Origin of the sequence: Micromonospora matsumotoense (genome assembly GCF_050951065.1) — a bacterium.
GTDB lineage: Bacteria > Actinomycetota > Actinomycetes > Mycobacteriales > Micromonosporaceae > Micromonospora > Micromonospora matsumotoensis.
This window is the reverse complement of the sequence record NZ_CP192025.1, coordinates 2974213-3089555: the sequence shown is the minus strand read 5'-3', so window position 1 is coordinate 3089555 and position 115343 is coordinate 2974213. Positions and strand designations below refer to the sequence as shown.

The following is a 115343-nucleotide window of genomic DNA, read 5'->3' as shown; positions in this document are numbered from 1 at the left end:
CGGCGTCGAACGGACGGCACCTGCCGTCGGGCGAGGTGAAGCCGTCCATGCCCAGGTAGCCGACGTGCGGCAGCTCCACGTTGACGCCACCGGCCAGCGCCATGTCGCACTCGTGGTTGCGCAGCGCCTCGCAGGCCAGGTGGAAGGCGACCAGCGAGGTGGAACAGGCGGTGTGCACGGTCAGGCTCGGCCCGCGCAGATCCAGCCGGTACGACACGTTGGTGGCCACGTAGTTCGGCGAGTTGCCGGTGGCCAGCGAGACCGCCCCGTGCGGGTTGCCGCCGACCCGCTTGTTACGCAGGACGAACCGGTGCAGGTAGGTGTTGCCGCCGGTGCCGGCGTACACACCGACCGCACCGGGGTAGCGGGCCGGGTCGTACCCGGCGTCCTGCAACGCGGTGTAGCAGCTCTCCAGGAACAGCCGGTGCTGCGGGTCGGTCATCTCCGCCTCGCGGCTGGTCATCCCGAACAGCCCGGCGTCGAAGGTGTCGTACCCGTCGATCAGCGGGGCCCGGCTCACCCAGCCCGGGTCGTCGACCTCGTCGACAGTGGCGCCCCGGGCGAGCTGCTCGTCCCGGCTCAGCTCGGTGACCGACTCCACGCCGTCGACCAGGTTGCGCCAGAACTCGCCGACGTCGGCGGCGCCGGGCAGCCGGGCGGCGAGCCCGACGATGGCGATGGGTTCGATGCCGTCGTCGATGGGCGGCGCGGTGTCGATCTCGTTCTGCATCGGGGTTGTCCTTTGTCGCGCGGTGCCGCCCGGAGGCGGTGGGGAGGGAAGCGGCGTCACGGTTGGTGCGGTCGACGAGGCGGTGGGGTACGGCGGGTCCGGCCGCGCCGGGCGGCGGCGCGCAGCGCGGCGCGGGCCAACTCGGGTCGGTCGGCGGCCCCGTCGAGGCTGGCGGCGAGCGCCCGGACGGTGGGGTGCCGGAACAGGTCGAGCATGGTGATCGACCGGCCGGTCGCGGCGGTGAGCCGGGCGTGCACCGCGGCCAGGGCCAGCGAGTGCCCGCCGATGTCGAAGAAGTTGTCGGCGACCCCGACCCGGTCGCGTTCCAGCACCTCGCGCCAGATGCCGGCGATCAACTCCTCGGTCTCGGTCAGCTCGTCCGGGCCGGTCGGCACCGGCGCGACCGGGGCGGGTGCGGTGGCGGCCACCGTCATCGCGCCGAGCGCCGCCACCCGCACGGTCGGCCGGGGCAGCGCCACGGCGACCGTGTCGGCCGGGGTGTGCGGGTCGGCGGCGAGCGCGCCGACCAGGTCGGCCAGGTCGGCCAGGAGCGCGTCGATCCGGTCGGCGTCGAACAGGTCCGGGTTGTAGACCACGTCCACCCCGCACCGGCCGTCGCGCTGCACCACGTAGACGGTGACGTCGAACGGGGAACCGGGCTTGGGCACCGGGACCACCTCGCCGGTCAGGCCGGTCAGCGCCAGCCGGGGCGGGGCGAAGTTGAGCACGTTGAACAGCACCTGCACCAGCGGGGCCCGGGAGGTGTCCCGGCCCACCCCGAGGGTCTCGACGAGCTTCTCCAGCGGCGCGCCCGGATGGGCGGTCGCCTCGTGCAACTCGGCGGCGCACCGGTCGACCAACTCGCCGAAACCCACCCCGCCGGTCGTGCCCGGCCGGTCGGTGCCGGCGGACCCGTCGGTCGGGCCGGTGCGCAGCCGCACCGGGACGGTGTCGATGAAGAAGCCGACCACGTCGTCGAAGGCGGCCAGCCGGCGGTCGGCGACGATCGCCCCGACCACGTGGTCGGCACCGCCGGTGAGCCGGCGCAGCAGCTCACCGAAGCCGGCCAGCAGCACCGCCGCGACGGTGCTGCCCCGCTGCGCGGCCAGTTCGCGTACCGCCCGGTCGGCGCTGGCGGACAGGGTCACCGCCGCCTCCGCGCCGGCGTACGTCTGCACCGTCGGGCGGGGGCGGTCCCGGGGCAGATCCAGCACGGTCGGCACGCCCCGCAGATGCTCCGCCCACCAGGTCAGGTCGGCGGGACCCTGACGGTGGTCCCGGGCGGCACGCCACACCGCGTAGTCGGCGTACGAGGCGGTCAGCGCCGGCAGCACCGGCGACCCACCGGCGAGGGCCTGGGCGTACCCGGTGGCCAGGTCGGTGTAGAGGACCGCCTCGGACCAGCCGTCGAAGACCGCGTGGTGCATGGTCATCGCCAGCACGTGCTCGTCGGGGCCGAGCCGGTAGACGGTCACCTGCCAGGGCGGGCCGGTGGCCAGGTCGAAGGCGTGCGCGGCGCCGGCGGCGAGCATCCCGGCCAGCTCGGCCTCGGCGTCGGCGCGACCGGTCAGGTCGATCACCGGCACCGCCACGTCGGTCGGCTCCTCGCAGACCGCGTACGGCACCCCGGCGGTCTGCGGGATGCGCCAGCGCAGCACGGCGTGCCGGGTGGCCACGGCCCGCAGCGCCGCGCCGAGCGCCCCGGTGTCCAGCGGGCCACGCAACCGGTGGGCGACCGCGATGTTGTAGGGCGCGCTGGAGGGGGCGAGCTGGTCGACGAACCACAGCCGCCGCTGCGGCGGGGACAGCGTGGGCGGGTTGCCGACGGTCAGCCCGTCGGCGTCGGCGGGTGCGGCGGCCCGCAGCCGGGCGACCAGCGCGGCCGGGGTACGTCCGGTCAACACGTCCCGGGTGTCCACCTGCCGGCCCAGCTCGGCGCGGAGCGCGGCGACCAGCCGCATCGCGGCGATGGAGTTGCCACCCGCGGCGAGGAAGTCGGTGTCCGGGGCGGGGACCGCGCCGAGCAGCCGGGCCCAGGCCCGTCGGACCGCCCGCGCCACCGGGTCGACCGGGTCGTCGGTCGGCTCGTCGACAGGGGCGGCGGCCAACGCGGCGCCGGCCAGCACGCGCAGCGCCGGCCGGTCCAGCTTGCCGGTGGTGGCGCTGACCGGCAGGTCGTCGCGGCGCAGCAGCCGCGCCGGCAGCATCGCGGCGGTCAGCCGCCCCCCGGCGTACGTCCGGACGGTGTCGTCGTCGGGCGCGTCGGCCGGGGTGAGGAAGGCGACCAGGTCGAGTCCGGCCGGGCCGGGCACCGCCTCCACGGCCACCCGGTCGACGCCGGGCACCCCGGCCAGCGCGGCCTCCACCTCGCCCAGCTCGATCCGCTGGCCCCGGATCTTGACCTGCCGGTCGGCCCGGCCGAGATAGACGATTCGCCCGTCCCCGGCCTGGCGGACCAGGTCGCCGGTGCGGTAGAGCCGCGCGCCGGGCAGCCCGGAGAACGGGTCGGGAACGAACCGCTCGGCGGTCAGGCCGGGCCGGTTGAGATAGCCGTCGGCCAGCCCCGGGCCGCCGATCAGCAGCTCACCGGTCTGCCCCGGCGGCACCGCCCGCAACGCGTCGTCCACCACGTACGCCCGGTGGTTGGGCAGCGGCAGCCCGATCGGCACCGGGTCGGTGTCGGCGGCGGTCAGGTCGCCGCTGACCGCCAGCACCGTGGTCTCGGTGGGGCCGTAGCCGTTGAGCAGCCGGCGGCCCGGCGCCCAGCGGGCGGCCAGTTCGGCGGGGACCGCCTCGCCGCCGCAGAGCACCGTCCGCCAGCCGGGCACCCGCGCCGGGTCCAGCATGGACAGCACCGTCGGGGTGATGAAACCCCAGTTGACGTCGTGCGCGGTGATGAACCGGGCCAGCCGCTCCGGGTCGGACCGGTCGTCGACGCCGAGCAGTTGCACGCTGCCGCCGAGCAGCAGCGGAACGAACAGGTCGATGGTGGCGGCGTCGAAGCCGAGCGAGGCGATGCCGAGGCTGCGCACCCCGGCGTCGGCACCGCTGAGCGCCGCGCATCCGGTGACGAACTCGATCACGTTGCGGTGGGTGGTCAGCACCCCCTTGGGCCGCCCGGTGGAGCCGGAGGTGAACAGCACGTACGCCGGGTCACCGGCCCGGGACGGGCAGGGTGCCAGCGGGGCAGGGCCGGCCGGGCCGACCACCTCCACGCCGGGGGTGTCGGCGAACTCGGCCGCCGCCGCGTCGCCGACGACCAGTGTCACGCCGGCATCGGCGGCGATCTCCCGCAGCCGCTGCCGGGGACCGCCGGGCTCCAGCGGGACGTAGCAACCACCGGCGAGCAGCACGCCCAGCACGTCGACCACCAGGTCGGGCCGGCGGTGCGCACACACCCCGACCCGGGTCTGCCGGCCCACCCCCCGGGCCCGCAGCGCGGCGGCCAGGCCGGCCGCCCGACCGACCAGTTCCCGGTAGGTGAGCTGGTCGTCCCACTGGCGGACCGCGACCGCCTCCGGGCAGCGGGCCGCCCGGTCGGCGATCAGCTCGGCCAGCGTCCCGTCCGGCCAGGGCAACTGCTCCCCGGCGACGGCACTGATGGACAGGATGTCGGTCACTTCGCTCCCGGTGCGGTGGTGGGGTCGGCTCCCCGGTGGCTGGCGGGATCGACGCCCCGGTAGGTGGCGGGGTCGGTGATCTGCAGGCGCAGTTCGCTGACGTAGCCCCGGCCCGCCGCGTCGGGCACCCAGGCGTCGGCCGGGGCGGGAAGCAGTTCGGTGACGACCAGCGGAACGTCCGGGCCGGTCCGGGCGGCGGCGTCGACCATGGCGCACAGCGACTGGGCGTACAGCGGGCCGGTCAGGTCGACATAGCAGGGTTTGACCTCGGTGCCGACCTTCACGAACACCCGCTCGGGCAGGTCGTCGGCGGCCCGCCAGCGGCGTACCGCCAGGTAGCGGGTCGACTCGTCGGGGTGCCCGGCCAGGCCGCAGGCCCCCACCGTGGTCCGCCAGGTCCGCCGGGCCACCACCAACCGGTCGATGGTGATCCGGGGCGTGTGCGGGGCCGGGTCGAGCAGCTTGAAGGCGTCCAGCAGCAGCGCGCCGAGCAACTGGGCGAAGACCTCCACCAACGGCCACCGGGCGCCGTCGGGGAGGACCGCGACCAGTTCGTCGCCGTCGTATCCGACGGTGACGGCGGTGGCCGCCACCAGCCGGTCGACGTCCGCCCCCCGCGCGGTGTCGATGCCCAGCTCGCGGTCGGTGGGCCCGGTCAGTCCATAGGTGGTGCGGGTGGTCCGCCGGGGGAAGCTCTCCGGCCAGAGCACCCGCAGCCGGGCCGGGCCGAGATCGGTGTCGAGATCCGCCCGCAGCGTCGCCGGGTCGGGGTGGAACATACTGAGCACCGCGCTGTCGAACGCGATCGCGGCCGGGTGCAGCTCGCCGAGGACCAGCAGGAACTCCCCCCGGTCCAACGCCTCGGACGAGGCGGCGGCGATCTGCACGTCGGGGTTGTGCAGCCGGGCCGACGGCCAGCCGGGCCGGTCGGCGGGGAACACGGCGTGCACCTGCCCCGCCAGGTCCGCGGCGGACAACCGCAGCTCGACGCAGCCGGCCGGCAGGTCCCGCAGGCCGAACAACCGCGCCCACCGCTCGGTGAGGTCGGCCGCCGCGGTGGCGATCGGCCCGTGCGGGGCGACCAGCGTCCCCTGCGCCAGCGACCAGATGTCGGCCAACCGGACCGGACCGTCCACGGCCAACTCGTCGTGCAGCTCGGACAGCAGGGTGGTGACCCCGGCCCCGATCTCGGCGGTCAGCCAGCGGGCGGCCTGCAACACCACCGCCAGCGGGGCGGCCAGCGCGTCCAGGACCGTCGCGCCGAGGCGGAACTCCAGGTCCCGGGCGGAATCCTCGTAGCAGACGGTGCGGCCCGCGTACATCTGGCCCCGGTGGCGGGTGGCGGGCCGACCGGTGACGGCGGTGAACTCGGCGCTGAGGCCGGCCAGCGCGGTGACGAGCCGGTCCGGGTCACCGGCGGCGGCGGCGACCGTGTCCCGGGCCGCCCGCAGCCGGTCGAACCCGGCGGTGGCCCCGGCCCGGACCGTGTCGTCACCGATCGCGGCGATCCGTTCGGCGAGCACCCGCTCGGCGTCCGGGCTGATCGGCAGGTTGGCACCCCAGGAGAGCTGCCCACGGTCGACCCAGCGGTCCAGCAGCAGGTAGCCGTCGTCGGCGCGGTGCACGAGCCCCTCGGCGTGCAGCCGCCGGGCCAGTTCGACGGCGGGGGTACGCCCGTCGCAGGCGGCCAACAGCCGGGCCTCGGTGGCGGTCAGTTCGATCGGTGGGTGCAGCGGCCATCGCAGCCGGCGTTCCTCGACGGTGAGGTGCGGTTGCCGCATCGGGGCCCACCACCGACGCACCGCGAGGTCGTCGGCGAGCCGGTCGGCGTACTCGATCAGGGCCCACGCCTCGAAGACCACCTGTCGGCGGGCGACCAGGCCCGCACCGGGCCGGAACTGGACGCCCGGGTGGGCGGGATCGAACACGCCCCAGCAGACCGGTCCGAAGAAGCCGATCGTCTCGGCCTTGCCGCAGTACCGCTGCCAGTAGCGCAGCAGGCTCGATTCGCGCTTGCGACGACGGACGTTGCGGACCGCCGGGTCGGTCCGCAACAGCCCGTCCAACGCCACCAGCATGTCCGGGTTCTGCCAGGTGACCGCCTCCCGCAGCAGCGGGTCGGCGGCGATCTCCCCGGCGACCACCGAGGACTCCAGGAACGCGACACCGAGGGCCTTGCCGAAGACGTCCGTCGAGCCCTCCCCCGCGAGCACGGCGTCGGCGGCGGCCGCCACACCGGCAGCGGCGAACCGGTCGAGCCCGGCGGCGGGGAAGCCGGCGCTGCGCAGCACCACGTCCCGCCACACCGACCAGCCGGTGTCGCCCAGGGGGATCAGGTGGCTCATCGGGTGGCCTCCCCGGCCGGAGCGTCCACGATCTGCAACCGCAACTCGCTGAAGTAGCGCTGGCCGGCGGCGTCCGGCACCCACGCCTGGTCGGGGGTGGGCAGCATCTCGCTGATCACCAGGGAGACCGCGTCACCGCCGTCGACCCGGGCGGCCCGGACCATGGCGCAGAGCATGTTCGCGAAGGCGGGGCTGCCCAGGTCGACGAAGCAGGGCTTGGTCTCGGTGCCGAGCTTGACGTAGACCTGCTCGGGCAGGCCGAGCCGCCCCCGCCAGGCCCGGACGGCGAGGTAGCGGTCCCGCTCCCCGCGCGCGTCGACGAACCCGCACTCACCGACGGTGGTCCGCCAGGTCTCCCGGGCCACCACCAGGTTGTCCAGCACGATCCGGGGCGTGCGGGGCGCGGCGGCGACCAGTTTGAACCCGTCGACGGCGTGCGCGCTGAGCAGCTCGGCGAAGATCTCGACCAGCGGCCACCGTTGCCCGTCGGTGCCGGTCGCGACCAGCTCACCCTGCTCGTCGGTCACGGTGAGGTCCACAGTCGGCAGCAGCCGGGCCGGGTCGCCGCCCGGTGCCGGCAGGAACGCCAGGTGCCGGTCCGTCGGCCCGGTCAACGCCTCGGCGGTACGACTGGTACGGCGCGGCCAGTCGGTCGGGAAGAGCAGCCGGACCCGCCGCGCACCGAGGTCGGCGGCGAGCGCGGCACGCAGCCGGGCCACGTCCGGATGGGCGGGGGTGAACACCGAGCAGTCGAACGACGCCCACCCGGCGTGCAGTTCACCCAGCACGACGGTGTATTCGCCCCGTCGTAGCGCGTCGACATCGGCGGCGCAGATCTGCAGGTCGGGGCTGTGCAGCAGGGCGTTGGACCAGGTCGGTCGCGCGGCGGGGAAGGTCTCGTCGATCCGGCCGGCGAGGTCGGCGACCCGCAGGCGGACCGCACCGGCGTCGGCGGGTCGGGTGTCCAGCCCGAACAGCCCGGCCCAGCGGGCCGCGAACTCGGCGGCCACCGCGTCGACCGGTCGCTCGCCCTCGCCCCAGAACAGACCCTGGACCAGGAACCACAGGTCGGACAGGGCGACCGGCCCGTCGCCGGCCTCGGCGTGCAGCTCCTCGTACAGCGTCCGGAACACCGCACCATAGGCCTGGGCCAGCGCACCGACCAGCCAGCGGGCGGCGCGCAGCAGCACGTCGAGCGGGGCGGCGAGGTCGGCCAGCAGTGGCCCGCCGAAGACCGCGTCGAGATCACGGCTGGTGTCCTCGTAACAGATCGTCCGGCCGGCGTACATCTGCCCCTCGCGGCGGCGGGGGGCGGCCCCGGTCAGCGTGGTGAAGGTGTCGTCCAGCTCGTCGAGGGCGGCCCGCAGCCGGTCCGGGTCGCCGGCCGTCGCGGCGACCGCGTCGCGGGCCGCCCGCAACCGGTCCCAGCCGGCCTGCGCGGCCACCCGTGCCGGTGTGTCGCCGATCGCGTCGATCCGGGCGGTGAGCACCTGCTCGGCGTCGGGGCTGACCGGCAGGGCGGCGTCCCAGGTGAGCAGCTCCCGGGCCACCAGCCGGTCCAGCAGGGCGTAGCCGTCCTCGGGCCGGCGCAGCCCGACGGCCGGGTCGGCCACCAACTCGTGCGCCGGTCGGTGGCCGTCGACGGCGGCGAACAGCGCCGCCTCCACCGGGGACAGCGGCACCGGTGGCCGGCCGGGACGCAGCACCTCCCGCCCCCGGACGCTGAGCTGGACGCAGAGCCGGGGCGGCCACCAGCGGCGCACCGCCAGGTCGGTGCCGATCCGGTCGGCGTAGGCCGACAGGGCCCACGACTCGAACCAGACCCACCGGCGACGGGTCAGGCCGGTGCCGTGGCTGACCTGGGCGACCTCCGGCAGCTCCGGGTCGAGGGTGACCCAGCAGCTCGGCCCGAAGAAGCCGACCGTCTCGTTCTTGCCCGCGTACCGCTGCCAGTACTTGAGCAGGGCCCGCTCCCGGTCCCGGCGGCGCACGTTGCGGGGTGCCTCGCCGCCGCCCCGGGCCAGGCCGTCCAGGGCGACGAGCGCGCCCCGGTTCTGCCAGGTGACGGCCTCGCGCAGCAGCGGGTCGCCGGCCAGTTCGCTGATCCGGTGGGCGGCGGTGCGGACGGCCTCGGCGAACTCCTTGTCGAAGCGGTCCGGGTCACCGCCACTGTCGAGCAGTTCATCGGCCGCGGCGGCGGCCTGCGGCGCGGCGAAGCGGGTCAGCCCGTCGGCGGGGAAACCGGTGCCGCGCAGGATCGCGTCCCCCCACACCGACCAGCCGGTGTCGCCCAGCGGCACCCGGTGGCCGGCCACCCCGGCCGCCCCCGGCGCCGCTGTCGGCCCGGCCGTCCCCGGGGTGGCACCGGCCACGGCGGCGGTCGGGGCCGGGTCGGCGGTGACAGCCCCCGGGGCCGGGTCGGCCACGGCGGCGGTCGGGGTACCGGCCGGGCCGGCGGCGGTCGGCCCGGTGGCTCCGGAGCCGAGGGCGGCGGCCAGGTCGGCGCGGATCAGGCCCAGCAGTTCGGGCAGCCGGTCGTGCAGGAAGAAGTGCCCACCGTCGAGTTCGTGCAGGACGAAGCCGGCGGCGGTGTGCTCGGCCCAGCCGGCGCTGTGCTCCCGGCTGACCGCCCGGTCGTCCCGGCCACCGAACGCGACCACCGGCACCGGCAGCGGCGCCTCGGGGGCGTACCGGTAGCTGTCGACCCGGCCGAAGTCGGCGCGCAGCAACGGCAGCAGCAACTCCACCAGTTCCGGGTGGTCGAGCAGCCCGGCCGGCAGGCCGCCACCGGCCGCGAGCCGGCGCAGCAGTTCCTCGTCGGTCACCTGGGACAGCCCGTCGAAGAGGCTGGCGGCGGTGACGTGCGGGGCGCGGGCACCGCCGACGTGGAGCCGCAGCGGCAACTCCCGGCCGGTGCGGCGCAGCTCCCGGACCACCTCGAAGCCGACCCGTCCCCCCATCGAGTGCCCGTAGATCGCGTACGGGCGGTCGGCCCGGTCGGCGACGACGGCGGCCACCTCCGCGACGGTGAAGGTCGGGTCCTCGCCGATCCGGTTCTCCCGGCCGGGCAGTTGCACCGGCAGCACCTCGACGTCCGGGCCGATCTCCGACTGCCAACGGCGGAACGCACTGGCTCCGCCCCCGGCGTACGGCAGGCAGAACAACTGCACCGGTGCCTGGGGTCGGCTTCCGGGCGAGACGAACCAGTTCACCGTGCGCCTCTCTGCGGTGGGTCGATCCAGTGCCGCCGGCGCTGGAAGGGGTAGCCGGGCAGCCCGGTACGCCGGACGGCGCCCTCCGGGTGCAGCGCGGCCCAGTCGACGTCCCGGCCGGCCACCCAGCCGGCGGCCAGGTCGCGCAGTGCGCCGGGCTCGCCGGCCACGGCGACGCCGGTGGTGAGCAGGTCGTCCAGCCCGGCGATCGCGTCGGCCAGGTCGGACGCGACGACGGCGGCCCGCCGGCCGAAGCAGCGCCGGCCCAGTGCCAGGGTGGCGGCCACCTCGGACAGCTCCGGCCCGGTCCCCGCCAGGTGGGTGCGCAGCCGGGTCAGCGCCGCGTGCAGCGCCTGCGGGGTACGCGCCGACACCGGCAGCAGCCAGGACCGGGGTGCCGTCGACCCGACCGGTACGGCCGGGGGTGGCTGTTCCACCACCACGTGCGCGTTGGTGCCGCCGAGGCCGAACGAGCTGACCCCGGCCACCCGGCGGGGCGCGTCCGGCCAGTCCCGGGCCTTGGTCGGCACGTAGAACGGGCCGCCGGCCAGGTCGATCTCCGGGTGCGGGCGGGTGAAGTGCAGGTTCGGCGGGATCACCGCGTGCTGGACGGCGAGCACCGTCTTGATCAGCCCGGCGATGCCGGCCCCGGCGTCCAGGTGACCGATGTTGGTCTTCACCGAGCCGAGCGCGCAGGACTCGGCGGGGGCCGCCCCGCCGTACACCTCGTGCAGGGCGGCGACCTCGATCGCGTCGCCCAGCGGCGTACCGCTGCCGTGGGCCTCGATGAAGCGGACCTCGCCGGGGGCGACCTCGGCGGCGGCCAGGGCGTTCGCGACGGCGGCGCTCTGCCCGGCGGGGCCGGGCACCGCGAAGCCGGCCCGGTCGGGGCCGTCGTTGGTGACCGCCCAGCCGGGCAGGACGGCATAGATGCGGTCCCCGTCGGCCTGGGCGTCGGCGAGCCGGCGCAGCGCGACCACCCCGACCCCGGAGCCGAACCCGGACCCCTCGGCGGCCTCGTCGAAGGCGCGGCAGCGGCCGTCCGGGGAGGCCAGCCCGCCCGGCGTGGCCCGGTAGCGGGGCCAGGTGACGTTGACTCCGCCGGCGAGGGCGATGTCGCACTGGTAGTCGGCGAGGCTCTGGGCGGCGAGGCAGACCGCGACCAGCGAGCTGGAGCAGGCGCTCTGCACCGCCACCGCCGGCCCGGTCAGTCCGAGCCGGTAGGCGACCTGGCCGGGCAGGTGGTCGGTGGCCTGCCGGCCGATCAGCCGGGCCTCCCAGTCGTCCGGGTCGACGTCGCCGACCACGGCCGGGTTGTCCATCAGGTGGAAGAGGAAGTAGCGGTTGGCGGAGGTGGCCGAGTAGACGCCGACCAGGCCGGGGAAGCGGGTCGGGTCGTGCCCGGCGTCCTCCAGCGCCTCCCACGCGGCCTCCAGGAAGAGCCGGTGCTGGGGGTCGGTCCGGGCCGCCTCCTCGTCGCCCATGGCGAAGAACTCGGCGTCGAAGTCGGTGACCCCGTCGAGCCGGCCGCCGGCCCGCACGTGCCGGGGGTCGGCGCGCAGTCGTGGCCCGATGCCGAGGGCGGCCAGCTCGACCTCGGTGTGGTCGTGCACGGAGTCCACCCCGGCGCAGATGTTCCACCAGAAGGTCGCCGCGTCGGGTGCGCCGGGGAACCGGCCGGCGAGTCCCACCACCACGATCTCGTCGCCGGTGTACTCGCGGGCGGCGACCGGCGGCGTGGCGGGGGTGGGCAGGCTCGGCGCGGGGGCCGGCCCGGTGCGGACCGACGCCCCCGCCGGGTGCGGCCCGTCGCCGGCGGGCGGGTGCCCCGCGTCGAGGAGGCGGGCCTGCGCGGCGATCGTCGGGTGGGCGAAGAGCCGCACCATGGGCGGCATCACCCCGAACCGCTCGGCGAGGCGCTGCTGGACCTGGCCGAGCAGCAGCGACTGCCCACCGGCGTCGAAGAAGCTCTCCTGCCGCCCGACGGCGGTCCGGCCGAGCACCGCGCACCAGATGTCGTGCACGGCCCGTTCGGCGGCGGTGGTCGGCTCCTGCCCGGTGGGGGTCGGGTGGGACGGGTCGGGCAACGCCCGCTCGTCGATCTTGCCGGTGACGGTGAGCGGGAACGCGTCGAGCACCAGCACGGCGCGGGGCAGCGCGTACTCCGGCAGCCGTCGGGCGAGGGCGGCGCGCAGGGCCACCGGGTCGAGGTCGCCGCCGGCCGGCACGGCGTACGCGAGCAGCTCGCCGCCCCGGGCGATGGCGCGTACGGCGGCGACGCCGGGCTGGTCGGCGAGGACCGCCTCGACCTCGGTCAGCTCGACCCGGAACCCGCGTACCTTGACCTGGCGGTCGAGCCGGCCGAGGCAGACCAGCTCACCCCCGGGCAGCCGGGCCCCCAGGTCACCGGTGGCGTACGTGGGCATCCCGTCGGGGTCGGCGCCGAACCGGTCGCTCGGCTGGCCCAGGTAGCCGGGGGCGAGGTGCCGGCTGCGCACGACGATCTCGCCCGAGTCGGCCAGCCGCAGCGTGTAGCCGGGCAGCGCCGTGCCGATCGGCAGCGGGCCGGCGGCGTCCGGGGCGGCGGTGGCCAGCGGCAGCGCGTACCGGGCGGCGAAGGTCATTTCGGTGGCGCCGTAGCCGTTGACCAGGACGCAGTCCGGGGCGAACCGGTCGCGGCCCCGGGCAGCGTCGGCGTGGGTGGCCTGTTCACCGCCGAGCAGCACCACCCGGACGGTGTCCAGCCGCCGGTCGCCGAGGGTGTCGAGCAGGAACCGGTAGACGGTCGGGGTGGAGTGGTAGACGGTCACCCGGTGCCGGACGAGCCGCTCGACGGCGTACGCCAGACCGTGCCGGCGCAGGTCGATCGGGACGACGGCGGCCCCGGTGAGCAGCGCCGGGTAGAGGTCGGGGATGGCCGCGTCGACGCTGAACGAGGCGAGCAGGCTGAGCCGGTCCGCCGGGCCGATCGCCAGGCTGTGGATCTGGTTGTCGACGACGTGCCGCAGGTTGCGGTGGGTCTGGGCGACGGCCTTGGGCGTGCCGGTGGAGCCTGAGGTGAACAGCACGTACGCGGGACTGTCGGGGTCCACCGGGGTGGGCCGCAGCGGCGCGGTCGCGGTGTCGTCGAGGACCAGCACGCCGGTGCCGGGGCGCTCGGCGCACAGCGTGTCGGCCAGCTCGCGGTGGTCGGCGGTGCAGGCGATGACCCGCACGTCGGCGGCGGCGGTGAGCAGGCGGCGGAGGCGGTCGACCGGGAACCCGGGATCCAGCGGCACGTAGGCGCCACCGGCGGCGAGGGTGCCGAGGACGGCGGCGACGGTGGCCACGCCGTGCCCGGTGAGCAGGGCGACCCGGTCACCGGGGCGGACACCGGCGGTGGTGAGCGCGGTGGCGTGCCCGCCGACGGTGGCGGCCAGTGCGGCGTAGCTGACCTCGTGGGTCTCGCCGAGGATCGCCGGTCGGTCGGGACGGGTGGCCGCCACCTCGGCGAACTGTTGGATGATCGTCGGTTGCGCCATGTCAGCGGGCCGGCTCGGCTCCACTGTGGGCAGGCGCGCAGGAATAGTCAATTGTGATCATGATCCCCCCCAGGACTTCACAATGGAAGCAGAATAGGGCTCGATGCCGCCGAGAAAAGATCATCGATCGGAGTCGGACCGAAGGGCCCACCGGACCCTGAAGATCGGATGGCGAAATTCGGCCGATCATCCCCCTAGCGCGAAAAGGAGTTTCATCCTAAGCGCCTACCGGCAAGTAATTTTGCGGCGAAAGCCCCTGCAGACCGGCGATTTTCCACCATGGACGGCACCTTAACGGCAGGTCAGGTGGGTTACCGCAGCCGTTCGCCTCCACCATCCTAGGGTCGCCGGCCCGACCCCGGGACCGGCGGCCCACCCGGCCCGGCCCCGCGCCCCCACCCCGGGCGACGCCTCCCCCGGCGCGACCCTGGGTGCAGGCACCGACCGGCCGGACCGGTGACCCGACCCCCGCCGGCATCGCCCGACACCCGGCAGCCGCGAACACGCCGGCAGCACCCCGACCACCCGGCACCCACCCGCGCAGGGACGACGCCCGGCGGCCCCGCCGGGCGTCGCCGGCCGGACCGGGCCGGAGGGCGCGCCGGCCGACACCCAGGGTCAACCCGCGCGACACCCAGCGTCACCTGGCTCGACCCGGTGTCAACCCGCCGCTCACGGGGGCTGACGAGGGCCGTCCAGGTCCGTAGCATCTGTCGGGTGCCCGCACCCGTGCGGGCACCCGACAGCCGGCGGCGTGCCCCGCACGCGCGCCGGGTGGCGACGTTTCCGCGACGGCAGAGAGGCCGGCGATGAGTCGAGCAGAGCAGGACACCGCGGCGGGCACCGAGGGCGAGGACTACACCCAGCGGTTGCAGCGCCTCGGTGGCGCGCGCTGGAAGCAGGTACTCGACGTGCAGGCGCCCTACCGGTGGAACCTCCAGCGGCTCGAGTTGGGCCGTACCCTCGACGTCGGTTGCGGCCTCGGCCGCAACCTGGCCAACCTGGGTGAGGGCGCGGTCGGGGTGGACCACAACCCGACCTCGGTGGCGCACGCCCGGGCCGCCGGCCTGGAGGCGTACACGATCGAGGAGTTCCACCAGTCTCCGCACGCCCGGCCCGGCGCGTTCGACGCGCTGCTCGCCGCCCACCTGCTGGAGCACCTGCCCGCCGAGGCGGCGCTGGAGATCATCTCCGGCTACCTTCCGTTCCTGCGGTCCGGCGGCACCGCGGTCTTCATCACCCCCCAGGAGCGGGGGTACGCCAGCGACGCGACTCATGTCCGGTTCGTCGGTTTCGACGAGGCGGCACAGGCCGCCCGGGATCTCGGCATGACGGTGGTCAAGCAGTACTCCTTCCCGTTCCCCCGGTCGATGGGCAAGGTCTTCACCTACAACGAGTTCGTCACCGTCGCCCAACTGCCCTGAGCCCCGTCGCGAACCGGTCGCCCCAGCCTCGGGCCGGTCGGTGCCGGCACCGCCCCGGACCCCCGCCCCGCCGCAGGCCGGTCCGGGGTGCCGTGCGCCGGCACCCGGGGTGCCGTGCGCGCCGTGTGACACCCGGCCGGCCGGTTACCGTGGCGACATGACCAACCCGACCCGGTGGGCGACCGAGACCGGCCCCGAACACTCGCAGTGGTACATCGACCGGTTCCGGCGGCTCGCCGCCGAGGGTGCCGACCTGGCCGGTGAGGCCCGCCTGGTCGACGCCGTGGTGGCCCCCGGCTCGCGGATCCTGGACGCCGGCTGCGGCACCGGTCGGGTCGGCGCCGCGCTCGCCGCGCGGGGGCACCGGATGGTCGGGGTCGATGCCGATCCCGCCCTGATCGAGGCGGCCCGTGCCGACCACCCCGGGCCCCGCTGGCTGGTCGCCGACCTCGTCGAGCTGGATCTCGCCGGGGCCGGCGAGGGCGAGCCCTTCGACGCCGCCGTGGTCGCCGGCAACGTGATGGCCTTCGTCGCCGCCGGCACCGAACCGACCGTGCTGGCCCGGATCGTCGCCCACCTGCGCCCCGACGGGGTGGTGCTGGTCGGTTTCGGTCTCGACCGGGGCTACCGGCTCGACCACTTCGACGCCGACGTGGCCACCGCCGGCCTCCGCCTCGACCAGCGCTTCGCCACCTGGGACCTGCGCCCCTGGCGGGACGAGGCCGACTTCGCGGTCAGCCTGCTGCGCCGCCCGGCCGACTGAACCGCCCGGGATGGGCGGTATCGGTCAGGACGGGGCGGCGACCGCCCGGGCGGCGGCCGGGTCGAGAGGGCTGCCGGCGGGGACCAGGCTGACCAGGCCGGCGGGGAGCCGCACCGGGGTCACCCCCTGGTAACCGAGCATGCCGAGCACCTCAGCGTCGGCGAGCACGTATCGGCGGCCCAGGTCGGTGACCACGGAGACCGCGCCGCCGTCGGCGCCCGGCGCGGCCACCGACTCGACCACCGCGCCCCGCCCCGGCTCGACCAGCACCTGGTCCACGCGCACCCCGCCCGAGCCGTCGGGGGTGCGGGCGGCGGCCGAGAGATCCGGCACGGTCGTGCCGATCCGGACGTCGCGGACCGTGCCGTCGGCCCCGACCCGGGCACAGAGCGCGCCGCCGTCGACGCCGGCCAGGCGCGGTGGGGCCGGCGGCGGCGCGGTCGGGCCGGCCGGCACCAGATCGGGCAGTTTGGGTAGCGCGGCGAACCGGCCCAGGGTGATCGGTGCCGGCTCGCCCTGACCGGTACGGGCCATCAGCAGGGCCGCCTGGAGTTCGGTGATGCCGGCCAGGCCGTCCCGCTCGGCGACCGCGTACTGCCGGCCACCGCCGGAGTTGCGCACCAGGTAGACATCACCGACCGCGGCACCGGCGACCTCGGCGGAGGGCTCGCCGAGACCGGCCAGCGCGGGCGGGGCCAGGTCGACACCCGCCGGCAGGGCGTTGAGCAACGCCGGGGCGGCAGGGACCGCGCGTTCCCGGGTGGCGGCCAGCGCCGCGAGCACGCGGGCGGCGTCCCGCAGCAGGTGCCGGCGCTGGTGCCAGATCAGGTGCAGGGTGCCGTCCGGGTGCCGGACCAGGACCGCCTCCTCGGTGAGTCGCCGCCCGCCGGTCGCCTCCCGTCCGATCAGCAGCGCCGAACGCGGGGTGGCCCGCACGGCCTCGGCCGGCTCCAGCGAACAGACCGTCCACGGGGCGGTGGAGAGCCGACCGGAGGCCGGCAGCGAGTCCGGCGCGTCGGCGATGCCCAGCGGCAGTCCACGCGGCACCCCCTCGATGGACCGGCGCGACACCAGCACGGTGTGCGACCGGTCCGCCCCGACGATCAGCAGCGCGGAGGCATAGTTGAGCACCGGGTGCAACCGGCCGTCGCGGTAGACGAACCGGGCCCCGGACTCCTTCTCCACGATCACCGCACCGGCATCGCGCCACTTGGACCCGCCACCGGCGAACAGGCCGTAGAGGGCGAAGCCACCCAGCCCGATCGCCGCGACCAGGACACTGGCCAACCCGGCCCCGGCCAGCCGACGAAACGGCGAACGCGCCGGGTCGGTCTCCCGCATGACCAGGGCGGCAACGGCCCGTTGCACGGTGAACTGGTAGGAGTGGAGCTGGTCCTGCCGCGACGGCATGGCGTCCCTTCCGCGAGTCTTCGGCGGACAGGATATGCGCTGCGTCGATGTCCTGTTGACCCTCCGTCGCGGCCCGGTGGCGTCCGCGGAGTCCACCACGGTGCGCCGGCCGGGGACGGCTCCGGTCCCGACGGTGTGGGCGCGCGGGCCGATACCGATCCGAACCGGTCGCCCCGGTACCATCCCGGCACGACGACGGTGGAAGGGTGGCCAGGTGGGCGTGCGATTCGAGGAACTGGCCTGGCGGGAGACCCCGATCGGCGCCATCAGTCTGCGCCGGCGACGGGACCCCGCCCTCGACGTCGACGTGTACGAGGTGAAGCTCGACGACGAGTACCTGATGTCCAGCCTCTTCCCGGTCGCCGAGATCGAACTGGCCCGGCTGGGCCTGGCCCCGCTGGGTGACGAGCCGCTCGACGTGGTGGTCGGCGGTCTCGGCCTCGGCTACACCGCCCGTACCGCCCTGGAGGACACCCGGGTGCGCTCGGTGCTGGTGGTGGAGACGATCGAGGACGTCATCGACTGGCACCGCCGCCAACTGCTCCCCTTCGCCGCCGGCCTCGCCCCGGACCCGCGGACCCGGTTCGTCCGGGCGGACTTCTTCGCCGCCGTCGCCGACGGCAGCGGCTTCGACCCGGACCGGCCGGGCCGCCGCTTCCACGCGGTGCTGCTCGACGTCGACCACTCCCCCCGCAACGTGCTGCACCCCAGCCACGCCGCCTTCTACACCACCGAGGGCCTGCGCCGGCTGGCCGACCTGCTGCTGCCCGACGGGGTGTTCGCGCTCTGGTCGGACGACCCGCCGGACGACGCGTTCGGCGGAGTCCTCGCCGAGGTGTTCCCGACCTGGCAGGCGCACGTCGTCCCGTTCGCCAACCCGCTGACCGGCGGGCAGTCCGCCAACACCGTCTACGTCGCCCGACGCTGACCGCACGACCCGCCCGGCACCGTCCCACGTCGGTCCGACCGGGGCACCGGCCGACCGGTCCGTCACCGGCCACGGCGGGAGGGTGGGCACCCCCGGAGCACGGCCACCTGCGACGCGCCGCCGGTCGAGGCGTACGGCGGCAGGAATCGGGAAGGCTGCCCGGTCAGTGCTGTCAGAGGAGGTCGACATGCGGGCCATGCTCTTCGTCGTCGGTGTCGTCGGCGGCGCGCTCATCCTGCTCGGGCTGTTGCTGGAGGCGGTCCGCTGGCTGGCCATCATCGGTCTCGTCGCACTGCTGGTGGTGATCGTGCTGGCGTTCCTGCGGGGACGGCAGTCGGTGCACCGGCACTCCGCGGGCCGACGCTAGCCAGCCGACGCGCGCCGGAGCCGGCCGCCCCCGGCGGGGGCGGCCGGCTCAGTGCGCCCCGCCGAGGTTGAGCACCACCACTCCCCCGATGATCAGGCCCACCCCGACCACCTTCGACACGCTCAACGGTTCGCCGAGGAAGGCCGCGCCGACCGCGACGATCGCGGCGGTGCCGAGCCCGGACCACATGGCGTACGCCACCCCGACCGGAATGTCCCGGACGGCCAGCGCGAGCATGCCGAAGGCCAGCAGGTAGGCGACGGCCAGCCCGACCGTGGGCCAGAGCCGGGTGAACCCCTGCGTCGCCTTGAGCAGGCTGGTGCCGGCCACCTCCGCGCTGATCGCGACCAGCAGGAAAACGTAGGCCATCTCTTCCTCTCCGGTGCGACTCCCGCGTGATTCCCCACCGGCCGACGGTCCGGCGGCACCCGGCGCGGGCCGCTCGTCGACTGTTCGGTCAGGTATCGGACACCGTGCAACCCGGTCCGCGTCCCGACCGTCAGCCAGTCGTCACCGTCGCCCGGTTCGCCGGAGCGGCCACACCCACCAAGCGAGAGGCCCGACCCGCGGACCGTACCCGACCGAACGCCATCAGCCCTGCCCGATGGCATGCTCCGGTGCGGAATGCGCGGCACACCTTTTCGATCGGAGCCACCATGATCCACCACCGAACGCTCGCCGGGGCCGCCGTCGGGCTGCTCACCGCCGCGCTGGGCCTGCCCGGTGTGGCGGTTGCCGGGCCACGCGGGGACAGCGTCCGACTCTGCGCGCTGCATCCGCTGCCGCTGCCGGCCGAGGTGACGGAGGGCAAGGCCGAGGCGGTGGACCCGGCCAACCGGTTCATCGCGGGCACCGGCATCCGGACCACCGACGGGGTGCGGGAGCCGATGCTGCTGCTCTGGCACGGCAGCCGGGTCACCGCCCTACCCACCCCGCTGGCCCAGGAGGTCACCGGCGTCAACACGGCCGGTGTCGTGGTCGGCAACGGGTTCGTCGACGGGACGTACCGCCCCTGGCGTTACCAGGACGGCCAGTTCACGGTGCTGCCCGTTCCGGGAACGGTCTCGAACGTCTGGACCGCCGCGATCAACGCACGCGGCGACATCGTGGGGGACGGCGCGGTGGAGGCGACCGAGAGTGTGCTCCCGTTGCGGTGGCCGGCGGACCGACCGGGCACTGTCGAGACGATCGACCCCCCGGCCAACGGGGGCGCCGACGCGGTCCTGGACGACGGCAGTGTCGTCGGCACCTCCGTCGCGCCGGGCGGCCCACCGGACTACGCCGGCTGGGTACGCCGCCCGGACGGAGGGATCCGCTGGCTCACCGTGCCCGGCAAGCCGCGTTCCTGGGCGACCGCAGCCCGGGGCAACTGGGCGGCCGGCGGGGCGGACGACACCCCCGACGAGGGCGACGGGACCCCGCACCGGTGGGACCTGCGCACCGGGACGGCGACGCCCGTCCACCCGGCGGTGGGCTGGCAGATAAATGGCGTGACGACCAGCGGCGTGGTGCTCGGCAACGCGGCAGTGGGGCACGGCGACCAGGTCACGCCGCTGCCGGGACGGGGTGGAAGTGTCGGCAGCCTCCGGGGGGCGTCGATCGCGGACGACGGCACGGTGGTCGGCTGGATCGCCGGCGGACCGTTCAGCAGCCCGGTGCGCTGGACCGGCTGCTGACCGGCCGGCGTCGGCGTCGGGTCAGACCCCCGAGGTGGCGAGCACGCGGGCCGGGCGCTCGTCGGTGGCCGGGCGGGTCGCCCGGTTGGGCAGGGAGAGCCGGATGACCTTCCACCAGGCGGAGGCGACCTGCTTGGGCAGCGGGCCGGTGGTGTAGGACAGCCCGTACCTGTCGAACAGCGCCCGCACCTGCGGGGCGATTTCCTGGTAGCGCTTGCTGGGCAGGTCGGGGAAGAGGTGGTGCTCGATCTGGAAGGACAGGTTGCCGGTCATGATGTGCATCAGCCGGCTGCCGCTGATGTTGGCCGAGCCGAGCATCTGCCGCAGGTACCACTCGCCCCGGGTCTCCCCCTCGATCGACGTCTTGGAGAACGTCTCCACCCCGTTGGGGAAGTGCCCGCACATGATCACCGAGTGGCTCCACAGGTTGCGGATCAGGTTCGCGGTGAAGGTGGCGGCCAGGGTGCTGAGGAAGGACGGGCCGGACAGCAGCGGGTGGATGACGTAGTCCTTGAGCACCTGGCGGCGGATCTTGCGGCCGACCCCGCGCAGCCGGGCCCGGAACTCGGGGGTCTTGTGCCGGCCCTTGCGCAGATTGCGGCCCAGCTCCAGGTCGTACGCGGCGATGCCGTACTCGAAGAAGCAGGCGTTGACGAAGTTCCAGAGCGGCTGGCCGAGGTGCAGCGGGTACCACTTCTGGTCCTCGTCGACCCGCATGATGCCGTACCCGAGGTCGTTGTCCTTGCCCAGCACGTTGGTGTACGTGTGGTGCAGCTGGTTGTGCGAGTGCTTCCACTGCTCGGCCGGCGAGACGTGGTCCCACTCCCAGGTGGTGGAGTGGATCTTCGGGTCGCGCATGAAGTCGTACTGGCCGTGCAGGATGTTGTGGCCGATCTCCATGTTCTCCAGGATCTTGGCCACCGCCAGGCCGGCGGTGCCGACCACCCAGGCCGGCGGGAAGAGCGAGAAGAGCAGCACCGCACGGCTGCTCATCTCCAGCGTCCGCTGGGTCTTGATCACCTTGCGGATGTAGGCCGCGTCGCTCTCGCCACGCTCGGCGAGCACCCGGTCCCGGATGGCGTCGAGCTCCTTTCCGAGGATCTCGATGTCCTCGGCGCTCAGGTGGGCGATCGGGTTGACGGGCTTGTGCTGGATGACGGTCACGTCCGGCCTCCTGGTCAGAGATCGATGTCGCAGGTACCGGCCGCCGCCGACACGCAGGTCTGGATGAGCACACCGTCGCCGGGGAGCGCGGTGGTGAGGGTCCCGTCGCGCAGGTCCCGCACCGCGCCCTGGCGCAGCGGCAGGACGCAGCCGTAGCAGATACCCATCCGGCAGCCGGACGGCATCAGCGCCCCGGCGGCCTCACCGGCGTCGAGGATGGGGGTGCCGCCGTCGGCGGCGAGGGTGAGACCGGCCCGGGTGAAGGTGACGGTGCCGCCCTCACCGGGGGCGATGACCGTCGGCCGGAACCGCTCGGTGTGCAGCCGGTCGGCGACGCCGGCCGCCGCCCAGTGCTCCTGCACCGCGTCGAGCATGCCGACCGGGCCGCACGCCCAGGTCTGCCGGTCGAGATGGTCGGGCACCAGGTCGGCCAGCTCGTCGATGCCGAGCAGGCCGTGCCGGTCGGTGTGCCGCTCGACCAGCCGGATGTCGCCCTGCGCGGCCAGCGCGCGCAACTGCGCGCCGAACACCACGTCGTCCGGGGTCGGCGCGGAGTGCACCACCACCACGTCGGCCCGGGTGGCCGCGCCGGAGCGCAACATGCCCATCACCGGGGTGATGCCGCTGCCGGCGGTGAGGAACAGCACCCGGGCCGGGACCGGATCGGGCAGGACGAAGTCACCGAGCGCCTGATCGAGCTGGACGATGGTGCCCACCCGGGTCCGGTGGACCAGGTGGTTGCTGACCCGGCCGTCCGGGATGGCCTTGACGGTGACGCTGATCCGACCGTCGGGACGACCGGGGGCGGAGGTCACCGAGTAGGCCCGCCACTGCCGTACCCCGTCGACGTCGACGCCGAGGCGGACGTACTGACCGGGGCGGTGGCCGCGCCAGGCGCGGCCGGGTTGGATGGTCAGGGTGGCCGCGTCCCGGGTCTCCGGGTCGACGGCGACGATCCGCCCGCGCAGGGCGGCCCCGGCACGCAACGGCGCGACCAGGTCGAGGTAGTCCTCCGGCAGCAGCGGGGTGGTGACCGTCTCGACCAGCCGCAGGAGCCGGTCCCGGACGGACGTCTTCGCCGCAGGACGCGGGACGGTGGTGGTCATGACTCCCAGCGTGCTCGCTTCTCCGCATAACATCTTGACCCAGGAAGGTGAATCGGACCCGGTAACTTGTGCGGAGGGAACAACATGTCGGAATCAGGGGCAGCTGGTCACCTCGGCGGCCGACTGGAACTCGACACCCAGGTGGCCGAGCGGTTACGCGGCCGACTGCCGCTGGTGGCCGCGCACACCGTCACCACCATCACCGCCGAGGTGCCCGCCTACTCCGGCACCCTCACCGGCCAGATGCGCGAGAAGATCGAGAACGCGGTACGGATCGCGTTGGGCACCTTCCTCCAGCTCATCGAGCGGTCGGGGGTGGCCGACCCGAACACCCCGCTGAGCCGGGGGCTGGAGGCCGCGTACGCGCTGGGCGCCGGGGAGGCACGGGCCGGCCGGAGCATGGACGCGCTGCTGGCCGCGTACCGGGTGGGGGCCCGGGTGGCCTGGCGGGAGGTGTCCACCACCACCGTGCGCAGCGGGCTGTCCGCCGAGACGGTCGCCGAGTTCGCCGAGCTGATGTTCGCCTACATCGACGAACTCTCCGCCGCCAGCGTCGCCGGCCACTCCGACGAACTGGCCAACGTCGGCCGGGCCCGGCGGCGCGACCTGGACCGGCTCACCCAGCACCTGCTCGCCGGAGAGCCGGAGGAGGTGCTGCGGCGCAGCGCCGAACGGGCCGAGTGGTCGCCGCCGCAGACCCTGACCGTGGTGGTGCTGCCGCGCAGCAGCCTGCGCGCCGTGCTCGCCGTACTCCCCCCGCAGACCTTGGAGAGCGGCGAGGAGCTGCCCGGGGCGCAGTGGACCGAGGAGGCGGCGCTGCTGCTCGTGCCGGACATGCACGGGAGCCGACGTCGGCGGCTGAGCACCGTGCTGCACGGGCACCGCGCGGTGCTCGGGCCGGACCGCCCCTGGGTCGCGGTGGGCCGGTCGTACCAGCGGGTGTTGAAGGCGCTCGTCCTCGGCGTGCCGCAACCACCGGACGGCACCGCGCTGGACACCGAGCAGCACCTCGCCCGGCTGGTGCTGCACACCGACCCGGAGGCGCTGGCCGACCTGCGCGCCCAGGTGCTCGCACCACTGGCCGGACTCTCGCCGGCCACCGCCGCGCGGTTGGCCGAGACGATGCGCTCCTGGCTGCTGCACCAGGGCCGCCGCGACGACGTCGCCGCCGACCTCTTCGTGCATCCGCAGACGGTCCGCTACCGGATGGGTCGGCTGCGCGAGTTGTACGGCGACCGGCTGCACGAGCCCGGCACGGTGCTCGACCTGACCGTGGCGCTGGCGTTCCCGCCCGCCGGGGACACCGGGCCCGCCGGTTCCTGAGTCGGCGCGCTGTCCACGCCCCCGCCGTCCCGCCCGCCCGGGGCCGGCGTCGACCACATCGGACCGTCTGCCCACCGCGCAATTCCCACCGGACTCGGCCGTGGCGGTGGTCCGAGATGGACGGTCGGCGGGACTGTGTCGACAGGACGACAGGACGTCGTCCGGCGGCTGACAGCGCGTGACGGCATGGGCCATGATGGCGGCATGCGTCTGATCTTCTCGGTCTCGGACTCCGACGAGTCGCCGGTGCACGACCTTCGCGACGATCTGGTGGCCGACCCGGAGCTGCGTGACGCCCGGGTCCGGCTGATCCACCGCGCACCCGAACCGGGCACCCTCGGGGCCGCCGAGGTGCTGGAGTTCATCGGCCAGGACGTCCTGCTGCCCGTGGTGATCCAGGCGGTGTACGACTGGTTCCAGGCCCGGCGCGGCGCCCGCCGGGGTGGCGACACCACCGTCACGGTCACCCTCACCGACAGCCCGGACGGCACCCGGGAGGTGAAGATCGAGGCCAGCGGCACGGCCGAGGACGTCATCGCGGTGCTCCAACAGGGTCTGCGGTGACCGCTGCGCACCAACCACGGTTCGATCCGGCCCAGTCCCGTGCCGTCCTGCTGGGGGTCAGCTCCTACCCCCATCTGGGGCTGGCCGTTCCCGCCGTCAAGGACAACCTCACGGCCCTGACCGAGGCGTTCGCCGCCCCTGCCACCTGGGGGCTGCCGAAGCGGCGGATCGCCGTGGTGTCCGACCCCACGGCCGACGACCTGGCCGGCTACGTCGAGGACGCGGCCCGACTCGTCGGCCGCGACGGCGTGCTGGTGGTCTACTTCGCCGGTCACGCCGTCCTGGTGGGTCGGTCGCTACGGCTCCTTCCCCACGAGGCTGCGGACACCTCCGGCAAAGAGTTCCCGGTGGACAGGTTCGTGGCGGCGGCCAGGGGCACGGACGCCCAGCGGTGCCTGCTGATTCTCGACTGCTGCCACGCGGGAAACGCCAGCCTGGACCTGCCGTCGGAGGCGCTGCACCTCGACGAGGACCGTGGCTGGCAGCTGATGGCGGCCGTCCGCAGCGGACCGGCGCTCGACGCCGGCCCGGACGATCTGCACACCCCGTTCACCTGGGCCCTGCTGGGGGCCCTCAAGCACGGCCGGAAGGACGCGCCCGAGTGGCTGAGCCCGGCGGAGGTGCTGCGGGAGGCCGGGGAACGCCTAGGTGATGCGGGCTATCCCGCGCCGGCCCGCAGCCCGGTCGAGTTCGACCGGGGCTGGGTGCACAACCCGGCGTGGCGTCGGCCGCAGCGGCGTGCGGTGCCGTTTCCCCACCGACCGCTGGGCTCCCCCGCCGACCAGGGTGAACGGGCCGGCTTCGAGAGCGCCTGGCCGGCCCGGCAGGTGCCGTTCGCCGGGCGGGTGCCGGAACTGGCCCGGGGCGGGGCCAGCCTGCGCGTGCCGCAGGGGGCGGTGCTGCCGGTCGTCGGGCCCCGGCACGCCGGCAAGCGGTACTTCGTCGACGAGGTGCTGGCCCGCTTCGCGGAGGAGGCCGGGCAGCTCGACGAGGTGGCGCTGCTGCGGCTGGACATCCCCAACAGCAGCGCGCCGGAGCCGGTGCTCGGGGTGCTCGCCCGGGAACTCGACGTCACCATCGACGACGTCACCGACTACGGCATGGACTACGCCGACGCGGTCCGGATGACCCTGGCCGAGGAGTTGCAGCGGCAGCTGCACCGCCGCCGGCTGATCCTGTTCGTCGAGGGGTCCCGGTTGGGCACCCGGCCGGAGGCGGTCCGGGCGCAGCTGGACCGGCTGCTGAAGCTGTCGGTGTTCGACCGGGCGCTGGTCATCATCGCCACCCGGGCGGAGGTCCAGGTCAGCGGCGACATCAAGCTGCGCTACCTGCCGGTGATCCAGCTGCGGGAACTCAGCGAGGACGAGGCCACCGCGCTGGTCGACCAGGTGCTCGCCGACCCGCTGTACGGCGGCGGCCTGACCATCACCGGGCTCGCCGAGGGCAGGCTCTGGACGGAGCTGGACGACAAGCTGGTCCGGCTGCCCGGGGTGCTGCACAACGGGGTCGACGAACTCGCCAACGACGTGCTCAACAAGCGGATCGAGCAGCCCGGCGTCGAACACCTCGTCGACGCGCTGCTGCGCCGCTCCGCCGCCACGGTCGGCGCCGGGCTGCGCGACGTCGACTGCTTCGCGCTGTGGACCGGCACCGACGGCAAGCGGGGCCGGCCCGGCGCGCTGGCCGTGCTGACCGCCTGGGCGATCACCGACGGGCTGTGGCTGTCCGCCGAGCTGCTCGAAGCGATGGGCTGCGGGCTCACCCCGCAGGCCACCCACCATCTGGTCGAGGCGCGCATCCTCACCCAGCAGGAGCACGACGGCACCCTCTGGCACGACCTGGGCCGGTCGACCCGGCACGCGCTGAACAACGCGTTGACCGCCACCCTGCGCGGCAGCGGCGGCAACAACGTCTACGGTCGGGCGCTCGTCGACGGTGCCGAACTCACCCCCGACCAGCTCGACGAGCCGGTGGCCGAGGCGATGTTCGCCCTGATCATGGCGATGCTGCGGCAGCGGCAACGGCATCCGGCCAACTCCGACCGGCACGTCCTGAAGGGCGTCGACCGGGCGATCGGCTGCCTCGACGAGGCGATGGTGGCCGGATACCCCCGGCTGCGGAAGACGCTGACCAAGCTCGCCGCCGCGCACTCCGGCGACGCGGCGTTCAGCCCGGTGCTGCTGGAGGCCACGGCCGTCGTGGCCACCGACGAGCCGGTCACCAGTCCGACCGACGCCGTCGCGCCGCCGGCCGAGGCGGACGCCCCCGCCGACCGGCCGGTCCGGGCCACCGGCTACCCGGTGGTCGCCGGTGCCGCCCGGCTCAACCAGGCGATGCGGGCCACCGGGCAGAGCCAGCAGGTGCGCGAGGCGTTCGTGGCCGCCGCCGACGCCGTGGCGGAGGCGATCGGGCTGGCCGCGCGGGACGCGCTGTCGCACCGGCTGCTGAAGTCGATCGACACCGCGCTGTTCATCGGTGGCCGCCGGCTGCGGGCGGGGACGAGCCTGCTGCCGGCCCGGGAGCGGGCCGCGCCGGTGCTGGCCGAGTGCGCCCGGGTGGCCGGCGGCAGCCGGCCGGATCTGATCACGGTGGCCATCTCCTGGCTGCTGAACACCGTCGACCTCCAGCTCACCTCGGGCCGGGTGCCGGCCGCGCGGGCCACGCTCGGCACCGCGTTCGAGCTGTTCGCGCTGATGCCCGAGCCGGTCACCCTGCGGGACCGGTTCGCGGTGTTGCAGATGCGCCACCGGCTGCTGTGCGGCCGCGCCCGGGAGCAGCGCACCCTGGCGGAGCGGGTGGCGACGCTGACCGAGGCGACGGCGGCGGTCAGCGAGGGGTTGGCCCTGTCCGGGTCGGACAGCGACCGGGGGCTGTGGAGCATGCGGCTGTGCGGGGTGGCGACGCTGTTCGTCGCCGAGCAGCCCACCTACGCCGACCAGGCGGCGACGGGCCGGCGGGTGGTCGAGGAGCTGACGGCGGCCTGGGGTTCGCCGGCCCGCTGGCCCGGCGACACCCGGATGTACGTGTGGCGGCTGCTGCACGCCGTGCACCGGAGCGACCCGGACGTGGTCAGCCAGCTGGAGGCCGCCCGACGGACGATGACCCTGGTGCTGACCGACGGCGAGTTCCCGCTGTTCCCCGGGATCGAGGCGGAGGTGCACCTGTTCGTCGCGCACTGCCTGCGCCGCAACAACAGGTTCGCCGAGGCGACGACCGAGGCCGAGGTCGCGCTGGAGTGCGCGAAACGGGCCCACGAGGACCGACCGGGCGCCCGGTCGCTGCTGCGGGAGTTGCGCATCCAGCGGGAGCTGGGCGGCTGGCGGGCCGAGATCGACGCGTCCCCGCGCGGCGGCGACGCCCCCCGGACCCGGCCCAGGGACCAGAAACTGCTGCGCCGGATCAAGGAGGTGCAGAACTGGCTGGCCGAACAGGAACACACCACCTGGCACCACGCGGTACTCGACCTGTGGTGCCACCGGGCCCGGTGGAGCAGCGAGGGTAACCTGCTGGCCGCGGCCACCCCGGAGGGCGTGGAACGCCTGGAGCGCAGAAAGAGGCTGCGGCCGGAGGATCTGGTCGACATCCGCCGGGTCTACCGGGTCCGCCGGGACAAGCTCGACGGGCACCTGCGCCGGTTCAGCCACTCGATCGAGCTGCTCCAGATGGAGGTGGGGCTGGAGCGGCAGTACCGGCGCTGGCTGGGGGTGGGCGAGAAGCTGCCGGACGAGCAGGGGGTGCACCGGCGTAACGACGTCGACAACAGCGCGGTCTGGGAGCTGATTCGGACCGCCGAGCAGCGCTGGCCGGACCATCCGGGGGTGCTGGAGGTCCGGGCGGAGTTCCACCGCTACATCTGGGAGTACCGCCAGGCGATCGAGACGTACCGGCGGCTGATCGTGACCGCGTCGGACGGTCGGGGACGGTTGCGGTACGGGCTGGCCATGGTCGAGGCCATCGTCGGGTATGCCCACTTCGGCTGGCCGCGCAACAATCCCGACCCGCGCCCGCTGCTGTTGGAGGCGGGCGAGCTGCTCGCCGCCGAGGAGCGGGAGGGTCCGCTGCTGGAGCAGTTGGTGATCCTGCGGACCCGGGTGGACCTGGAGCTGGACCGGGAGATCGCCTGGAGCGACGTCGAGAACGTCGCCACCGAGATCATGAGCAACGGCGGCTACATCGAGGGTGTCGCGAGGATGCTCAACCGGCGACGGAGCGGCGACGCCATGGTCACCAGCCTGGCCGACCGGGGGGTGTGGCGGATCGCCGAGGGCAGCGAGTTCGCCGACCAGCTCAACCGGGTCTTCCACCCCACACCTCGGGTGCGTCTGCCGGCCGACCGGGAGGTTACCGACGAGTCCCACTCGACGATCGCCGACCTCCTCCGGGAGAACTTCACCGAGGTGCAGCTCCTGCGCGGCCTCGGTGCGGTCTACCTGCGGATGGCGGAGCTGCGTCGGGACCCCGAGAAGGCGGTGAAGGCGTTCCACTTCTTCGACGGGTGCCGGGTGTTCCAGCAGGTCCACCTGGCCGGCCGGGTCACCCCGGTCACCATGTTCCTGATGGCCCGGGCGATCCTGCTGGCCGCCCAACTGACCTTCTCGGCCGATCCGATCGCCGAGCCGTGCCCGTGGGAGGGTCACAGCTGGCTGGAGTACGCCGAACAGCGGCTCCAGGCGAGCAAGGACCAGTCGGTGGGCGAGTTCGGCAAGCAGTGCAGCCACTTCCACAAGGAGACCAGCAAACTGCTGCGTACCGTCCAGGCCCGGCAGGGCATGGAGAAGATGGCCAGCCAGCGCCGCCGCCCTCGGTGACCGCGCCGGAGGCCCGGCCGGGTGGTCAGTCGGCGGGGCGGGGCGCTTCCCGACCGGCCCCGACCGGGGCACGTCGGGCACAAGCCAGCGAGGCGAGCGCCGCGCCGGCCGCGAGGCCGGCCAGCCCGGTCCAGAGCGCCGGGTCGGTCCGCACCCCGCCGGGCAGTTGCCGGGCCAGCACGAAACCGCCCATGACCAGGACGAACCAGCCGAACGACCGGCGCAGGACGTCGGCCGGCACCCGGCTGGTGAGCCGCCCGCCGAGCAGGCTGCCGAGCACTGCGGCGGCGGTGACGGCGACCGCCAGCGGCCAGTGGACGTCGGTGGTCCAGGGGTAGCCGGCGAGACCGGCGAAGGACTTCATCGCGATCGCCACCAACGAGGTGCCGATCGCGACCGGCACCGGCAGGCCGCCCAGCAGCGCCAGCGCGGGCACCACGAGGAACCCGCCGCCGGCCCCGACGAGGCCGGTGACCAGCCCGACCACCGCCCCGTCGGCGAGCACCCGGGCCAGCGGCAGCCCGGGCGGCCCGGCCTCCCCGGCGGCGCGTCGACCCCGGATCATGGCAGCGGCGGCGGCCAGCATCATCACCGCGAAGCCGGTGAGCAGGAACGTCGGCGGGAGGTGACCGGCCAGCCGACGTACGCCCCGGTCATCCCGGCGAGCCCGAACACCAGCCCGGTACGCCAGCGGACCCGGCGTGCCCGCGCGTACGGCAGCACCCCGACCAGGCTGGTGACGCCGACGACGAGCAGCGAGGTGGCGATGGCCTCCCGTAGCGGCAGGTCGGCGACGTAGACCAGTAGCGGTACGGCCAGGATGGAGCCGCCGCCGAGCAGGCCGAGGCTGATCCCGACCAGCACGGCCAGCCCGACGGTCAGCGGCAGGGCCGCGCTCGCCCCTGCCGTCCGGTGTCACCGCGCAGCGTGGCGACGACGCCGTCCAGGTCGCCACCGGCCCCCCGGTGGTACGGCAGCCGGCCCAGCGCACAGGTGTCGGTGAGTGCGGCGACGATGAGCCCGGTGCCGAGCAGCGCGGCGACCCACTTCAGCCCCGGCACCAGCATCGAGCCGAGGACGCTGACCCGCACCACCGACCCGGCGACCAGGCGTACCTGCCGTTCCGGGTCCCAGCGGGGGCGCCCCGCCGTACGGGGCCGAGGTCCTCTCCCAGGCCAGCATGCCGCCGAGGACCCGTAGGTGGGGCAGGCCGGCGGCGAGCGCCCGCCCGGCCTGGCCGGCCCGCGCGCCGGAGCGGCAGATCAGCACCACCTCCTCGTCCGCTTGTACCCCGGGGGGTATAAGAACGACAGGCTGATGCGCTGCCTCAGGCACGGACTACCCACCGGGAACGCACTCAGGCGGGTCGGCCGGAACACCGTTCGCGGGTCAGGCCAGCGCCAGGAAGAGCTTCTCCAGTTCGGCCTCGGTCATCTCGGGAGTCTCACCACGCGCACGCGCCGCGTCACAGTGCCGCATCCCGGAGGCGATGACCTTGAAGCCGGCCCGGTCGATGGCCTTCGAGACCGCCGCGAGCTGGATCAACGCCTCCCGGCAGTCCTCGCCGTTCTCCATCATCTCGATCACGGCGTTGAGCTGCCGCCCCCACTGCCGCCGGCCCGCCCGGGGAGGGGGCGGGCCGGCACGTGGGGGTGTGGGTCAGTGCCGACGTCGGCCGTAGGTGCCGGCGAGGAGGGCGACGCCGAGAGCCGCGAAGACCACCTGGATGAACAACTCGATCCAGTCGATGCCGGCGGTGTCGTCGACGCCGAGCGCCCCGGCGACCAGCGTGCCGAGGATCGCGGCCACCACACCGATGGCCAGGGTGAGCAGGATGGAGATCTTCTGCTTCCCCGGCACCACGAGCCTGCCCAGGGCACCGATGATCAGACCAATGATGATGGCGGTGAAGAAGCCCTGTACTTCCACGTCTGTCGTCCCTCCACGAGTCGCTGTCGACCTGGCTTCTGCCCCGGGTGAGCGGGCGGCGAAACCACGGTGGGACGCTGCGGTCCGAATGTCACGCGACTGTCATGCGCTCGCGTGGGGACCGTCATCCGACCGTCGCGCCGCTCCCCCGGAAGGTCCGTTCCAGCAGGTCGAACAGCGCCGTCCAGTGTCGCTCGGCGGCCTGTTCGTCGTACATCGCGGTGTCGGCCATCGTGAAGCCGTGCGGGGCGCCGGTGTACACCTCGGAGCGGTAGCTGACCCCGGCGGCGTCGAGCGCCCCCTCCAGCGTCGCGATGTGCTCGGCGGTCATCGACTCGTCCCGGTCGGCGTGGGCGAAGTACAGCTCACCGGTGACCGTGCCGACTCCCCGGTGCGGGCTGTCCGACTCGTCGGTGACGACCCGGCCGGCGTGGAAGCTGGCCAGCGCCGCGATCCGGTCCGGGTGCGCCTCGATCGCGCGCAACGCGTTGGTGCCGCCCATGCAGTAACCCACGATCGCCACCGGTCCCGGTGCGACGTCGCCCCGGGCGGCGAGGAAGCCCAGATAGGCCCCGGTGTCCCGGGCCACCAGCTCCGGGGTGAGCGCGCTGATCAGCGGCACGATCCGCCCGAACAGCTCACCGCGTCGCTGCGGATCGGCCAGGTCGGCGAGGTCGAACTGCGGCATCCGGCCGGTCCGGTGGAACAGGTTCGGCACCAGCACCAGGTAACCCCGCGCGGCGATCCGCTCGGCCATCTCGGCGAGCCGGGGACGCAACCCGAAGGCGTCCATGAAGAACAGCACCGCCGGAAACGGCCCGTCGCCGTCCGGCCGGGCCAGGTACGCGTCGGCCGCGCCGTCACTGGTCGGAACCTCCACCGTCGTCGTGCCCGCCATGGTGTCTCCTCACCGGGTGCCGGCGCACCCATCGCGGGCACGCTACCCGGTGCCGGACCACCGACGGGGCGCAGCATCGCGTCCCCGGTGACGCACGGGCGACCGGTGGGGCGGCCCCGCGGTGGGCGGGTCGGACGGCGGGGTGCGGCCCGTCGGCGGCCCGGAAAGCGGCGGGTGGACGGCGTGCCGGGCGGAGCTGTCACGGATCGGCGGTCCGGTCGGTCGTTAGTGGTGCAGGGCGGTAGGACCGCCACGGACGGAACAGGGAGTGGACCGACCATGAAGATCGTCGTCATCGGGGGCAGCGGACTCATCGGCAGCAGGTTGGTGGCGCTGCTCGGGCAGCAGGGCCACCAGGCGGTGCCGGCCTCACCGCGTACCGGGGTGGACACGCTCACGGGTGCGGGGGTGGCCGAGGTGCTCGACGGCGCCGACGTCGTGGTGGACGTGTCGAACTCGCCGTCGTTCGAGGAGACGGCCGTCCTGACGTTCTTCGAGACGTCCACCCGGACCCTGCTGGAGGCGGAGGCGAAGGCCGGCGTACGGCATCATGTGGCGCTGTCGATCGTCGGCACCGACCGCATCCCGGACAGCGGCTACATGCGGGCCAAGGTGGCGCAGGAGGCGTTGATCACCGGGGCGGACATCCCGTGGACGGTGGTGCGCGCCACCCAGTTCTTCGAGTTCGTGCCGGCCATCGTCGACGCGGCCGTGGTGGGCGACGAGGTGCGTCTGCCGCCGGCGCTGATCCAGCCGATCGCCGCCGACGACGTGGTGACGGCGCTGGCCGAGATCGCCGTCGGCGCACCGGTCGACGGGATCGTGGAGCTGGCCGGGCCGCAGCGGTTCCCCCTGGACGAGCTGGGCCGGGAGACGCTGACCGCCGCCGGTGACCCCCGGCCGGTGGTCACCGACCCGCAGGGGCGCTACTTCGGGGCGCTGCTGGCGGAGCAGTCGCTGGTCCCGCTCGGCGACGGCGCGCGTACCGGTGTCACCCGGTTGGCCGAGTGGCGCGCGCGCTGACCCTGTGCGCGGGCCCGGCGTCGGGTGACGTCGGGCCCGCGCGGCGCACCGCCTACGGTAGGCGGATGACGACCGGGCCCGGGACTGCTGCCGACGGGCCACCGGCTGTCGCGGCGGCGGACCTGGCCGCGTTCCTCGACGTGCGGCCGAGACTGTTCGGGCTGGCCTACCGGATGCTGGGCAGCGTCGTCGAGGCCGAGGACGTGGTGCAGGAGGCGTGGCTGCGCTGGCAGGGCACCGAGCGCAGCGGGGTACGCAACCCGGCCGCCTTCCTGACCACCACGACCACCCGGCTGGCGGTGAACGCGGCCACCTCGGCGCGGGCCACCCGGGAGACGTACGTGGGGCCGTGGCTGCCCGAGCCGGTCGACACCAGCGCCGATCCGACCCTGGGCGCGGAACGGGCGGCAGCGCTGGACGTCGCGGTCCTGCTGCTGCTGGAGCGGCTGGCCCCCGCCGAACGGGCCGCGTACGTGCTGCGTGAGGCGTTCGACTACCCGTACCGGGAGATCGCCGAGGTGCTCGGCACGTCGGAGCCGAACGCCCGGCAGCTGGCCAGTCGCGCCCGGCGGCACCTCGCCGTCGAGGGGTCCACGCCGGCCCCGCCGCAGCGGCGGCGGCAACTGGTGCGGGCGTTCCTCGGCGCGGCCCGCGACGGTGACCTGGCCACGCTGGAGCGGCTGCTCACCGACGACGTGGTGGCCCGCGCCGACGGCGGCGGCCGGGTGCACGCGTCCCGCCGGGACGTCTGCGGGGCGGCCCGGGTGACGAACTTCCTGGACAACGTGCGGCGCAAGTACTGGCCGGGGACGACGATCGACCTCGTCGAGGTCAACGGCGGCCCGGGGCTGCTGGTCGCCACCGACCGCCCGATCACCCTGATCACGCTGGACACCACGGTACGGGGCATCGAACGGCTGCTGCTGGTGGTCAACCCGGACAAGCTGGGTCGGCTGCCGGCCCGCCGCTGACCGGCGAGTTCCGCCACCGTTCACGCGTCGCCCGCTGGACCGTTCGTTCGACACCCGTCTATACATGTGGCAGGGATTCCGCATCTCACCCGGACGGAGCACCATGAACCGACGCCTGCGCGCCACCGCGACCATCCTCACCGCGGTCCTCGCCACCACCGGCCTCGCCCACCCCGCCGAGGCCGCCGGCTACTCCGCCCCGCTGACCACCGCCGTCGCCAACCTCACCGTCGCCGCCGAGAACCGCACCGGCTACAGCCGCGACCTCTTCCCGCACTGGGTCGACGCCGACGGCGACGGCTGCACCACCCGCGACGAGGTGCTGCTCGCCGAGGCGGTCGGCGCGCCCACCGTCGGCAGCGGCTGCGCCCTCAGCGGGGGCCGCTGGTACTCCTACTACGACAACGCCTACTGGACCGCCACCGGTGACCTCGACATCGACCACATGGTGCCGCTCGCCGAGGCGTGGGACTCCGGCGCGCGCAGCTGGACCACCAGCCGTCGCCAGGCGTACGCCAACGACCTCGGCGACAGCCGGCCGCTGGCCGCCGTCACCGACAACGTCAACCAGGCCAAGAGCGACCAGGACCCGGCCAGCTGGCTGCCGCCGTACGCCGCCGCCCGGTGCCGGTACGTCAACGAGTGGGTGGCCACCAAGATCCGCTGGCGGCTCACCGTCGACAGCGCCGAGAAGAGCGCGCTGACCAGCCTGGCAGGTGGTTGCCCGAACGCCACCATCTCGGTCACCTACGCGTACTGACCCGCCCCGCCCACAGGCGCCGCCGTCCGCCGGAGGCGGGGCCGGCGGGACACCGCCCCGCCACCCGCACGCGGTGCGCCCCCGGGACGCGCCGGGTGCCCGGACCACGTGGTCCGGGCACCCGGGTCGGGCACTGCCCGCGTCGATCACGACGCCCTGCTGCTCACCTCCGACCGGGGGCCCCGCGGGCCGGGGTCAGGCCCCGGCCCGCGCCCCTCAGCCCCGACAACGCCGGGGCACCCGGTCAGGACGCCGACCGGGCGGGCACGACGTCGGCATCGTCCACCGGAGCGTCGTCCGGCGCGGCCGGCCGGTTGCGGATCATGGTCAGCACCGCCACGACGAGCAGGACGGTGATCACGGTGCTGATCGCGCCGATCACGTTCAGCCCGTCGGTGAACGCCGCCCGGGCGGAGGCCAGCAGCGTCGCGCCGACCTCCCCGGGCAGCCGTTCGGCGGCGGCGACGGCGGTGGCCAGCGTGTCGCCCGCAGCGGCGCCTTCGGGAACGGTCACCTGGCTGCGGTAGACGATGGTGCCGATGCTGCCCAGGATGGCGACGCCGAGCGCCATGCCCAGTTCGGTGCTGGTCTCCGAGACGGCCGAGGCGGAGCCGGCCTGCTCGGGCGGTGCCGACCCGACGACGATGTCGGTGCCGAGGGCGATCAGCGGGCCACCCCCGGCGTAGACCAGGAGGAAGCCGACCACCAGCTGGGTGAGCCCGCCCTCGCTGCCGACCAGGGCCAGGGTCAGGTGCCCGACCGCCGAGACGGCCAGGCCGGCGGCCACCACGTGCGCCGGGGCGAAGCGCCCGGCCAGCACCGGCGAGAGCATCGAGGTGACGATCAGCGCGATCGCCGCCGGCAGCAGCCAGAGACCGGCCCGCAGCGGGGAGAGCCCCACCACGAGCTGGAGGTACTGCGTGACGAAGAGGTACGTCCCGCCGGCGATCAGCATGCTGAACAGCATCGCCACCAGGGCGGTGGTCAGCGCGCGGTTGCGGAACAGCCGCAGGTCGATCAGCGGACTGGTGAGGCCCCGCTGCCGACGGACGAAGAACACGCCGACGGCCAGGCCGGCAACGATGGCGAGCACCGGCAGCAGGCCCGGGTCGTCCTTGGCCAGCTCCTTGAGGCCGTAGATGACGGGCAGGATGGTGGCCAGCGACAGCACCACACTGGTCAGGTCGAGCCGGCCGGCGTCGGCGTCCCGGTACTCGGGCAGCAGGCGCGGGCCGGCCAGCAGCAGCACCGCCATGATCGGCACGTTCAGCAGGAAGACCGAGCCCCACCAGAAGTACTCCAGCAACGCGCCGCCGACCACCGGGCCGAGCGCGATGCCGACGGAGAACATGGTGACCCAGACGGCGATCGCGATCCCCCGATGCTTCGCGTCCTGGAACATGTTGCTGATCAGCGCGAGGGTGGACGGCATCAGGGTGGCGCCGGCGATGCCGAGCGCGGCACGCGCGGCGATCAGCGTGGCCGGGCTGTCGGCGTACGCGGCGATCACCGAGGCGACCCCGAAGGCGGCGGCGCCGATCAGCAACAGCCGACGCCGGCCGATGCGGTCACCGAGCGTGCCCATGGTCACCAGCAGGCCGGCGATCATGAAGCCGTAGATGTCGATGATCCACAGCATCTGCGGCGCGCTGGGCAGCAGGCTCTCGCTGATGTGCGGCACCGCGAGGTGCAGGACGCTCATGTCGATGGAGAGCAGCAGCGTCGGCAGTGCCAGCACTGCCAGGCCCAGCCATTCCCGGGGGCTCGCCCGGTGCTGCGGTTCGCTCGTGGTGGCCAAGGTGGTTCCTCTCTGGATGGTGCGGAGTGGTCAGCGCGACAGCGTCGCCCTGGAGTGGGACATTTCCTGCTGTTCCGCGACATGCGGGAAACAGATGCCTAGAAGATGATTCGCAATGGTTGCTGCGGTTTCCGGCTCGTACAGGTAGAAGTGGCCGCCGGTGAACATCCGACGGGTGAAGGCCCCCGTCGTCTCCAGCGACCACAGGTGCAGCCGGTCGGCGACGACCACCGGGTCGTCCGCCGCACCCAGCGACAGGATCGGCACCGCGACCCCGGTCGGCGGCCGGCGGTAGGTCTCCATGGCTTCGAGGTCGGCCCGGATCGCGGCCAGCGCAGGTCGCACCAGGTCCCCCCGGTGCAGCAACTCGGGGCCGATCCCGCCGATCTCCACCAGGTGTTCCAGCAGTTCGGCGTCGGTCCGGCGGTGCGCGAACGGCGGCTCGCTGGGAAAGCACGGTGGTTGACGGGCCGACACCGTGAGCAGCCGGGGTGGCCGACCGGCCCGCTCCATCGCCCGGGTCAGCTCGTAGCCCAGCACACTGCCGAAGCTGTGTCCGACGACCGCGTACGGCAGCGGCGGCAGCTCCGCGACGGCGCGGCTGAGGCCGTCGACGAGCGGCGCCACCCGACGCAGCGGCGGTTCGGCGGCCCGCAGCCCCCGGCCCGGTAGCTGGGCGACCAGCAGCTCGACCCCCGCCGGCAGCACCGGACGCCAGGTGCGGAACGCCGAAGGCCAGCCACCGGCGTGCGGCAGCGCGATCAGTCGCGCCCACGGCCCACTCCGGACCGGGCCGACCGCGCGGGATCCACCGTCGACCGGGTGCCGGAGACCGGCGCCCACTCGCATCAACCAGCCGTTCATCGGCTCCGCCCTCCTCGTGCCAGCATCGGGTGGTGGGCTTCGAGGTGCTCGACCACGCGGCTCTGCTGCGGTCGCAGCCGTTGCCCGGGAAGGTGCTCCAGCGAGTGCAGGAAGGGATCGGGCGGCGCGGGCAGCCCGGCGATCGCCGCCGCGATGGCCAGCACCAGCGTCGGCTGGTACCAGGCCGAGTAGCCGCCCTCGTGGACGAAGACGATCCGCCCGTCGGTGAGCTCGTCGGCCAGCGCGCACATTCCCACGGTCATCGCGTGGAAGGTCCGGCTGGTGCACATCATCCGGCCCATCGGGTCGTGACCGCTCGCGTCGACACCGGCCGCGACGAGGATCAGCTCCGGGCGAAAGGTGCGCGCCGCCGGCGCGACCAGCCTGGACAGCGCCGCCAGGTACGCCTCGTGCCCCGAACCGGCCGGCAGCGGCACGTTGAGGGTGCGACCCGCACCGGCACCGGTACCCGTCTCGGTGACCAGCCCCGACGCGGGCGGGAACAGCCCCTCCTGGTGGATCGAGACGTAGAGCACGTCCGGGTCCGCGTAGAAGGTCCGTTGGATGCCGTTGCCGTGGTGCACGTCCCAGTCGAGCACCAGCACCCGGCGTACCCCGTGCCGCTGCGCCGCCCGGGCGGCGATCGCCACGTTGTTGTAGAGGCACAACGCCATCGCCCGGTCCGGCTCGGCGTGGTGTCCGGGCGGCCGGACCAGGCAGTACGCCCGGTCGAAGCGCCCGTCGAGCACGGCGGCGGTCGCCTGCACGCAGGCCCCCGCCGCGACCCGGGCCGCCTGGGCGCTGTGGTGGTTGACGTACGCGTACACCCCGGCGTCGCCCGCGCCGAGCGCGGAGGCCGCCTCGACCCGGGCGAGGTGTTCCGGCACGTGCACCAGCAGCAGGTCGTCGTCGGTGGCCGGCGCCGGGGTGACCCGGGTGTAGTGGTCCAGCACCCCGGCCAGCCGGACCAACCCCTCGGCCCGGCGCAGGTCCGGGTCGACGGCGTGCTGGCGCAGGGGTTCGATGCCCGGACCGACCGGCAGGTAGCCCGACCCCGGTCCGGGGTCGTGCCAGAAGCAGATCTCGTGGCTGTACCAGGCGAGCTTCGACATGTGCGACGTCCTCGGCGCTCGACGATCGGGCAGGGGCGGGTGGCCGGGGCACGCCACCGACGGGACCGGGTCGGTGGCGTGCCCCGGACCGGACACCGCCGGTCAGGCGGAGACGGCGGCCGGTGCCCGCGTCACCCCGGACACCTCGGCGATGTACCGGTGGTAGTGCTCCCGCTCCTCGGCGGGGGTGAGCTTGGCCTGGAACGTCGAGTCCAGCCAGCCCAGCACCTGCGCGGCCTCGGCCTCGGTGAGCGCCCGGTCGCCGAGTTCCTTCTCGAACTCCCGGATCCGGGCGGTGGGCGTCAGGACCCCCTCGGCGTAACCGGTCTCGTCGGTGTTGTGGTTGCGGGTGCAGGCGACGGCCTTCAGGACGGCACCGAAGAAGGCCCTGCTGTCGATGTCACTCACTGCGTTCTCCTCTCGACGGGGTTCCTCCGCCGGCCGCCCGGTCGGGCGGCCGGCAACACGGGTGGGTCTCGGTCGGAGCGCGCCGGCAGTTCTCAGGCGATGAGCCCGACCTGCCGGCCGGCCCGGGTGAAGACGGCGACGGCATGGTCGAGGTCGTCGGCGCAGTGGCTGAGGTTGACGATGGTGCGCAGCCGGGGCAGCGCCTTGGGGACGGTGGGATAGACGATGGGTTGGACGAAGATGCCGTCGGCCTGGCAGAGCCGGGCCATCTCCTGGGCCTGCCCGGCGCTGGCGCAGATGATCGGCACCACCGGCGTCTCGCTGGCCAGGGTGTCGAAGCCGAGGCCGCGCAGCGTCGCCCGGTACCGGTCGGTGAGCGCCCGTAGTTCCCCGGTGAGCTGCGGGGCCGCCTCCATCACCTCCACCGCAGCCCGCGCGGCGGCCACCTGCATCGGGGTGCCGGCGGCGGAGAACATCCAGCCCCGGGCGTTGTTCTTCAGGGCGAAGACCAGGTCGCTGGAGCCGGCCACGTAGCCGCCGGTGCTGGGCACCGTCTTGGACAGCGTGCCCATCTTGACCGCGACCCGGGCCGGATCGATGCCGAAGTGTTCGGTGATGCCCCGGCCGGTGGCACCCAGCACGCCGAGACTGTGCGCCTCGTCGACCATCAGCGGCGCGTCGTAGCGCTCGCACAGTGCCAGGATGCCGGGCAGGTCGGCGATGTCGCCGTCCATGCTGAAGACCGCGTCGGTGACCACCAGCTTCCCGGCGTCGCCCGCCCGGCGCAGGGCGCGTTCCAGGTCGGTCAGGTCGTTGTGCGCGTAGGTGATCACGGTCGCGCCGGACAACCGGTAGCCGTCCAGGATGCTCGCGTGGTTGTAGACGTCGCCGATCACCACGTCGCCCGGCCCGACCAGCGCGCCGATCGTCGCCACGTTGGCCATGTAGCCGCTGGTGTAGACGATGGCGTCCTCGGCCCCGAGGAACCGGGCGATGCCCAGCTCCAGCTCGCGGTGCAGGTGCAGGGTGCCGGCGAGCAACCGCACGCCGTGCGCGCCGGTGCCGTGCCGCTCCAGGGCCCGCTGCGCCTGGTGGTTGATGTAGTCGTGGCCGATCAGCCCGAGATAGCTGTACGACGCGAAGTTCAGGAACCAGCGGCCGTCGAACTTGATCCAGGCGCCCTTGGAGTCCTCGATGACGGGCTCGTAGAAGTAGTCGTCCTGGGCGATGACCACCCGGTCGTCCACCGACAGCGCGTCGATGCGCCGGTCCAGGAAGGAGCCGCCCGGGTGGTCCCCGAGCCGGCCGGGCAGGGTGCGGCGGGGCACCGACGCGCCGGCCGGGACGGCGACGCCGGGCGGCCCGGCGGCCCGCTCCCGGCCGATCGGCGGCCCCACCGTCGGCCGGTGCCCGTTCGCCGCCGGGCCCACCGTCGGCCGTGGTCCGTTCGCTGCCGGGCGCCCCACCGCCCGGCCGGCTTCCGCCCGGTGGTCAGGTCGGGGTGGGTGCCGGTCGGCGGCACCGTCGACGTCGCGGTAGCGGTCCCAGTCCGGCACGAAGCGCGGTGTCGCCGACGCGGCCACCGGGTCCGGCAGCGCACCGGCCGGCCGGGCGGCGGCCGGCCCGGCAGGAGAGCCGGCCGGTAGGGCGGCGGACCCGGACCGCCCGGCACCCGGCACCGCCGGTACGGCGAAGGACGGCGCGGTCGGTGTGACGGCGGACGGGGTCGGGGCGGCCGGGGCGGCCGGGCCCGGCCCGGGTGTGTGGCGGGGCAGCCCTTCCAGGTGCCGCACCAGCGCGCCGACGTCGGGGTGGTCGAACATGGCCACCGGATCGACGTCCAGCCCCGCGCCGGCCAGCGCGGCCGAGACCTCGACCGCCATCATCGAGTCCAGCCCCAACTCCAGCAGGTTGTCGTCGGGCGACACCCGGTCGACGTGCAGGGTCCGCTTCAGGATCGCCGACAGCACCGGCCACAGCCGGGTCTCGACAGGGGTCACAGGGGTCATCTGGTCGTCCTCCGGTTCGTCGACTGCGGACACGACGTAGTTCGCGGGAGCCAGTTCGAGGGTGTGCCGCAGCAGCGCGATGCCGTCGGCGACGGTCAGTGCCGGGATGCCCCGTGCCGCCGCGGCGTCGGCGATCCCCGCCCCCATGCCGACGCGCCACAGGCCCCAGCCGAGGCTGTACCACGCCTCCCCACCCGCCCGGCGGCGCGCGGCGTAGCCGTCGAGGTAGGCGTTGGCGGTCGCGTACGAACTCTGGCCGAGGTTGCCGTGGGTCGCCGAGACGGAGGAGAACAGGACGACGAACCCGGGCCGCACGTCGGCGGGGAACGCCTCGTCGAGCGCGTGCACCCCACCGATCTTCGGCCCGAACACCTCGTCGATCCGTTCCGCCGACAGGCTGCGCGCCAACCCGTCGCGGAGCACACCGGCGGCGTGGAAGACCCCGTCGAAGGGCTCCGCGCCCCGCAGCACGTCCGGCAGCGTACGGACGTCGGCGGCGACGACCCGCAGGTCGCAGGTGGCGGCGAGCCGGTCCAGCCGGTCCCGGGTCGGCCCCTCGGTCGGTGCCGTGCGGCCGACCAGGGTGAGGTGGGCACCGCCCGCACCGGCCAGGAACTCCGCCACGTGCAGGCCGATGCCGCCCAGGCCGCCGGTGACGAGGAACCGGCCACCGGCCACCGGCCGGGCCGACCGCCCAGGTACGACCGGCACCGCCGGGTGGGTGGGGGCGTACCAGGAGCCGTCCCGCCAGGCGAGTTCCGCCTCACCGTGCCGTACCTCGTCGAGGGTCGGCGGCTCGGCGCCGCCGCCCAGGCCGATGTCGACGAGGCGGACCCGGGCCTGCGGGTGCTCGATCCGCAGGGTACGCGCCAGGCCCCACAGCGCGGCCTGCCCCGGCTCGATCGACTCGTCCCCACTGACCTGCTGGGCGGCGCTGGTGACGATGGTGAGGGCCGGCATCGGTGGCTGCGCCGCGAGCCGCCGGACCATGGTGAAGACGCCGTGCAGCAGCGCGACGGCCTCGGTCCGGTCCCGCACGGCGCGGGGTGCCACGTACACCACCTCGGCGGGCGGCGTCCCGGCGCGCGTCCGGTCGAGGTGGGCGTCGTGCAGGTCGGCCGGGGTGAGCAGGACCGGTCCACCCTCGTACGACTCGACACCGGCCTCCCCCGACACCACCCAGGTGCGGCCCGGGTCGGTGGCCGGCTCCGGGGTGGGAACGACCGGCCGCCAGGCGACGGTGGTCACCGACCCGGCAGGCACCGGGCCGGCGGCCGGCTGATCGGCGGGACACGGGCCGGTGGGCGTCGGATCGGCGGAACGCGTCCCGTCGGGCGTCGGATCGGCGGGGTGGGTGGTGGGTTGGCGGGACGGGGGCCGCTTGTGGGAGGCGGTGGTCGGGCCGGCCGCCTTGAGGACGATCCGGTCCAGCTCCACCAGCACCTCGCCCTGCTGGTTGCAGACCGTGGCCCGCCCGCGCACCGCGCCGCCGGCCCCGCCCGACGGGTCGGTGCGCTCGACCAGGGCCAGGACGGTGCCGGTGACCGGGCGGCGGGCGGTGATCCGCCCGACATACCAGGGCAGACAGGCCCCGGCGGTGCCGTCGTCGAGCATCCCGAGGCACTGGAACACGCTGTCCAGCAGCGGTGGCGGGACGAAGTGCCGCTCGGTCAGCCCACCGGAGGCGCGGAGCACGGCCAGCATCCGGTCGGGCCCCCGGTGCGCGGCGCGGATCGCCTGGAACGTCGGGCCATACGCGATACCGCTGTCCCGCCGCCACTCGGCGACGGTGGAGAGCGGTACCTCGTCGACGCAGCCGGCGCGCAGCCCCGCCACGTCCCGGTAGCTCGGCGGCGTCAACGCGCTGCGGGTGGCCCGGGCCCGGCTGTGCAGGACCGGGCCGGACCCGTCCGGCTGCCACGAAGCGAGCGTGCACTCCCCCGCCGGGGTGAGTACGGTCTCGATCTCGACCGAACCGCCGGGCGCGACCGGCAGCGGCGCGAGGAACGCCACCTGGTCGAGCCGCCAACTGCCGCCCTCGTGGGCCGCCGCGCAGGCGGTGAGCATCGCGTCGAGCTGCGCCGCCGCGGGCAGGACCGGTGTGCCGCCGATCCGGTGGTCGCGCAGCACCGGGTGGTCGGCGGCGAACGGCGTACGGGGGGCGCTCACAGCCGGAGGTCGAATCTGTCAGTGGCCAGCACCTGGCCGTTGACCTGGATGTCGACGAGGTGCTCCCCGGCGTAGTAGCGCCGGGTGGAGACCTCCCGGACCGGGTGCGACTTCTCCACCGTCCGGCGTTCGCCGGGGGCGAGGTCCAGCGTGGTCAGCTTGAAGACCTTGGGGATGCGCTGGCCGTTCTTGCGGACGTGGTGCACGACGTAGTCCACGGTGACGGTGTGCCGGCGGCTGTCGGTGTTCTCGACGTCGAGGCGGATCATGGTCGACTCACCGAGCGTCAGGGTGCGCGGGTGGAGCCCCATCGAGGGCACCCGGAGGTGCTCGCCGCCGGTGACGCCCACGATCGCCAGCGCCTCCTGGTTGCCCTTCTTGACCAGCGTGCGCAACGCGTGCCGGACGATCCAGGTGGTCTCCGGGGTCGGGCTCTCCTGCGACCAGCGCAACGCGGTGGCCAACGCGAGGTCGGGTGAGTCCTTGGAGATGTCGTTGAGGTTGTTCGCCACCGACTTGCGCACGTACTCGGAGGGGTCGCTGCGCAGCGGTTCGAGGATGTCCAAGACGGGCTGCGGGTCCCGCACGAAGACGGTGAGCGTACGCGCCCAGGGAAGCCGGGGACGCACCCCCTCGCTCGCCATTCTCCGGACGTTGTGGCTGGGGTCGCGGGCCCAGTCGACCATCCGGGTCATCGTCAACTCGTGGTGCTGCTCGATGAAGGGGCGGATGGCGTACTCGGCGGTGTGCCGCTTGGTGATCTCGACCAGCGCGTCGAGGGACACCTCCGGGTGGTCCAGGCCGTACTCCTCGACGAACCGGGCCACCGGCATGAGGTACCAGCTCACGTTGAACATCCCCTCACCCTCGGCGAGTTCGTCGCCGAGAATGGCCAGGAGGATCTTCACGCTCTCGGGGTAGTCCTCGGGGAGCCGGCTGCGCAGCCCCTCCGCCAGGACGAGGACGCGGTCCTTCAACTCCTTTCCGGGAATACGTCGCTCCACCTCGGCGGCGTACTCCTCGACGTCGAAGTCCGGGTGGACCTCGCGGATCTTCCCACCGATGAGGCGGGCGGCGTCACCATTGAAGTGACGCTTGAGTCCATATTCCGTAGTCATGACATCCGGTCCTTGTCGACGTAGTTCTCCCGGTCGGGCGGATAGAGGTGGATCTTACGTTTGCCCGGCTCCTGCCTCAGGGAAGGCGGCCGGGCGGAGGGGGCATTCGCCACCTCGTCCGCTCCACCGTGGACCCAGAATCTCTGCCGTTGGAATGGGTAGCTGGGAATGGTGGTGGTCCGGTGTCCCTTCCCGCGATGCACCCCGGCCCAGTCGATATCACCCAGACCCTGGCTGTAGAACGACGCCACCGCCGCATGCAACTGCGCCTGATCCTCATGCTCCCGACGCAACGTCGACAACCACGTCACATCAGTGCCCGTAAGCGTCGCTCGACCCAACCCCGTCAACACGGGATGCGCGCCGATATCCCAGAACACCCTTCCCCCCGCCGCATAGGCCGCTTCCACCGCCTGAGCGAAAAGCACCGGCCGGCGAATCCCCGACCCCCACACCTGGCCGTCGGCCACGGATCGGGCGTCATGCCAACCACCCGTCACCGTGGAGGCGAACCCGACCCGTGGCGGTGACACCACCGCCTGCCCGAACGCCTGGGCGAACGGGTCCACCGCCCCGGCCATCGCCGCCGAGTGGAACGCATGGCTGACCGTCAACCGCTGCGTCCGCAACCCCGACCCGGCACCGAACGCCTCCACCGCCTCGGCCGGACCAGAAATCGTCACACTCCGCGGCGCATTCCACGCCGCGATCTCCACCCCCGGAAACAACGGCAACAACTCACTCACCGACCCCGCATCAGCGAACACCACCGCCATCGCCCCACCCGACGGCTGCGCCTGCATCAACCCACCCCGCACCACCGCCAACCGCAACAACTCCCCCAACCCGAAAACCCCCGCCGCCCACGCAGCCGTCAATTCACCCACGCTGTGACCCACCACCAGACCCGGGCGCACCCCCCACGACTCCAACAACCGCACCAACCCCACCTGCACCGACACGATCCCCACCTGCGCGAACCGCGTCTGCACCAACTCGCCACCCCGACCCCCCAACACCACCTCCCGCAACGGCACATCCCCACCCGACGCCACCAGCTCAGCGCACTCATCAAACGCATCCCGAAACACCGGCTCCGTCGCGTACAACCCCGCACCCATCCCCGGATACTGCGAACCCTGACCCGAAAACAGGAACACCGACAACGGCGGCTCATTCGACAACCGACCCACCGGCCGATCCCCACCCGCCACCGCACTCAGACCATTGACCAACCCCGACCCGTCAGCACCCTGCACCGCCACCCGAAAACGATGCGACGCCCGACCCACATTCGCCGTGAACCCCACATCACCCACCACAGACGAATCCACACCCGACAACATGCGCGCATACCCGCCCGCCAACCGACGCACCCCCTCCTCACTGGCCGCAGACACCTTCACCACATACGACCCCTGCGGCAAGGGCTCCCGGACCGCCGGAGCCGGCGCCTCCTCCACAATCACGTGCGCGTTCACCCCACCCATGCCGAACGCCGACACCGCCGCCCGACGCGGAACACCCTCCACCCGAGGCCACGACACCAGCTGATCCGCCACAAAGAACGGAGTGTCCTCAAACCGGATGTGATCATTCGGCCGCACCACATGCAACGTCGGAGGCACCACCCCGTGCTCCAACGACAACAACACCTTCACCAACCCGGCCAGGCCCGCCGCCGGCTCCAAATGACCGATGTTCGACTTCAACGAACCGATCGCACAGAACTGCGTCCGCGACGTAAACCCCCGCCACGCCCGCGTCAAACCCTCCACCTCGATCGGATCACCCAACGACGTCCCCGTCCCATGCGCCTCCACCATCCCGATCCGATCCACACCCACCCCCGCATCCCGCAACGCCGCCACAATCACCTCCCGCTGGCCGGCGGGGCTCGGGGCGGAGTAGCGGGTGGTCCGGCCGCCGTGGTTCACCGCCACCCCCTTGATCAGGCCCCGGATACGGTCGGCGTCGCGTTCGGCGTCCGCGCGGCGGCGGAGCACGATCGCCACCGCTCCCTCGCCGGGCACGAACCCGTCGGCCTCGACGTCGAAGGCCCGGCAACGGAAGCTGGGGGAGAGCGCGCGCAGGTCCCGCATGGAGTCGAAGTACTCCGGGCTGATCGCGGCGTGCACGCCACCGATGACGGCGGTGTCGATGTCGCCGGCCCGCAGGTGCTGTACGGCGGTGTGCAACGCCACCAGCGACGACGAACAGAGCGTGTTCACCACGACGCTCGGGCCGTGCCAGTCCATCAGGTACGACAGCCGGTTCGGGATCATCGCCTCCAGGCCCAGCCCGCGCCCGTCGGCCACCCCGTGTCGGGACCGCTCCTCGTGGTAGTGGTCGTGGCTGTAGGCGATCCACAGGCCGATCCGGTTGTCCGGGCTCCCCTGCCCCGTCCGGCCGGCGTCCTCCAGGGCCTGCCAGATGGTCTCGTACACGATGCGGGCCTGGGGGTCGATCAGCGGTGCCTCCCGGGCGGAGATCCGGAACGGCACGGGGTCGAACTCGTCGACCCGGTCCAGGAACGACGCCTGCGGCACCGGGCCCTCCAGTTGCTGCCACCGGCCCTCGGGCAGGGCGCCGACGGTGTCGCGTCCGTCGGTGAGCAGCGTCCAGAACGCGTCGAGGTCGCCTGCCGTGGGCACCCGGATCGCGGCACCCACGACGGCGATGTCGCGCCCGGGGTCCGTCCCGTCGACCCCGGATGCCCCCGCCGCGCCGGCAACCGGCGACGCGGCGACGGCCGACATCGAGGCGGCCGGGGGCGGAGTGGGAACGCTGCCGATCGGCAGCGGGACGGGCACGGACCTGTCCGGCAGCGGGACGGGCACGGAACGGTCCGGCGGCGCGGCGGAGGCGGTACCGGCCCGCGCCGCCCCGGGGGCGGCCGGCGGCGAGACGGGGACGGTGCCGACCGGTGGGGTGCGGGTGGTGTCAGCCGGCGGTGGGGCGACGGCGTCCGGCGCGACCGGGGCCGGCGACGCGGCCAGCGCGGCCACGAACTCGGGTGCCTCGTCGACGAGGTGCTGGGCGAAGCTGCGGGGGGTCGGGTACTCGAAGAAGACGGTCGGATACAGCGACAGCCCGTGTTCCCGGGACAGTCGTTCACTGAGACCGACCAGGCCGACGGAGTCGAAGCCGGCGGAGAGGAACTCGGCATCGACGTGCTCGGCGTCCGTACCGGCCAGGGCCAGGAACCAGGCGAGCGCCCGGGCGAACGGCGTCGTCGGGACGGGGCCGGCCGCCGGCAGGTCCGCGACGCCGCCGGCCGGCGGCACCTCCGGCGCTGGCCCGGCCGGCTCCGCTGCGGGCCGGCGCGCCTCCACAGGCACGGGCGCATCCCCACGCACCGGCGCCGCGCTCACCGCAGCGGCCGGCACGGCAGGGCCCACCGGGGCGGCAGCGGCGGCGGTGACCGGCGCGACGGCCGACCCGGCCGCCGGTCGCCGCGCGGTGTCGGCCGGCGGCGGGTCGCTGAACGCGAGGACGGGCACCCGCTTGGAGGAGATGTCCCCGAAGGTCAGCAGGGGTACGCCTGCGGCGTCGAGGACGACCTGGGTGACCCGGCACGCCTCCTCGTTCCAGAAGGACACCTCGGTACGGACGTAGGCGGCGTCGGCCAGCGCACCGTGCACGCTCACCCGGTCGACGGAGAGCGGGATGAACGCGGTGGCGTGGTCGGTGCCGAAGACGGGGTTGTCCGGGTCGATCGCCGCGATGGTGACGCTGTCCAGCAGCCCCGGGAAGAGCTGGACGTCCGGGGGGTTCAGGGCGCGTTGCCGGCCCCCCTCGATCCGGGCGAGGGTGCCCCCGCCGGAGAGGCTGGCGACCCAGGAGATGTTGCGGTAGTACCGGCCGTGCTGGTAGCCGATGCGGCGCAGCCAGCGGTACACGGTGGACCCGGCGTGCACCCGGGCGCAGGTGTCGAGCAGCGCCGCGAGCGGTTGCGGCGCGGGCACCGGATCGGGCTGTGGGGCGTACCGGCCGGTGACGAAGGGGGTGCCGGCGGCGTCGGCGACGGTGAACCGCCCCTCGGCGTCGACCCGGCACACCACCCGGTGCGCCCCGGTCGGGATGAGCGGGCGGTGGAAGAGCACGTCGTGCACCCCGTGGAACGGCCCGCCGCGCAGCTCGGCGCCCTGGCGCAGGAAGTCGAACCAGGCGACACCGGGGAGCATGATCCGGCGGTACACCGAGTGCTGGGCGATCGGCACCTCGCCCGGCCCGAAGACGCGGGAGAAGGCAAACCCGGCCGGGCCGGCGTCGTCGAGCGTGAGCGGGCCGCCGGGCTCGGCGGAGCGCAGCGGCTCCCGCAGGTCCAGCGCGGGGCCCCGGGCCTGACCGACCGGCAGGAGGCGCTTGCGCCAGGCGACCGGCCCCTGGAACGTGGCCCAGTCGATGTCCACGCCGGCTTCGTAGAGTTCCGCCGCGACGACGGCGAGCACCGCGGCGACCTCCCGCCCGTCGGTGGCGGCGGCGAGGCGCGCACCGAGGTCCACCCCGCCGTCAGCGGGGGCCGGGGCCTCGGTGGTCGCGGCCCCGGCGGCCAGCACCGTGCTGAGCGCCTGTTCCAGGGAGGTACGGCCGTGCGTGAAGTCGGCGATCGGCGACCAGCCGGGCGGCAGGTCGACCGCCTGCTCGGGTACCCCGATGTCGCGCAGCGCCACGGCCAGCACGACCCCCGCACAGATCCGCAGCAGTGGGCCGGCGAACGTCGTCACCGGGCTGCCGACCGCAGTCTCGAACCGGCCGACGATCTCCCGTACCGCCGGCACGTCGTGGTGGAGCGCGAGCAGCCAGCGCGGCGGCGCGGACCCGGCCACCGGGCGGACGGCCACCACGGACGGTCGTCCGGTGGGCTCCCCCAGCGGGACGTCGGCGTGCAGCAGCCGGGCGCGCAGCGCGGCGGCGAGGCGGTCGGCGTCCGGTCCGGCGACCGCGCAGCGTACGGCGCGGGCCGGGCGGCCGAGCCGGGCGGTGGCGAGCACGTCGGCGATCTCGTCGGCCGCCGACGGGAGGAACTCCACCCACTGCGCGACCAGTTCGCGCAGCACGTCCGGGCTGTCGGCGGAGAGGGCCAGCACCTCGGCGGGCCGGCCGGCCCCGGTGCTGGTCGGCGCGGGCCCGGTCGCCGCCTCGGCCACCACGTGCGCGTTGGTGCCGCCGAAGCCGAAGCCGCTCACGCCGGCCCGGCGGATCGGGGCCGCCGGCCAGGGTCGGGGACGCGACGGCAGGTGCAGCGGGCCGGTGTCCAGCCGGAGTCGCGGGTTGACCGTGGGCACCGGCACCCCGGGGACGATCTCGTCCCGCAGGCAGAGGACGATCTTGGCCAGGCCGGCCAGGCCGGACGCCGAGTGCAGGTGCCCGATCCGCCGTTTCAGCGAGCCGAGCGCGACGCTGCCGGTGGCGACGCCGCGCCGGCCGAACACGTCGGTGAGCGCCCGTACCTCGATCGGGTCACCGATGGCGGTGCCGGTGCCGTGGGTCTCGACGTACTGCACGGTGGTGGGGTCGATCCGGCCGTACACCCGGTCGAGCAGCGCGATCTGGGCCTCCAGGTTGGGGGTGGTCACCCCCATGGTGCGGCCGTCGTTGTTGACTCCGGTGCCGGCGATCGCGCCGAGGATCAGGTCACCGTCGGCCACCGCAGTGGCCATCGGCTTGAGCACCAGGGCGACGGCCCCCTCGCCGGGGACGTATCCGTTGGCCCGCTCGTCGAAGGTCTGGCACAGCCCGTCCGGGGAGAGCGCGCCGGTGCGGGACAGCAACACGAAGGTCAGCGGGTCGAGCAGCAGGTCCACGCCGCCGACCAGCGCGATCTCGCAACTGCCTGCGGCGAGGCTCTGGCAGGCCAACCAGACCGCCGTCAGCGAAGACGAGCAGGCGGTGTCGACGACCAGGCTGGGGCCGGTGAGGTCGAGGCGGTCGGAGAGCCAGGCCGCGACGAAGTTCTGCGACCGGCCCCACAGGGCCGCCGGGACCGGTCGTCCGGTGCCGTCCGAGCCGGTCGGGGCCAGCCCACGACCGTGGTCGAAGCCGTAGGAGTTCATCCGGGCACCGACGAAGACGCCCGCGTCGAGGCGACGGCGGACGGACCGGTAGCCGGCGTCCTCCAGCGCCCGCGCACCGACCTCCAGCATCACCCGCTGCTGCGGATCGAGCAGGACGGCGTCACCGGCGGTCAGGCCGAACGCCTCGTGGTCGAAGGAGAACGGGTCCTGGAGGAAGGCACCCCGGTGGTGGGTGCCCTGGTGGTCGCCGTCGCCGAGGTAGTGGTCGCGGGCCCATCGGCTGGGCGGGACCTCGTCGACCTCGACCGAGTCGTGGGTCAGCAGCCAGCGCAGGTCCGCCACGTCCTCGGCACCGGGAAGCCGTACGGCCATGCCGATCACCGCGATTCGACTGTCCGTCATGCTCGCGTCGCTCCTTCCGTCAGGCTCGGTGGGCAGGTCAGTGGCGCGGCTGCTGGCCATTGGCGAGCAGTGGCCGCAGCAGTGCGCTGAGGCTCGTCGTGGGCGCCGGGTCGTCCGGGCCGGGCGCGGACGACACCGCTCCGGGCACGCCGGACGACACCGCCACGGGCGTGCCGGGCACCGGGTCGGGTCCGGACGCCGGGTCGGGTGGTCCGGCCGGTCTGCCGGCCCGGTCGGTGAGCCGGGCCGCGAGGTCGGCCATGGTGCGGGACCGCATCACCAGCGAGGGGTCGACGGTCGTCCCGCTGAGCCGCTCGATGGCGCTGGTCAGGTCGGCGATGACCAACGAGTCCAGCCCGAGGTCGGGCAGGGGGCAGTCACCGGGGTCCTCGCCGAGCACGTCGACGAAGGCGTCCCGCACCAGCCGGTACGCGACCCCCGGGTCACCGTCCGGCGACGGCCCGGCCGCCCCGTTGCCGCCACCGGTGGGCGAAGCCGGGGCGGGCCCGGGGTCCGCCGTCGGTGCGGGCGGGTGATCCGCCTCCGGCGGTGGCGCGGAGACGGTGGTCGGCTGCGGTACGGCGCTGCCGGGGAACACCACGGCACCCCCGGTGAGCAGGTACGCGTCGAAGCCGGCCAACGCCTGGTCGAGGGTGATCGAGTGCCCGGCGGAGTAGGACTCGTCCGCCGCCATGCCGATGCCGGACCAGTTCGGCCAGGCGTGCGCGGTCACCGTCGGGCCGTCGTCGCCGGTCTGCTCGGCCAGCGCCAACTGGTACGCGTTGGCCAGGGCGTAGTCCACCAGGCCACGGCCGGCGTCGGGCAGGGTGCCGGCGATCGAGGAGACCAGGGCGACGTGGTCGGCGCCCTCGGTGCGGGCGAGCCGGATCACGTTGCGGGAGCCGGCGACCTTCGGGGCGGTCACCCGGGCCGCCTCCGACCACTGCCGACGACGCAGCGACCCGAACTGGTTGACCCCGCCGGAACAGTGCACGATCCCGCGCAGCCGGCCCCACCGGCGGGCGAAGGACGCGGCGGCGGCGGTCAACGCGGCCTGGTCCGCGACGTCGCACCGGTGGTAGTCCACCTCGGCAGCGGGGTGCAGCCCGCGGAGGAAGCCCTCGGCGGCCCCGTCGACCGGTGACCGGCCGACGATGCCGATGCGCCGGGCACCGCGCGTCACCAGGTGCGTGACCAGTCGCCGGCCGACCGCGCCGAGGCCGCCGGTGACCAGGTGGTACCCGTCCCCGGTCAGGTCGGCCGGTGGCCCCGGCAGGGCCGGCAACGGGGTCGGCACGTACCGGACGCCCCGGCGGTAGGCCACGACGGTGTCCGCGCCGGGGCGCAGCGCGGCGAACTCGGCGGCGATCTGCCAGGCGCGGGTCTCGACCGGATCGGCCGGGTCGAGGTCGAGCACGGCGACGGTGAACCGGTTCTCGGCGGCGGCGGCGCGGACCGCGAACGCCCGCGCGGCGGCCTCGGGGTCGAGCAGCGCGCGGTCCGCCTCGTCGACGGTGGCCGACCGGTGTTCGACCCAGACCACCCGGCCCTGCGGCGGGATGGTGGCGGCGTACGAGCGGAGCTGCTCCCAGAACCCGCGCAGGTCCGGCGCGGCGTCGGCGGGCCCGGTGGCGGTGTCGACCACCACCAGTGCCCGGGTGGTCGCCCCGTCGGGGGCCAGGTCGGCACCCTGGGCGGCGAGCGCGGCGCAGACCGCTCCACCGATGGCCCGGTCCGCCACGACCACCCGCACGGTGACCCCGTACGCCGATGCGCCTTGCAGCGGGTCGGCGGGCCGCCACCGGGTGCGTAGCGCTTGCGGTGCGGGCGTCGACCCCGGGTCGCCGGGGTGGCGGCCGTCGGCGGCCCCGGGGTCCACTGGCGGGATGTTCTCCGGGGGCAGGTGCACGGTGGTGACCGGGGCCGGCACGGTCACCGTCGCGGTGGGGCGGGTGTGCCAGTAGCGGCCCCGGTCGAACGGGTAGGTGGGGAGCGCGACGATCCGTGCGCCCGGTGCGGACAGGGCCGCCCAGTCGATGTCGGCGTGGCCCTGCCGGACCTGGTCCACCACCACCGGGTGCCGCTGCGCCGGGTCGGTGGGGAGCGGCTCGGCCGGCCGGTGGCAGTCGACGCGGGCGACCGGGACCCGGCCGTCGGCGACCGCCCGGAGCTGCTCGGCGAGGGCCTGCCCGGTGGGGCCGCTCACGGCGGTCTGGTGGTCGAGCGAGGAGCGGCCCACGTTGGCGGTGTGGCAGAGGTCGGCGGTGGCCCGGTCGTCGGGGGCGGCCGCGAAGGAGTCGGCGTACGCGGCGGCGAGGCGGCGTACCGCGTCCTCGGTGGCCGCGGAGACCTTGACCAGATGCGACTGCTGCGGCAGGGGCTCCCGGGCCGCCGGGGCCGGGGCCTCCTCGACGATGACGTGCGCGTTGACCCCGCCCATCCCGAACGCCGACACCGCCGCCCGACGCGGAACACCCTCCACCCGAGGCCACGACACCAGCTGATCCGCCACAAAAAACGGAGTGTCCTCAAACCGGATATGGTCATTCGGCCGCACCACATGCAACGTCGGCGGCACCACCCCACGCTCCAACGACAACAACACCTTCACCAACCCCGCCAACCCCGCCGCCGGCTCCAAATGACCAATATTCGACTTCAACGAACCAATCGCACAGAACTGCGTCCGCGACGTAAACCCCCGCCACGCCCGCGTCAAACCCTCCACCTCAATCGGATCACCCAACGACGTCCCCGTCCCATGCGCCTCCACCATCCCCATCCCCTCCACACCCACCCCCGCATCCCGCAACGCCGCCACAATCACCTCCCGCTGCGCCGCACTACTCGGCACCGTCAACCCACTCGTCCGACCACCGTGATTCACCGCCGAACCCCGAATCACCCCCCGCACCCGATCCCCATCCCGCACCGCATCCACCAACCGCTTCACCACCACCGTCACCACACCCTCACCCGGCACAAACCCATCCGCCCCCGCATCAAACGCCCGCGACGCACCCGACGGAGAGAGGGCCCGCAGGTTCCGCATCGCGGTGTAGTGCAGGGGGGACATCGCCAGCCGCACCCCGGCGACGATCGCCTGGTCGCACTCGCCGCTGCGGATGCTGCGCACGGCGGTGTGCAGAGCCACCAACGACGACGAACACAACGTGTCGATCGTCATGCTCGGCCCCGACAGATCCAGGAAATAACTCACCCGGTTCGCGAGGAACGCGTTGTGGTTACCCAGTCCGCTCGGCGCGTCCAACTCCGGGGCGAGGTTGTAGTCCTTGTAGTGCTGATAGCTCGCGCCAACGAAGACACCGGTCGCGGCGGGCGTGGACAGCGGGGCGATCCCGGCGGACTCCAGTGCCTCCCAGGCGGTGCGCAGCAGCCAGCGGACCTGCGGGTCGAGCACCTCGGCCTGCTTGGCGAAGAAGTCGAAGAACCGGGCGTCGAACTCGTCGATCGGGCCCAGGAAGCCGCCGATCGCGGCACCGTCGTCGCCCGCCCAGCGGAAGGCGGGCGCGGGGCCGATGCCGCTGCCCCCACGCGCCAGCAGTGACCAGAAGCCCTCCGGGTCGGTGGCACCGGGCAGCGCACAGGCGATCCCGATGACGGCCAGGTCGCCCCGGTCCCCGCCGTCCGGCCCGGCCGGAGGCTGTTCCCGGACGGCCAGGGGAGCTGGCACCGGCTGGTCGGTGCTGACGGGGGCGTCGTCGACGGCAGGTCCGGGGATGTCGGCCCCGGCCGCCGCCGGGGCGATCTCGGCCGGGAGGCTGGTCGCCGGCATCGTCTGCTCGGGCAGGACGGACGCCACCACGGCGGCCAGCGCGCGACAGTCCCGCGCCTGCAACACCTCCACCGGGCTCAGCGTCACCCCGAGCCGTTCCTGGAGTTCGGCGGCGACCATGGTGGCGAGCATCGAGTCGATGCCGGTCGCGGCGAGCGCACCGGTCGCGGTGACGTCCGGGTCCCGCAGCACCGTGCGGACCACCTCGACGACGATCTCCTCGACCGCGAAAGCGGTAACCGGCTGCCGCCCGGCCGTGGACGCCGGGCCCACCGTCGGGGAGGTGTCCGCCGCCGGCGGGTCCGCGACGGGGGTGTCGGTCGGCGCGGCGACCGGCCGGTAGACCACGTCGGTGAGGGAGACCAGGACCCGGCCGGCGGTGTCCAGCAGCGCGACGTCGGCCCGACGGCTGCCGTCGACGTCCTGACCGGTGAGGCGCAGCCGCACGTGCCGGGTGTCGGCCGGGTCCGCCCAACGCACCGCCCGGCCGATCGACACCGGCAGGTAGGTCAGCGCGGAGGCGGCCAGATCGGCCAGGGTCAGCACCGCCATGCTCTGCAACGCCGCGTCGAGCGCGGCCACCGCGCGCGTCGCCGGGTCGGCGTCGGCGTGGTCGACCCGGACGAGCACCCCGGTCGTGCCGTACGCGATGTGGCCGATGACCCGCAGTACCGCACCGAAGTCGACCCGCTTCGCGGCGAACCACGCGTACAGGCCGGCCGGCTCGAGCGTGCGGGGGTGCGCGGCGTACTCCCGGTCCACCGGCAGCGGTGCGGGGGGTGGTCCCGCCGGCCGGACCGCGCCCACCGTGAGACGGCCGATGACCTGGCCGCCGTAGCGGAACGTCACCGTGCTGCCGGCGGTCGCGTCGGACCGGTCCTCGGTGAGCCGGTGGTGCCCGGTGCCCCGGGCGGTGAAGGCGAGCCGCTCCAGGACGGCGGCGGTGGCGAACCCCCGGGTGACGAGGAGTGCCGCCGGCACGGTCTGCCGGCCGAAGACCCGGTGGGCGTCCAGCAGCCGGGCGAGCCCGGGTTCCCGGTGACCGTCCGCCGGGTCGGGGGCGACTGCCGGAAGCGGCATCGACGGCACGGACGGATCGGCGACCGGGCGGGCGGGCACCCGGTCGGCGCGGTCCCGGAACGGGTAGGGCGGCAGGGCGAGCCGGCGGAGCCCACCACCGTCGTACAACGGTCGCCAGTCGACGTCGCGGCCGGCGACGTACCAGCCGGCCAGCGCGGTGAGCAGCCCGCCGTCGGGGGTACGCAGCTCGGCGGCGATCCGCTCGGCGGGCCACGGCAGGTGGCGGGCGAGCCGCTCGGCGAGGTCCGGCCCGACCGGCACCGGGTCACCAGCGAGCACCGTGTCACCGCGCAGCACCGTGCCCGGCAGCTCGGGCCCGAGGCGCAGCGCCTGGCGCAGGCCCGCGCCGAGGGCCGACCCGGTCGCCCCGAGCACGGCGACCCGGTACGGCAGGTGGACCCGCCCGACCGAGGCGGAGAAGCACAGCGCCCCGACGTCGACCGTGTCGTCCGCCTCGATCAGCCGCCGCACGTCGGCGACCCGCCGGGTCAGCAGCTCGGGGGTGTGCGCCGAGAGGACCAGCAGGTGCTCGCGCGCCGACCCGTCGGCGGGCCGGCCGGCCGGGGCGGGCAGGTACTCCTCGACGACGACGTGGGCGTTCGTGCCGCCCATGCCGAAGGCGCTGATGCCGGCCCGGCGGGGGCCGGTGGCCCGCCACGGCTGCGGCGCGGTCGGGATGGCCAGCCGGCCCGGGGGCAGGGCGATGTGCGCGCCGAGCGTCGCGAAGCCGGCCAGCGGTGGGATCTCACCGTGCTCCAGGCAGAGCAGCACCTTGGCCAGGCCGGCCAGGCCGCTCGCCGGTTCCAGGTGGCCGATGTTGGCCTTGACCGAGCCGAGCTGGCACGGTTCGGGCCGGTCGCCGTCGAAGACCTCGGCCAGGGCGGCGATCTCGATCGGGTCGCCGAGCCGGGTCGCCGTGCCGTGCGTCTCGACCAGGGAGATGTCGGCCGGGGTGAGCGCGGCGTCGGCCAGCGCGGCCCGGATCACCGCGACCTGCGACTCGCTGCGCGGCACCGGCAGGGCGCTGCCCCGGCCGCCGTGGTTGACCGCCGCGCCCCGGATCACCGCATGGATGCGGTCACCGTCGCGTTCGGCGTCGTCGAGTCGCTTGAGCATGACGGCCACCGCACCCTCGCCGGGCACGAACCCGTCGGCCCGGTCGTCGAACGGCCGGGGCCGGGTCGGTGACAACGCGCCGAGCTGGCTGAGGCTGCGGTAGTACCAGGGCGTCAGCCCGACGTGGCAGGCGGCGACGATGGCCGCGCCGCACTGCCCGGTACGCAGGCTGACCACCGCCTGCTGGAGCGCGACCAGGGACGACGAGCAGAGCGTGTCGATGGTCTGCGAGGGGCCGGTCAGGTCCAGCGCGTAGGAGATGCGGTTGGCCAGGACGGCGTTCATCGAGCCGAGGGCGGTGTGCGGGCCGACGGCCGCCAGGCCGTGCGCGTCGCGGTGGTGGGTGTAGGTGGCCCCGACGAACACACCGACGTCCCGGCGGCCGGCGAGCCCGCTGTCGTCCACCACCGACCAGGCGTGTTCCAGCAGCAGCTTCTGCTGCGGGTCCATCTCCTCGGCCTCCCGGACGGCGATGCCGAAGAACTTCGGGTCGAAGCGGTCGATCCCGGCGACGAACGCGCCGGTCCGGCAGTAGGTGCCCGTCATGTCGGAGCTGCGCTGCTGGTAGTGGTCGTCGATGGGCCAACGGTCGGCCGGGATCTCGGTGAACGCGTCCGTGCCGGCGCGGAGCATCGGCCACAGGTCGGCCAGGTCGCGGCCCCCGGGCAGGTCGCCGGAGACGGCCACCACGGCGATGTCCCCGGCCCGCCGCGTCGCCGGCCCGGTGACGGGTGCCGGTTCCGCAGCCGGGACCGGCACGGTTCCGGTCACCGGGCCGGATTCGGGGAGCGGTGCCGGCACCGGCACCGTTGCCGACGTCGGTTGCGGCATCGGCGACGACACCAGTTCGACCGGGGAGGCGACACCGGCCGGGGAGGGTGCAGCGGCGGCCGGCGGGGACGTCGCGGCGGCCGGTGCCGGCTGCGGGACGGGTGGCCGGGCCCCGTACCGGGTGGCGAGCGCCCCGGCCAGCTCGGCGAAGTCGCCGTACTCGAGGAAGAGGGTGGCCGGGAGGGCGACCGCCCACCGCCGGGACAACTCCTCGGCCAGCTCGACGCTCAGGATCGAGTTGATGCCGTAGTCGGTCAGCGGGGCGGTCCGGTCGAGGTCGCCGAGGCCCAGCCGCTCCGCGAGGAAGTCGGCAAGCCCGTCCTCGGTGCGTCCGGCGTCGGTGTCGCCGGACCCGCGCGGGGACGCACCGGGCCCGGCGGCGGCACCCGGGGCCGGGCCGCCGGCGGCCGGCGGCCCGGGGGCCGGGTGGGCAGGGGCCGGGTGGGCAGGGGCCGGGTGGGCAGGGGCCGGGTGGGCAGGGGCCGGGTGGGCAGGGGCCGGGGCGGCACCGGGTGTCTCCCCCTTGGCGACGGACCCGACGCCCGACGCGGCGTCGGGGTGGGCGATGACGACCTGCCGGACGTCGTCGCGCAGGACGGTCATCAGCGCGTCGAGCGCCTCGACCGTGCCCAGCGGCCGGACACCGCGCCGCCGGAGCTGGGCAGCGACCGCCGTGCCCATGCCCACCTCGCCCCACAACCCCCAGTCCACACTGGTCCACGGGTTGCCCTGGGCGTGCGCGAACGCGTCGAGGTAGGCGTTGGCGGCGGCGTACCCGCCCTGGCCGAGGTTGCCGAAGGTGCCGGAGACCGAGGCGAACAGCACGGCGAAGTCCAGCGTGGTGCCGGTGACGGCGGCGACCAGCTCGTGCGCCCCGTCGACCTTCGGGCGCAGCACCTCGGCCACGTCCCCGGCGGTGGTGCCGCGCAGCAGGCCGTCCTTCAACGCGCCAGCGGCGTGCACCACGCCGTGCAGGTCGCCGAAGCGGCGGCGGATTTCCCGCACCACCTCGGCCAGCGCGCCGGGGGCGCCGACGTCCGCGGCGAACGAGACCACCCGGCAGCCGTACGCCTCGATACCGGCCAGGTCGGCCCGGTCGATGCCGGTGCCGCCGGAGCGGCTGACCAGGGCGACCAGGCCGGCGCCGTCGGCGGCGAAGCGGCGCGCCACCGCCAGGCCCAGCCCACCGTGGCCGCCGAGGATCAGGTAACGGCCGGCCGGCCGGACCGACGGCCGACCACCGTCGGCCGCGCCCAGGGGCACCCGGACCGGCAGATGCCGTACCCCGGCGCGGTAGCCGACCTCCACCGGCCCCCCGTCGCCCAGCTCGGCCGGCAGGGCGGCGGCCGAGGCGGGGTCGAGGTCGACGAGGCGGGGCCGCAGCCCCGGGTACTCGATGGCGGCGGTGCGGACGAGCCCCCACAGCGCGGCCCGGGCCGGCTCCGGGGCGTCGCCGCCGGCCACCGGTTGGCCGAGTTCCGTGCCGACCAAGAAGTGCCCGGAGCGCTGCCGCTGGCCGAGGGTCTTCAGGGCGGCGAGGCAGGAGTAGAGGCCGAGGCGCAGTTCGGTGGGTTCCGGCCGGGCCGGGCCGGTGTTCCACAGGTGCACCACTCCGGCGACCGGCTCCGCCAGCTCCGCCCAGAGCTGCTGGAACGTCGACTCGTCGGGCTCCGGGATGACCCGCTGGTCGGCCCCGAGGCCCGACGCCGGTGGCTCGGGCAGCACCTCGACGACCCGGGCCCCGTCGGCGCGCAGTGCCCGCACGGTGGCCGCTCCCGGGCCGTCCCGCTCGCCGTGGTGCAGGACCACCCAGGTGCCGGCCGCCGGCCCCCCGGGGGCGGGGGCGGCGGCGGGGGCCCAGTCGATCCGGGTGAGCAGCCGCCCGGTCGCCGGCGCGGGACGTGCGGCCGGCAGCCGGCGCATCCGTACCCCGGTGAGTTCGGCGACGACCCGGCCGGCGTCGTCCACCAGGATGGCGTCCGCGACGGACCAGGCGTCCTGCACGGCGGTACGGCGTACCCGGACGGTCACCCCGGCGCTGAGCGGGGACAACTCGGCGTGCAGGGCGAGACGGGCCACCCCGATCGGCAGCATCGGCCCCGGCGGGTCACCCCCGGCGAGGTCCTGGAGGGCGCAGCTGACCACCTGGAACACGCCGTCGACCAGCAGCGGGTGGGAGTACCACGGCAGCGGCTGGACCACCGTCTCCAGGGTCGCCTCGGCGGTGCCCGTGCCGACGGTGAGCCGGCGTACGGTCCGGAAGTCCGGCCCGTAGACCAGGCCGGCGGCCGACCAGCCGTCGTAGACGCGCTCCGGCGGGACCGGCACCGGACAGCTCACCGCCCAGGCGGCCGGCGGGTGGGTGCCCGGCGGGATCGGGCCGCCCGACCCGGTGGATACCGTCCTGCGGCCCTCGGGGGTCACCGCACCCAACTCGAACCGGGTCCGCTCCCCCAGGGTCACGTCGAGGCGGCCGGTGACCTGCTCGCCGTCGGCGACCGTGAACGGCCGGACGAAGGCGACGTCGACGAGTTCGAGCGGGCGGAACGCCCGGCGCTGCGCGACCCCCAGCAGGGCCATCTCCAGTTGCACGGCGGCGGGCAGGATGCCGAGGCCACCGGAGCGGTGCTGGGCGATGAACGGCTCGTGTGCGGCGAAGGTCTTCTCGTAGGTCTCAACCCGGTACGTCACGTTCCCTCGCTCAGTGCTCGTAGTGACGGTCGAACAACGGGTGGCCGACTGCCTCATCACCTGCTGCGGGTACGGAAACCTCCGGCTCCGGTCGACGCCGCACGGCGGCGGACCCGGGGACCCGGGGCGCGCTCAGCTCCCGGCGCTCGAAGGGGTAGGTGGGGATGGTGGTGGTGCGGTGTCCCTTCCCGTGGTGCACCCCGGCCCAGTCGAGGTCGCCGTGGCCGTGGTTGTAGAACGACGTGATGGCCGTGTGGAGCTGGGTCTGGTCGTCGTGGTCCCGTCGTAGCGTCGGTAGCCAGGTCAGATCGGTGTCGGTGAGGGTCGCCCGGGCCAGACCGGTCAACACGGGATGCGCGCCGATCTCCCAGAAGACTCGTCCGCCGGCGGTGTGCACCGCCTCGATCGCCTGGGCGAAGCGGACCGGCCGGCGAATCCCCGACCCCCACAACCGGCCGTCGGCCACGGACCGGGCGTCATGCCAGCCGCCGGTCACCGTGGAGGCGAACCCGACCCGTGGCGGCGACACCACCGCCTGCCCGAACGCCTGGGCGAACGGGTCCACCGCCCCGGCCATCGCCGCCGAGTGGAACGCATGGCTGACCGTCAACCGCTGCGTCCGCAACCCCGACCCGGCACCGAACGCCTCCACCGCCTCGGCCGGGCCGGAGATCGTCACACTGCGCGGGGCGTTGAACGCCGCGATCTCCACCCCCGGGAAGGACGGCAACACCGCCTCCACCGATCCGGCGTCGGCGAACACCACCGCCATCGCCCCATCCGAGGGTTGCGCCTGCATCAACCCACCCCGCACCACCGCCAACCGCAACACCTCCGGCAACGACAACACCCCCGCCGCCCACCCCGCGGTCAACTCGCCCACGCTGTGACCCACCACCAGACCCGGCCGCACCCCCCACGACTCCAACAACCGCACCAACCCCACCTGCACCGACACGATCCCCACCTGCGCGAACCGCGTCTGCACCAGCTCGCCACCCCGCCCTCCGAACACCACCTCCCACAACGGCACATCCCCACCCGACGCCACCAGCTCAGCGCACTCATCAAACGCATCCCGAAACACCGGCTCCGTCGCGTACAACCCCGCACCCATCCCCGCATACTGCGAACCCTGACCCGAAAACAGGAACACCGACACCGGCGGCTCATTCGACAACCGACCCACCGGCCGATCCCCACCCGCCACCGCACTCAAACCATTGACCAACCCCGACCCGTCAGCACCCTGCACCGCCACCCGAAAACGATGCGACGCCCGACCCACATTCGCCGTGAACCCCACATCACCCACCACAGACGAATCCACACCCGACAACATGCGCGCATACCCGCCCGCCAACCGACGCACCCCCTCCTCACTGGCCGCAGACACCTTCACCACATACGACCCCTGCGGCAAGGGCTCCCGGACCGCCGGGGCCGGTGCCTCCTCCACAATCACGTGCGCGTTCACCCCACCCATCCCGAACGCCGACACCGCCGCCCGACGCGGAACACCCTCCACCCGAGGCCACGACACCAGCTGATCCGCCACAAAGAACGGAGTGTCCTCAAACCGGATGTGATCATTCGGCCGCACCACATGCAACGTCGGAGGCACCACCCCGTGCTCCAACGACAACAACACCTTCACCAACCCCGCCAACCCCGCCGCCGGCTCCAAATGACCAATATTCGACTTCAACGAACCAATCGCACAGAACTGCGTCCGCGACGTAAACCCCCGCCACGCCCGCGTCAAACCCTCCACCTCAATCGGATCACCCAACGACGTCCCCGTCCCATGCGCCTCCACCATCCCGATCCGATCCACACCCACCCCCGCATCCCGCAACGCCGCCACAATCACCTCCCGCTGCGCCGCACTACTCGGCACCGTCAACCCACTCGTCCGACCACCGTGATTCACCGCCGAACCCCGAATCACCCCCCGCACCCGATCCCCATCCCGCACCGCATCCACCAACCGCTTCACCACCACCGTCACCACACCCTCACCCGGCACAAACCCATCCGCCCCCGCATCAAACGCCCGCGACGCACCCGACGGAGAGAACGAACGCAGGCGGGAGCCGAGCTGGAAGTACTGCGGAGACATGGCCAGGTGGACTCCGGCCACGATGGCCTGGTCGCACTCGCCATTGCGGATGCTGCGCACGGCGGTGTGCAGAGCCACCAACGACGACGAACACAACGTGTCGATCGTCATGCTCGGCCCCGACAGATCCAGGAAATAACTCACCCGGTTGGCCAGGATCGCGTTGTGGTTGCCCAGCCCGGCGGCGGTCTGCACCACGTCGCCGACGACCATGTCCCGGTAGTGCTGGTAGCTGGCACCGACGAACACCCCGGTCGACCGGTCGCCCGTACGGCCCGACAGGCCGGCGTCCTCCAGCGCGCGCCAGGCGGACTGGATGAGGTGGCGCTGCTGCGGGTCGATCCACTGGGCCTCGGCCGGTGAGATCCGGAAGAACGGCGCGTCGAAGTCGGTCAGTTCGTCGACGAAGCCCGCCCGGCGCAGGTAGACGGTGCCGGGCTCGGCCGCGTCGGAGTAGTAGTCGTCGATGTCCCAGCGGGACTTCGGGACCTCGCGGAGGCAGTCCTCGCCCTGGGTGAGCACCTCCCACAGCTCGTCGATGTTGCTGGCGTGGGGAAAGACGCCATCGATCCCCACGATGGCGATGTCGTGCCGGTCGGAGGCTGCCGAGGTCGCCACAGCGACCGGCGTCACCGCAGCCGAAGCCGGGGCAGCCGGGGTCAGGGCCGCCGGAGCCGACGTCACCGGCATGCCGACCGGGGGCAGGTCGGTCGCCGGCACGCCGACCGCCGGCACCGCGGCCGGAGAACCGCCGCCCGGGGAGCCGCCGAGCGGCACGGGTGGCACCGGGCCGGGTGCCGGCGCGGCACCGGGTACGGCGGTGACGCCGTACGTGTCGCGCAGTTCCCGGGCGAGGTTCTCCACCGTCCCCACCTCGAGCAGCAGGGTGACCGGGATGTCCACGCCGAGCCGGCTACGGATGTCCTGGGCCAGCGAGACCGCCAGCATCGAGTCGAGCCCCTGCGCCTCCAACGGGCGGTCCAGTTCGAGGGTCTCGACGTCGGTCTCCAGGCCCTCGGCGATCCACCGGGCCAGCGCCCGACCGAGGTCGCCGGCACCGGCGGCCCCGTTTGCCGGGAAGGAGGCAGCGGCCCCGTTGACCGGGAAGGGGGCAGCGGCGGCGGTGCCGGGTCCGGACGCGGCCGGGACCCGACCGTTGCCGTCGGCACCGTGGACCGGGACGGAGCCGGGGGTGGCGACGCCGGGGGTGCCACGGTGCGTGGGAGCACCGGGCGGGGTGGTGCCGTCGAACCGGGCCCGGTCGTGCGCGCCCGCCGGGGTGGACGGGGTGGACGGCGGGGCCGGGGAGATCCGACGCCAGGTGATGCCCTGGGCGGTGAGCACCGGGCGGTCGCCGTCGAGCACCACCAGGCTGGCGGTGAGCAGCCCGGCATCGGGAGCGCTGCCCCGGTCCCGGCGGGCGTGCACGCGCACCTCGCCGGTGAGCCGGCCCCGCACGGTCAGCCGGGAGACGGTGAACGGCACGTAGAGGCCCTGCGCCCCGCAGGCGGCGAGGGCCACCTGGAAGGCACCGTCGAGCAGCCGGGCGTCCACCGGACCGGCGTCGGGTCCGGCGTCGACCCGCAGGGTGCCGGTCGCCGCACCGTCCGCTATCGACAGTTGGCGTACGCAGCGGAAGCTCGGGCCGTACCGCAGGCCGTTGCGGTCGAAGTCGCGGTACATGCCGTCGAGGTCGACCGGGGTGAGCCCGACGGGGTCGGCGGGCGGGGTGAGCGTCGGATCGGCCGGTTCGGGGTCGGTCACCTCCAGGTCGCAGACCACGGCGGCGGTGTCGTCACGGAAGGTGACCCGGGTGCCGTGCCGTTCGGCGGTGAGCGTCGCCGGCGGCCGTACGGTGGCCCGGAAGGTGAGGTCCCGCAGGGTGAAGGCGTCCCGTCCGAGCAGCTCGGCGACCTTGCCGGGGTAGCCGGCGCCGGGCAGCGTCGGGTCGCCCAGCACCACGTGTTCCAGGGCCTCCGGGTGCTCGCGCCACGAACCGGGTGGCGTGGTCGCCGCAGCACCGCCCGCCGGGAGCTGTCCCGCCGTCGACGCGGGCGCCAACCACAGGTGCTTCTCCTCGTGCGGGGCGGTGGGAAAGCGCACCGGGGCGCGTTCCTCGGCCACCAGGCCGTCGCCGGCCACGAAGCGGCGGGCCGTCGTGTCGAGGGCGTCGCGTCCGGGCGCGTCGCCCAGTAGGGGCAGGGTCCGCCCCGACGGGGTGGGGGCGACCCCGGTGTAGAGGTTGCGGGTGCCCTCGGCGCGGGCGAGGAACAGCATCAGCTTGTCGTCGAGCTGTTCGATGGTGTCCACCACGCAGGCGAGCCGGTAGGTCGCCGCCGGGCGCTGCCGGCTGGCCACGCAGATCCAGGCCAGCGGCGGGCAGTACGGCGACCGGAGCAGGTGCACGAGCCGGCCGGCGAGGGTACGTAGCCCCTCCTCGGAGCCCGCCGAGAGGGTGAGCAGGCCGGGACCGGTCCGGGCGGGCACCCGGGTCGGCGACGGGGCCGCCGCGAGGACGGCGTGCGCGTTCACCCCGCCGAAGCCGAAGCTGCTGACCCCGGCGACCCGGGGCCCGACCCACGGTACGAGCCGGTCCGGGACGAACAGCGGCGAGTTCTCGAAGCGGAACGCCCGGTTGGGGAAGGTGAGGTGGGCCGAGGGCGGAATCCGGTCCGCCTGGAGCGCGAGAATCGTCTTGATCAGGCCGGCGATCCCGGCCGCCGGTTCGAGGTGGCCGATGTTCGTCTTCACCGAGCCGACCGCCACCGTGCCCCGCCGCGCCTCGCCCAGGGCGGCCTGCAACGCCTCCAGCTCGATCAGGTCACCGAGCTGGGTGCCGGTGCCGTGCGCCTCGATGTAGCCGACCCCGTCCGCCTCGACGCCGGCCCGCCGCAGGGCGCTGCGGATCACCGCCTGCTGGGCGGTGCTGCTCGGCGCGGTCAGGAAGCCGGCGGCACCGGTGTGGTTCACCGCGGACCCGCGGACCACCGCGAGGATCGGGTCGCCGTCGCGTTCGGCGTCGGCGAGCCGCTTCAGGACGATGACCCCACAGCCCTCGCCCCGGACGTACCCGTCGGCGTCGTCGTCGAAGGTGCGGCACACCCCGGTCGGGGAGAGCATGCCGTTGCGCAGGAAGGACCGGGTCTTGGTGGGGGTCAGCACCAGGTTGGCCGCGCCGACGACGGCCGCGTCCACCTCCCCGGCGCGCAGGTGCATGGCCGCCTCGTGCAGGGCGACCAGTGAGGAGGAGCAGGCCGTGTCGACGGCGAAGCTCGGCCCCGACCAGTTGAAGGCGTGGGAGAGCCGGTTGGCCACCATCGACACCGCCGTGCCGGTGGCCACGTGCGGGTCGCTGGCCCCGATGCTGCCCGCCACCAACTCGGGGAAGTCGCTGGCGATCGTGCCGATGAAGACGCCGGTGGCGGTGCCGAGGGAGGCGGCGGTGTGGCCGCAGCTCTCCAGGGCCTCGTCGGTGACGCTCAGCAGCAGGCGCTGCAACGGGTCCAGCCGTCGGGCCTCCCGGTCGGTGAGCTGGAACCGGGCGGCGTCGAAGTGCTCGACCCGGTCGACCCAGCCGGTCGGGACCTCGTCGGCGGCGGACCAGAGGTGACCCCAGCCACGGTGTCCGGTCGGCGCGTCTCCGACGCTGGAAACCCCGTCGGCGAGGTTGGCCCAGAACTCGTCGGGGGTGGCGGCACCGGGGAACCGGCAGGCCAGGCCGATGATGGCGAGCGCCTCCCCGACGGTGTCGGGTGCCGGGGTCCCGGACGGGCTCGCCGGGGCGCGGTGGCGGGGCGGCTCCGGCCGTACGGTGTCGGGTTGTCCGGCCGGGTCGCCGGTGGCGGCCTGCGGTCCGCCGGTCGCACCGGCCGCGACGGGGTGCGCCGGGTCCGATGCGGCGTCGACCGTACGGTCGGCAGTCGCCTCGGTGGTGGCCGCACCGGCCGCGACGACCGCCTCGGCGGCAGCGACGACGGCCTGCTCGGGGGTCGCCCCGGCGGTGGTGCCGGCCCGGGAGCGTTCGGGCGTGGCGGGCGCGGGTTGGAGCAGTTCGGCGAGCCGCTCGGGGGTGCCGGTGGCGAAGATGGCCGGTGGGCTCACCGCGACGCCGAACTCCTCGGTGAGCGCCAGCGCCGCGCGGGTCACGTTGGCCGAGTCACCACCGAGGTCGAAGAAGTTGTCGGTGACCAGGAACTCGTCGTGGCCGAGCACGGCGGCGAAGACCCGCGCGATGCGGTGCTCCGGCGCGACGGTCGGCTCCGGGACGACGGCGGGCTCCGGCGTGACGGTCGGTTCCGGGGTGGGGCCGGTGGCCGTCGGGGTCGCGGCGGGTGCGACGGAGGGGACGCCGGTGCGGATGATGGTGTGCCGGTCCGGCAGCGGCAGCCGGCCACGGGCGATCTTGCCGTTGTCGGTCAACGGCATCGCGTCGAGCCGTACGTAGGCGTCCGGCACCATGTACTCGGGCAGCCGCCGGCCGACGAAAGTGTCCAGCTCCGCCTTGACCAGGGTGCGCTCGCCGACGAGGTACGCGGTCAGCCGCGGTTCGCCCCGGCCCTCGAAGGCGACGGCGACGACGGCGGCGGCGGTGACGCCGGGGCACTCCGCCAGGACGCGTTCGATCTCGGCCGGTTCGATCCGGTTGCCCCGGACCTTGACCTGCGAGTCCGCCCGGCCCAACCACTCGATCGCGCCGTCGGCGTGCCGCCGTACGGTGTCCCCGGTGCGGTAGAGCCGCTGGCCGCTGACCGGATGGGTGAGGAACACCTCGGCGGTGCGGTCCGGGCGGTTGACGTAGCCCCGGGCCAGGCCGACGCCGGACAGGTACAGCTCGCCGGTGTCGGCGGGGTTCAGGTCGGTGTCGAGCACGTGCAGGGTGAGGTTGGGCAGCGGTTCACCCAGGGGCAGGAACGCGCCGACCGACTCGACCCGGTGGGCGGACGCCCAGATCGTCGCCTCGGTGGGGCCGTAGAGGTTCCACAGGGCACCGGCGGTGCCGTGCAGTTGCTGGGCGGTCGCCGGCACCAGGGCCTCGCCGCCGGACAGGACGGTGAGCTGCGGCCTCGGCGTCCAGCCGGTCTCCAGCAGCAGCCGCCACATGCTCGGGGTGGCCTGGGCGACGGTGACCTCGCCGATGAGGTCGGCCAGCCGGTGCGGGTCGCGGGCCACCGCCCGGGACGCCAGGGTCACGGTCGCGCCGACGGTCAGCGGCAGCAGCAGTTCCAGCAGGGAGATGTCGAACGCGACGGTGGTGTGCGCGAGGACGATGTCGGTCTCGGACGAGCCGAGCCGTTCGCCGATGCCGGTCAGGAAGTTCGCCAGGGCGGCGTGCCCGATCTCCACCCCCTTCGGTTCGCCGGTCGACCCGCTGGTGAACAGCACGTACGCGAGGTCGGCACCGGTGACCGTCGGCGGCACGGCCAGCGCGGACCCGTCCGGGCCGGGGATCGGCAGCACCGGACCGACCGACTCGCCGAACGCGAGGCTGTGTTCGTCGGCCAGGATCAGCTCGCACTCGGCGACCTGCACGTACCGGCGCAGCCGCTCCACCGGGTAGTTCGGGTCGAGCGGCAGGAACGCCGCCCCGACCCGCAGGATGCCGAGCATCGCCGGGACCAGGTCGGGGCCGCGCTCGGTGAGCAGGCCGACGACGGACCCGGCACCGATCCCCTGGTCATAGAGGCGGGCGGCGATGGCGTCGGCCCAGGAGTCCAGGGCCGCGTAGTCGATCCGCCGGGCCCCGCTGCGGACCGCGACGGCGTCCGGCCGGGCGGTCATGGTCGCCGCGACCAGATCCAGCACGGTGGGTACGGAGGCTGCCGGCTCGGCCGCCTGGTCCGGGTGGGACGCGACGTCGGTCGAGCCGGCGGCGTCGGACCCGTCGCGTCGGGCGGCCCCGGACCCGTCGAGCGGCGTCGCACCGGCCGGTGCCGCCGCTGCCCCGTCCGCGGGGGCGGCCTCGTCGGCAGCGGTGGGCGTCGACGCGGCAGCCGGCGCGGGCATGGGCGCGGCGGTGCCGAGGAGCATGGCACCGAGGGCGAGGTCCTCGACCCGCTCGGCGAACTCCAGCGCCTCGTCGGCGGACATGGCGGTTTCCCGGACGAACACCGTGGGCGGGCCGTCGTGCAGGCAGAGCAGGGCGATCTCGGTGTCCGGCTCGGTGGCCGCCTCGTCGTCGGGGTGCCGCTGGAGGACGGCGATCCGGGTGAAGGTCGGCCCGTCGGAGCCGACCGGGCGGTACGCCAGACCGAGGCGTACCTCAAGGTCGGTGGCGTACGCGTGCCGGGCGGTCGCCTCGTCGAGCCGGGCGGACAGTTCGTCGGCGGCGGCGGCGTCGAAGCGGACCGGGACGCGCGCGACGGCGAGCCCGCAGGTCGCCTCGGCCAGCGCGGGCGCCGACGAGGTCGACCAGGCGAAGTCGAAGCTCGGGGCCTCCATCCGCTCGGCGAGCACGGCGAGGAAGGCGCGGATCACGGCGACCGTCTCGGCCCGGGACCGGGGCAGGTAGGCCAGCTCGTACCGGCCGTAGTGCGCGGACGCGGCGGAGAAGTCCTCGGCGGGCAACGGCGCCGGTCGCAGGTCGGCCAGGCGGGCCTTCCACCAGGACTCGTGCCGACGCAGCGGACCCTGCGCGTCGGCGATCGCCGCCAACCGCTCGGGTGGCGCGGCCGGCAGCGGCCGGCCCGGGGTGATGCCCAGCCGCTGGGCCACCGCCCGGCCGCTGAGCGCACTGCCGTCGGTCGCCGTGAAGTCACTCAGCAGCAGGTCGCCGTCGGGAGTGGAGAGGGTCAGCGCGGAGTCGGTCACGGCCGTCGCGACGGTCACCGACGGCGGGTCCTCGCGGGGGATGCGCCGGACCTGGCGGGTGAACACCGCACCCTGGGCGGTGATCAGCGCCGGCACCCCGAGCGGGTTGGGGAACGTACCGTAGTCGAGGGCCTTGGCGATGCGTTCGGCCTCGGTGGCGGAGGTGCCGGCGTGGATGAGACCACCGGCGGCGATCCGGTCCCGCTGGTGATAGAAGCGGCGCTCGCGGTCGCCGGTGTCGACCGGCTCGGGCAGCGAGCGCCGCAGCAGGTGCCCGACGAGGTCGGCGAAGAGCGCGATGCCCACCTCGGCGGTCTCGTAGGTCAGGGAGAGCGCGGTGGAATGCGTCCGGACCGGGAACCACCGCTCCAGCAACACGGGGCCGGCGTCCACCGCCTCGGTCATCCGGTGCCAGGTCGCGGCGTGCCGGCTCGCACCCTCGTAGAGCGCCCAGGCGGCGACGTTGCTGCCGGAGTAGCGGGGCAGCGGGCCGTCGTGGAAGTTGACCGCGGCCACCTTCGGCAGCGCCAGCACCGGGCCGGGCAGGATCCGGAAGTTGACGATGCTGAACAGGTAGTCGACCTCGGTGGCGGTGAGCGCGGCGGCGAGGTCGGCGTGCGGGTCCAGCACCGGGACGTCGTGCGCGTTCGCCCAGGCGGCGGCGACCGGTTCGTCGGTGAAGACGCCCTCGACGCGGATCCCGGCCTCGACGAGCTGGTCGGCGCAGCGGGCCAGGACCCGGGTGCCGCCGATGAGGAAGCAGTTGACCACGGCCGTCATCCCTCGGTGTCGACGGGGTCGGCCGTCTCGCGCGCCACCCAGGCGTCGATCTGGGAGACGACCTCCTCGTCCAGGGAGAGCTGCCCGGGCGACCAGAGCGGGTTGGACAGGCCGCGGTGGGTCCGCTCGCACATCTCCCAGTCCTCATAGTTGGCCTTGTCCCAGAGCGCGAAGACGGCCTCGTGCGAGAAGTCGCTGCGGGCCGTCTCCGAGGGGTGGAACAGCCAGAAGTGCCGCACGTAGCAGGTGCTCGGGCTCTCCGGCCAGACCCACTGCATCATCACGTAGTCGGCGGTGAAGCCGAAGAGCAGGTTCGGCAGGATGGTGATCCAGTTGATCTTCTTGAGGTCGGCGTCCGGGACCAGCGGCATGGGTGTCCGGTCGCTGCGTCCGGTCATCGAGACCGAGTTGTACTTGTCCCGGATGACCTGCCACGCGCCGACGATGTCGCCCTTGAGCTCGTACGTTCCCGCGTCGTCGAAGTCGGTGATCCGGTGCAGGTCCTTGTGGGCCGTCGGGAAGTGCAGGCTCTCGTTGACGTTGTGCGCCACCAGCTTCCAGTTCGAGGCGACCGGGTAGTCCTTGGCCTGCATGCACTTCAGGTCGGCCAGCTCGTAGACCCGGGCGAACTCACCGAACTCACCGAGGGAGGCGTCGAGGTCCGGCGCGTCGTCGGAGAAGGTGACGAAGACGACCCCGAACCGGATCTCGGTACGGACCGGCAGCAGGCCGTTCTTCTCCTTGTCGAAGAAGTGGTCGAAGTACGTGCCGTTGAAGCTCTTGAGCTTGCCGTTGCGGTCGTAGACCCAGCAGTGGTAGATGCAGACGATGCTCTGCCGCTTGCCGGTGGCCTCCTCCACCAACCGGTACCCCCGGTGGCGGCAGTAGTTGTGGTACGCCTGGATGCCGTTGTCGCCGTTGATGATCAGGATCGAGCCGGTGCCGATGGTCAGCGTCGCGTAGGAGCCCTTCTCGGTGAACCGGGAGACGTGGTCCACCGGCAACCAGCGGCGACGGTAGATCCGTTCCAGCTCCCGCTGGTGCTGCTCCTCGCCGGTGTAGAACGCGTGGGACCGGCCACGGCCGCCGGTGTCGTAGTAGGGCCGCTGGTCGTCCTGTTGGCCGATGAGATCGAACATGCTGGACGCGCGCGTCATCTGCCTGCCTCCTCCAGAGATCAAGTGCAACGAACGAACGGCGGAGGACCGGGACGTCCTCCACCGTCGTGCCGCGCTCATCCCGCGCGGCCCCACGCCGATCAGGACGGTTCGTAGATCCGCTTGTGCTCGGGTACGCCGGCGTCGTCGTAGATCCGCTCCAGGTTGTCGGGGGCGAACAGCTCGTGCCCCTCGACCCCGCCGGCGATCATGCCGAGCATCTTGGTGGTCCACTCCTGGCTGGTGCTGATCGCCCCGAGCACCGCTTCCAGGTAGGGGTCCAGGGTCAGCTCAGCCATCGCCGTGGTGTAGTCGTAGACCGGCGCGCTCTCCTCGTCGCGCACCTTGACGTAGTCGGCGAGGGCGTCGTCCATGGTCCGCTCGCCGGAGAGCGCCTCGTGGATGCGGTCGGCGAGCAGCTCGCCGTGCAGGAAGGCGTCGGTCATGCCCCAACCGGTGATGGGGTCCTTGTGGTAGCCGGCGTCACCGACCAGCGCCCAGCCGGGGCCGTGCGAGCGACGGTAGTAGTTGTCCGGGTAGCGCATCGGCCGCAAGGGCTCCTCCCGCCGGCCCTGCTCGCGTAGCTGCGCGCCCATCTCCGGTTCGACGTCGTCGAAGACCGCCAGGAAGCGCGCCTCGGGGTCCTGCCGGAACTCCTTGAGCTGCCGGCGGGTGCAGATGACGGCGACCATGTTGACGTCGCCGTTGGTCGGCCAGGTGCCGAACCACTGCTCGTGGAAGCCGGTCTTGTGGTGCAGACCCCAGTCCAGGCCGCTGTAGTAGGAGTAGTAGGTGAAGCCGGCGGCGGGCCGCACGTTGTACAGCTCCGCGCCGACCTTCCTGGCCACCGTCGAGTGGAACCCGTCGGCGCCCACCACCACGGTGGACCGGAACTCCTGCTCCGGCCCGTCGCCCTCGCGGCCCCGGATGCCGACCACCCGACCCTCGGAGAAGACCAGGTCGGAGACGGTGAACTGCTCCAGGACCTCGACGCCGGCCCGGCGGGCGGCGTTGACCAGGATCTCGTCGAGCACGACCCGGCGCGGGCAGTAGACCGCGTCGATCCCGTCGATGGGGTCGGCGAACCCGATCAACGGGATGCCGTGGTTGGCGTAGTTCATCTTCCGGATGGCCGGCGTCTTCGCGTCGATCACCTCGTCGAGCAGTCCCCACGCCTGGAGGCGGGACAGCCCGGCCTGGTGGATGTAGTGGGTCGACACCGCGTCGCTCGGGAAGGAGGAGCGGTCGACCATCAGAACCCGGTGGCCGCGCCGGGCCAATAGCATTGCCACGGGCGAACCCGCGCAGCGTGCACCGACAACGATTACGTCGAACATGGGCCTGCTCCGATCAGTCGTCAGCCCTGGATAGCAACCGTCCAATGCGGATGTGGGATTGCCACGAGAGTACGTTTCCACGTTCCTCAAGGTCAATACACAGTTTCGCCGGGGGCCGGGAATGAGAACGCTAACAAGACGGAATGCCTGCGTGTTGAGCGCGACCGAACCACCAATCAGCCGGCCAGATGTGACGTGGATCACATGCCCAAAGTAAGCTGAATGAAAGCTGAGAATGGCGCTGAACTGGGATGATCACTTTCGGTTTACCAAATCGCCTCGATAAATTACGGAAACGATTCGCGCCCAGCATCCCGCACCTTTCCTCAGAAACATGGACATTCGGCGGGGACGATCCGTGCCGCCGACTGGAACGAGGCAGGCCAGGGCGCAGGCACCCCCGCAGGCGGGAAACGGGAGCCGTTAACACGTACCGTAAAATTCCGGTCATGATGGGGCTGAACTGGATATACTCCCGTATTAATAGAGCTGCATCGATTAACATCCTGCCCGTCGGGCAACGGTGAAGAAGCTTGATGATTGCCTGCGGCAATTTCTAGATGCGCAACCGGTTGCCTCAGCGAATCGTTGCCCGGGGCTGCATTTCCGCGGCCGGCGGCGAAGGGGTAACGCATCCGCATCGACAACACGACCGCCCGTCACCGAGTGCCCCCGGTGCCCCAGCCCGTTGCCGACCGATCCCGGGGTCACCAATTAGTGACGCCCTGCGACGCCATCACGAATGCCGGACGGTAGGCACCCAATTTCGCTTCCGATCGACCGACGGACCGGGGCGCGCGGATGAGTCGGTAAACGCCGAAAGAACCGCCGGGCCGAAAAGGGATACAGCGGGCGGCACGGCCGCAAACGTATGAGGAATTCGGGGAATGGTCACCCGATAAGCGCACCGACCGCTACCGGTCCGGGCTAAGGCCCCTTTCCCGGGCCCCGGAGACTCGCGCACCGCACGCGGTGGTCGCCTGCTCCCGTCGCACCGGCAGGCCGGCCGCACCGGGTCCGGCCCGCGCGGCGGGGCCGCACCACGACGCCGATGCACCGGGCGGGCCGGTGAGGGACCCGCACCGCCGCACCGCCGGCCGCGCGCAATGATCAGCGCGGTGCCATCCGCAGTGCGCCGTCGAGGCGGATGACCTCGCCGTTGAGGTAGTCGTTGTCGATCACGGACAACACCAGACCGGCGTACTCCCCCGGGTCGCCGAGGCGAGGCGGGAACGGCACACCGGCGGCGAGCCCGGCCCGGTACTCCGCCGACACGGTCTGCATCATCGGCGTCAGCATGATGCCGGGCGCGATCGTCATCACCCGGATGCCGTGCGGGGCGAGGTCACGGGCGGCGGGCAGGGTGAGGCCGACGATGCCACCCTTGGACGACGCGTACGCCGCCTGACCGACCTGGCCTTCGTAGGCGGCGACCGAGGCGGTGTTGACGATCACGCCCCGCTGGCCCTGCCCGTCCGGGGAGGTCTGCGCGATCCGTTCGGCGGCGAGCGCCAGCACGGTGAAGGTGCCGATCAGGTTGACCCGGACGACGTGGGCGTACAGGTCGAGGTCGTGGACGCCGCGCCGGCCGAGGATCCGCTGCGACGGGGCGATGCCGGCGCAGTTCACCACCGTCCGCAGGGGCGCGTCGCCGTCGGCGGCGGCCTGGTCGACCGCCGCCCGGACCGCCGCCGGATCACACACGTCGACGTCGACGTGGCGTACCCCCGGCGGCGCGTCGCCGGCCGCCGCGATGGCCGGTCCGAGATCGAAGCCGTGCACGGTGGCACCCGCGCCGGCCAGCGCGGCGGCGGTGGCCGCGCCGAGGCCGGACGCCGCGCCGGTGACGATGGCGGTGGTACGGGCAAGTTCCATCCTGCGTTCTCCTTCTGCCAGGACCGGGTCAGACGTCGGTGATCCGCAGGCCCGCGTGGGCCCGGTAGCGTCGGTTGACCGAGATGAGGTTGGCGGTGAACGCCTCCACCTGGTGCGCGTTGCGCAGCCGCCCGCCGTACACGCCCCGGACCCCGGGGATCGTGGCGGCGAGGTCCCGGACCAGGTCGGTGGCCTCCCGGTCGTCGCCGAGCACCAGCACGTCGGTGTCGACCGTGTCCAGGTCCGGGTCCTCCAGGAGCACGGCGGAGACGTGGTGGAACGCAGCGACGACCCGCGACCCGGTCAGGATCGCGGCGGCCTGCTGGGCGGCGGAACCCTCCTCGACGACCAGGGCGTAGGCGCCCTGCTTGTCGAAGCCCAGCGGGTTCACGCAGTCGACCACGATCTTCCCGGCCAACACCGGGGCGAGTGCGGTGAGCAGCTCGGCGTGCCCCTCCCAGGGCACCGCGACCACGACGATGTCGGCCTCGGCAGCGGCGTCGGCGTTCGACCCGCCCCGCACCCGGCCCGGCAGCCCGGCGGCCGTCTGCGCCGCCCGCTCGGCGTCCCGCGACCCCAGCACGACGTCCAACCCGGCCGCTCCGAAGCGCCGGGCCAACCCCCGCCCCTGCGGCCCCGTCCCACCGAGCACGCCGACCTTCCGGCCACGCAGCCCCTCACTCACACTCACATCAATCTCCTTCTCATATCCCCCACCCACTCCCCGCCCTGTCCACCCCACCCCACCCCACCCCACCCCGCCCCGCCGTGCCCCGCACTGTCCGCCCTGTCCCGCCCCGGTGATCAAGAGGTTTGCGTCATCGTGGAGATCGATCCTGACGTTTTCCTCTTGATCACCGGGGCGGGCGGAGCGGGGTGGGCGGGGCGGGGGCGGAGGCGGAGGGCGGGGCGAGGGTGGAGAGAGCGGGCGGGAGCGGGCGGGGCGGGGGTGGGGGCGGGCGGGGCGGGGGTGGGTTAGGGGTGGGGTTGGTAGAGGGTCAGGGGGTTGCCGGCGGGGTCGGTGACCAGGCTTCGGCGTTCGTGGGGGCCGGTCACCGGGTCGGTGGCGGTGGCGCCGGCGGCGACCAGGCGGGCGACGCAGGCGTCCAGGTCGTCGACCTGGACGCTGAGCACTGTCCGGCCGGCGACGGGTTGCTGGGTGGCGTCGGCCAGGCCGACGGTCACCGTGCCGTCGGTGACGGCGGCGTAGCGGTCGCCGTCGCGGAAGCGCACCGTCAGGCCGAGCGCGGTGTAGAAGGCGAGTTGGGCGTCCAGGTCGTCGGCGGGGACGATCACGTGGCCGATCCTCATGGGCGGAACCTCGGCATGACCTCGCGGGCGAACCGCTCGACGATCTCGATCGACCGTGCGATCGGCAGGCCGAGCCACTGGGCCCGGAACACGAAGTGGTTGTAGCCGGCGTCGGTGAAATCCTGGATCTTGGCGGCGATGTCGTCGGGCGAGCCGAAGAAGAGCGCCTTCTCCTTGATGGCGTCCCACTGCGACTCGAAGAAGTCCATGCCGTACTGGACGTACTCGCCGTAGGAGCGTTTCACCGCGTCGCCGGCGACGGCGAACGCGGCCTCGGCGGAGTCGGCCACACACAGGTCCCGGTGGATCGGGAAGACCGCGTCCCGCTCGTCGAAGCCGGCGGCCCGACGCTGTTCGCGGTAGTCGGCCAGGTTGCCGACGGCCCAGTTGCGGCGCACGTTGGACGGGGCGAGCCAGGGCAGCCCCTGCCGGGCGATCCGGGCGATGCCGGTCGGGCCGTTCGCGCCCACCCAGACCGGCGGATGCGGACGCTGCACCGGCAGTACGCTGCACCGCACCCCGTCCAGGGTGAAGTGCTTGCCCTCGTGGTGCACCGGCTCCCCGGTCCACAGTTGCTGCATCACCGCCAGCGCCTCGTTCATCCGGGACACCCGGGTTCGCCGTTCGATGCCGAACGACGTGAACTCGGCGTCCCGGTAGCCCGAACCGATGCCCAGGACGAACCGGCCACCGGACATCTGGTCGATGGTGGCGATCTCCTCGGCCCAGTGCACCGGGTGGCCCAGCGGCAGGATGAGGATGCCGGTGCCGAGTTGCATCGTCCCGGAGTGGTCGATGAGCCGGCTCAGCAGCGGCAGCGGCTGCGGGGTGCTCAGCGACGACAGGTAGTGGTGGATACCGAAGACCGAGTCGTAGCCCAGGTCGCGGATGTGCTGGACGTACTCGACGGTCTCACCGACCCGGCGACCCAGGTCGTCGCCGGGGGTGTACTGGTGGTCGAGCAGGATGCCGAACTTCACGCCGGTCGCCTACTCTTCCCGCGACCGGCTGTCGCTGAGCCGGAAGTAGGGCGCCACCAGCCGGTCCCGGTCGGCCAGCGCCTGCGCGATGCCCTTCTCCCGGCGCTCCTTGAGGAAGTTCCAGTCCCCGTCGGCGAAGCTGACGTTGGTGGCCCAGCCGTGCCCGACCCAGCCGGTCATCGCCCCGAGGCCCTTGCCCCGGGCCTCCATGATCACCTGCATCATCGACTTGCCCATCATCAGCGAGTCCAGCGGCATCACCGCGATCGCGTCGGCGTAGTCGTCGACCCAGCGCTGCAGTTCCTCGCGTGCGACGACCTTGGTGACCAGGCCCTTGCGCTCACCCTCCTCGGCGCCGATCGCCCGCATGGTGAGCATGACGTCCTTCATCGTGGTCAGGCCGACCTTCTCGATCCAGTGGTACATGTCCTGCGGGGCGGGACCGAGGTAGCGGAACGCCGGGTGGGTGAACCGGGCGTCCGGGGAGGCGATGACGATGTCGGCCGAGAGCGCGATCTGGAAGTGCCCGCCGTAGCAGTAGCCCTGCACCTGGCAGATGGTCGCCTTGAGCGACTCGATGATCGGCCGGGTGAAACCGGAGCTGAGCACGTTGCGGTCGGGCAGGATGCGCTGGCGCTGGGCGGGACGCCGCCGGGACGCCTTGTCGGTGCCGGTCTTGTAGCCGATGTAGTGGCCGAGTTCGGCGGCGTCGGCGCCGGTGCCGAAGTGCTCACCCTCCCCCTTGAACACGATGACCTTGACCCGGTCGTCGGTCTCCGCCTCCTTCACCAGGTCGCCGACGCGTTCGAAGGCGGCCACCGGGATGGCGTTGAGCCGCTCGGGGCGGTCGAAGGTGATGGTGGCGACGGCCCGTTCCTCGTCCACGTCGTACCGGACGTACTTGGCGAGGACCTCGGGATCGACCTCCATGTTCTCGACGTCCCACTGGCTTTCCAGCAGCTCGGCTTCGGTCTTCTTCACGGCGGATTCCTTAGGTCAGGTGGTACGGAAGGCGGGGATCACTTCGGTGGCGAACAGCCGCAGCGAGGCGCGGAGCTTCTCGGTCGGCATCCCGAGCCACCCGGGACGGAAGATGAGGTGGTCGAAGCCCAGGTCGCGCAGCGCGCTGATCCGCTCGACGAGGAGTTCGGGCGAGCCCAACAGCAGCGTGTTGCGGACCAGTTCGTCGAAGCGGTCCCGCTGCCAGCGCAGCGCCGGATACTCGGCGTACGTCGAGTACTCGACCCGGGCGTGCGGCAGCGCCTCCGCGACGGCCTGTTCGGTGCTCGGCGCGCAGTACAACTCCACCCCGACGGGCCGCTGCACCGTCGCCGGGTCCCGGCCGTACTCGGCCAGCGCCTCGTTGTAGACCGCCAGGTGCTCCGGCAGGAACCGGCGGCTCGGGGAGTTGCCCGGCGCGTACCAGGCGTCGCCGAGCCGGGCCGCCCGACGGACCGCCTTCTTGCCCCCGGCGCCGATCCAGATCGGTGGGCCACCCGGGGTCAGCGGCGGGATGCCGATGGTGGCGTCGACCTGCGGATAGAACTCCCCGTCATGGGTGACCGGCGCGCCGCTCCACAGCGCCCGGATGAGCCGCAGGCTCTCGTCGAACCGACGGAACCGGGTCTCCGGGTCGACGCCGAACGCCGCGAACTCGTTCTCCCGGTAGCCCGCGCCGACCCCGAGGATCACCCGTCCGCCGGAGAGGTGGTCCAGGGTGGCGAACTCCTCGGCGACGTGCACCGGGTGGAACATCGGCAGCAGTAGGATCCCGGTGCCGAGCAGCATGTCGCCCGAGCGCGGGATCAGGCTCGCCAGCATCGAGATCGGCTGCGGGGTGGCCAGGTTGGACTGGAAGTGGTTGATCGTCCACACCGAGTCGTAGCCCAGCTCCGCGGCCAGTTCGACGGTGCCGAACAGGTCGTCGAGGTGCCTGCGGAGGTCGTCGCCCGGCGGGTACTGGTGCGACGCCATGATGCCGAACCTCATCGGCTCCCCCTAGCTGTCGATCGGCTGGTCCCGCCGTCGTCCGGCCGGGACACCGCCACGGAGGCGGTCCTGTCCGCCGCCGGCAGGGCGGCCGCCGCGCGGTCGACCTCAGTCGTGTCGGGCGACGTTGCCGCCGCGCGGCTGATCTTGCCGGTGGCGCTGCGTTCCAGGGCCGGCACGAACTCGATCCGCCGGGGGGCCTTGAAGTGGGCCAGCCGCTCCCGGGCGTACGCGACGAGCCGCGCGGTGAGGTCGGTGTCGGAGACCGCGTCGTCGGCCACCCGGACCACCAGCGCCACCGGGATCTCGCCCAGCCGGTCGTCCGGCCGGCCGAGCACCCGGACGTCCCGCACCAGCGGATGCGCCCGCAGTTCGTCCTCGATCTCCTCCGGCCAGACCTGGAAACCCCCGCACTTGATCATGTCCCGCTTGCGGCCGACCAGGAAGAGCACCCCGTCGGCGTCGACGTAGCCCATGTCGCCGGTGTGCACCCAGCCGTCCCGGACCAGCTCGGCCGACGCGGCGGCGTCGTCGACGTACCCCCTGGTCAGCGCGGAGCGGACCACCACCTCGCCCGCCGCGTCGGTCGGCAGCGCCGTGCCGGCGTCGTCGCGGATCTCCAGCTCGACGCCCGGGTAGACCCGGCCGGCGGAGCCCGGCTTCCACCGGCCGGCCTTCATGTCCCGCCCGGTCCAGCCGGCGATGTGCCCGGCCTCGGTCGAGCCGTAGTTGACCAGGATGGGCACCCGGTAGCGCTGCTCGAACGCGCGCCGCACCGGCCAGGAGATCGCCTGCCCGGCCACCAGGACCGACTTGACCCCGTCGAACGGCAGATCCCGGTCGGCGTGCACGATGTCGAAGACCATGGTGGGCAGCAGGAAGAGGTTGTCGAAACCGAACCGTGCCATGAGGTCGGCCAGCCGGTCGACGCCGAAGCGTTCCCAGACCACCGCCGGCCGGCCGACGAAGTACGCGAACAGCAGCGAGTGCTGGCCGCCGCTGTGGAACAGCGGCAGGGCGATGAGGTTCGGCCTGGCGTCCGGCGCGGCGGTGCCCTCGGCCTCGGTGCCGGTGGTGACCCGGGCCAGCCGCATCAGCGACTCCCGCGTCCCGCCGTGGGTGACGCTGACCGCCTTCGGCCGCCCGGTCGTGCCGCCGGTGAACAGGATGCACGCCTCGGCCTCCGGCCCGACCTCGACGCCGGTGACCCGCACCTCCCGCCGCCACGGCAACGCCGGCACCCCGGCCAGCGACGCCGTGACGGAGCGCACCGGGACCCGGGCGGCGGTGCCGCCGGGGACGTCATCCCCGTCGGCGGCCCCGGTGGGGGCGGGCCGGGTGGCGTCCTGCGCGGCGAGGAACCCGGCGACCACGTCGGGCCGACGGTCGTCGACCAGCAGCAGCCGGGGCGCGGTCTTCGCCACCGACTCGGCCAGCTCGGCGGCGTTGTAGAGGCTGCTGACGGTGACCGGCACCGCGCCGATCTTCCAGGCGCCGAAGAGCAGGAACACGATCTCCGGGCCGTTGGTCAGATAGCAGGCGACCCGGTCGCCGGGGCCGACGCCCTCGGCCCGCAGCGCGGCGGCGACGCCCCCGGCGAGCAGGTCGATCTGGTCGAACGTCCAGGACCGGCCGTCCTCGCCGAACAGGCCGGGCAGGTCGCCCCGGTCCGCGCGCCGTCCCTCCAGGACGGCGGCCAGGTTACCGGCGCTCACCGGGTCACCCCGGTCGCCGGGGCAGCGAGCCTCGGAATGACCTCCGCGCCGAAGCGGGCGAGCTGTGCCATCGCCTCGTCCTGGCCCGCGCCGACGAACTGGTGCCGCAGCGAGACCTCGGTGATGCCCAGCTCGGTCTCCCAGCGGCGCAGCTTGGCGACGATCTCGTCGGCCGACCCGACCAGGCAGTCCTCGGCCAGGTAGCGGTCCAGGTCGAGGGACTGGGCGTCGTCCCAGGACTTGTAGCCCGCGTACTGGCGTTGCAGGTGCGGGCGGACGGCGGCGACGGCCGCCGGGTAGCTGTCACCGAGGTACGCCTCACGGCTCATCGGGTACTCCCGGTCCAGCGGGAAGCCGCGCTCGGCCAGGTCTCCCCGGTAGATCCCGAGCAGTCGGGCCAGTTCCTCGTCGTTGCCCTTGGGGCCGATCAGCCACGGGGCGTCCAGTCGGGCGGCGCGGCGGATCGCGGGTTCGGCGAACGCGCCGATCCACAGCGGTGGGCCGCCGGGCTGGGCCGGGCGCAGCGCCAGGGACGCGCCGGGGACCTCGCCCCAGCTGCCGGCGATGTCGATCGTCTCGCCGTTCCACAGGGAGCGCAGCATCGGCACGTACTCCCGCAGTCGCCGCAGCCGGTCCTCCCAGGCGACGCCGAACGCGGTGGTCTCCCGGCGGCGGTAGCCGGCGCCGATGCCGACGGTCAGCCGGCCGTGGGAGAGCACGTCGAGCGAGGCCAACTCCTCGGCGAGCGCGACCGGGTTCAGCAGGGGGGCCAGCAGGACCCCGAACCCGATCCGGACCCGGGAGGTGGCGTGGGCGAGGTAGCCGGCCAGCGGGATCGGCTGGACGAACGCCGATCGGGCCAGGTAGTGGTGGCCGAGGTAGACGGCGTGGAAGCCGGCCGCCTCGGCGGCGGCGGCCTGGGCCAGTACGCCGTCGATGCCCTCGGTGGCCGACGCCGACGGATCGAACTGGGCGCTCAGGAAGCAGCTGATCTTCACCCGGCGACCGCCTCGGGAGTGGGCACGCTGTCGGCGACGCGCTCCTGGGCCCGGAAGTGCGGGATGACCTTGTCGGCGAACTCCTCCATCGAGCGCAGCGCGGCCTTACGGTCCAGGGACGGAATCCGCAGCCAGCCGATGTAGTGGTTGATGCCGAGCTGCTCGCGCAGCATCTCGATGGTCTCGATGACATGCTGGGCCGAGCCGAAGTTGCCGCCGTGGGTCAGCGTCTGCTCCAGGGTCAGCAGCTCGATGTTCTTGGCGACGGCCGCGTAGTAGGCCCGTTCCTTGGCGATGGCGTCCTCCGAGCCGGGGATGACCTTGCCGACGGACTTGTAGTAGTTCATCGCCGCCTGGGCGGCCGCGCGCAGGCCCTCCTCGCTGTCACCGCACCAGACCTGCTGCATGAACGGCAGGTCGTAGGTGGAGATGTCGAAGCCGTTCTCCCGCATGCTCTGCCGGTAGAGGTCGAAGTTCTTCTGCATGATGCCCAACGGCGTGAAGTTCGGTGAGGTGATGATCGACTCGCCGACCGCGCCGCGCTCCCGGAAGCTGTCCGGAGAGACCGTGCCCTGCAGGATCGGCGGCCCGCCCGGGGTGTACGGCCTCGGGTAGGTGGTGACGTTGTCGTAGTGGAAGATCTCGCCGTGGTAGGAGAAGTTCTCCTGCGACAGTGCGAGCCGCAGGATCTCCAGGGTCTCCTGGTAGCGCTGCTTCGACTCCGCCAGGGGCACGCCGAAGCCGGCGAACTCGGCGGGCTGGTAGCCCCGGCCGACGCCGATGGAGACCCGGCCGCCGCTGAGTACGTCGAGGGCGGCGATGTCCTCAGCCAGCCGCAGCGGGTGGTGCAGCGGCAGCACCAGGACGGCGGTGCCGATGGTGATCTGTCGGGTCCGTTCGGCGACGGCCATGCCGAAGTTCACCGGGCTGCCGAGGATGCCGTACTTCGAGAAGTGGTGCTCGGCGAGCCAGATCGAGTCGAAGCCCAGCTCGTCGGCCAGCTGGATCTCATCGAGGGTCTCTCGAAGCACCTGGTGGTCCGATGCGCCGTCGGCCACCGGGAACAGGTTCATGATTCCGAACTTCACGGCCTTCTCCTCATTTATTCCGACCAGCCGGTATGTTACTGCCCGGGTTGCTGCCCGGCAAGACTTGCGCAGGTCAGGCCCGCGACGTCGGGCGGGAGCGGATGCGCAGCTCCCCGGTTCGACGGCGGTGCCAGGAACCCCGCCCGCACCGGGCGTCGAGCACGAAGGCCCGGCGCAGGAACAGGTGCGGGTCCGCCTCCATGGTGATGCCCATCCCGCCGTGGACCTGGATGCACCGCTCGGCGGCGAAGACCGCCGCCTGACCGGCCGCCGCCTTGGCGGCGTGCACCTGGATGCCGGCGTCCGGCCGGCCGTTGTCCACCGCCCACGCCGCGTACAGGGTCAGGTCCCAGGCCGCCTTGCGGGCGGTGGCCGCCTCGGCGAGCGGGAACGCGACCCCCTGGAACGCGCCGATCACCCGACCGAACTGCCGACGCGTCCGGGCCTGCTCGGCGGCCAGGTCGACCGCCCCCTGCGCCACCCCGCACAGCTCGGCCGCCACCACCAGCGCGGCCCGCAGCGGGCCGGCCCCGGCGGGCTGCGTCCGCTCGGGCGCGGCCAACGTCAGGTCCGCCAGCGGCACCGACGGATCCAGCGACTGCCGCGCGGTGGTCCGGACCGGGTCGGCGAACCAGACCCCGTCCGGGCCGAGGGCGACGACGCCGTCCGCCTGCGCCGCGTACGGCACCAGGGTCCGCACCAGCGGGTCCGGCGACACCCGGTCGGCCCACCCGGAACTGCCCGGCACGTCGACCGCCGGGGTGAGCACCCGGCGGCCGTCGAGCACCTCGTCGGGGAGCGGACCGGTGCGCCGCTCGTCGCCGCAGAGCAGTTGGACCGCTGCCGCGTGCGCCGGGAACCGGCTCGGCACCAGCCGCTCGCCGAGCGCCTCGACGGCGACCAGCAGGTCGATCAGGCTCGACCCGATGCCACCGGCCGGCTCGGGCACCCCGAGCAGCCCGAAGCCCCGCAGCAGTGGCCCGTCAGCCGCCGGGGCCCGCCACGGGCCGGTCAGCAGCTCGCGGGCGGTGCCGCGGTCGGCGTCCGCGAGCGAGCCCACGGTCGCACCGATGTCCCGCTGTTCCTGGGTGAATGTTGCGCGCACCAGACCACTCCGCTCAGCGTGAGCGGGGCAGGCGCAGCACCCGCTCCGCGAGAATCGACTTCTGGACTTCCTCCGTGCCGCCCTCGATCGTGTGGGCGCGGGCGCGCAGGTAACGACGCATCCGGGCGGCGGCGCCGTCGCCGTCGACCAGCACCCCGCCGGCCTCGTCGAGCTGCACGGCGAGCCGGTTGGCGTGCTGCACCACCCGGGCCCACAGGCTCTTGAGCGCCGAGGTCTCCGGCCCGGGTACGCCGCCGGCCCGGCTCTCGCCGAGCATCCGCATCGACCCGATCCGGACCGCCTCGGCGTCGCACTGCAACGCGCCCACCGCGTCGACGAACGCGCTGTCGTCGGCCACGCCCCGCGCGACCGCGACGTCGATCAGCCGGTCGACCGCCTGGCGGGCCCACACCCAGAGGTTGAGCGCCATGCTGCCGCGTTCGAACGCGAGCGTGGTGAGCGCGACGGTCCAGCCGTTGCCGACCCCGCCGAGCACGTCGGCGTCGGCGACGAACACGTCGTCGAGGAACATCTCGTTGAACTCGGTGTCCCCGTTGATCATCTCCAGCGACCGGACGGTGAACCCGTCCATCGGCGCGAGGAAGTAGGTGATGCCCTGGTGCTTCGGCGCGGCGGCGTCGGTGCGGGCCAGCAGCAGGCAGTGCGACGCGTTGTGCGCGTTGGACGTCCAGATCTTGGCCCCGTTGATCCGCCAGCCACCGTCGACCCGGGTCGCCGCCGTGGTCAGGCTGGCCAGGTCCGATCCCGAGCCGGGCTCGCTGAAGCCCTGACACCAGTACTCGTCGCCGCGCAGGATGCCGGGCAGGTGCCGGGCCTGCTGGGCGTCGGTGCCGTGCGCGATGATCGTCGGCCCGGCCAGCATCATGCCGACCCCGTTGAGCGGGTACGGCGCACCGCGTACCGCGGCCTCCTCGTTGAAGACGGCCTGGGCCAGCGCGTCCATCCCCCGGCCCCCGTGCGCGACCGGCCAGGACAGGCCGGCCCAGTTGCCGGCGCAGAGCCGGTCCTGCCACACCCGCGACCAGTGCTCACGCGCGTCCTGGGACAGCTCCTCCTGGTCGGGCACGTCCGCCAGCGCCCCGTCGAGCCACCTGCCGACCTCGTGCCGGAACGCCAGGTCGGTGTCGCTGTCAGCGAAGTCCATGCCCACCTCCCACCGGTTCGTCGATGTCGCCGGTCATGCGCTGGCCTCTTCGGCGCGCGTGAGCCGGGCCTTGTAGAGCTTGCCGTTCGGGTCCCGGGGCAGGGCGTCGCGCAGCACGTAGGACTCCGGGCGCTTCGGCTTGGCCAACCGGTCGGTGAGGTAGCGGCGCAGTTCCGCCAGCGCCGCGTCCGGGTCGGGCGCGGCGTCGGCCAGCACGACGTGTGCCTGGGGCACCTCGCCGAACTCCGGATCGGGGGTGCCGACCACGCCGACGTCGGCGACCCAGTCGTGGCTGATCAACGCCGCCTCGATCTCGGCCGGATAGACGTTCACCCCGCCGACCAGGATCAGCTCGGCCGCGCGACCGGTGATGTAGAGGAACCCGTCGGCGTCGACGTGGCCGACGTCCCAGACGGTCATCAGGCCGTCGCGGCGCGCGCCGTCGGTCTTGCCGGGGTCGTTGTGGTACTCGATCCGGTCGTCGCCCTGGCGCATGTAGACGATGCCGGTCTGCCCGACGGGCACCTCGTTGCCCAGCTCGTCGAGGATGCGCAGGGTGGAGATGGAGGCCGGCCGGCCGACCGTGCCCGGGTGGGCCAGCCACTCGTGGGGCCGCGCGACGGTGGTGCCGACCTCGGTCGAGCCGTAGTACTCGTAGACCACCGGGCCGAACCAGTCGAGGATGCGCTGCTTGACCTCGCGGGGGCAGGGCGCGGCGCCGTGCAGCACGTAGCGCAGCGAGGAGATGTCAGCGCCGGCACGGACCGGCTCGGGCAGTTGCAGCAGGCGGTAGAAGTGGGTCGGCACCATGCTGGTCCCGGTGACCCGGCGGGCCTGGACCCGGCGCAGGAAACCCTCCGGCGTCCAGCCGTCCATCAGGACCATCGTGCCGCCGGCGTGCAGCGCGCCCATCGCCGGGGTGATGTTGGCCGAATGGTACATCGGCGCCGACACCAGCCAGGACGCGAACGCGTCGCGCTCCATGCCGAACTCCCGGAACAGCCAGACGTAGGTCAGCGCGCCGGTGTCCGCGTCGACGCCGCTGAGCGGGCGCTTGACCCCCTTGGGCCGGCCGGTGGTGCCCGAGGTGTACATCATCAGTGAGCCGGCCGGGGTGTCCGCCGGGCTCGTCGCGGGCATGTCGGCGGTGAGCGCCGACAGCGGGCGGGCCCGGTCGGTGCGGGGCGGGCCGTCGACGAAGACCTGGATGCCGGGGGCGGCCTCGGCGGCGGCGACCACGACGTCCTCGACCCGCTCGGAGCCCACCACCACCCGGGCGGCGCTGTCGGCGAGGATGTAGCCGACCTCGGGCGCGGTGAGGTGGTAGTTGAGGGTCACCAGGTAGAGCCCCGACTGCATCGCCGCGAGATAGAGCGCGACCAGGCCGGGGCTGTTCGTCATCACCGCGGCGACGGTGTCGCCGGGCCGCAGGCCCGCACGGGTACGCAGCCCGTGCGAGATCCGGTTCACCTCGGCGAACAGGTCACCGTACGAGATCCGCCGATCATCGGCGGTCACGATCGCGCACAGGTCCGGTTCTGCGGCTGCCCAGAGCCGGAACCCGGTCCGCTCCTCGCTCATCGGACTCCTTGAGCTAGATTCCGACCATCCGGTATGTTGGTGTCCCACAGTAAGGGAGCCTCCCGACGATGTCCAGACCCGTGAGCGACGCCCACGCCGCCACCTGGCGGGCCCGCCAGGTGCCGGTCCCCGCCCAGGTCGTCGACGGTGTCTGGGCCATCCCCGTCCCCCTGCACGGCAGCGCCCTGCGGTCCATCACCGTCTTCCTGATCGCCACCGGCGACGGACCGGTCCTCGTCGACGCCGGCTACGACCACCCGAGTTGCTGGGCGTCGTTCCAGCAGTCGGTGGCGGCCGTCGGCCAGCGGGTCGACGCCATCACGGCGGTCCTGCTCACCCACAACCACCCGGACCACGTCGGGTTCGCCGACCGGGTGCGGGCCGCCTCCGGCGCGCGGGTGATCATGGGTGGGGCCGACGACTTCGCCACCATGCACCGACGGCGCGGCACCTTCCTCCAGCAGGTACGCACCGCACTCGACCTGACCGGCGCCCCGCCCGACGTCGTCGCCGCCATGTACGCCGACGCGGTCGCCGTCGCCGCGCACCCGGAGAGCCTGCGGCTCGACGTGCCCCTGACCGGGGAGACCGAACTCCGCTTCGGTGACGTGACCCTGCGCGCCCTGCCCGCCCCCGGGCACACCTACGGGCACACCGTCTACGTCGACACCCGGGGACTGGTCTTCACCGGCGACACGATGATGGCCGAGGGACCCACCCAGTTGGCCATCGTCAGCCGCCCCGACGACGATCCGGCCGCCGACCTGTTCCGCACGCTGGCCCGCATCCGCGACCTCGGGGCCGCCATCGCCTGCCCCGCCCACCAGTTCCCCTACCGGGACGTCGCCGCCCGCGCCGAGGCCCTCACGGCCTTCCACCGCGACGAGGTCGAGACGGTCCGGGGCCTGGCCCACGACGGGAGCACCGCGTGGGACCTCGCCCGACGGATGACCTGGAAGAAGCCGTGGGACGCGCTGGGCCGGGGCACCCGGCGGTTCGCCCTGGTGCACACCCTCGCCCTGCTGCGCCACGCCACCGCCACCCGCCGGGACTGAACGCACCGGCGGCGGACGCGCCGGCCCTGAACGCACCGGCCTGCCCGCCGGACACCGGCCCGGCGGCCGGTGCGGCCCGGTTCCCGGCGGGCAGGCCGGAACGACAACGACGCGGTGGGGCGGGGGGACGGCCGGTGACGGCCCGGGACTCAGCCGCGCCGGGCCTCGTCGTACGTCCAGTCCGGGCACAGCGTCGTCCGCAGCTCCCGCAGGGACCGCTTGAGCACCTTGCCCGACGGGTTGGTGGGGAACTCCGGCACCAGGTAGATCTCCCTGGGCACCTTGAACCGGCCGAGCCGCTGCCGGGCGTGCGCGATCAGGGCCTCGGGCGTCAACCCCGGCCGGCCGACCACGAACGCGGCCGGCACCTCCTGCCACACCGGGTGCGGCGCGGCCACCACCGACGCGGCCAGCACCAGCGGATGGTCCGCCAGCACGTTTTCGATCTCGGCGCTGGACATGTTCTCGCCACCACTGCGGATCATGTCCTTGAGCCGGTCCCGGATGTACAGGTAGCCGTCGGCGTCGAAGCAGCCGATGTCACCGGTGTGGAACCAGCCGTCCCGGAACGCGGCGGCCGTCGCCACCGGGTCGTCGAGGTAACCGGGGCTCACCTTCGGCCCCCGCGCGACCACCTCACCGTTGGCACCGACCGGCACGTCGTTGCCGTCGGGGTCGACCACCCGGACCTGGACCCACGGCACCGGCAGCCCCACCGAGCCCTGCTTGGACTCCTGGTGCGCGGCGTCGAGATAGGTCAGCCCGCTACAGGTCTCGGTGAGGCCGTACCCCTCGATCAGCCGGGCGTACGGGAACAACTCCCGGGCCACCCCGAACAGCGCCGAGGTGACCTGCGAGAAGATCAGCCAGCGTACCGACGACAGGTCGGCACCGACGGTCGTCGCCTCGCGGCGGACCATGTCCAGCATCGTCGCCGCCATCACCATGCCGGTGATCCGCTCGGTCCCGATGGCCCGCAGCACGGCCGCCGGCACGAACCGTCGGTGCAGCACCATGCAGCCGCCGACGTGCCAGATGCCGTAGCCGGGCAGGTCGGTGCCGCCGACGTGGTAGAGCGGTGCGACGTTGAGGATCCGGTCGGTCGGTCGCAGCCCCAGCTCGACGATCTGGGCGTGCATGTTCATGTTCACGTTGCCGTGGGTGAGCAGCACCCCCTTGGGCAGGCTGGTGGTGCCGGAGGTGTAGACGATCCGTTGCAGGGCCGTGTCGTCGAGGTCGGCGTCGGCGACCCGCGCGCCCCGGTGCGCCGCGACGAGCGCCCGCACGTCGGTCCAGCCGTCGTCGATCGGTTCCAGCGCGAAGCGACGGACGTCCGGCAGGTCGGCGAGCGCGGCGGTGGTGAGCGCGGCGAACTCCGGCACGGTGGCGACCGCCCCGACCCGCGCGTGCGCCAGCAGGCGGGCCAACTCCCCCGCCGTGAGCCGGTAGTTCAGCGGGACGAAGACCGCGCCGAGCTTCGCCAGCGCCAGGGAGAGGATGAGGAACTCGGGGACGTTGTCCGCCACGATCGCCACCCGGCTGTCGTGGCGTACCCCCTCGGTGGCCAGGCCGGCGGCCAGGGCGTTGACGTCGTCGTCGAGCTGCCGGTGGGTCCACCGGCGGTCGTCGAAGACGAGCGCGTCGGCGTCGGCGAACCGGCGGGCGTTACCGGCCAGCATCGCGGCGAGGTTCGCGGTGCTCACCCGGACACCGCCGCCTCGCGCAGGGCCTTCTTGAGCACCTTGCCGGAGTCGTTGCGCGGCAACGACGTCACGAGCTGCACGTACCGGGGGACCTTGTAGCGGGCCAGCTCGGCCCGGCAGTGCGCGCGCAACTCCTCGGCGGTGCCGGTCGCGCCGGGGCGCAGGATGACGAACGCCTTGGGCACCTCGTCCCACTGCGGGTCGGGCACCCCGATCACGGCGACCTCGGCGACGTCGGGATGCTGGGCGAGGACCCGCTCGATCTCGGCGCTGGCGACGTTCTCCCCACCGGATTTGATCAGGTCGGCCCGACGGTCGACGAACCACAGGTAACCGTCGGCGTCGATCCGCCCCACGTCGCCGGTGCGGAACCAGCCGTCGCGCCGGCTGCGCCGGTTGGCCTCGTCGTCGTTCCAGTAACCGGGCGAGACCTTCTCCCCCCGGACGATGATCTCCCCCTCGACGTCCGCGCCGACCGGCTGGAAGTGCTCGTCGACGATCCGCAGCTGCACCCCGGGGAACGGCGCCCCGAGCGCGCCCAGCTTGCTCTGCTCGTGGGCGGCGTCGAGATAGCAGACCCCGTTGCACAGCTCGGTCATGCCGAAGGTGTCGATCAGGCGGACGTGCGGCAGCCGGCGCTTCACCTCCTGGCGCACGCTCGGCGCGACCCCGGCGAAGAGCAGGTAGCGCAGCGCAGCGAGGTCCGGCGGGTCGTCCAGGTCGAGCAGCCCGAACAGGATCTGCGCGGCCAGCACCAGGCCGGTGATCCGTTCCTCGGCGGCGATCCGGGCGATGTCGGTCGGCTTGAACGTCGGGGTGAGCACCATCGTCGCGCCGGCCACGAACGTGGCCAGGCCCGGCGCCTCCAGCCCGCTGACGTGGAACAGCGGGGCGGAGACGAGGATCCGGTCGGCGGCGGTCAACTCCAGTTCGAGGACCTGCGCGAAGTGGTTCGCGGTGAGGTTCCCGCAGGTGTGCACCACCCCCTTGGGGCGGGCGGTGGTGCCCGAGGTGTAGAGCAGCCGGTGCACGTCGGCGGGGCCCTTGTCGGCGTCGGCCACCCGGACCCCGGGTGGCTGACCGGCCAGCAGGTCGGCCAGCCGCCGCGCGTCGCCGACGACGGACTCCCCGTTGGCGACCAGCGTCCGCACCCCGGTGCTGGTCGCCAGCCGGGCGGCGTCGGCGGCGAAGTCGTCGTCGTAGAGCAGGCCGGTGACGCCGGCCTGGTCGAGGACGTACGCCTGCTCGTTGACGTGCAACCGCCAGTTCAACGGCACCGAGATCGCCCCGAGCCGGCTCAGCGCCAACAACTCGATGACGTAGGTGGCGGTGTTGCGCCCCAGCACCCCGACCAGGTCGCCGTCGCCGAGGCCGGCGTCGCGCAGGGCGGCGGCGTGCCGGTCCACGTCGGCGTCCAGTTCCGCGTACGTCCAGCGGGCGGCCCCGTCGACCAGGGCCTCGGCGTCGGCGCGGCGCAACGCCTGCCGGCGCAGCGTCTCGGTGAAGTTGCTGCCGGCCATCAGTCGACGCTCCCCCGCCGCCGGGCCAGGATCTCCTCCCGGGACGGCAACGACACGAACTCCAGCAGGTTGCCGTCGAGATCCCGGGCGGCGAAGGCGGTGATGTACCCGTAGTTGTCCAGCAGCACCCGGTTGGGCGCGGACAGACACTCCGCGCCCAGCTCGGTCAGCCGTTGGTGCAGGTCGTCCAGCTCGTCCAGGGGCACCTCGAAGCTGAGCAGGAAGGTGCCCAGCTCCAGGTGGCCGGCGGTGGCGGTGCGGGTCTTGACGCCGTTCCACTCGATGAGTTCGAGCTGGCCGACCCGGCTGGGGCCCTGGAGGTACTGGACCCGGCCGGTGGTGCCGGCGGGCAGCCCCAGCGACACCTCGATCCCCGGCCCGCCGACGTCGGTCCGCAGCGTCCGGCGGTAACCCAGGGCCCGCTCGTAGAAGTCCGCGGCGCGGTCGACGTCCGAGACGGTCATGGCCACGTGGTGCACTTCGCTGACCGGCATGATGCCTGCCTTCCGATGGGTTTCGCGCGGTTCAGGCGGACGGTCCGGACGACCCGCCGAGGACCCGTTGGATCAGGGTGACCTCGTCGGCGCCGCTGTCGGGCACGATGAAGTCGTCGAGTCGGCAGATCTCGTCCACCGCGTCGAGGATGTCGTCGGGCGAGGCCGGGGCGGCCCCGCCGTACCAACCGGGGGTGACGCCCAGGAAGATCCGCCCGACCCGGCCGCCGCCGACGGTGAGGATGTGCCGGTTGAGCTGGCACTGCTCCGAGGCGAGGAAGGTCGCCACGGCGGCCACGTGCTGCGGGTCGAACCGGTCGGTCAGGTCGCCGAGGAGGTTCTCGGTCATCCGGGTCGCCGCCGTGGGCGCGATCGCGTTGACCAGGATGCCCCGGCGGGCGCCCTCCAGCGCGAGCACGTTCATCAACCCGACCAGGCCGGTCTTGGCGGCACCGTAGTTGGCCTGGCCGAAGTTGCCGAACAGGCCGGACGACGAACTGGTCAGCACGATCCGGCCGTAGCCCTGGGCGACCAGGTGCGACCAGGCGGGCCGCAGCACGTGGAACGCCCCGGCCAGGTGCACGTCGAGCACCGCGCTGACATCCGCGTCGGTCATCTTGGCCAGCGTCCGGTCCCGCAGGATGCCGGCGTTGTGGATGACGGCGTCGACCCGGCCGTACGTGTCGATCGCCCGGCCGACCAGGTCCGCGCCCCCGGCGGCGGTGGCCACCGAGTCGGTCGACGCGACGGCGGTGCCGCCGGCCGCGCGGATCTCCGCCACCACCTGATCGGCCGCGCCGGAGGAACCCGAGCCGTCGACCGTCCCGCCGAGGTCGTTGACGACCACCGACGCGCCCCGCTTGGCGAGGGTCAGCGCGTGCGCCCGACCGATGCCGTTGCCCGCCCCGGTGACGACGACGACCCGGCCGTCGAGGGTGACCCGGGCGCTCATCGCTCGTTCCCCAGGACCGCCACGAACGCGACGCAGGAGCCCGGTTGCCCACCGAGGTTCTGGGCCACCGCCAACCGGGCGTCGGGCACCTGCCGTGCGCCGGCCTCCCCCCGCAACTGGGTGAAGCACTCGAACATCATCCGCAGCCCGGTCGCACCGATCGGGTGGCCGAACGACTTGAGCCCGCCGTCGGTGTTGACCGGCAGCGCCCCGTCGGCGTCGTAGCGGCCGTCGAGGATGTCCCGCCAGGCCTTGCCGCGGGCGGAGAACCCGAGATCCTCCATCAGCACCACCTCCGTCGGGGTGAAACAGTCGTGCACCTCGGCCAGCGAGATCTGGGTCGCCGGGTCGGTCACCCCGGCCTGCGCGTACGCCTCGCGGGCGGCGGTGACCACCTCGGGGAAGGTGGTGAAGTCGTAGCCGTCGGCCGCCAGCCCGGACCCGGAGCCGGCGACGAAGCTCATCCCGCGCAGGTAGATCGGCTTGTCGGTGTACCGGTGGGCGTCCTCGGCCCGGACCAGGATCGCCGCCGCCGCGCCGTCGGAGACGCCCGAGCAGTCCATGACGCCGAGCTGACCGGCGATCCGGGGGGACCGCTCCACCGTCTCGGCGGAGACGGCCTTGCGGAACTGGGCGCGTTCGTTGCGGGCGCCGTTGGCGTGGTTCTTCACCGCTACCCGGGTCATCGCGGCACGCATCTCCTGCTCATCGATCCCGTACGCCGCCTGGTAGGCGGGGGCGAGCAGGGAGAAGCCGGCCGGCGCGGTCCAGTCCACGTCGGTGCCGTCGGCGGGTGGGAAGACCGCCGACAGCCCGGAGTACGAGGAGTCCTTCAGTTTCTCCACCCCGGTCGCCATCACCATGTCGTACGCGCCGGAGGCGACCGCGAAGGCCGCGTTGCGCAACGCCTCCGAGCCGGTGGCGCAGTAGTTCTCCACCCGGGTCACCGGCTTGCCGGTCAGCCGCAGCGGGCGGGCCAGGGTCTGCCCGGACAGGCCGGAACCCTGGGTGCCGACCCAGAACGCGTCGACGTCGTCGAGGGTGACGTCGGGCAGCGACCCGACGCACTCCTGCACGGCATCGACGAGCAGGTCGTCGGCGGAGGAGTTCCAGTGGTCCCGGAACGGGGTGCAGCCCATCGCGACGATCGCGACGTCGTGGGTGGTGCGCCTACTGGCCATCGGCGGTGTCCTTCCCTGGCGCGGCGTCGGCGGGTGCCGGGCGGAGCTTCCAGAAGTAGTTGTGGATCGAGTCGGTGGTCCAGAGCCGGCGGAAGGTGGGAGTCATCGGCATGCCCACCACCACGTCGCCCGGTGCCACGTCGGTGGCGTACGCGCTGAGCCGGCCGCCGCCGTCCACGTCGGCGACGACGATCGCCACCTCCGGTTCCGGCATGGTCGTCAGGTGGTCCCGGGTCACCGAGACCACCCGGGCGGTGCGTTCGCGCAGCGAGACCTTCCCGGTCGCGGCGTCCGACCCGGCGATGCCGCAGGACGCGCAGACCCGCCCGGGTGGGGTGGTGACCCGACCGCAGGCGTCGCACCGGCTGCCCTCCAACCGGTACTTCCAGCCGGCCCGGCGGTGCATGGGCGGGGCCGCCGGGGCCGGTGCCGCCGGCCGGGCCGGGCCCTGCACGTCGAGCAGCCCCCGCCAGCGCAGGTAGCGGCCGTAGCCGAGGCGCTGGCGGGCGGCGAGTTGCGCGCGGACGCAGGGGCCGCCCCGGGCCGCGCGTACCCCGTCGCCGACCCGCAGGACGAACGCGTCGGCGCCCTCGGTGGCCGACAGCAGCAGGATGGTCTGGCCGGGTTCCGCCTCGTCGAGCGCCGCGGCGAGCAGCAGGCCGGGGTGGGCGACGCCGGTGAAGCCGGTGGCCCGTTCGATGGTCGCGTCCTGCCCCGTGCCGCCGAGTGCCCGGCGCAGCGCCGTCGCGGCCCGCGCGTTCGACGACGACACGACGACCTGGTCGACGGTGTCGAGGGACGCCTCGGCCAGCGCCCGGCGGGCGGTGTCGAGGCCGGCGGCGACGAGGATCTCGGCGGTGAACCGTTCGTCCCAGACCCGGTCGTGCCGCTCCCCGGGCAACCGCCAGCGGTCCAGCACCTCGGTGGTGTGGCCGGCGCGGGCGAGGAGCACGGCGGCCCGCCGGCCGCCGACGAACGCCGCGGCGGCGTCGCCCTGGGCGAGTTCGTCGGGCGCGCCGGGGCGGGTGGTCCGCACGTCGGCCAGGGCCGCCGTGGCCACGCCCCGCAGGACCAGGTCGAGGGCGGACGCGCCGGCCCGGTGGCCGCGCAGGTCGAGCGCGGTGACGCCGGGGTCGAGCCCCAGCGCCTCGTGCGCCACCCCGGCGGAGGTCTTCGCCTCGTACGGGGCGCTGGTGGTGGCCAGCAGCAGGTGCCGCCCGGCCGGGGTGTCGGCGGCGATGTGCCGCAGCGCCTCGACGGCCATCGTGACGGTGTCCTCGTCGTAGCCGGCGACGCTGCGGGTGGGGCCACCGGCACGCGGCGGCACGGTCGGGTCGAGCCTGTTGTCGTCGAGCGCGTACGCCGGGAGGTAGGCCGCGTAGGCGTCGATGCCGGGCTGGTCGGGCATGGGGCGCGGGTTCTCCTTCAGCTCCACGAGGGAATGGCGGCGAGCAGGCGTCGGGTGTACTCCTGCTGCGGTTGGTCCAGCACGGTCGGGGCGTCGCCCTGTTCGACGACCCGCCCGCCGCTCATCACCGCGATCCGGTCGCACAGGTCGCTGGCGAGCATCAGGTCGTGGGTGACGAAGAGCAGGCCGATGCCGAGTTCGTCGACCAGGGTGCGGAACAGGTCGACGACCTTGGTCTGGGTGGTGACGTCCAGGGCGGTGGTGCACTCGTCGGCGATCACCAGCGCGGGGCGGGTGACGACGGCGAGCCCGATGGCGACCCGTTGCCGCAGGCCACCGGAGAGCTGGTGGGGATAGCTGGCCAGCACCCGGGCCGGATCGGTGATCCGCATCTGCGCCAGCACCTCCACCGACCGCCGCTCGACCTCGGCCCGGGTGATGCCCCGGACGTGGCGGCGCAGCACCTCGGCGAGCTGGGTGCGGACCTTCAGCAGCGGGTTCAGCGACCGCGACGCGTCCTGGAAGACCATGCCGACGGCGCTGCCCCGGACCCGGTCGGTCCGGTCGACGCCGGGGGCCACCACCTGCTCACCGGCGACCGCGATGGTGCCCTGGTCGACCCGGACGTTGCGGTCGAGCAACCCGACGACGGCGCGGGCCAGGGTGGTCTTGCCGCTGCCGGACTCGCCGACCACGCCGACGATCTGGCCGCGCCGGATCTCCAGGTCGACGTCGTCGAGCAGCCGCAGGTCGCCGACGGCGAGCCGGGCGGTGATGGACAGTCCGGAGAGCTTCAGCAGTGCGCTCATCGCCGCCTCTTCCGCGGGTCGTGGTGGGTGAGCAGCGCGTCGCCGAGCAGGTTGACCAGCAGCACCAGCACCGTGATGGCGAGCCCGGGGAAGAAGGCGATCCACCATGCCTGGCTCAGCTCGTCCTGGCCCGAGGCCAGCATCGAGCCCCAGCTGTTCATCGGCGGCACCACGCCCAGGCCGAGGAAGCTCAGCGCGCTCTCGACCAGGATCGCCGTGCCGACCTGGAGGGTGCCGAGGGCGACGATGGTGCCGGCGAGGTTGGGCAGGATGTGCCGGAAGACGATCCGGGGCTCGGACGCGCCGGCCGCGCGCAGGCCGATGACGAACTGGCGTTCCCGGATCGCCATGGTGGCGGCGCGGGTGACCCGGGCGCACACCGCCCAGCCGGTGAGCGCCAGCACCAGGAACAGCACCGGCAGCGAGCTGCCCCGGTTGGCGATGATGGCGAGGGCGACCAGGATGAACGGCAGGGCCAGCTGGGCGTCGATGAGGATCGAGATGACCCGGTCGACCCAGCCCCGGAAGTAGCCGGCCAGCAGGCCGAGCAGCGTGCCGGGGCCGATCGCGACCAGCGCGCCGACCAGGCCGATCACGATGGTCAACCGGCCGGCCGAGACGAACTGGGTGAGCAGGTCCTGGCCGAGCTTGTCGGTGCCGAGGGGGTGCGCCCAGCTGCCGCCGGCGAGGAAGGCGGGCGGCTGGCGGGTCGCGGCCAGGTCCTGGCCGCGCTCCGGCAGCAGCCCGGTCAGCGGCAGCACGAACACCGCCACGGCGGTCACCGCCAGCGGCAGGGCCAGCCAGAAGACCGAGGTACGGGCCCGACGGCCGGCCCGCCGGGGTGGCGGCGCCGCGGCGGTGACGGGGTCGAGTTCGAGTTGGCTCATGGTCACCTCACCCTCGGGTCGACGATCGAGTGCAGGACGTCGACGAGCAGGTTCAGCACGACGAAGACCAGCGCGCCGAACACCACGATCGCCTGCACCAGCGGGAAGTCACGGAACTGGATGGCCTGCAACGCGAGCTGCCCGAGCCCGGGCCAGGAGTAGACGTACTCGACGGCGACCGCGCCGGAGAGCAGGATGCCGGTCTGGAGCACCACGATCGTCAGGATCGGCATCATGGCGTTGGTGAAGGCGTGCCGCCAGATCACCCGGCGGGTGCTGATGCCCCGGGCGCGGGCGGAGTCGATGTACGGCTCGGCCAGCGCGTCGCTCATCGACGCCCGGGTGAGCCGGGCGATGTGCGCCATCGGGTAGACCGACATGGTGAGCGCGGGCAGGATCAGGTGTTTCGGGCTGCCGGACTGTCCGGCGGGCAGCCAGCCGAGCTTGACCGCGAACAGCACCACCAGCATCATGCCGAACCAGAAGACCGGCACCGACTGGCCGAGCAGGGCGAGCGTGGAGGCTCCCCGGTCCCACCAGGTGCCCTCCCGGGTCGCCGCGAGCACCCCGAGCGGGATGCCGACCAGCAGGGCGAGGGCCATGCCGGCACCGACCAGTTGCAGGGTGAACGGCAGCCGGTCGGCGATCATCGAGGTGTTCGACTGGTAGAACTGCAACGACTGGCCGAGGTCGCCGGTGAAGACGCCCTTGAGGTAGTCGAGGTACTGCACGAGGACGGGCAGGTCCAGGCCGAGCTGGTGGCGCAGCGCCTCGCGTTGCTCGGGCGGGGCCAGCGGGCCGAGGATGGTGGCGGTCGGGTCGCCGGAGAGGCGGCCGAGCAGGAACGCCAGGCTGAGCGCGATGAGCAGCGAGGCGAACAGCGACGCGAGCCGGCCGCCGACGCGGCGTACGGTGCTGGCCTTCATCGGCGGGACCTCCAGCGCGCGCCGGGCATCGCGGCGAGCAGTTCGCGGGTGTAGTCGTTCTCGGGGGCGCCGAAGACCCGGTCGCAGGGTCCCGCCTCGACGACCCGGCCCCGGTACATCACGTGCACGACGTCGCAGAGCGAGCGGACCACGGCCAGGTCGTGGCTGATCATCAGCAACGCCGCGCCGGTGGTGGTCCGGATCTGCCGCAGCAGCACCAGCACGTCGGCCTGGACGGAGACGTCGAGGCCGGAGGTCGGCTCGTCGGCGACGATGAGGCGCGGGCGCATGAGCAGCGCGCGGGCGATGCAGACCCGCTGCGCCTGACCCCCGGAGAGCTGGTGGGGATAGCGGTCGAGCAGGTCCGCGGCGAGCCGGACCCGGCCGAGCAGGTCGGCGTCGCCGATCCAGGAGGTCCGCTCGGGTTGCAGGGCGCGGAGTTCCCGCAGCCCGGATCGGACCGACTGGCGGGGGTCGAGCGAGCCGTGCGGGTCCTGGAAGACCACCTGCACCTCGGGGCGCAGCCGCCGCAGCCGGGTGCGGCTGATCGCCGCGAGCGAGTGGCCGAGCAGCCGGACGTCGCCCTGGCCGCGTGGGCCCAGCCCGGTCGCCGCCATCGCGAGCGTGGTCTTGCCGGAGCCGGACTCGCCGACGACGGCGACGCTCTCGCCGGCCGCGATGCGCAGCGACACCTGGTCGACCGCGCGGAAGACCGCGCCGGTGCCACCGTCGCGGTGCTCGACGACGAGGTCGTCGACCTCCAGCACGGGGGTGTCCGACGCCGGGGTGCGGGGGTGCCGGGCGAGGTCGCCCGGCACCCCCGTCTCCACTACCTCGGACATCGTCAGCGGGTCGTCTTCGTGAAGTCCACGGTGTTCAGCGGGCCGAACACCACGCCGGAGACGCCGGGGCCGGTCGCGTAGTTGAACACCTGCCGGTACAGCGGCACGTAGCAGTGCTTCTGGACCACGCCGATCGTGTTGAGCTGCTCGTAGATCGGATTGGCCTGCTGGGCGTCGTTCTGCTCCAGGGCCTGCTGGGCCAGGGTGTCGATCTGCGGGTCGGGGCAGTTGCCGGTGATCGACTTCGTCTTCATGAAGCCGCTGACGAAGTAGTCCGGCACGGCGACGTTCGGCACCCCGGCGAAGATCGAGATGCCGGGCACCTGGCGGCCGATGATCCGCTTGACCAGCGTCCCGTAGTCCAGCGGCACGTAGCTGACCTTGAAGCCGGCCTTCTCCAGGCTGCCACCGACGGCCTGGGAGACCTCTTCGATGTTGGTGTACTGGGCCGCCGGGTAGGTGATCTGCACGGTCGGGTTCGCCCCGCCGACCAACTCCTTGGCCTTGGCGGCGTCGGCGGTCACGCTCTGCGTCGGCTGCTGACCGGGCTTGACGTTGAGCAGGCCGGCGTCGGCCACCGCCTGCCCGTCGAAGATGCCCTTGACGATGGCGTCGCGGTCGATGGCCAGGGCCGCCGCCTCGCGCAGCTTCGGGTCGTTGAACGGCGCCTTCGTGGAGTCGAGGAAGGCGACGATCTTGATGGCCGTCTCGGTGCTCACCACGTTGACGCCGGCGGACTTGGCCGTGCTCGCCTGTGCCGGCGGCAGGTCGAAGGAGACGTCCACGCTCTTGCTCTGGATCAGCGCGAGCCGCTGGGCGGCCTCGTTGGCCCAGGTGAAGGTGATGCCCTCGTTGGTCGCCTTGGTGCCCCAGTAGTCGGGGTTCTTCTTGACCGAGATGTCCCGACCGGCGTTCGCGCCCGACCAGACGTACGGGCCGGTGCCGACCGGTGCGGCGGCGAAGCCTTCCGAGCCCTTTTCCTGGTAGTACTTCGGCGGCACCAGGTAGACGGTGGCGAGCAGGTCGGGGATGTCGTACTGCGGGGTCTTGGTCTTGACCACGACGGTGGTGGCGTCGGGCGCCTCGATGGCGGTGACGTTGCCGAAGTACGACTTGAGCTGCGAGGCCGCGCTGTCCCGGGTGAGGGTGATGGTGTTGGCCACCGCCGCCGCGTCGGCCTTCTCGCCGTTGCTGAAGCTGATGTCGGGACGGACCTTGAACGTCCAGGTCGTCGCGTCGGTGCGGGTCCAGCTGGTGACCAGGCCGGTGTCGGTCGGCGCGAGGTCGTTGCCGGTGTTGATCAGGGGTTCGAGCATCGTCGCCCAGACGATCTGGGCGGAACGCGCGCCGACGATCGGGTCGAGGGTCGCCGGTTGGGCGGCGAGCAGCGCCCGGATCGGGGCGGTGCCGGACGAGCCGGAGTTGTCGGAGTCGGAGCCGCCGCACCCGGTGAGGCCGGCGCTCGCGACGGTCAGCGCGGCGGCCAATGCCAGGAAGCGCCGGGAGCGCAGGGAGCGCAGGGATTTCATGATCATCATGGGTGTCCTTCACTGCGATGGACCCGTCATGTCTCCGCGTGAGGCGGCGGTGACGTTCGCCACAAAGTACCGACCAGCCGGTATCAAGTCAACGGGTCAACCGGGTATCTCGCTCGTGACATTCGCGTGACAAAGCCCCCGCGGCCAGCGCCGTTGTATTCATACCGACTGGTATGTATGATACCGCGGTGACCATCACCCGCACCTCCGGGCACGACGGCCGCCTCGCCCTGGTCCGCTACGACAACGCGGCGCGCGGCAACTGCTTCGACACCGCGACGCTGCACGACCTCGTCGACGCGCTGGAGACCGCCGCCGCCGACGCGCGCTGTGCGCTCATCCGCCTCGAACTGGCCGGAAAACACTTCTGCGCCGGTTGGGACACCTCCTCCTTCGCCGCGCTGGCCGACGCCAGCCGGGAGACGGTCGCCGCCGACCTGCGCGCCAGCGACGAGGCACTACAGCGCATCCGACGGCTGCCGGTACCCGTCGTCGCCGCCGTCCGGGGTCGGATCATCGGGTTCGGCGTCGGCCTGCTCAGCGCCGTACACCTGCCGGTCGCCGCCGCCGGGGCCCGGCTGTCCCTGCCGGAGGCCCGGTACGGCTTCGCGCCGGCCGGCGTCGGGCACACGATCGCCCGGTCGGTGCCCCGGCCGCAGGCCTACCACCTGCTCACCGGCGCGGCGACCGCGACCGCCGACCAACTCCTCGGCTGGGGCCTGGTCGTGCGGGTGGTCGCCGACGACGACCTGGACCGGGCGGTGGACGACCTCGTCGACACCCTGCTGGCCGTGCCGGGTCCCACCCTGCGGGCGGTGGTCGAGGTGATCGAGTCGAGCCTGGCCACCGGCACCGCCGACCAGGCGTACGACATCTCGGCCCGCACGATCGTCGCGGGCCCGGCCACCCAGGGAGCAGCCGGATGAGACCACGATTCCGACCCGGCGAGGCGGTCTGGGTGGAGCTGTGCACCCCCGACCCGGAGCAGGCCGAGGCGTTCTACGGCGCGCTGCTCGGCTGGACCGTCCGCGCCGAACGGCTCGGTGCCACCACCTACCGGATGTGCAGCATCGACGGGCGGGACGTCGCCGGGATCTCCGACGCCACCACCCTGCACGGCGGCCGGCCCCGGGGCTGGCTCACCTACTTCGCCGTCGACGACGTCGCCGCGTCCGCACGGCAGGCGGTGACGCTCGGCGGCGAACTGGTCTCGCCGCCGCGCTACCTGCCGGCGGCCGGCACCGGCGCGGCGGTCATCGACCCCTTCGGCGCCGCCTTCGGCCTCTACCAGGGTGAGTCGCGCCTCGGCGTCCAGGCGGTCAACTCGGCCGGCGCGCTGTGCTGGAACGAGCTGGACACCGGCGAGCCCGCCGAGTCGGTGGCCTACTACCGCGCCCTGTTCGGCTACACCACCCAGCAGCGCGACGACTCACCGACGGCCCGGCCCTACACCCTCCTGACGCTCGGGGACGTCCCGGTCGCCGGCATCCTCGAACTCGACAACGCCTGGCCGAACCTCATCCCGTCGAAGTGGATCACCTACTTCGCCGTCGCCTCCCTGGACGACGCGCTGGCCCGGGTGAGCGCCCTCGGCGGATCGCCGACCGTCGGGCCGGTCGACACCCCGCACGGACGGCTGCACCTGGTGAAGGACCCCGGCGGCCACACCCTGTGTCTCATCCAGCTCGAAGACGGGCTCCGCCCCGACCACGACTCCTGCGACCCGGCGGTGAACCGATGATGGCCGAGCCCCTGTTCGACTCCGCCGAGTTCCGCCAGGTGTGCGGGCACTTCCCCACCGGCGTGACGGCGGTGACCGCGGTGACCGCCGAGGGCACCGTCGCCGCGCTGACCGTGAACTCGTTCACCTCGGTCTCGCTGGAGCCGGCGAAGGTGCTGTTCTGCGTGACCACCTTCTCGTCGAGCTTCCCGGTCCTGATGGGCTCCGACCGGATCGCGATCCACATTCTCAGCCAGGACCAGCAGGACGTGGCCCGACGGTTCGCCACCTCCGGCCTGTCCGGGGCGCAACGGCTCGACGGGGTGTCCTGGGTGCCCGGCCCGGACGGCGTACCGCTGCTGCCCGACACCCCGGCGATCCTCGCCGGCCGGCGCGACGAGGTGATCACCAGCGGCGACCACGTGATCATCCTGCTCGACGTCGACCAGGTGCACCTGAAGCCGACGGACGTGCCGGCGCTGTCGTTCTACCGGGGCCGGTTCGTCGCGCCGTCCCGACCGGCGACCGAGTGAGCGCCGGCCGGCGGCCGCACCGGGTGAGCGTCGGCCGCTGGCCCCACCGGGCGAGCCCCGGACGGCGGCCGCACCGGGTGAGTGTCGGCCGCCGGCCCTGACGAGTGAGCAGCCGGCCGGCGGCCGGGTGGGCGCCGGCCGGCGGCCTCAGGCGTGGTACCGGAACAGGATCTCCGCCACGCAGCAGGGCTGCGACGTCTCGGCGAACTCCACGACGATCGACGCCTTGGCCTGCACCCCGGCGGCCGACCCCTCGCCCGCCGGGGCGATCGGCGTCGCCGAGACCAGCGTCGCGGTGCCCTGGATCTCGACTCCCGGCGGCAGCGGCCGGACGAACCGGACCCGGTCCAGGCCGTAGTTGACCCCCATCGAGAAGGTCCGCACCTCCAGGATGTCGGCGAGCAGCCGGGGCACGAGGGCCAGGGTCAGGAACCCGTGCACGACGGTGCTGCCGAACGGCCCGGACCGGGCCCGCGCGACGTCGACGTGGATCCACTGGTGGTCCCCGGTCACGTCGGCGAACTGGTCGACCTGCTGCTGGGTCACCACCTGCGGCGCGCTGACGCCCAACTCCGCGCCGGCCAGCGCCAGCAGGTCGTCCGGGGTGTCGACGGTGGTTCGTCTCGTGGCGCGCATCCGGGTGCTCCAATTCGGTGGTCGGTACGGGTGTCGGATCTGCTCCGGCGGGCCGGCGCGGTGCACGGAGGGGATCAGTCGGGGGGCTCCCCCGGGGGCGTCGATCCGGTGCGGACGGCCGCCTGGGCGGTGACGTGCGCGGTCAGGGTCGCCCACTCCCGGTCCCAGGCCGCCTCGTCGGGCACCGGGCGGGCGAGGCCCAGCATCCGCCGGACCGCCGTCGCGTCGAGGGCGGCCACCGCGTCGGCCAGCGCGTCGACGTGCCCGACGAGGTGATCGTCGGGCACCGCCGCGCTGACCAGTCCCCGGCGTACGGACTCGTCGGCCGACCAGGTCTCCCCGGTGATCAGCAGGCGGCGGGCGAGCGCCGGGCCGACGGCGAGGGGCAGCAGGACGCTGGACCCCCAACCGGGGACCTGACCGACGGCGAGGTGCCGGTCGCCGAGGCGGGCACTGTCGGCGGCGACGGCGAGGTCACAGGCGAGCAGCAGTTCGAGGCCGCCACCGAAGGCCGCCCCGTTGACCGCGGCGACGGTGGGCACCGGGGCCGCCCGGATGCCGCGTACCAGGCGGCGGCCCCGGTCGAGGTGGGCCAGCAGCGCGGGCAGGTCCCCGAGCAGGCCGGTGGCCTCGGCGAGGTCGGCCCCGGCACAGAAGCTCCGGCCGGTCCCGGTGAGCACGAGCACCCGGACGTCCGGGTCGGCCGCACCGGCCAACCACCGTTCGAGCCCGGCCAGCACCGTGCTGTCGCAGGCGTTGCCGGCCCCGGGACGGTCGATCCGCGCCCAGAGGGCGGCCCCCCGCCGGGTCAGCGCCACGGAGGTCACGTCAGGCTCACGCAGAGCTTGCCGAACCCGGCGCCGGCGAGCATCCGGCCGGCCTGGACGCGGATGTCGGCGAGGTCGACGACGCTGTCGACGGCGGGCCGGACGCGGTGGGTGTCGACGAACCCGACGAGGGCCACGAACTCGTCGAGGGTGCCCATGGTCGCGCCGTGCACGCTGATCTCCCGGGCGAACAGGCGCGGCAGGTCCAGTTCGGCGGTGAAACCGCTCGTGCCGCCGCACACCACGATGGTGCCGCCGGCCCGGGTCGCGCGGGTCGAGTGGGCGAAGGTGGCGGGGCCGACGGTCTCGACGACGATGTCGGCGAGTTCCGGCGTCCGCGCGCCGCTGTCCAGGGCGACGGCCGCGCCGAGGGCCAGCGCCCGTTCCCGTTTGGCCGGGGACCGGGAGGTGACCATGACGGTGGCGCCGGCGGCCACGGCGAGGCTGATCGCGGCGGTGGCGACCCCACCGCCCGCGCCCTGCACCAGCACCACCTGCCCGGGAGCGACCGCCGCCCTGGTGAACAACATCCGGTACGCGGTGAGCCAGGCCGTCGGGAGGCTGGCCGCCTCGGCCCAGCTCAGCCTGGCCGGTTTGGGGACGAGATGCGCCGCCGGCACGACGATCCGCTCGGCGAGGACCCCGTAACCGACGTCGGGGAGCAGGGTGGCGTGCGGGACGGTCCGGCCGTTCGGCGCGGTGGGCAGCACGGGGTAGACGATCACGTCGCGGCCCCCGGCGACCCCGGCCGCGTCGCTGCCGATGACCCGGGGCCCGTCGTGCGGTGCGGTGCCGACACCGCGCAACGTCCACAGGTCGTGCATGTTGAGCGCGCCGGCCCGGACGTCGACGTCCACCCAGCCCGGGGGTGCCGCCGGGGCGTCGAGGTCGCCGACGCGCAGCGCGCCGACCGGGTCGTCGGCGCAGGGTGTCAGGACGTGGGCGGCTCTCATCGCGTCGCCGATCCGGCCCGCTCGGTGGGTCCGTTCCAGCTCGCCACGTCGGCGAGGTCGGCCCGGGCGGCGGGGCGGAAGTCGAGCCCCCGGGTGTAGGCGACCGGGACGAGGGTGACGGGTCGCCAGTCGTCGGGCAGGCCGAGCACCTCGCGTACCCGGGTGGCCCGGTGCGCCATGGCGGTGGCCAGCACCGAGCCGAGGCCCCGGGAGCGCAGCGCGAGCTGGAACGACCAGGCGAACGGGAAGATCGACCCGTAGTAGCCGGACGCGGTGCCGCCCACCGGGCGCTGCGGGATCGGCTTGGTGCTGCACAGCACGACGAGGACGGGCACCTGCGCCAGGTGGTCGACGAGGTGCTTGACGGCGGTGAGGACCCGGTGCTGTCGTGCCTGGGCCTGCGGGTCGGCGCGGACGCCCGGCGACAACCGGGCGGTGGTCGCCGCCTCGCCGTCGGCCAGGGGCTGCGCGACGGTGGCGTCCCAGATCTCGGTGTACAGCTCGGACAGTTGCCGTTTGAGCGTCGGGTCGTCGACCGCGACGATCCGCCAGTCCTCCAGGTTGGAGCCCATCGGCGCCTGCTGCGCGAGGCGCAGGCACTCCTCGATGACGGCCCGGCCGACGGGCCGGTCGAGGTCCATCCGGCGGCGCACCGCCCGGGTGGTGGTCAGCACCTCGTCGATGTCGGTGATCACCTTGCTGCTCATCCGTGGTCCTCTCCGGTGAGGCGGTCGACGGGCTTGTCCCGGTAGGGCAACGGCGTCCCCCACCGGTCGAGATAGCTGACGGCGTCGACGGGCCGCCGGGCCGCGACCTTGAAGTCGGTGCCGACGGTGTACGCGACCGGCAGCATGGTGATCTGCACCGCGTCGTCGGGGATGCCGAGCAGCGCGGCGACGGACGCCGCGTGGTGCAGGTGCAGGGTGGTGATCACCGTGCCGAGCCCCCGGGCCCGCAGTGCCAGGTTGAACTGCCAGATCGCCGGATAGAGCGAGCCGTAGAGGGCGGAGTTGGTGCCGGGGCCACCGGTGGCCGGGTCGGGCCGGGTCGCGCAGGGGATGACGAGGTACGGGGCCCGGCCGATGTTCCGCGCGAGGTGTTCGGCGCCGGCGAGGATGCGTGCGGTCCGGGCACTGACCGTGCCGTCGGCGTCGACACCGCCGAGGCGGCCCCGGACGAGATCGCTGTCCGCGCCCGCCGCGCTGTGCAGCGGCTGGTGCACGTACTCCTGGTAGGCGGCGTGGTAGAGCGTCGCCAGTTCGGCCTTGAGGGTCGGGTCGCCGACGACGAGCCAGCGCCAGTCCTCGGCGCCGCCGCCGGTGGGAGCCTGCACCGCGAGTTGCAGACACTCGCCGATCAGGCCGATCGGCACCGGGCGGTCGTAGTCGAGGCGCAGCCGGACCGACCGGGTGGTGGTCAGCACGTGGTTGAGGTCGGTGAACGGCAACGTCATCGGCCGACCTCCGCGTCGTGGCCCATCAGGTCGGCGACGTGCAGGGTGTCGCAGTACTCGCGGACATCGGCGATGCCCCCGGGCCGGACGTCGACGACCCAGAGATAGCGGTTCTGGTAGCGGGAGCCGTCCCCGAGGGTGGCCTCGCCCCGGGCCTCGACGGCGACCAGGGTGTCGTCGACGATCCACCGCTCGGCGGTCACCTCGACGGCGGCCGACCGGTACGCCCCACCGGCCAGCCGCGCCCGCATCGCGGCGAGTTTGCCGGTCATCGCGACCCGGCCGTGCAACGGGCCGGCGTCGAGGTCGCCCCACCGGTGCTGCCGGCCGAGGTCACGGCGGCGGCCGGAGTCGGTCCACCAGGTGGCGTCGGCGGTGAACAGCGCGCCGAACGCGTCGAGGTCGCCCCGGGCCAGCGCCGGCCACGGGGCCAGCGCCGTCGCCAACACCGCGGGCGCGTCGGCGGGGTCGGGCGCGCGGCGGGCCGGACGGTCGTCGAGGCTGCTGCGGGGGACGGCCGCCCCGCCGCCCACGACGTGCTGCGCGTGGCTGGTGTCGAGGTACTCCCGGACCGCCACGACGGCTCCGGCCGGGTTCACGTCGAAGACGAAGCCGTAGCGGTTGGCGTACTCCAGGCCACTGGCGTGCACGCCGTACCCCTCGACCTCGATGACGCAGGTGTCGTCCCCGGCGACGATCCGGCGTGGGATCTGCCGGCAGCCGGTCGGGAACGCGTGCGGGCCGAGGGAGCGCATCAGTGCGAGCTTGTCGTCCATCCGCATGACGCCGTGCAACGGGAAGCGCCCGCTGCCGTGCGGTGCGAGGACCGGGTCGCCGCCGCGTCGGTCCGGGCCGGTGTCCACCCACCAGGTCGCGTCCCCGGCGCACAGCCGGCCCAGGTCCCCCAGGCTGCCTCGGTCGAGCGCGGAGATGAAGTCCATGCCTGCCCGGACCGCGCGGGTCATCCGGCCTCCTACATTCCGACTGGTGGGTATCTAACACCTCCGGGCCGGACAACTCAAGGGATGCTGTTCATACCGACCGGATGGTATTATCCCCGGCAGGCATGTCGACGAGGGGGTTTGCGGTGTTCGAGGCGTACCAGGTGCCCGAGGAGCACGCGGCGGTCCGGGAGGCCGTGCGGGCGCTGTGCGACGCCAAGGTCGCGCCGCACGCCGCCATCGCCGACGAGACCGGCGAGTTCCCCCAGACGTCGTACGACGCGTTGCGGGCCGCCGACTTCCACGCCCCGCACATCCCCGTCGAGTACGGCGGTGCGGGGGCGGACGCCCTGGCCACCGCGATCGTGATCGAGGAGGTGGCCCGCGCCTGCGCGTCGTCGTCGCTGATCCCGGCGGTGAACAAGCTCGGCACGATGCCGCTGATCCTGGCCGGCTCCGAGGAGTTGAAGCAGCGTTACCTGACCCGGGTCGCCGCGGGTGAGGGGATGTTCTCGTACTGCCTGTCGGAGCCGGAGGCGGGTAGTGACGCGGCGTCGATGAGCACCCGGGCGGTGCGTGACGGTGATCACTGGGTGCTCAACGGGGTGAAGCGGTGGATCACGAACGCGGGGGTGTCGGAGTTCTACACGGTGTTCGCGGTGACCGACCCATCCGCCCGGTCGCGGGGGATCTCGGCGTTCGTGGTGGAGAAGTCCGATCCGGGGGTCAGCTTCGGCGCGCCGGAGAAGAAACTGGGCATCAAGGGTTCCCCGACGCGGGAGGTCTATCTCGACAACGTGCGGATCCCGGCCGACCGGATGATCGGCGCGGAGGGCACCGGTTTCGGCACCGCGATGCGGACCCTGGACCACACCCGGGTCACCATCGCCGCGCAGGCCGTCGGGATCGCCCAGGGGGCCCTGGACTACGCCAAGGGGTACGTGCGGGAACGCAAACAGTTCGGCAAGGCGGTCGCCGAGTTCCAGGGTGTGCAGTTCATGCTCGCCGACATGGGCATGAAACTGGAAGCCGCCCGGCAGTTGACGTATGCGGCGGCCGGGAAGTCGGAGCGGGGTGACGCGGACCTGACGTACTTCGGGGCGGCGGCGAAGTGCTTCGCCTCCGATGCGGCGATGGAGATCACCACCGACGCGGTGCAGTTGCTCGGCGGGTACGGCTACACCCGCGACTACCCGGTCGAGCGGATGATGCGCGACGCCAAGATCACCCAGATCTACGAAGGCACCAACCAGGTCCAACGCATCGTCATGGCCCGCCAGTTGCTCGCCGAGTGACGATCCGTCCGCCTGACGGCGGCGTTGCGGGGCCGACGGGCCGTCCGGGCCACGGCACCGACCGCCCGCCGGATCAGCCACCGGGCCGGGCGGTCAGGCGGACAGACCCTCCAGCACCATCGCGCTGAACTGGCGGGCCACCTCGTCGACGCTGAGCGGACCACCCACGTTGAGCCACTGGTAGGCCCAGGCGCACATGCCGACCAGCCCGAAGGTGGCGATGCGCGGGTCGACGTCCGGGCGGAACACCCCCCGGGTGACACCGTCGGCGATCATCCCGGCGAAGGCCGCCTCCACCAGGCCACGCTTGCGGGTCACCTCGGCGAACAGGTCACCGGTGAGGTAGCGCCGCTCCTGATAGAAGATCGTCACGTGGGCCCGGTACTCGGCCACACTGGTGAGGCTGAACCGGATCAGCTCCCGCACCCGCACGGCCGGGTCGTCGCTGTCGGCCTCGATCTTCTGGAGCGCGGCGAGCTGCGCCTCCAGGTACTCCTCCTGGATGTGCCGCAGCAGGTCGTCCTTGCTGGCGAAGTGGTGGTAGAAGGCACCCTTGGTGAGCTGCGCCTGATCGGCGATCTCCTGCACCGAGGTACGGTCGAAGCCACGCTGCTCGATCAGCCCCAGCGCACTCGTGATCAACGAGTTGCGGGTGTTCTCCGGGTCGTACCCGTCCGGCCAACGTTGCCGGCGTCGGGTCGACTCCGGCCGAGACGTCGCACGCGCCATTGGTGGCCTCCTGTCCCCTGTACAGCCACATAATGCTACCGTCCGGTCGGAAGGAACCGAAGAGAGCCACCCCGGTCAATCCGCCCGAGAAGTTTCGCGCACAATCCACCCGCCGGGAAGACCCCCGGAGCCGCCAGTGGTCTTCGGGCCGCCCGGGAAGGACCGGTGGTACGGGCCGCGGACTCAGCGCCCGGTGTTGTTGCCCGGCCGACCGCGACCGGCCCCCGCAGCCCGGTGACCGACGCGCGGCGCGCGTACCACCGGGGAGGCTCCCGTGCCGGAGCGGAACTCCCGGGCGGCACCGGCCACCATCTCGTCGGGGTCGTCGACGAGCACCTGCCGCAGGTGCGACGGGACGACCTCCGAGGTGGCCACCGCCATCCGCACCTGCACCGACCGGTCGTCGACCAGAAGGCGCAGATCCGCCTCGTCCAGCGCGACGGCGAGCACCAGCGCGGCGCGGACGTCCGGCACCGGGTCCTGGGCGAGCGCGTTGCGGTGGGCGGCGGTGGTACGCGGATTGCGGGCCAGCCCCTTGCGCACCCGTGCCGTCCGGTCGGCCAGCAGCGCGGTGATCACCTCGGGGTCGTGGGTGTGGATGGCGAGTCGTTCCCGCACCTCGGGTGAGACGTCGGCGACCAGCCGGGCGGCCAACTCGGGCTCCAGGTCCCGCGACTCGGCGAGCAGACCACGAAGCTCCTTGTCCGCGGTCTGCGCCATCACCCGACGTACCGATTCGTCGCAGGCCGGATTGCCGGCGACCGCCCAGCGGACCCACCGGTCGGCGTCCTTGACCAGGCGCAGCAGGTTGGCGATCGAGGTCGAGGGGTTCCTCGCCACCGCTTCCCGCACCTCACGGTCATGGTCGCGGGTCAGCGGACGCAGCGCCTGGGCGGGCGCGTCGGCCCGGGTGGCGACCGCCCGGCGGACCACCGGCGACGGGTCGGCAGCCAGGTCGATCAGGGTCAGGTGGGCCGTGCCGGGGTCCTGCGCGAGGGCGAGCCGGGCCTCGACCCCACCGTCCGTCGCATCCTGCGCCGCGGCACCCGACCCACTGTGACGGTCGGTCCCGCCGACGTCCTGCTGCTTGCCCATGGGCGTCATCATGTCACGGGCCGCAGGAGACGCCGCGAGGCCGACCGGCGCCCCGACCCGCCGCCCAACCGGTCCCGCCCGCACGGCACACCCGGGTCGCCGTGGCGCTCATCCTCCGCCGGGGGCGACCAGGCCGGACTCGTAGGCGAGGATCACCAGTTGGGCGCGGTCGCGGGCGTGGAGCTTGGTCATCGCCCGGTTGATGTGGGTCTTGGCGGTCAACGGGCTGATCACCAACCGGTCGGCGATCTCCGCGGTGGACAGGCCCCGCGCGACCAGGGCGACGGTCTCGCGCTCCCGACCGGTCAGCCCGGCCGGCCCGGGGCCGAGGTCGACCCGGGGGGGTGCGGAGACGTACCGGTCGATGAGTCTGCGGGTGATCGACGGCGCGAGCAGGGCGTCACCGCGCGCGGCGACCCGGACGGCGTGCAGCAGGTCCTCCGGCACGATGTCCTTGACCAGGAACCCGGCCGCACCGGCGCGCAACGCGTCGAAGACGTACTCATCCAGGCCGTAGTTGGTCAGGATGACGACGCGCACCCCGGTCAGGGCCGGGTCCGCGGCGATGCGCCGGGTCGCCTCGATGCCGTCCATCACCGGCATCTGGATGTCGAGCAGCGCGATGTCCGGCCGGTGCCGCCGGGCGAGCGTCAGCGCCGCCACGCCGTCGGCCGCCTCCCCCACCACCTCGATGTCGTCCTCCATGTCGAGCAACGCGCGGAAGCCACTGCGCAGGAGCGGCTGGTCGTCGACCAGCAGCACCCGGATCACGGGGTGCCACCCGTGGGGAGTTCGGCATGCACGGTGAAGCCGCCGTCGCCGCGCGGTCCGACACGCAGCCGACCACCGAGCGCGGCCACCCGCTCGCGCATGCCGAGCAGTCCGACGCCGGGCGTCGGCACGCCGGTCGGGAGGGCGCCGCCGTCGTCGTCGACCTGGACGGCGAGCGCGTCCGGGCGGTAGTCGATCCGGACCGACGCCGTCGTGGCGGTGGCGTGCCGGGTGACGTTGGTGAGCGACTCCTGGACGATCCGGTAGGCCGTACGACCGACCGCCGCCGGCACGTCGCGCCGGTGGCCCCCGATGGTCAGCGTCGTGTCCAGCCCGGCCGCCCGGGCCCGGCGCACCAGCTCCGGGACGTGGTCGAGACCGCGCGGCACGCGCTCACCGTCGTCCCGCAGCACCTCCAGGGTCGCCCGCAGCTCCCGGGTCGCCTCCCGACCGGCCGTCCGGATCGCCAGCAGCGCCTCCGGCACCTCCTCACCGCGCTTGCGGGCCAGGTGCACGGCCACCTCGGCCTGCACCGGAACCGACCGGCGGCACCCCCGGACGTCGCACCCCGCCCGCCAGGCGGGCAACACATTGACACCTTTCGTTGCCCCGGTGATAGTGACCACATACCGCGACCGCCTGTGGGACTGCGGCCGGACGGTCGACGCGTCCACGTCGGCCCGCCCCGTCACCGGTGCTGACCACCCTGGTCGGGCCCGGCGGAACACAGCGCCGCCGCCACCGCAGGGGTGCCATCGCCGACATCCGCTGGAGGGCGCATGCCAAGGAGATCGAAGCTCTACGCCGGCCTGACGGCCGCCCTCGTGCCGGCGGCCGCCATGCTGCTGGCGCTCGGGGCGACGCCGGCCGACGCCGCAGTCGGCGGTTCGGGGCCCTATCCCGCCGACTACGAGACCTCGACCAGCCTGCCCCACCACACCATCTTCCGACCCCAGACGCTCCCGACCGAGCGCCTGCCCATCTTCGTGTGGGGCAACGGCGGCTGCTCGGCCAACGGCCTGTCCCAGGGCAACTTCCTGCGCGAGATCGCCTCCCACGGCTTCCTGGCCATCGCCAACGGAGGGCCGAACGCCTCCGGCTCGACCAACTCGCAGATGCTCACCCAGTCCATCGACTGGGCCGTCGCGGAGAACTCCCGCCAGGGCAGCAAGTACTACCACCGGATCGACACCGGCAAGGTCGCCGTCGCGGGCTTCTCCTGCGGCGGCCTGGAGGCGTACGCCGTCTCCAACGACCCGCGCGTCACCACCACCGGCATCTTCAGCAGCGGCCTGCTCAACGACGCCGACGACTACCAGCTCCGGCGGCTCACCAAGCCGATCGCCTACTTCGTCGGCGGGCCCAGCGACATCGCCTACCCGAACGCGATCGACGACTGGGGCAAGTTGCCGGCCGGGTTGCCCGCCTTCATGGGCAACCTGAACGTCGGGCACGGCGGCACCTACGACCAGCCCAACGGTGGCGAGTTCGGCCGGGTCGCGGTGCTCTATCTCAAGTGGCGGCTCAAGGGTGACACCACCGCCGGCAGCAACTTCGTCGGCGCCAACTGCGGGCTGTGCCGCAGCCAGTGGACCGTCCAGCAGAAGAACCTGACGCTCGACGGCCCGTCGCCGACCACCCCGCCGCCGACCACGCCGCCACCCACCACCCCGCCGCCCACGACTCCCCCGCCGACCACGCCGCCGCCGACCACCCCACCGCCCGGCGGGGACACCGGCTGCACCGCCGGCTACGCCGTGCAGGACCAGTGGAACGGCGGATTCGTCGCCAACGTCAGCGTCACCGCCGGGACCAGCGCGCTCACCGGTTGGCGGGTCACCCTCACCCTGCCGGGCGGCACGTCGGTCAGCTCGGTGTGGAACGGCGTAGCCAGCGGGACGAGCGGCACCATCACCGTCACCAACCAGAGCTACAACGGCCGACTGGGCGCGGGGCAGAGCACCAGCTTCGGGTTCCAGGGCACCGGAAGCGGCACCGGTGCCACCGTCACCTGCACCGCAAGCTGACCAACCACCCGCGCCGCCGGTGAGCAGGCCGTGCGGTGGGCAGGTGCCCGGCACCAGCCCACCGCACGGCACGGCACGGCACCGCACGGCACGGCACCGCACGGCACCGCACGACACGACACCGCACGACACGGCACCGCACCGCACCGCACCGCACCGCACGACAGGGTGCCGCGACGTCACACGGTGTTCTAGGGTGCCGGCATGACGAGCGCACCCCGGGAGGCGGAGGCGCACACCGGGCCGGTCGGCGCGCTGCTCTGCCGGCTGCTGTTCCTGGCCATCTGTCTGCCCGGCCCGGTCCTGCTCGCCGCCGACGTGGCGGGGGACCTGGCGGTGTCGCCCGGGCAGCGCTGGGGCCTCATCGCGGGCGGGGTGTTCACCACGATCGTCGGGGTCGGGTTCGGCGTCTTCGGGTGGCGGGTGGTCGACCGGTCCCGCCGCGATGCCCGCCAGCTCGACGCCGCCGGGGTCGCCGCGACAGCAGAGGTCCGCACCGTGACCCCCCACCTGGGCGGCGAGGACCCGGGGCTCCTGCTCCACCTGCGGATCAGCGGGCCCGGGTTCGCCGCCTTCGAGGCGGACGTGGTCCGGCCCGCCGACCCGTCGCTCGTGCCCGGCAGGCTGCTGGCCGTCGTCGTGGACCCGGCGGATCGCCTCTACCGGGTCCGGTGACGACGGGCCCGACACGACGGAGCCGGCTCAGGCCGCGCCGCGCAGGTCCTCCTCGATCCGCTGGGCGGTGGCCAGCAGCGGCGGCAGCAACTCCCGCCGGATCAGCTCGAAGGACCCCCGGCTGGCGTGGGCGGACAGGTTCACCGCCGCGACCACCGCGCCCTGCGCGCCGTGGATCGGCGCGGCCAGCGACCGCAGCCCCTCCTCCAGCTCCTGGTCCACGATCGCGTACCCCTGGGCGGTGATCTTCGTCAGGATCGTCCGCAGCTTCGCCGGGTCGGTGACGGTACGCCGGGTCAGCGGCCGCAGCTGCGCGGTGGCGAGGTAGTCGTCCAGCCGGTCCGCCGGTTGCGCCGCGAGCAGCACCCGACCCATGGACGTGGCGTACGCGGGGAACCGGGTGCCGACGCTGATCCCCACTGTCATGATCCGTTTGGTGGGCACCCGGGCGACGTAGACCACCTCGTCGCCGTCGAGCACCGACACCGAGCAGGACTCGTGCACCTGCGCGACCAGCGCCTCCATGTGCCGCTGCGCGATCTCCGGCAGGCCCAGGCCCGACAGGTAGGCGTAGCCGAGGGCGAGGATCCGTGCCCGCAGCGAGAAGAGCCGACCGTCGCTGTGCACGTACCCCAGCTCGACCAGGGTGAGCAGGAACCGGCGGGCCGCGGCCCGGGTCAGCCCGGTGCGGCGGGCCACCTCGCTGAGGGTGAGCTGTGGATGCTCGGCGTCGAACGCCCGGATCACCGCGAGGCCGCGTTCCAGCGACTGCACGAACTCCGGCGACCGCGCCGCCTCCTCGCCCACCCTCAACCCGCCTCCCGCCGCAGGACCTCCCGGGCCACCGTGAACGCCCGGTTCGCCGCCGGTACGCCAGCGTAGACGCCGACCTGGAGCAGGACCTCCGCCACCTCCTGCTCGCTCAGCCCGTTGCCCAACGCGGCCCGCACGTGCATCGCCAACTCCTCGTCGTGGTGCAGGGTGGCGAGCACGGCGAGGGTGATGCAACTGCGGGTACGCCGGTCGAGACCGGGCCGGGTCCACACCTCGCCCCATGCGTAGCGGGTGATGAAGTCCTGGAAGTCGGCGGTGAACGCGTCGGTGCCGTCGACCGCGCGGTCGACGTGCGCGTCGCCGAGCACCTGCCGGCGTACCGTCATGCCGGTTTCGTGCCGCTCGCGGTCGTCCATCATCCACCCGGTTCCTCGAAGTGTTCCCGCAGGAGTCGGCCCACCTGCGCGGGTCGCTCGACGTTGGCCAGGTGCGCCGCCGCGCCGACCACCACCAGCCGTGCCCCGGGGACGCGTCCGACGATCTCCCGGGCGTGCGCCACCGGGGTCGCCGGGTCGTCCGCGCCCGCGACGACCAGGGTCGGCGTGTCGATCCGGCCCAGGTCGGGGCGGAGGTCCATCGCGGCGATCGCCTCGCAGCAGGCCGCGTATCCGGCCGGAGAGGTCGCGGTCAGCATGGCCCGGTGTGCGGCGACCACGTCCGGGCGGGCGGTGGCGAACGCCGGGGTGAACCAGCGGGCCACCACCGTGTCGGCGATCGTCGGCAGACCACCGGCGCGCACCGTCGCCGCCCGCTCCCGCCACGGCCCGGCCGGGCCGAGCGACGCCGAGGTGCACAGCAGGGCCAGTCGCCGCACCCGGTCGGGCGCGTGGGCGGCGAGCCACATGCCGACCATGCCGCCGAGGGACAGCCCCGCGTAGTGGACCCACCGCAGATCGAGGTCGTCGAGCGTCCGCAGCAGTTCCCGACCCAGCAGATCCAGGGTGTACGGCCCGGCCGGCACCGCCGAACGGCCGTGGCCCAGGTGGTCGTACCGGATGACCCGAAACCGCTCGGCGAGCAGCGGGACCTGGGGTTCCCACATCGCGGCGGCGGTGCCGAGGGAACTGCCGAGCAGCAGCACCGGTGCGGCGGCCGGACCGTCGACGGTGAGATGCAGCCGGGAGGTCACGCCCCCGCTCCCCGGACGGCGGCCAGCGCCCGGTCGACGAACACCCCGGCCGACCCGAGCCAGCGGTACGGGTCGAGCGCCTCGTCGACCTCCGCCTCGGACAGGTGGGCCCGGATCTCGGGGTCGGCGAGCAGCGCCGCCCGCATCGAGGGCGCGTCGGCGGCGCGGGCGACCAGGTCGTGCGCGACGCCGCGTCCGACGGCGGACGCCAACCGGGCGGCGACGGCCTCGGCGAGCACCCGCCCGCCGGTCGCGTCGAGGTTCGCCCGCATCCGCTCCGGACGGACCTGCAACCCGGTCAGCAGCCGGGCGCACCGGCCGGCGGCGCCGCCGGCCAGGTGCAGCAGGTCGCGCAGCGGCTCCCACTCGGCGTGCCAGCCACCGGCGGCCCGCTCGTGTTCCTGCACGGCCGCGGCGAACAGCGTGGCGACGAGGCCCGGTCCA

Annotated in this window: 78 protein-coding genes and 2 pseudogenes (2 of these 80 only partly in view); 18 read left to right on the top strand and 62 right to left on the bottom strand. The window is 73.6% G+C overall.

What is annotated here, in order from left to right; genetic code table 11:
• The 5 genes in view from ACQP1S_RS13515 to ACQP1S_RS13495 are tightly spaced (at most 56 nt apart) and all read right to left on the bottom strand, a layout consistent with a single transcriptional unit that may run on beyond the window.
• Positions 1-730, bottom strand: the 5' portion of a protein-coding gene (locus ACQP1S_RS13515; protein WP_432906768.1) for an SDR family NAD(P)-dependent oxidoreductase. The gene continues 4748 nt to the left of window position 1, outside the view; 730 of the gene's 5478 nt are visible here — the first part of the coding sequence; the start codon lies at positions 728-730; its stop codon lies beyond the left edge, outside the window.
• Positions 731-786: 56 nt separating this feature from the next.
• Positions 787-4350 (bottom strand): amino acid adenylation domain-containing protein, encoded by a 3564-nt coding sequence (locus ACQP1S_RS13510; protein ID WP_432906767.1) that lies wholly within the window; start codon positions 4348-4350, stop codon positions 787-789.
• A complete protein-coding gene (locus tag ACQP1S_RS13505) occupies positions 4347-6695 on the bottom strand; it encodes a lantibiotic dehydratase (protein ID WP_432906765.1) in 2349 nt (782 codons plus the stop codon). Before ACQP1S_RS13505 ends, ACQP1S_RS13510 begins: the two co-directional genes overlap by 4 nt.
• Positions 6692-9907, bottom strand: coding sequence for a thioesterase domain-containing protein (locus tag ACQP1S_RS13500; RefSeq protein WP_432906763.1), 3216 nt, complete (start codon positions 9905-9907; stop codon positions 6692-6694). Before ACQP1S_RS13500 ends, ACQP1S_RS13505 begins: the two co-directional genes overlap by 4 nt.
• On the bottom strand, positions 9904-13428 hold the full coding sequence (locus ACQP1S_RS13495; protein ID WP_432906761.1) for an AMP-binding protein: 3525 nt from the start codon (positions 13426-13428) through the stop codon (positions 9904-9906). The genes ACQP1S_RS13500 and ACQP1S_RS13495 overlap by 4 nt, the downstream gene beginning before the upstream one ends.
• An 809-nt stretch (positions 13429-14237) precedes the next feature.
• On the opposite strand from ACQP1S_RS13495, the gene ACQP1S_RS13490 reads away from it, so the two are divergent.
• Positions 14238-14852 carry a methyltransferase domain-containing protein gene (locus ACQP1S_RS13490; protein WP_432906760.1) on the top strand — a complete coding sequence of 205 codons (615 nt, stop codon included), beginning with the start codon at positions 14238-14240 and terminating at the stop codon, positions 14850-14852.
• 157 nt (positions 14853-15009) lie between these two features.
• Positions 15010-15615: a class I SAM-dependent methyltransferase gene (locus ACQP1S_RS13485; RefSeq protein WP_432906758.1), complete on the top strand. Its 606-nt coding sequence runs from the start codon at positions 15010-15012 to the stop codon at positions 15613-15615.
• Positions 15616-15639: 24 nt separating this feature from the next.
• Here the strand turns inward: ACQP1S_RS13485 and eccB are convergent, their stop codons facing one another.
• On the bottom strand, positions 15640-17025 hold the full coding sequence (gene eccB / locus ACQP1S_RS13480; protein WP_091239110.1) for a type VII secretion protein EccB: 1386 nt from the start codon (positions 17023-17025) through the stop codon (positions 15640-15642).
• 214 nt (positions 17026-17239) lie between these two features.
• Here eccB and ACQP1S_RS13475 point away from each other — a divergent pair, with 214 nt between their 5' ends.
• Positions 17240-17953, top strand: coding sequence for a spermidine synthase (locus tag ACQP1S_RS13475; RefSeq protein WP_091239106.1), 714 nt, complete (start codon positions 17240-17242; stop codon positions 17951-17953).
• Positions 17954-18140: 187 nt separating this feature from the next.
• A complete protein-coding gene (locus tag ACQP1S_RS13470; protein WP_091239102.1) occupies positions 18141-18320 on the top strand; it encodes a hypothetical protein in 180 nt (59 codons plus the stop codon).
• A gap of 48 nt (positions 18321-18368) precedes the next feature.
• On the opposite strand, the gene ACQP1S_RS13465 is transcribed toward ACQP1S_RS13470, so the two are convergent.
• Positions 18369-18689: a DMT family transporter gene (locus ACQP1S_RS13465; RefSeq protein ID WP_432906756.1), complete on the bottom strand. Its 321-nt coding sequence runs from the start codon at positions 18687-18689 to the stop codon at positions 18369-18371.
• Between the two features lie 287 nt (positions 18690-18976).
• On the opposite strand from ACQP1S_RS13465, the gene ACQP1S_RS13460 reads away from it, so the two are divergent.
• The gene (locus ACQP1S_RS13460) at positions 18977-19996 is read left to right on the top strand and encodes a hypothetical protein (RefSeq protein ID WP_432906754.1); all 1020 of its coding nucleotides are present in this window, start codon (positions 18977-18979) and stop codon (positions 19994-19996) included.
• Between the two features lie 21 nt (positions 19997-20017).
• Here ACQP1S_RS13460 and ACQP1S_RS13455 read toward each other — a convergent pair whose 3' ends face one another.
• Together ACQP1S_RS13455 and ACQP1S_RS13450 are read right to left on the bottom strand one after the other, a co-directional pair.
• A complete protein-coding gene (locus tag ACQP1S_RS13455; protein ID WP_432906752.1) occupies positions 20018-21160 on the bottom strand; it encodes a fatty acid desaturase family protein in 1143 nt (380 codons plus the stop codon).
• A 14-nt stretch (positions 21161-21174) separates the two neighbouring features.
• The gene (locus ACQP1S_RS13450; protein ID WP_432906751.1) at positions 21175-22266 is read right to left on the bottom strand and encodes a ferredoxin reductase; all 1092 of its coding nucleotides are present in this window, start codon (positions 22264-22266) and stop codon (positions 21175-21177) included.
• A gap of 84 nt (positions 22267-22350) precedes the next feature.
• Here ACQP1S_RS13450 and ACQP1S_RS13445 point away from each other — a divergent pair, with 84 nt between their 5' ends.
• From ACQP1S_RS13445 to ACQP1S_RS13435, 3 genes are all read left to right on the top strand, one after another.
• Positions 22351-23589, top strand: coding sequence for a PucR family transcriptional regulator (locus ACQP1S_RS13445; RefSeq protein WP_432906749.1), 1239 nt, complete (start codon positions 22351-22353; stop codon positions 23587-23589).
• A gap of 204 nt (positions 23590-23793) precedes the next feature.
• Positions 23794-24153 carry an effector-associated constant component EACC1 gene (locus tag ACQP1S_RS13440; protein ID WP_091239083.1) on the top strand — a complete coding sequence of 120 codons (360 nt, stop codon included), beginning with the start codon at positions 23794-23796 and terminating at the stop codon, positions 24151-24153.
• Positions 24150-28961 (top strand): hypothetical protein, encoded by a 4812-nt coding sequence (locus ACQP1S_RS13435; RefSeq protein WP_432906748.1) that lies wholly within the window; start codon positions 24150-24152, stop codon positions 28959-28961. Before ACQP1S_RS13440 ends, ACQP1S_RS13435 begins: the two co-directional genes overlap by 4 nt.
• 25 nt (positions 28962-28986) lie before the next feature.
• Here ACQP1S_RS13435 and ACQP1S_RS13430 read toward each other — a convergent pair.
• From ACQP1S_RS13430 to ACQP1S_RS13410, 5 genes and pseudogenes are all read right to left on the bottom strand, one after another.
• A pseudogene (locus tag ACQP1S_RS13430) lies at positions 28987-29849 on the bottom strand (sulfite exporter TauE/SafE family protein).
• A pseudogene (locus tag ACQP1S_RS13425) lies at positions 29840-30242 on the bottom strand (rhodanese-like domain-containing protein); the annotation flags it as partial. The pseudogenes ACQP1S_RS13425 and ACQP1S_RS13430, both read right to left, overlap by 10 nt.
• Before the next feature lie 108 nt (positions 30243-30350).
• Positions 30351-30548: a metal-sensitive transcriptional regulator gene (locus ACQP1S_RS13420; RefSeq protein WP_432906746.1), complete on the bottom strand. Its 198-nt coding sequence runs from the start codon at positions 30546-30548 to the stop codon at positions 30351-30353.
• Between the two features lie 72 nt (positions 30549-30620).
• On the bottom strand, positions 30621-30890 hold the full coding sequence (locus ACQP1S_RS13415; RefSeq protein WP_091239071.1) for a GlsB/YeaQ/YmgE family stress response membrane protein: 270 nt from the start codon (positions 30888-30890) through the stop codon (positions 30621-30623).
• A gap of 124 nt (positions 30891-31014) precedes the next feature.
• The gene (locus tag ACQP1S_RS13410) at positions 31015-31788 is read right to left on the bottom strand and encodes a dienelactone hydrolase family protein (RefSeq protein ID WP_432906745.1); all 774 of its coding nucleotides are present in this window, start codon (positions 31786-31788) and stop codon (positions 31015-31017) included.
• A gap of 279 nt (positions 31789-32067) precedes the next feature.
• Here ACQP1S_RS13410 and ACQP1S_RS13405 point away from each other — a divergent pair, with 279 nt between their 5' ends.
• The 3 genes from ACQP1S_RS13405 (at position 32068) to ACQP1S_RS13395 (ending at position 34542) form a co-directional block, all read left to right on the top strand.
• Positions 32068-32811 (top strand): SDR family oxidoreductase, encoded by a 744-nt coding sequence (locus ACQP1S_RS13405; RefSeq protein ID WP_432906743.1) that lies wholly within the window; start codon positions 32068-32070, stop codon positions 32809-32811.
• A gap of 65 nt (positions 32812-32876) precedes the next feature.
• A complete protein-coding gene (locus ACQP1S_RS13400; RefSeq protein ID WP_432906741.1) occupies positions 32877-33782 on the top strand; it encodes an RNA polymerase sigma-70 factor in 906 nt (301 codons plus the stop codon).
• Between the two features lie 103 nt (positions 33783-33885).
• Positions 33886-34542, top strand: coding sequence for an HNH endonuclease family protein (locus ACQP1S_RS13395; RefSeq protein WP_091239061.1), 657 nt, complete (start codon positions 33886-33888; stop codon positions 34540-34542).
• Positions 34543-34786: 244 nt separating this feature from the next.
• Here the strand turns inward: ACQP1S_RS13395 and ACQP1S_RS13390 are convergent, their stop codons facing one another.
• The 23 genes from ACQP1S_RS13390 to ACQP1S_RS13280 form a co-directional block, all read right to left on the bottom strand.
• Positions 34787-36244: an MFS transporter gene (locus ACQP1S_RS13390; protein WP_432907994.1), complete on the bottom strand. Its 1458-nt coding sequence runs from the start codon at positions 36242-36244 to the stop codon at positions 34787-34789.
• Positions 36245-36370: 126 nt separating this feature from the next.
• Entirely contained in the window at positions 36371-37204 is an 834-nt protein-coding gene (locus tag ACQP1S_RS13385) for a thioesterase II family protein (RefSeq protein ID WP_432906738.1), read from the bottom strand.
• Positions 37201-38316 (bottom strand): class II histone deacetylase, encoded by a 1116-nt coding sequence (locus ACQP1S_RS13380; RefSeq protein ID WP_432906737.1) that lies wholly within the window; start codon positions 38314-38316, stop codon positions 37201-37203. The genes ACQP1S_RS13385 and ACQP1S_RS13380 overlap by 4 nt, the downstream gene beginning before the upstream one ends.
• Before the next feature lie 102 nt (positions 38317-38418).
• Positions 38419-38724 carry a hypothetical protein gene (locus tag ACQP1S_RS13375; RefSeq protein WP_432906735.1) on the bottom strand — a complete coding sequence of 102 codons (306 nt, stop codon included), beginning with the start codon at positions 38722-38724 and terminating at the stop codon, positions 38419-38421.
• Between the two features lie 92 nt (positions 38725-38816).
• The gene (locus tag ACQP1S_RS13370) at positions 38817-42902 is read right to left on the bottom strand and encodes an aminotransferase class I/II-fold pyridoxal phosphate-dependent enzyme (protein WP_432906733.1); all 4086 of its coding nucleotides are present in this window, start codon (positions 42900-42902) and stop codon (positions 38817-38819) included.
• Complete coding sequence (locus tag ACQP1S_RS13365) at positions 42899-44020, bottom strand: DNA alkylation repair protein (protein ID WP_432906731.1); 1122 nt, start codon at positions 44018-44020, stop codon at positions 42899-42901. The genes ACQP1S_RS13370 and ACQP1S_RS13365 overlap by 4 nt, the downstream gene beginning before the upstream one ends.
• Positions 44017-50442, bottom strand: a complete 6426-nt coding sequence (locus tag ACQP1S_RS13360; protein WP_432906730.1) for a beta-ketoacyl synthase N-terminal-like domain-containing protein — start codon at positions 50440-50442, stop codon at positions 44017-44019. The genes ACQP1S_RS13365 and ACQP1S_RS13360 overlap by 4 nt, the downstream gene beginning before the upstream one ends.
• A 37-nt stretch (positions 50443-50479) precedes the next feature.
• The gene (locus tag ACQP1S_RS13355; RefSeq protein WP_432906728.1) at positions 50480-59956 is read right to left on the bottom strand and encodes an SDR family NAD(P)-dependent oxidoreductase; all 9477 of its coding nucleotides are present in this window, start codon (positions 59954-59956) and stop codon (positions 50480-50482) included.
• 10 nt (positions 59957-59966) lie between these two features.
• A complete protein-coding gene (locus tag ACQP1S_RS13350) occupies positions 59967-69665 on the bottom strand; it encodes an amino acid adenylation domain-containing protein (RefSeq protein WP_432906726.1) in 9699 nt (3232 codons plus the stop codon).
• Positions 69662-70822 carry an aromatic ring-hydroxylating oxygenase subunit alpha gene (locus ACQP1S_RS13345; protein WP_218108220.1) on the bottom strand — a complete coding sequence of 387 codons (1161 nt, stop codon included), beginning with the start codon at positions 70820-70822 and terminating at the stop codon, positions 69662-69664. The genes ACQP1S_RS13350 and ACQP1S_RS13345 overlap by 4 nt, the downstream gene beginning before the upstream one ends.
• Before the next feature lie 101 nt (positions 70823-70923).
• Positions 70924-72108: an NAD(P)/FAD-dependent oxidoreductase gene (locus ACQP1S_RS13340; protein WP_432907993.1), complete on the bottom strand. Its 1185-nt coding sequence runs from the start codon at positions 72106-72108 to the stop codon at positions 70924-70926.
• A gap of 1161 nt (positions 72109-73269) precedes the next feature.
• Positions 73270-74034: an SDR family NAD(P)-dependent oxidoreductase gene (locus ACQP1S_RS13335; RefSeq protein WP_363674475.1), complete on the bottom strand. Its 765-nt coding sequence runs from the start codon at positions 74032-74034 to the stop codon at positions 73270-73272.
• A gap of 28 nt (positions 74035-74062) precedes the next feature.
• Positions 74063-74731, bottom strand: coding sequence for an NADPH-dependent F420 reductase (npdG, locus tag ACQP1S_RS13330; RefSeq protein WP_432907991.1), 669 nt, complete (start codon positions 74729-74731; stop codon positions 74063-74065).
• Positions 74732-75009: 278 nt separating this feature from the next.
• Positions 75010-75345, bottom strand: a complete 336-nt coding sequence (locus tag ACQP1S_RS13325) for a VOC family protein (protein ID WP_432906724.1) — start codon at positions 75343-75345, stop codon at positions 75010-75012.
• Positions 75342-76325, bottom strand: a complete 984-nt coding sequence (locus tag ACQP1S_RS13320) for an LLM class flavin-dependent oxidoreductase (protein ID WP_432906722.1) — start codon at positions 76323-76325, stop codon at positions 75342-75344. The genes ACQP1S_RS13325 and ACQP1S_RS13320 overlap by 4 nt, the downstream gene beginning before the upstream one ends.
• Before the next feature lie 9 nt (positions 76326-76334).
• The gene (locus ACQP1S_RS13315) at positions 76335-77306 is read right to left on the bottom strand and encodes an enoyl-CoA hydratase/isomerase family protein (RefSeq protein WP_432906720.1); all 972 of its coding nucleotides are present in this window, start codon (positions 77304-77306) and stop codon (positions 76335-76337) included.
• Between the two features lie 15 nt (positions 77307-77321).
• A complete protein-coding gene (locus ACQP1S_RS13310) occupies positions 77322-78314 on the bottom strand; it encodes an LLM class flavin-dependent oxidoreductase (RefSeq protein ID WP_432906719.1) in 993 nt (330 codons plus the stop codon).
• Positions 78311-80029 (bottom strand): class I adenylate-forming enzyme family protein, encoded by a 1719-nt coding sequence (locus ACQP1S_RS13305; RefSeq protein ID WP_432906717.1) that lies wholly within the window; start codon positions 80027-80029, stop codon positions 78311-78313. Before ACQP1S_RS13305 ends, ACQP1S_RS13310 begins: the two co-directional genes overlap by 4 nt.
• Positions 80026-81027 carry an LLM class flavin-dependent oxidoreductase gene (locus ACQP1S_RS13300; protein WP_432906715.1) on the bottom strand — a complete coding sequence of 334 codons (1002 nt, stop codon included), beginning with the start codon at positions 81025-81027 and terminating at the stop codon, positions 80026-80028. Before ACQP1S_RS13300 ends, ACQP1S_RS13305 begins: the two co-directional genes overlap by 4 nt.
• Positions 81024-82115 (bottom strand): LLM class flavin-dependent oxidoreductase, encoded by a 1092-nt coding sequence (locus tag ACQP1S_RS13295; protein ID WP_091246939.1) that lies wholly within the window; start codon positions 82113-82115, stop codon positions 81024-81026. The genes ACQP1S_RS13300 and ACQP1S_RS13295 overlap by 4 nt, the downstream gene beginning before the upstream one ends.
• A 73-nt stretch (positions 82116-82188) precedes the next feature.
• The gene (locus tag ACQP1S_RS13290) at positions 82189-83220 is read right to left on the bottom strand and encodes an acyl-CoA dehydrogenase family protein (protein WP_432906714.1); all 1032 of its coding nucleotides are present in this window, start codon (positions 83218-83220) and stop codon (positions 82189-82191) included.
• A 13-nt stretch (positions 83221-83233) separates the two neighbouring features.
• Positions 83234-84385 (bottom strand): acyl-CoA dehydrogenase family protein, encoded by a 1152-nt coding sequence (locus ACQP1S_RS13285; protein WP_091246944.1) that lies wholly within the window; start codon positions 84383-84385, stop codon positions 83234-83236.
• A gap of 33 nt (positions 84386-84418) precedes the next feature.
• Positions 84419-85966, bottom strand: a complete 1548-nt coding sequence (locus ACQP1S_RS13280) for an AMP-binding protein (protein WP_432906712.1) — start codon at positions 85964-85966, stop codon at positions 84419-84421.
• A 68-nt stretch (positions 85967-86034) separates the two neighbouring features.
• Here ACQP1S_RS13280 and ACQP1S_RS13275 point away from each other — a divergent pair, with 68 nt between their 5' ends.
• Positions 86035-87021: an MBL fold metallo-hydrolase gene (locus ACQP1S_RS13275; RefSeq protein WP_432906710.1), complete on the top strand. Its 987-nt coding sequence runs from the start codon at positions 86035-86037 to the stop codon at positions 87019-87021.
• 149 nt (positions 87022-87170) lie between these two features.
• On the opposite strand, the gene ACQP1S_RS13270 is transcribed toward ACQP1S_RS13275, so the two are convergent.
• The 11 genes from ACQP1S_RS13270 to ACQP1S_RS13220 are packed head-to-tail and all read right to left on the bottom strand — an operon-like array spanning position 87171 to position 99281.
• Positions 87171-88724, bottom strand: coding sequence for a class I adenylate-forming enzyme family protein (locus ACQP1S_RS13270; protein ID WP_432906709.1), 1554 nt, complete (start codon positions 88722-88724; stop codon positions 87171-87173).
• The gene (locus ACQP1S_RS13265) at positions 88721-90244 is read right to left on the bottom strand and encodes a class I adenylate-forming enzyme family protein (protein ID WP_432906707.1); all 1524 of its coding nucleotides are present in this window, start codon (positions 90242-90244) and stop codon (positions 88721-88723) included. Before ACQP1S_RS13265 ends, ACQP1S_RS13270 begins: the two co-directional genes overlap by 4 nt.
• Entirely contained in the window at positions 90244-90738 is a 495-nt protein-coding gene (locus tag ACQP1S_RS13260) for a VOC family protein (RefSeq protein ID WP_432906705.1), read from the bottom strand. The genes ACQP1S_RS13265 and ACQP1S_RS13260 overlap by 1 nt, the downstream gene beginning before the upstream one ends.
• A gap of 31 nt (positions 90739-90769) precedes the next feature.
• Positions 90770-91690, bottom strand: coding sequence for an SDR family NAD(P)-dependent oxidoreductase (locus tag ACQP1S_RS13255; RefSeq protein ID WP_432906703.1), 921 nt, complete (start codon positions 91688-91690; stop codon positions 90770-90772).
• Complete coding sequence (locus ACQP1S_RS13250) at positions 91687-92871, bottom strand: acetyl-CoA acetyltransferase (protein WP_432906701.1); 1185 nt, start codon at positions 92869-92871, stop codon at positions 91687-91689. Before ACQP1S_RS13250 ends, ACQP1S_RS13255 begins: the two co-directional genes overlap by 4 nt.
• Complete coding sequence (locus tag ACQP1S_RS13245; RefSeq protein WP_432906699.1) at positions 92861-94306, bottom strand: zinc ribbon domain-containing protein; 1446 nt, start codon at positions 94304-94306, stop codon at positions 92861-92863. Before ACQP1S_RS13245 ends, ACQP1S_RS13250 begins: the two co-directional genes overlap by 11 nt.
• Positions 94297-95088, bottom strand: a complete 792-nt coding sequence (locus ACQP1S_RS13240; protein WP_432906697.1) for an ABC transporter ATP-binding protein — start codon at positions 95086-95088, stop codon at positions 94297-94299. Before ACQP1S_RS13240 ends, ACQP1S_RS13245 begins: the two co-directional genes overlap by 10 nt.
• Positions 95085-95975 (bottom strand): ABC transporter permease, encoded by an 891-nt coding sequence (locus ACQP1S_RS13235; RefSeq protein WP_432906695.1) that lies wholly within the window; start codon positions 95973-95975, stop codon positions 95085-95087. Before ACQP1S_RS13235 ends, ACQP1S_RS13240 begins: the two co-directional genes overlap by 4 nt.
• A gap of 2 nt (positions 95976-95977) precedes the next feature.
• Positions 95978-96901, bottom strand: coding sequence for an ABC transporter permease (locus ACQP1S_RS13230; RefSeq protein WP_091246972.1), 924 nt, complete (start codon positions 96899-96901; stop codon positions 95978-95980).
• Entirely contained in the window at positions 96898-97743 is an 846-nt protein-coding gene (locus ACQP1S_RS13225) for an ABC transporter ATP-binding protein (RefSeq protein ID WP_432906692.1), read from the bottom strand. The genes ACQP1S_RS13230 and ACQP1S_RS13225 overlap by 4 nt, the downstream gene beginning before the upstream one ends.
• Positions 97744-97745: 2 nt before the next feature.
• Positions 97746-99281, bottom strand: coding sequence for an ABC transporter substrate-binding protein (locus tag ACQP1S_RS13220; protein ID WP_432906690.1), 1536 nt, complete (start codon positions 99279-99281; stop codon positions 97746-97748).
• 188 nt (positions 99282-99469) lie between these two features.
• On the opposite strand from ACQP1S_RS13220, the gene ACQP1S_RS13215 reads away from it, so the two are divergent.
• The 3 genes from ACQP1S_RS13215 to ACQP1S_RS13205 are packed head-to-tail and all read left to right on the top strand — an operon-like array spanning position 99470 to position 101534.
• Positions 99470-100207 (top strand): enoyl-CoA hydratase/isomerase family protein, encoded by a 738-nt coding sequence (locus ACQP1S_RS13215; protein ID WP_432906688.1) that lies wholly within the window; start codon positions 99470-99472, stop codon positions 100205-100207.
• The gene (locus ACQP1S_RS13210) at positions 100204-101022 is read left to right on the top strand and encodes a VOC family protein (protein ID WP_363674517.1); all 819 of its coding nucleotides are present in this window, start codon (positions 100204-100206) and stop codon (positions 101020-101022) included. Before ACQP1S_RS13215 ends, ACQP1S_RS13210 begins: the two co-directional genes overlap by 4 nt.
• On the top strand, positions 101019-101534 hold the full coding sequence (locus ACQP1S_RS13205) for a flavin reductase family protein (protein ID WP_091246984.1): 516 nt from the start codon (positions 101019-101021) through the stop codon (positions 101532-101534). Before ACQP1S_RS13210 ends, ACQP1S_RS13205 begins: the two co-directional genes overlap by 4 nt.
• Before the next feature lie 147 nt (positions 101535-101681).
• Here ACQP1S_RS13205 and ACQP1S_RS13200 read toward each other — a convergent pair whose 3' ends face one another.
• The 6 genes from ACQP1S_RS13200 to ACQP1S_RS13175 form a co-directional block, all read right to left on the bottom strand.
• Positions 101682-102170, bottom strand: coding sequence for a MaoC family dehydratase (locus ACQP1S_RS13200; RefSeq protein ID WP_432906686.1), 489 nt, complete (start codon positions 102168-102170; stop codon positions 101682-101684).
• A gap of 74 nt (positions 102171-102244) precedes the next feature.
• Positions 102245-102988, bottom strand: a complete 744-nt coding sequence (locus tag ACQP1S_RS13195; protein ID WP_432906684.1) for an enoyl-CoA hydratase/isomerase family protein — start codon at positions 102986-102988, stop codon at positions 102245-102247.
• 5 nt (positions 102989-102993) lie between these two features.
• Complete coding sequence (locus ACQP1S_RS13190; protein WP_432906682.1) at positions 102994-103950, bottom strand: zinc-binding dehydrogenase; 957 nt, start codon at positions 103948-103950, stop codon at positions 102994-102996.
• Positions 103947-104657, bottom strand: a complete 711-nt coding sequence (locus ACQP1S_RS13185) for a nitroreductase family protein (RefSeq protein ID WP_091246993.1) — start codon at positions 104655-104657, stop codon at positions 103947-103949. The genes ACQP1S_RS13190 and ACQP1S_RS13185 overlap by 4 nt, the downstream gene beginning before the upstream one ends.
• Positions 104654-105403 (bottom strand): nitroreductase family protein, encoded by a 750-nt coding sequence (locus ACQP1S_RS13180; protein ID WP_432906679.1) that lies wholly within the window; start codon positions 105401-105403, stop codon positions 104654-104656. The genes ACQP1S_RS13185 and ACQP1S_RS13180 overlap by 4 nt, the downstream gene beginning before the upstream one ends.
• Complete coding sequence (locus tag ACQP1S_RS13175) at positions 105400-106368, bottom strand: nuclear transport factor 2 family protein (protein WP_432906674.1); 969 nt, start codon at positions 106366-106368, stop codon at positions 105400-105402. The genes ACQP1S_RS13180 and ACQP1S_RS13175 overlap by 4 nt, the downstream gene beginning before the upstream one ends.
• Before the next feature lie 101 nt (positions 106369-106469).
• On the opposite strand from ACQP1S_RS13175, the gene ACQP1S_RS13170 reads away from it, so the two are divergent.
• Complete coding sequence (locus ACQP1S_RS13170; protein WP_432906672.1) at positions 106470-107639, top strand: acyl-CoA dehydrogenase family protein; 1170 nt, start codon at positions 106470-106472, stop codon at positions 107637-107639.
• Between the two features lie 93 nt (positions 107640-107732).
• Here ACQP1S_RS13170 and ACQP1S_RS13165 read toward each other — a convergent pair whose 3' ends face one another.
• The 4 genes from ACQP1S_RS13165 to ACQP1S_RS13150 all read right to left on the bottom strand — a co-directional run bounded on the left by ACQP1S_RS13165 (position 107733) and on the right by ACQP1S_RS13150 (position 110824).
• Entirely contained in the window at positions 107733-108368 is a 636-nt protein-coding gene (locus tag ACQP1S_RS13165; protein ID WP_091247001.1) for a TetR/AcrR family transcriptional regulator, read from the bottom strand.
• A 183-nt stretch (positions 108369-108551) separates the two neighbouring features.
• Positions 108552-109463: a hypothetical protein gene (locus tag ACQP1S_RS13160; protein WP_432906670.1), complete on the bottom strand. Its 912-nt coding sequence runs from the start codon at positions 109461-109463 to the stop codon at positions 108552-108554.
• A gap of 108 nt (positions 109464-109571) precedes the next feature.
• Positions 109572-110234: a response regulator gene (locus ACQP1S_RS13155; RefSeq protein WP_432906668.1), complete on the bottom strand. Its 663-nt coding sequence runs from the start codon at positions 110232-110234 to the stop codon at positions 109572-109574.
• Positions 110231-110824, bottom strand: a complete 594-nt coding sequence (locus tag ACQP1S_RS13150) for a sensor histidine kinase (RefSeq protein ID WP_432906666.1) — start codon at positions 110822-110824, stop codon at positions 110231-110233. Before ACQP1S_RS13150 ends, ACQP1S_RS13155 begins: the two co-directional genes overlap by 4 nt.
• 189 nt (positions 110825-111013) lie before the next feature.
• Here ACQP1S_RS13150 and ACQP1S_RS13145 point away from each other — a divergent pair, with 189 nt between their 5' ends.
• Together ACQP1S_RS13145 and ACQP1S_RS13140 are read left to right on the top strand one after the other, a co-directional pair.
• A complete protein-coding gene (locus ACQP1S_RS13145) occupies positions 111014-112261 on the top strand; it encodes a cellulose binding domain-containing protein (protein WP_432906664.1) in 1248 nt (415 codons plus the stop codon).
• A gap of 204 nt (positions 112262-112465) precedes the next feature.
• The gene (locus ACQP1S_RS13140) at positions 112466-112936 is read left to right on the top strand and encodes a hypothetical protein (RefSeq protein ID WP_432906662.1); all 471 of its coding nucleotides are present in this window, start codon (positions 112466-112468) and stop codon (positions 112934-112936) included.
• A gap of 27 nt (positions 112937-112963) precedes the next feature.
• Here ACQP1S_RS13140 and ACQP1S_RS13135 read toward each other — a convergent pair whose 3' ends face one another.
• The 4 genes in view from ACQP1S_RS13135 to pcaB are tightly spaced (at most 2 nt apart) and all read right to left on the bottom strand, a layout consistent with a single transcriptional unit that may run on beyond the window.
• Complete coding sequence (locus tag ACQP1S_RS13135; protein WP_432907990.1) at positions 112964-113743, bottom strand: IclR family transcriptional regulator; 780 nt, start codon at positions 113741-113743, stop codon at positions 112964-112966.
• Between the two features lie 2 nt (positions 113744-113745).
• Positions 113746-114129, bottom strand: coding sequence for a 4-carboxymuconolactone decarboxylase (pcaC, locus tag ACQP1S_RS13130; protein WP_432906660.1), 384 nt, complete (start codon positions 114127-114129; stop codon positions 113746-113748).
• Positions 114126-114899, bottom strand: coding sequence for a 3-oxoadipate enol-lactonase (gene pcaD, locus ACQP1S_RS13125; protein WP_091247012.1), 774 nt, complete (start codon positions 114897-114899; stop codon positions 114126-114128). Before pcaD ends, pcaC begins: the two co-directional genes overlap by 4 nt.
• A protein-coding gene (pcaB, locus tag ACQP1S_RS13120) for a 3-carboxy-cis,cis-muconate cycloisomerase (RefSeq protein WP_432906658.1) crosses the window boundary here: on the bottom strand, positions 114896-115343 show its 3' end. The gene runs 893 nt beyond the window's last position; the window shows 448 of its 1341 coding nt (coding positions 894-1341); the start codon falls outside the window, past its right edge; its stop codon occupies positions 114896-114898. The genes pcaD and pcaB overlap by 4 nt, the downstream gene beginning before the upstream one ends.

Excerpts from the sequence above, each read along its gene's own strand:
- ACQP1S_RS13505 (WP_432906765.1), bottom strand. The coding sequence starts at position 6,695 with ATGAGCCACCTGATCCCCCTGGGCGACACCGGCTGGTCGGTGTGGCGG.
- ACQP1S_RS13495 (WP_432906761.1), bottom strand. The coding sequence starts at position 13,428 with ATGGCGCAACCGACGATCATCCAACAGTTCGCCGAGGTGGCGGCCACC.
- ACQP1S_RS13490 (WP_432906760.1), top strand. The coding sequence starts at position 14,238 with ATGAGTCGAGCAGAGCAGGACACCGCGGCGGGCACCGAGGGCGAGGAC.
- ACQP1S_RS13485 (WP_432906758.1), top strand. The coding sequence starts at position 15,010 with ATGACCAACCCGACCCGGTGGGCGACCGAGACCGGCCCCGAACACTCG.
- eccB (WP_091239110.1), bottom strand. The coding sequence starts at position 17,025 with ATGCCGTCGCGGCAGGACCAGCTCCACTCCTACCAGTTCACCGTGCAA.
- ACQP1S_RS13470 (WP_091239102.1), top strand. The coding sequence starts at position 18,141 with ATGCGGGCCATGCTCTTCGTCGTCGGTGTCGTCGGCGGCGCGCTCATC.
- ACQP1S_RS13465 (WP_432906756.1), bottom strand. The coding sequence starts at position 18,689 with ATGGCCTACGTTTTCCTGCTGGTCGCGATCAGCGCGGAGGTGGCCGGC.
- ACQP1S_RS13460 (WP_432906754.1), top strand. The coding sequence starts at position 18,977 with ATGATCCACCACCGAACGCTCGCCGGGGCCGCCGTCGGGCTGCTCACC.
- ACQP1S_RS13450 (WP_432906751.1), bottom strand. The coding sequence starts at position 22,266 with ATGACCACCACCGTCCCGCGTCCTGCGGCGAAGACGTCCGTCCGGGAC.
- ACQP1S_RS13445 (WP_432906749.1), top strand. The coding sequence starts at position 22,351 with ATGTCGGAATCAGGGGCAGCTGGTCACCTCGGCGGCCGACTGGAACTC.
- ACQP1S_RS13440 (WP_091239083.1), top strand. The coding sequence starts at position 23,794 with ATGCGTCTGATCTTCTCGGTCTCGGACTCCGACGAGTCGCCGGTGCAC.
- ACQP1S_RS13410 (WP_432906745.1), bottom strand. The coding sequence starts at position 31,788 with ATGGCGGGCACGACGACGGTGGAGGTTCCGACCAGTGACGGCGCGGCC.
- ACQP1S_RS13405 (WP_432906743.1), top strand. The coding sequence starts at position 32,068 with ATGAAGATCGTCGTCATCGGGGGCAGCGGACTCATCGGCAGCAGGTTG.
- ACQP1S_RS13400 (WP_432906741.1), top strand. The coding sequence starts at position 32,877 with ATGACGACCGGGCCCGGGACTGCTGCCGACGGGCCACCGGCTGTCGCG.
- ACQP1S_RS13395 (WP_091239061.1), top strand. The coding sequence starts at position 33,886 with ATGAACCGACGCCTGCGCGCCACCGCGACCATCCTCACCGCGGTCCTC.
- ACQP1S_RS13390 (WP_432907994.1), bottom strand. The coding sequence starts at position 36,244 with ATGAGCGTCCTGCACCTCGCGGTGCCGCACATCAGCGAGAGCCTGCTG.
- ACQP1S_RS13385 (WP_432906738.1), bottom strand. The coding sequence starts at position 37,204 with ATGAACGGCTGGTTGATGCGAGTGGGCGCCGGTCTCCGGCACCCGGTC.
- ACQP1S_RS13380 (WP_432906737.1), bottom strand. The coding sequence starts at position 38,316 with ATGTCGAAGCTCGCCTGGTACAGCCACGAGATCTGCTTCTGGCACGAC.
- ACQP1S_RS13365 (WP_432906731.1), bottom strand. The coding sequence starts at position 44,020 with ATGACTACGGAATATGGACTCAAGCGTCACTTCAATGGTGACGCCGCC.
- ACQP1S_RS13360 (WP_432906730.1), bottom strand. The coding sequence starts at position 50,442 with ATGACGGACAGTCGAATCGCGGTGATCGGCATGGCCGTACGGCTTCCC.
- ACQP1S_RS13350 (WP_432906726.1), bottom strand. The coding sequence starts at position 69,665 with ATGACGGCCGTGGTCAACTGCTTCCTCATCGGCGGCACCCGGGTCCTG.
- ACQP1S_RS13345 (WP_218108220.1), bottom strand. The coding sequence starts at position 70,822 with ATGACGCGCGCGTCCAGCATGTTCGATCTCATCGGCCAACAGGACGAC.
- ACQP1S_RS13340 (WP_432907993.1), bottom strand. The coding sequence starts at position 72,108 with ATGCTATTGGCCCGGCGCGGCCACCGGGTTCTGATGGTCGACCGCTCC.
- ACQP1S_RS13335 (WP_363674475.1), bottom strand. The coding sequence starts at position 74,034 with ATGGAACTTGCCCGTACCACCGCCATCGTCACCGGCGCGGCGTCCGGC.
- ACQP1S_RS13325 (WP_432906724.1), bottom strand. The coding sequence starts at position 75,345 with ATGAGGATCGGCCACGTGATCGTCCCCGCCGACGACCTGGACGCCCAA.
- ACQP1S_RS13310 (WP_432906719.1), bottom strand. The coding sequence starts at position 78,314 with ATGAGGTTCGGCATCATGGCGTCGCACCAGTACCCGCCGGGCGACGAC.
- ACQP1S_RS13285 (WP_091246944.1), bottom strand. The coding sequence starts at position 84,385 with ATGGACTTCGCTGACAGCGACACCGACCTGGCGTTCCGGCACGAGGTC.
- ACQP1S_RS13280 (WP_432906712.1), bottom strand. The coding sequence starts at position 85,966 with ATGAGCGAGGAGCGGACCGGGTTCCGGCTCTGGGCAGCCGCAGAACCG.
- ACQP1S_RS13275 (WP_432906710.1), top strand. The coding sequence starts at position 86,035 with ATGTCCAGACCCGTGAGCGACGCCCACGCCGCCACCTGGCGGGCCCGC.
- ACQP1S_RS13265 (WP_432906707.1), bottom strand. The coding sequence starts at position 90,244 with ATGGCCGGCAGCAACTTCACCGAGACGCTGCGCCGGCAGGCGTTGCGC.
- ACQP1S_RS13260 (WP_432906705.1), bottom strand. The coding sequence starts at position 90,738 with ATGCCGGTCAGCGAAGTGCACCACGTGGCCATGACCGTCTCGGACGTC.
- ACQP1S_RS13255 (WP_432906703.1), bottom strand. The coding sequence starts at position 91,690 with ATGAGCGCCCGGGTCACCCTCGACGGCCGGGTCGTCGTCGTCACCGGG.
- ACQP1S_RS13250 (WP_432906701.1), bottom strand. The coding sequence starts at position 92,871 with ATGGCCAGTAGGCGCACCACCCACGACGTCGCGATCGTCGCGATGGGC.
- ACQP1S_RS13240 (WP_432906697.1), bottom strand. The coding sequence starts at position 95,088 with ATGAGCGCACTGCTGAAGCTCTCCGGACTGTCCATCACCGCCCGGCTC.
- ACQP1S_RS13235 (WP_432906695.1), bottom strand. The coding sequence starts at position 95,975 with ATGAGCCAACTCGAACTCGACCCCGTCACCGCCGCGGCGCCGCCACCC.
- ACQP1S_RS13230 (WP_091246972.1), bottom strand. The coding sequence starts at position 96,901 with ATGAAGGCCAGCACCGTACGCCGCGTCGGCGGCCGGCTCGCGTCGCTG.
- ACQP1S_RS13225 (WP_432906692.1), bottom strand. The coding sequence starts at position 97,743 with ATGTCCGAGGTAGTGGAGACGGGGGTGCCGGGCGACCTCGCCCGGCAC.
- ACQP1S_RS13220 (WP_432906690.1), bottom strand. The coding sequence starts at position 99,281 with ATGATGATCATGAAATCCCTGCGCTCCCTGCGCTCCCGGCGCTTCCTG.
- ACQP1S_RS13210 (WP_363674517.1), top strand. The coding sequence starts at position 100,204 with ATGAGACCACGATTCCGACCCGGCGAGGCGGTCTGGGTGGAGCTGTGC.
- ACQP1S_RS13205 (WP_091246984.1), top strand. The coding sequence starts at position 101,019 with ATGATGGCCGAGCCCCTGTTCGACTCCGCCGAGTTCCGCCAGGTGTGC.
- ACQP1S_RS13200 (WP_432906686.1), bottom strand. The coding sequence starts at position 102,170 with ATGCGCGCCACGAGACGAACCACCGTCGACACCCCGGACGACCTGCTG.
- ACQP1S_RS13190 (WP_432906682.1), bottom strand. The coding sequence starts at position 103,950 with ATGAGAGCCGCCCACGTCCTGACACCCTGCGCCGACGACCCGGTCGGC.
- ACQP1S_RS13185 (WP_091246993.1), bottom strand. The coding sequence starts at position 104,657 with ATGAGCAGCAAGGTGATCACCGACATCGACGAGGTGCTGACCACCACC.
- ACQP1S_RS13180 (WP_432906679.1), bottom strand. The coding sequence starts at position 105,403 with ATGACGTTGCCGTTCACCGACCTCAACCACGTGCTGACCACCACCCGG.
- ACQP1S_RS13175 (WP_432906674.1), bottom strand. The coding sequence starts at position 106,368 with ATGACCCGCGCGGTCCGGGCAGGCATGGACTTCATCTCCGCGCTCGAC.
- ACQP1S_RS13170 (WP_432906672.1), top strand. The coding sequence starts at position 106,470 with ATGTCGACGAGGGGGTTTGCGGTGTTCGAGGCGTACCAGGTGCCCGAG.
- ACQP1S_RS13165 (WP_091247001.1), bottom strand. The coding sequence starts at position 108,368 with ATGGCGCGTGCGACGTCTCGGCCGGAGTCGACCCGACGCCGGCAACGT.
- ACQP1S_RS13160 (WP_432906670.1), bottom strand. The coding sequence starts at position 109,463 with ATGGGCAAGCAGCAGGACGTCGGCGGGACCGACCGTCACAGTGGGTCG.
- ACQP1S_RS13145 (WP_432906664.1), top strand. The coding sequence starts at position 111,014 with ATGCCAAGGAGATCGAAGCTCTACGCCGGCCTGACGGCCGCCCTCGTG.
- ACQP1S_RS13140 (WP_432906662.1), top strand. The coding sequence starts at position 112,466 with ATGACGAGCGCACCCCGGGAGGCGGAGGCGCACACCGGGCCGGTCGGC.
- pcaC (WP_432906660.1), bottom strand. The coding sequence starts at position 114,129 with ATGATGGACGACCGCGAGCGGCACGAAACCGGCATGACGGTACGCCGG.